Source organism: Mucilaginibacter corticis, from assembly GCF_007558865.1.
In the GTDB taxonomy this organism is placed as follows: domain Bacteria; phylum Bacteroidota; class Bacteroidia; order Sphingobacteriales; family Sphingobacteriaceae; genus Mucilaginibacter; species Mucilaginibacter corticis.
Window position 1 is genome coordinate 230,687 of sequence record NZ_VLPK01000001.1, and the last position, 115,343, is coordinate 346,029.

The following is a 115,343-nucleotide window of genomic DNA, read 5'->3' on the forward strand; positions in this document are numbered from 1 at the left end:
TAGCGCAACGGCTGGAGTTAGTTTATCCCGGGAATCATGACCTGGTCATCCATGAAAGCGCCCGGGAATTTTTTATTCATTTAGTTATCAACCTCACAGCGTAAATCACTATTATTGAATATTGATCCTGAACTTTTAAAACCAAATTAAATGTTAACCGCTATAGCTATTGATGATGAACCCCTGGCTTTAGAAGTGGTACGGTCGCATGCCGGTAAGGTACCTTACCTTAACCTGCAAGCCTGTTTCACTAATGCTTTCGAGGCTATTATACACCTGCAGCAACAACCGGTCGACCTGCTTTTCCTGGATATTAAAATGCCCGATATTACCGGTATTGAATTATTTAACAGCCTTGGTAAGAAACCAATGGTAATATTTACTACAGCATATTCTGAACACGCTGTTGAGAGTTTTGAACTGGACGCGGTTGATTACCTGTTGAAACCCTTTTCGTTCGCGCGATTTTTAAAAGCCTGCAATAAAGCTAACGAGATCCATACGCTTAGAAATAACCATTCCGAAAAAAAAGACTACCTGTTCCTGAGAACAGGCTACGAGCAGGTAAAGGTTAATTTTGCCGACATCTGTTATCTTGAAGCTACGGGCAATTATGTAACCTTTGTTCTGGCTGATAAAACCATCCTGTCTCGCATGACAATAACCGAGGTTGAAAATATCCTGCCGGCAGATAAATTTATTCGCGTACACCGTTCATTTATAGCGGCGGTAGCTAAAATTGATAAGATTGAAAGGCACCAATTACTGGTGGGCGGGGCAATACTTCCGGTAGGCAGCACTTATTATCAAAATTTAAATTTGGCTTATAAATCCGTTTCTTAGTTTGATAATTTTATGTCATACTTATGCAAAATAATATTCTGCATGCATAATAAATTTGGTTTTCGGTTGTTAAACATGCTGTAAATTAGGTAAATTGCACTCCCTGAATTATTATAATACACAAAGCAATGACTGATACTCTGGACATCAAAATCACCAAAACAAGCAAATCGCGTTTAGCAGAAACGGATTTTAGCAACCTGGTTTTTGGACGCACTTTTTCTGACCACATGCTGGTTGCTGATTACAGCGACGGCGAATGGAAAAACTTTGAAATTGTTCCTTATGGAGAAATTACGGTCAGCCCCGGTATATCTGCTTTACACTACGGCCAATCATTTTTTGAAGGGATAAAAGCTTACAAACATGCCGACGGAAAAGTTTCCATTTTTCGCCCGGACAAGAATGCGCAACGTTTTAACAAATCGGCAGAGCGCCTGTGTATGCCTACCATTCCTGAAGATGTTTTCTTGCAAAGCTTAGCCGCTATTGTTGACGTTGACCGCGACTGGATCCCAGGCGCGCCGGGACACTCTTTATACATCAGGCCGTTTATGTTCGCTACCGACCAATACCTGGGCGTAGCGCCGTCAAAAACTTATAAATATATAGTTTTACTTTGCCCTGTTGGCCCGTATTTCACTAAACCGTTGCGCGTTAAGATCGAAACGCACTACACCCGTTCGGCCGAAGGTGGTATGGGTTTTGCCAAATCATCAGGCAACTACGGCGGTTCAATGTTTCCGGCTAAAAAAGCAACCGAAGAAGGTTTTGACCAGTTGATATGGACCGATGCCAAAGAGCATAAATACATTGAAGAAATGGGTGCCGCTAACGCGATGTTTGTGATTGACGGAACCGTAGTTACACCACCGGCACTGGATACTATACTTGATGGTGTTACCCGAGACACTGTTATCCAACTGGCGCATGATTTTGGTGTACCGGTTGAAGAACGTAAAGTTTCTGTTGACGAACTGATAGAGACAGCCAGAAACGGTAAATTGAACGACGCTTTTGGTGCGGGTACTGCAGCGACCATTGCCCCGGTAGGTTCGATCTTTGCTAATGGTGAAGAATACTTTTTGACTGCCCCGGAGAATCGCGAGTTCTCACAAAAAGTACTGAAAACCCTTGATGCGATCCGCTACGGCAACGCTCCGGATACACACGGGTGGAATTATTTGGTTAGTTAATTAGAGGTTAGTTAATTAGGGCTTAGGCCAAATAGCTTGAAAAAGACAAAAGCCCTTGCAGATTTTGCAAGGGCTTTTTATGTGCTGATTAATCGAACCTAATCTCTAATTAACTAACCTCTAATCACTAAACTCAATCCACACTCACCGTCAATCCTTCTTGTTGCAAAATTTTGCGGTACACTTCAACCTCGGTGAATGAGCCTTCCAATATGGCGCATTTACCTTCGTTATGTACTTTCCAGGCTATGCGTTCGGCCTGGCTTTCGGTATAGTCAAGGTATTTGATCATGCAGTTAATAACATGGTCGAAGGTGTTATGATCATCGTTCCATAAAATAAGACGATGTAACTCTTTAAATCCCGCCAGTAACTCCTCAAGCGTAAAGGTTTGTTCTTGTGTTTCTGTAGTTGACATGTGTTGATACAAAATTACTTAAAAACAATAATAAATACCTTAAAATGTTGTTTAAGTTTTGTTTAACATCTACCCTATCTTGATCATGAAAATACAATACCCCTATTATGCTGTTGTTGCAGCTATGCAATTATTTTGTTTAAATATATGCAACGCGCAAACATTAAATTTAAAGCCTGCCCCGGCAAAGGTAACCATTGACGGCAGCGCTGCCGAGTGGGGCGACAGCCTCAACTATTTTAACAGCCAAACTCAGCTTAATTATACTTTGGCAAATGACAAAGACAACCTGTACCTGGTTTTAAAAACATCCGACCTGAGAGAGCAGGCCAATATATTATCATGGGGCGTTACTTTGGGTATTGATACCAAGGGACGTAAAAAGTCGTCGTACAGTGTAACGTTCCCTTTCCAGGAAGCAGACAGCCCGGAGTCGCTTGGAGACAACACCGACAAAGAAAAGAAATACGAAGCAAGTCTCACTAAACTTAAAAGAATAAAAGCCGATGGCTTTAAGGATGTAGAGAACGATGTATTTTCACTGCAAAATACTTATGGTTTCAGGGTGGCTATTGATTATGACACCCATGGCGAATTAGTTTATGAAGAAGTGATCCCGCTTTCGTTATTCCACGCCGACGAATTGAAGAAAAACGAGTGGGCGTTCAATATCAAAATAAACGGCCCGCAGCCTATCGCAAAAAAAGAAGGCGAAGGAGATGACGCTCAACAAGGCATGGGTGGCAGAGGCGGCGGCCATAGAGGTGGTGGCGGAGGCGGCGGTGGCCGTGGTGGTGCAGGCGGAGGCGGATTTGGCGGTGGCAGTCGTGGTGGTCACGGTAACCAGGGCAGCGGCGATCAGGGATCAGGCGGCGCGCCAAAATCTGTTGATTTCTGGAGTAAGTTTACCCTGGCAAATACTCAATAAGCGTTTCTATCAGAAAGTATTCTTCCACATCATGCTCTCAACAGGGCGTGTGGTTTTGTTATTGTATTTGGCGTTGTCTTTAGTGTTATACATTGTTTCAACATCCCCTTCAACTACAAAATATATCAATTGGCCAATAGGCATCCCGGCGTAGATCCTAACCGGTTGCGCGCATGATATTTCCAGTGTCCAGGTGTTACAAAACCCTACGTCGCCTTTACCGGCTGTGGCATGTATATCAATACCTAACCTGCCGGTGCTTGATTTTCCTTCCAGAAAAGGGACATGTTTGTGGGTTTCGGTATATTCAACAGTAACGCCTAAATAAAGCGTATTGGGCTGCAATACAAAACCCTCTTTCGGGATCTCAAAATTATCGATCTCGTTATGAGCTTTGGCGTCAAGCACCCTGTCGCGATAGGTGGCCAGGTATTTACCCAGGTGTACGTCGTATGAATTTGTGCCCAGGCATTCCGGTCTGAAAGGCTCAATTATAATGTGGCCTTTATCAATTTCTTCAAGAATGCGCTTATCAGACAGTATCATAAAACAAGAATGGTAATTTGGCTAAAATTAGAATTATTTGCTCTAAGTTTGCGTACTATTTGCAATTTACTTTTATGGCTATAGCTTACAGGCAACGGGTTGATGATGACACAGAATTTGCGCTCTGGAAAATTGAGGAGCAGGCAGAAGACCTGTATAACCAGCTGCAATTAAATGACGAGGAGAAAGCTTTTGTTGAAAAGATAAGTAACGGCAAGCGCCATTTACACTGGCTGGGTACCCGCGTGTTGCTGCGCAAAATGCTGCGCACAGACGAATATATTGATTGCCAGGTTGACATACATGGCAAACCTTACCTGGTATCCCTGCCCTACCATATCTCGTTAAGCCACTCGTTTGATTATGCGGCTGTGATGATCAGCAAAAAATGCCCGGTTGGCATTGATATTGAACAAATAAAAGAAAAGGTTGAACGGATAGCTGAAAGGTTTTTACTACCCGAAGAATTGTCTTTTATACAGGAAGATAATAAGATATCGCAATTATATACTTGCTGGTGTGCCAAAGAAGCTGTTTATAAATGCCATGGGCAAAAAGAGGTGTCGTTTATTGATGATATTTTAATTAAGCCATTCACCTATGTCGGCGAGGGTCAGGTTAATGCCATTTTAACCAAGGGCGATATCAAAATTGACTACACCGTAGGATATTTGCAATACGAAGACTACATGATTGGCTACGTAAAGGGATAAGATGAAGAATAATAAAGTTATTGTGCAGGATTGGGGCCTGATCGATTATAAAGAGGCCTGGGCAAAACAGGAAGAACTGTTTAAGAGTACCGTGGCTTTAAAAATGGAGATCCGTAACCGCCAGCTGGCAGTTGCAGGCGATAGCCCGACTGATGAGATAACTACACCCAATTATCTTGTTTTTTGCCAGCACCCGCATGTTTATACTTTGGGCAACAGTGGCAAGCCCGAACATTTGTTACTGGACGAAAAGGGGCTTGAAGAAAAAGACGCCACCTATTACCACATTAACCGCGGTGGCGATATTACCTACCATGGCCCCGGTCAAATTGTAGCTTACCCGATACTTGACCTCGACAATTTCTTTACAGACATACATCTGTACTTACGCATGTTAGAGGAAGCTATTATCCTTACCCTGGCAGAGTTTGGCATTACTGCAGGCCGTTATCCCGGCTATACCGGCGTGTGGCTTGATGCTGATAACAACCGCGCACGTAAGATCAGCGCTATGGGTGTGCGCTGTAGCAGGTGGGTTACCATGCACGGCCTGTCATTTAATGTAAATAATGACCTGTCTTACTTTAAAAATATTATTCCCTGCGGCATTGAAGACAAGGCCGTAACATCCATGCAGCAAGAGCTGGGTAAAGAAATAGACGTTAAAAAAGTTCAAAAAATCCTTCAACACCATATTTCCGTATTATTCAATATGGATATGGTATCATGAGTGATTTTTTTTCTGCATTGCTGATCTTGTCAGCTTTATCGGGTTGTGCTAAAAAAGTCCCTGTTCAATCAGCTGGTAATAAAACAGGTGTTGTTGCTAAACCAGACTCGCTCAAATATCTTGCCCTTGGCGATTCTTATACTATCGGGCAATCAGTCCCGTTAAACCAGTCATTTCCGTACCAGTTAACCGCACAATTAAATGCCACGTTAAAGGTGGGTGCACCAACTATAATTGCCACCACCGGCTGGACCACCAATGACCTGATAAAAGGCATTAATAACAGCGGCTTGGTCTCACAAACCTATGATCTTGTTACTCTACTGATAGGGGTTAATGACCAGTTTCGGGGCGTCGACCAAAGTGTTTACAGATCAAACTTCATCGCGTTGCTAAATATCGCCATAAGATTTGCAGGCGGTAATAAGGATAAAGTGTTTATTATTTCTATACCTGATTACAGCGTTACGCCCTTTGCAGGTTACAATAGTGCCGGCCAGCTATCGCAGATCGTTAAAGAGATAGACGAGTTTAACGCGATCAACAAAACGGAAAGCAGCAACGAAAATGTGAATTACCTGGACATTACCGATATATCTCGCCGGGCAGCGTCTGACGGCAGTTTACTTGCTCCAGATGGGTTGCACCCATCCGCCAAAATGTACGGATTGTGGATAGAACGGCTATTGCCTTTGGTTAAAGCCAAATTACATGCAAAATAACTTAATAAAAACTTTTTTATCTTAGACAGATGTCGTAAATTTGATGACAGATGTCAAAGTAAAAAGTTATGAGTAAAGAAAAAAAATACATATTCCCCGAAGAGGATAGCTTTGATCTGACCAACATGGTTAGAGAAGGTGTGCCATTTCCTTACTTTACCAAACTATCAAATCACATTCATTTTGATCTTGAAGATTGGTCGTCATACCTGCATCTTTCTGAGCGTACCATACAACGCTACAAAAAAGAGAACAAATCTTTTGATCCCCTCTACTCTGAAAGGATCTTGCAAATTGAGCTGCTTTATAAAAAAGGCATTGCTGTTTTTGGCATAGCCGATAACTTTTATACCTGGATGGATACCGTAAGCCTGCCATTAGGTAATGTAAAGCCTAAAAATCTGTTAGATACCTCATTTGGCATTAACTCAATTTATGATGAGTTGGGCCGCATTGAACACGGCATACTGGCATGATTGTTTACCGGCTTAGCAGGCAGGCTTTTATTAATGATATATCAGGGTACGGTGCTGAAAAAACCGGCGGCCGCTGGAATAGCAAAGGCGTTGCTGTTTTATACACGGCCGCGTCGCGCGCTTTAGCTGTAGTTGAGATAGCCGTTCACGTGCCCATAGGTATCATCCCTATAAACTATTTCATGGCAACCATTAACGTGCCTGAAAACGACATTAAAAAAGTTGATGTCGACGATCTGCCCGCAAACTGGAACACCAATCCTTTTGTGAAAGAGACACAGGCAATCGGTAATGATTTTATCCGCAAAAACGAGCACTTGGTATTACAGGTTCCTTCTGCAACCGTGGCAGGTGATCATAACTATTTGGTTAACCCCCGGCATCTTGAATTCAAGAAAGTAAAGATCAAGAGCATTGATCCGTTTGTGTTTGATGTAAGGCTGTTTAAGAAATAGCCCTCTCAAATTAACACTCGGGCAAGCTTAGCGGAATATTGATAGCCAGGCCGCCATCTGCTGTTTCTTTATATTTTGAGTTCATGTCCTGGGCTGTTTGCCACATGGTTTTTACCACTGCGTCTAAACTTACTTTAGCGTTATCCGGGTTGGTTTGTAGTGCCAGTTGTGATGCTGTGATGGCTTTAATGGCGCCCATAGTATTACGCTCGATACATGGCACCTGTACCAGGCCGCCTATCGGATCGCAGGTTAAGCCCAGGTGATGCTCCATAGCGATCTCTGCCGCCATCATTACCTGACGCTGCGAACCGCCCAAGCACTCTGTAAGAGCGGCTGCAGCCATTGCTGACGACACGCCTATTTCTGCCTGGCAACCACCCATTGCTGCTGATATGGTTGCTCCCTTCTTAAAAATACAGCCTATCTCTGACGCGGTCAATAAAAACTGGATGATCTGCTTATCAGTATAGCCATCGCAAAAAACAATATAATATTGCAGTACGGCGGGTATAACACCGGCAGCTCCGTTTGTTGGCGCAGTAACCACCCGACCAAACGACGCATTCTCTTCGTTAACAGCTAACGCGAAGCAGCTTACCCAATCTAAAATATTTTGGAAACTGCTGCCCGTTTTACGGATGGCGGTAACCCACTCATCAAAATTACTATATGTATTATTGCCTGCAAGTCGTTTATTAAGTTTTGCCGCGCGGCGCTCAACATTTAAGCCGCCGGGTAACTTACCCCGCGCATGGCTGCCGCGGTACATACACTCGGCCATGGTATTAAAAATATTCAGCACCCCGGTGCGGGTTTCCAGTTCGGGGCGCCAGGCCAGTTCGTTCTCTGTTACTACCTCCGATATTTTGAGCCCGGTTTTCCTGCACCAATGCAGCAGGTCGCCGGCAGTATCTATCGGGAAAGGAAGATCAACCTCGGCCTTGTGCTGGCTCTGTTCGCCCTCTTTTACTACAAATCCACCGCCAATAGAGTAATAGGTTTCTGATATAGCTTTACCTGTATTTAAAAATACCTGAAAAGTTACGGCGTTAGGATGGTAAGGCAGGCTTTCATTAAACAGGAACAGCAGGTCTTCATCTACTGTAAAATTTATTTCATGCTTGCCACCCAAAACCAGTTTATGACCGGTTCTGATCTGATCTATTTTAGGCCCTACCTGATCTACCGCAAAGGTTACGGGGTCGTCACCGCTTAAGCCAAGCAACACTGCAATATCGGTACCATGCCCCCTGCCTGTTTTAGCAAGTGATCCGTATAGTAATATTTTTACACCTGTCACCTCGTTAAGCGAGGCGCGTTCTTCAATAACCTGTACAAATTGCTGGGCGGCACGCCACGGGCCAAGCGTGTGTGAGCTTGACGGGCCAATGCCTATTTTAAACATGTCAAATACGGAGAGTTGTTCGCGTTGCATCAGCCAAATTTACTTATTACAGCCCGTTTCAGCAGCATAAATAAGTATAAAATGAGATTTTTAATTTCGCTTTTTATTAGTATGTTGCATTAATTATCATAAACCTTATAAAACAAAAAACATGAATTATTATTTAGCAGTTCTTAAAAATTACGCGCAGTTTACAGGCCGTGCAAGGCGCAGCGAATATTGGTATTTTGCACTGTTCAGCCTAATTATTTCAATTATTCTTATGGTTATTGGAAAGGCTATTGGCTTTATGGGCTTGTATAATATTTACTCGTTAGCCGTATTAATCCCTTCCATTGCGGTGGGTGTAAGGCGGATGCACGATGTAAACAAAAGCGGCTGGTTTATTTTAATACCTATTTATAACCTTATTCTGGCTTGTACAGACGGCACCCCGGGTGATAATAATTACGGACCAGATCCTAAAGGTAGAGAAGGCTTTGGCGCTGCCGATTATGAGAAGCCATTTGATATTGACCCTGCTAATTAATGTTATTAAATATGATATTTTGCAGCTATTTGAGTGTTATCAAATGGCTGCAAAATAACTTAATACCCTGTCCTTTTAAAAAACTGACAGGCATAGATTGCCCGGGCTGCGGGTTTCAACGTTCGCTGATATTTTTATTACAGGGCAATTTAAAACAAAGTGTTTATATGTACCCGGCGGCTATCCCAATTATAATTACTGTAATTATTGCATTAACTGCAAAAATCGCACCCGCCACAAAACAATCGCCTTTGTTCTTTCGCTATGCATATACGTTTACCGGGGTGCTAATAACTGCTTCTTATTTATTCAAAATAATAAACCGCTATTAGTTAAATAGTATCGATGCCGTTATTGGCAATAAGCGAATTATAATCGTTTAGGACGATCTCTAAAAATTGGTATTCATTTATTTCTTCAGGATAATTAACATTCAGGTATTTTTTTATGCGCAATGCCAGACGGTAAACCAAATTACTGTTACGGGTCATCCTAAAGTTTCTGATCACGTCATGTATCAGTGTAACATCCCTATCTGTCAATTGTACTACTTCTTTATATGTGGGTTTATAGCCTTCTTCAGGGCTGTGAAATACCAGGTCGCTAAACCTGTTTAACGGTGCTGTTTTAATAACCGTTGTACCGGCTACCATATCGCCAATGCGTTGTTTTTTATCAGAAAATGTCACCGTTACAACAGCGGCTGCCCCCATAGTAAGTCCAAAATCTATTATCCTGAAAAACCAACGCAGTAAATACTGGCCAATGCCCGGCCTGGTGCCGTTAAGGCTTATTACCTTTATTTTAACAAACCGTTTACCCAAACTTTGCCCGTTAAGAAACACCTCTGTTAAAAGATCATACAAAACACAAAACCCCAGCCATATACCAATCATTATTACAAATTTGGTAGGCCTCACCGGTCCGCGAGAATTAAGTTGGTCTGAATATACCCCTACTAAAGCGGCTGTCATAACCCCGTATACCGATAAAAAAATGGCATAGTCAATAAATCTTGCAGCAATTCTTTCACTTAAGCTGGCCACAGCATATTCAATATCAATATTTTGTGTGGTTGTTATTTTTACAATTTGCATGTGCAAAAAATATATTTAGTTAATAGAAGTACTTCTGCTTTAAAGATCAAATATTTGTTGCTATTTTAACAAAAAAAATCTACTTAAACCAATGCGTGAGGCTGTATTTATTAAACAGAATACCGAAAAATGGAAGACCTATGAAAATACGCCGGCCATTACCCCGGATGATGTTGCAGAACGGTTTATAATTATTACAGATGACCTGGCTTATTCCAAAACTTTTTACCCTAAATCTAAAACTACCGAATATTTAAATAAGCTGGCTACAGGCTATCACCAGGATATATACAAGAACAAAAAAGAAAACACAAACCGGATACTGTTTTTTTGGAAGTTTGAATTGCCCTTGCTGTTTAAAAAGCACCATAAACAATTGCTGTACTCGTTTTTATTTTTCACCGTGTTTTTTTTGATGGGCTTATTATCCGCCAAATACGACAAAACCTTTGTATCACTTATCCTGGGCGATGATTATGTAAACATGACCAATGCCAACATAGCCAAAGGCGATCCGTTTGGGGTTTATAAAAACGGCGACTCTTTTGCCATGCTTTACGCTATAGCAAGAAATAATTTATATATAACAGTATTAAACTTTGTAACCGGAATTTTTTGCGCCTTTGGCACCTTATATATATTATTAAACAATGGTTTAATGCTGGGTGCGTTTGAATATTTATTTATTAGCAAAGGGCTCGGCTTGCAGTCGACACTGGTAATCTGGATCCATGGCACACTTGAGATATCAACTATAATTATTGCTGGATCGGCAGGCTTAGTTTTGGGTAAAAGTGTATTGTTCCCCACTACTTTTAGCCGTGCCATATCCATAAAAAAAGGCGCGTCAGACGGTATGAAAATAATAGTAGGCATTTTACCGATAGTAGTAATAGCCGCCATATTTGAAAGCTTTGTTACCCGACATACAGAAATGCCGGTATGGCTTAGCGCGGGTATTTTATTAGTTTCATTTTCATTTATCACGTGGTACGTGATATTGTATCCGCTATATCTGCATCATAAAATTTCAACAACAAACAGTCAGAATAATGAGCCAGAAAATTAAGTTAGCTCAAAGCCGTACACAGGGCGAAGTCGTAGACGATAGCGTAATTTTTTTAAAGCAAAATATCTTCCCTTTACTTAAATCGTATTTTTCAATATGCGGCATATTTTGGGTTGCAGGTATTATAATTTCAATTTTAAGTAAAACACAAACCTTTGAATTACAACAGCAGGAAGAATCTATATATACGGTAACCTATTTTGTAACCTTGCTATTTAGTTATATCAACTTCACCCTCGGCATGTTAACGTCCTTATCGTACATAAAATTTTATTTAGATAAAGGCAACCAGCCGCCAACTGTTCAGGAAGTTTGGGACTATGTTAAATATTACTTTTTAAAGGTTTTTGGCAGCGCAATAGTATTGACACTTTTTACCGCGCTGGGTGCATTCATGTGTTTCATCCCCGGCATTTATTTACTGCCTGTAAACTTGCTGATCATAACTGTAATGGTAATGGAGAATGAAAGTTTGTCAAATGCTTTCAGGCGCGGGTTTCAATTGATTAAAAACGAATGGTGGAACCTAATGGGTGTGCTATTAGTTACATCTATTGTAACCATTTCATGTATGGCATTGCTGGTGATCCCGGTAGTTTTAGTTGTAGTTGCATTGTTATACTTAACTAATGTTAACCATTCAAATACCGTAAGCATGGCTGCAACAGTAACTTATCATGCCCTGCAATTTCTGTTTGTTTTCCCTGCGATATCATTGGCCCTATTTTATTTTAATTTGAATGAAAAGCTTGATGATAACGGTTTAATGCAACGCATTGCCGCACTCGGAACAAAACAGGAAAGCAACGATGAGCCAACTACTGAGGATTATTGATAATGCGTAAAATAACAGCTGTTTTTTTATTACTGTTCGCTTTTGCACATACCATTTATGGTAAAGGCGTTACCGTGCAAAAAAAGATAGTTAAACAGTCCGTAGTGATGCAGATCGACAGCTCAAAAGTGACGGTCCGTAAATTTGATACCGCTGCAATAAACACCTACCTGAAACAACCGGAATTTAACTATCATGAGTCGGATAAACCGACTTCATGGTGGGATAGATTCTGGGATTGGCTATGGCATTATTTGGATAGCCTGTTCAGCAAAAAAGATAAAAGCATGCCGGAGAGTCCCGGGTTACCTGTTAAGTATATTTTGATTGCACTACTGGTGGGCCTGGCCATATGGTTTGTTATAAAATTAGCCGGAATTGATAATATATTTAACCGCCGCGCCAAAAAGGTAGACCTGTTGCAAACAGAACTGGTTGAAAACATAAATGAGATATCTTTTAACGAGCAAATTGAAAAAGCGGTAATGGCCGGCAATTACAGGTTAGCGGTAAGATTTCTTTACCTGCAATGCCTTAAACAGTTAAACGATGCAAAACTTATCCATTGGCAAATTGAAAAAACCAATACAGCCTATCTTAACGAATTGACTAACAGCGGGCAAAAACAGCATTTCAAGCTACTTACCCGTCAATTTGAATATGTATGGTACGGCGGGTTTGTGATAGATAAACCACTGTACGAAGAAATCAATACACTGTTCACAAATTTCAACAAAACACTGGCGTGAAAGACTTAAAGATATACCTTTCTATAGCTACTGTTTTGCTGATCTTTTATGTGATGGCATTATACAACCGGCCAAAGGCTCTTGATTGGTCTCAGCGATTATTCGATACGGATAAAACGCCATTCAGCACCTATATTCTTTACAACCGGTTAAACGATATTTTCCCGAATGCCAGGGTCGAAGCGGTGCGTGAACCGGTTTTTAATGTGTTGGACGATGATAGTTTGAAAGGTTGTACGTATATAATTATTGCTAATTACATTAACCCCACAAAGTTTGATTACCAAAAGCTTGAGCGATTCATTAAAAACGGGAATGATGTGTTTATTGCGGCTTCTGGTTTTGGGCAGGTATTAATTAAGCATTACCAGGTTGGTACAAATTCTGAATTTGAAAGCGCGGGTACAAAGCTGGTCAATAAATCGCTTGATACAAATTTTGTTAAAAAGCCAAAAAGAGATCTCAGCAACAATTACTTCTCTGATTTTGACACCTCAAAAATGACCGTACTGGGCAAAAATAGTTTGGGCGATGTTAACTTCTTAAAATGCACTATCGGAAAAGGGAATCTCTACTTAAACGCCAACCCATTACTTTACACCAATTACGCGATGGCAGATCTTGCGACGTTAAAGTATGCGCAATCATCTTTATCTTATTTAAAAAGCGGCAATAAGGTACTGTGGGATGAATATTATACCCGCGGCCGTGCCGGCGCTGATAACCCTTTACGCGTTTTTTTAGATAACGCTTCGTTAAGATGGGCATTTTACTTAACCTATGCCGGTTTATTGCTGTTTGTATTGTTCCAGGTAAAACGCCGGCAACGTATTATACCCGTTATTGAACCGCTTAAAAATGCTACTGTTGATTTTGTAACCGTTGTAGGCCAGGTGTATTACGAACGGCGAGACAACAATGATCTGGCCCAAAAGAAGATCCTGTATTTCCTGGATTATCTGCGCACGCAGTATTATTTAAAAACCAACAAGCTTGATATAGAATTTATTGAAGCATTCTCAAATAAAACAGGGGTAAGTAAAGCTTTTGCAGCCGAACTGGTAAATCACATTAATTACATCAACCAACAAACCAAAGTAAACGACCACGAACTGATTGTATTGAACCAACTGATAGAAAAATTTTACTCTCAATCCTGATTAAAGATATGGAAGACGAAATATTTGAACAAAGAACAGACTTGGGCAGGCTTAGCGCCGCTGTCGAGCAGATAAAGGCCACATTGGCTAAGATCATCGTAGGGCAGCATGACGTTATTGAACTGATCATTGCGGGCATACTGGCCGACGGGCATATTTTAATTGAAGGTGTACCCGGTGTAGCAAAAACATTAACCGCTAAACTTGTTGCCAAAGCTATTGACGCCCAATATTCGCGGATCCAGTTTACGCCAGACCTAATGCCGTCGGACGTATTGGGGACGTCTGTTTTTAGCCCTAAAACCAGCGAATTTGAGTTTAGGCGCGGGCCTATCTTCGGCAACATTGTTTTGATAGATGAGATAAACCGTTCACCTGCAAAAACCCAGTCGGCATTGTTTGAGGTGATGGAAGAGCGCCAGGTAACCATTGACGGGCAAACCTATAAAATGCAGGAGCCCTTTATTGTGCTTGCCACCCAAAACCCGGTTGAGCAGGAAGGCACTTATCGCCTGCCCGAAGCGCAGCTTGACCGCTTTTTATTCAAGATAGAAATTAAATACCCAACGCTTGAAGAAGAGATCAGCATTATTACACAACAACATCAGCAAAACCCTTCGGACCAGCTAAGCCAAATAGCCCCGGTATTATCCATACAGGATGTTATAGCATTAAGGCAGCAGGTTAAGAGCCTGCATGTTGAGCCAAAACTGCTTGAATTTGTTGCCAAAATAATTCACGAAACACGCAATAATAAGTCTTTATACCTGGGTGGATCGCCACGTGCATCGTTAGCTATAATTAACGCGGCTAAGGCTATAGCGGCAATTAAGGGCCGTGATTTTATTACACCTGACGATATTATTTTAGTTGCACAGCCAGTGTTAAGGCACCGTATTATGATAACGCCCGACAAAGAAATGGAAGGCGTTACACCCGATGAAGTGATCACACAAATAATTCAGAAAATTGAAGTGCCACGCTAATACAAGCCGGTGAAAAAACTACAGACATTTTATGCCAATTTATTTTTAACCGGCAGGTTATTTGCTGCCCTGTCATGCTGCGTGGTATTTTTTGTATTGTTGTTTTTCTTTCCGTGGTTGGGCATATTGCCCGAGCTGGCTTTTTGGGTAATTGCTACGTTAATTATTGTAGACATTTTCCTTCTATACCGCACAAATAGCGGCGTTTTTGCAAAGCGCCATGCGCCCGAGCGTTTAAGCAATAATGACGAGAATGATTTAGGCATCTATGTTGAAAACAGGTACTCGTTTGCTATCAACGTAGGTATAATTGATGAGATCCCATTTCAGTTTCAAAAACGTGATGTCTGGTTTAATACCAATTTGACTCCACGGCAAACCAAACTGATCAATTATGTTTTGCGGCCAGTTAAGCGCGGCGAGTATGATTTTGGTGATATCAGGGTTTATGTAAAATCGCCGTTAGGATTGGTAACCCGCAGGTATAATTTTGCGCAAGCCGAGATATTGCCTGTGTATCCATCGTTTTTGCAGATGCGCAAATATGAGCTGATGGCTATTTCAAACCGGCTAAATGAGGTCGGCATCAAAAAGATTCGCCGCCTTGGGCATAGCCTGGAGTTTGACCAGGTAAAAAATTATGTTCCCGGGGATGACTACCGGGCCATCAACTGGAAAGCTACCGCAAGGCAGGGCAATTTAATGACCAACTCGTACACTGAAGAAAAATCACAGCATGTATATTGTGTGATCGATAAGTCGCGGGTGATGAAAATGCCGTTTGAAGGGTTGAGCCTGCTTGACTATGCCATTAACGCCAGCCTGGTGCTGCTAAACGTGGCCCTGCTGAAAGAAGATAAGGCCGGGCTAATTACCATATCCGAGAAAAAAGGAGCGGTTATACCTGCCGACAGGCGCCCTACACAGCTCAACAAGATACTGGAAGTATTGCACAAAGAAAAAACCCGTTATCTTGAAACTAACCTTGAGCTGTTATATAACACCATACGCGGCGTGATAAAACAGCGTAGCCTTGTTATATTTTTTACAAATTATGAAAGCGTATCGGCTTTGAACAGGCAACTCCCCTATTTAAAAAGAATAGCAAAATTTCATTTACTGCTGGTTGTGTTTTTCGAAAACACCGAGTTAAAAAAACTAAGTGAAGAACACGCCACAGATGTTGAAGGCATCTACACCAAAACCATTGCCGAGAAGTTTGCCTACGATAAAAAACTGATCGCGAAAGAACTGACAAAACACGGCATACAATCAATTTTGAGTACGCCTCAAAATTTGAATGTGAACACGATAAACCGTTATTTAGAGATCAAAGCTAAACAGAAGATCTAACCTTACACACCCGGTAGTCTTATTCCGGCGGCGCACATATCTATCAATATCTTTTCATGTAATGCAAGCTTGGCGCTTAGTATATCACTGGGGTTAACCCATACGTTAACCAGGTATTTAACGCCATCAACTTCAAGGGCCGATATGCCCACCCTGTTATTGGTATCTTTTAATATGGCCTTGTTAGTTTTTATAGCGTTTTCAATGATCTTTATTACCTGCTGCACATCGGCTGCGTAGCCAATTTTAATTTCAAAATCAAGGCGGCGCCTGCCCTCGCGGGTCACGTTAACAATCACCTCGTTAAAAAGCTTACCGTTAGGGATGATCACCGTTTTATTATCAGCAGTAATCAAAACCGTGTAAAATATCTGGATAGAAATTACCTTACCATCTTGTCCCTGCGCTACTATACTATCTTCAAGTTCAAAAGGCTTAAGTAATAAAATAAGTACCCCGCCGGCAAAGTTCTGGAACGTGCCTGATAAAGCCAAACCTACCGCAACGGTAAAACCACCTAATACCGCGCTAAAAGAACTGATGCTGGCACCATTAATAGCAGCCACGCCAATAATGAGCAGCACATATAAGGCTGTTAAAGATAAACTCAGGAAAAATGGTTGTAATGATGAATGAACTTTTCTATTGCTCATTCGGCCTCTTAGCCGGGCCCCGATAAATTTGATGAGTCTTAGTCCTATCAACAGGACTATTATAGATATTACAAACGTTGCGCCGTGTAGAATAACCCATTCATAGGCGCTATCGTAAAGTTCGTGGAGTTTGGTATCGCTCAGCTTCATAGTAATGATGCCGCGAAGTTACAAATTTTTACCTTCCGTATATAGATACAAACAGCTCGGGGCCTTTGTAAAATACCCACTCAACTATTGTTGTGCGGATGTAGGTTGTTGTTTCTGTTAGGTGTTTCATGTTTAGATCTATTCAATTGTTGTGCCTTATTATGCCTTTGTGATATTGTATACAAATTTATAGATAATTGTAACCCCAATATTACTTAATCAATCATTTGATTAACAAATGACAGTGCATTTACCCGCCGCTGACAATTGGCTCTGTTTAGTAAACAAAAGCGGTTGTATAAAATAAAAGACAATAGTTTTTTTAGAATTTTTTATAACTTCAATCATGCCTAAACATTGCCTATTATTATTGAGCGGATTGCTCATATTGTTGTTTACCAACGTAAACGCGCAAAACCAACAAACAATTTTCGACAAATATCTAACCGGATATTTATCCTATGACCGTGTGTATTTTCATACAGAGAAAAAATATTTTGTTGCAGGTCAGGCAACTGATTCGCTTAATCTGCAGGTGAATGATGTAAATGAAGTACAACAGATTATTGACGGGGGGTTAAAGAATAAGGTTTACGGCATTGAGATCCTCAATGCTAAAAGACCGGACCTGGCCGGCATTTTCCAATTGCTTTCCGGTTTTCCTAATCTTATTTTTCTTAAAATAAGTGATCCGTTCTTCACTTCAGAAAAAGATCTTAATTATGAATTGCCTGATAATATAAAATTACTACAGCAACTAAAAGGGGTTGAGTTTTTTTACAATGAAAAAATGAACATGAAGGACGCGATCGACAAGATTGCGTCGCTGGCAAAACTAAACGGTATTTCTTTTTCAGGCTATCATCATCCGTTACCTCCAGCCGTAACAAGGTTAGCTGTTTCGTACATTAAGCTTGAATCCGTCAATTTAGAGGATCTTGATATCAGCAATGTTAAGTGGCAATCTGTAGTTTTAAATGGCAGTGCGCCGAAACCCGCCCATGATGCAGCTATATTAGCTAAATTATCAGCAGTAACGTCGTTACGGCATCTGCAATTGGGTTTCTATATGCTGGGCGACGGCAGCTCTTTGACGAGACTGAAACAATTAAACACACTCAGTTTAGGAAGCTGTTATGTTGATAACGGTGTACAAATTTTTCAAAGGATCCGCGGATTAAAAGACCTGACCACACTTTCTATATTGCCCGGGAACGATAGCACCCAAGTTATTAACGGAATTGAAGATTTGACCGCTTTAAAATCCCTGAACCTGTCTTTTTCAAAGTCGCTAGGCAAGCATCCTGAACAATTAAATGCGCTACATAACCTACGAAATTTAGAATCGCTTAAGATAGCGGAAAGCAACTTAGCTGTATTACCTGATATTTTTGGCAAACTCACTAAATTAAAAAGCATAAATATTGAGGGCAATACGCTTACCGAATTACCCCAAAGCTTATTGAACCTGCCACAACTTGAATATTTAAACACGAGTGGTAATAAATTACAACTATTACCTGTTAAACTTGGCTTTAAAAACTTAAAAACATTTCATTTAGAATATAATAACTTAAGCATACTTCCGTCCGCAATTACAAGCTTAACGCAGTTACAAAACTTAGATGTTTCTTCCAACAAGATCAAAACGCTGCCACAGGGCTGGCAAAAATTGACCGGGTTAAAACAGGTAAATTTTAAAGGGAATTTTTTGGCCGCTTATCCTGAGGGGCTGCAAAAACTGACCGGCCTGGAACTCATCGATCTGTCTGAAAACGACTTATCTGTTATGCCGGATATTGAAACCAATAGCTATGCTTTAAAATCATTAAAGCTTGCCAATAACAACTTAACGGCTTTACCTGCAAATTTGGGCCTGTACACCAAATTAGAGATACTGGATGTAAGCGGTAACCTGCTTACCGGATTACCTGAATCTTTAGGGATGTGTCAGCAGCTTCAACAGCTTGATGCGCATTCTGCCAGTTACAAATTTAGGTTTGATGCCGATAAAAAAGGCGAGGCGCGTTTCAATACAGTCAGGAGTGACAGTACTCATGTAAACAACATAAAAATGTTACCACCCGGTTTGGCTTCTGCCGGTCATTTGCAGTTATTACAATTAAGCGGCAACGCGGCAATTGACCAAACAAGTGTATTCAATGTTTTGCTCGGCACACCTCGAAAATCTTTTCGCGTCGACCTGAGCTATGATAATATAAAGCAATTGCCGGCTGATGAACGTTGGGCCGACATGGTTTTTTATGAATTAAACCTTAGCCACAATAAAATCACGACGCTTCCACCTCAATTTGCCAATATTTCGATAGATTTTCAACTCATCATAGATAACAACTTATTAAAAGTTCCGCGCAATTCTTTAGATAATACCATCCAAAACAAAGGCGATATGAAAATATTATTTGATGAGTTAGGCATTGCACTGCCAAACTATAACATATCAAATAAAGAATACGCCCTTGCATTATGCACCCGGGCCAATGCCTTAGGTTACAGCGAAGACTGGGCAAAGGTTGTCGAATTTTCAAATAAAGCCTTCGCTGTAGATTCAGCTGTTTATGTGCATAACATCAGGTGGGATAACACGGGTACAGCGCGTTTTAAAATGAAAGATTACCGGGGTGCTATTAAAGATTTTGACCGGTACCTTCTCAACGAACTAAAAGCATCCATACGCGTTCTTAATTTTATCGAACCGGTTATTCAGTATAAGGCCGAATCACATTTAATGTTGGGACAGACAACAGAAGCTGCTAAAACCTATGAATACGATTACAGAAACTACGGCGGCGCCGGCAGTGGCAGTTTACAGCACGCTGCCATATTGTATAAAGCTGCAGGCAACCCGGAACAATATCGCAAGCTATTAGATACCGCTTTAGCAAACGCGCAAAAAACTGTAGATGCCAACAAGAGATCTGATCACCCATCAATGGACAATGTACTGGATTATGCGGAGCTGCTAATTATTGCCGGAAAACCCGCGGACGTTGTCAGCCTGCTTAATCAGGAATATTACCGACCTTCGGCATCAAGCATTTCTGTAAAAAACTATTTACTGGCTACGGCTAATTATTTAACAGGCAGCCAAACTTTTGACGCTGCAAAAAAGGCGTTAAACCAGGCTATTGCGGTCAATGGTAAAGCAACCAACTGGGACTTTAGCATGTTTAATACCTGGGTTGCAAATTCGGGCTTTTCAAAAGCAAAGCAACAGCAATTGCTTGATCTTGAGAATATCACCAAATAAAACATAACCGGTTTAAATGATTTTTTATAATTTCATACATGCCTAAACCACTTTTTACCTTTATGCTAATTATGCTGGTCTTAGCATCGATCAGCTCCTTTGCCCAGGAAGACGAAAATTATTTTTTTAAATCACCTTATTCCGGTAAATATTATCCAAGCCCATATGAAACACGAAAAGATTATTTTGAGCGGTCAGTAAGCGGGCGCTTCAACATTAACAACGCGGCAGACGCGCAACTCATATTCGATAAAAAATTACCAGATGAAGTTACAGCGGTTGAACTTGGCAGCATCCCCACACCAGAGTTACCCCGTGTGTTTTCACTTCTTGCCCGTTTCCCTAAACTTGTTTACATCCGAATACTCGGAAAGGACGCCTTAAATCAAAACGAAAAAGTTAACCAACTGGTGGCTAACATCAATAATTTGAGGAATCTTAAAGGTATTGAATTTGCCTATACCGATGACATTAATATGGACGATGCGCTGAAAAAGCTCATCCCGTTAAAACAACTGCGGATACTCTCACTTACTGCATATAACCGCCAGCTTCCAACATCTGTTACTTTGTTAACTCAAATTGACAGCGTAAAGTTAAACACGATAAATATTGGCGATAACGATATAAGCGGTGTTAACTGGACCAAAGCATTGATCACTGGCGATCCAAAGTCGTGGCACGATGCGAGTGGCGCTCTTGCTAATCAACAAAACCGCTCATTGGTCAATCTCGCCAAAATTAAATCCTTAAAAAATCTTTATTTATATGCCGATTTAAGATACCCTGATATCATTTCCAGGTTTAGCCAGATAGAAAGGCTGAGCATTTTTTATGAGAACAATCAACTATCCTTGGAACCCTTTATTAAAGCAGTAGGTTCATTAAACCAACTGCAGCACCTTTCAGTAAATTTAGTAACGGATGATCCGGAAGTGAATATTGAGGGTCTACAAAATTTAACACAATTAAGCAGCCTGTTTTTAAACATCAATGGCGAACGACCAATTGCCGGGATAGCGGCTTTGGGGAAATTAATAAACCTGGAGTATCTCGCGGTAGGAAATAGCAAAATCGGTGCTTTACCGGACATTTTTAAAACAATGCCTAAGTTAAGATCAGTGGCGCTTGTTAGTAATGAAATCACTAAAATACCCGCTAGCCTATTTAATTTGCCTTTGCTTGAAAACCTGGATCTTGCCCGTAATCAAATTGAATATTTACCCGGTATTATAGATTATGGCTGTAAAAACTTAAAGCGGATCAATTTAATGGAAAATCGGCTAACTTCCATACCCAAAGCTTTTGAAGGCCTAAGCCAATTGGAAGTTATAAACTGTGCCGAAAATAAAATAGCAACTATACCCGGTGGCTGGGAATATTTTCAAAACCTGAAAGAAGTAAACTTTGCTATCAATCACCTTTCCAGGTTTCCTGAAGGATTACAAAATAACCACCATGTTGAACGCATTGCTTTATTATTTAATAGAATTGAGGATTTTCCGGATGTTGAAGGCGAGGGGTATAAATTAAACTATTTAGGTCTGAGCGGTATCGGCAACTTATTTGAACTGCCTGAGCATATCGGGAAATATACTGAATTAGATACATTGGACGCCGAACAACTAAGCCTGACAACCTTGCCTGAATCATTAGGCGACTGCAAAAAACTTAAAATGCTATTACTTAACAGAAGCATAACTAAAAGATGCAATTTACCCGCAGGCTTAAAAGATGCTAAGGACCTGCAAGTGTTATATTTATATGATAACCCCTTGCTTGATCATCAAAGTATATTCGATGTGATCTTATCGCAACCCCGCGTTGATTTCAGAGTAAATTTATCTTCTGATAATATTGCAGAACTACCATCTACCGAAAAATGGCTGACTATCCCTTTTAAAACCCTTAACCTTAAGGATAATCCTATCGCTACATATCCCAAAGAATTTATTAACAGCAAGGTTAAAGGTGAGGTTACGTATCCTACCGTTGCTAAATAAAAAACCCCGCCTATTACGGGCAGGGTTTTTAATATGTTCTGGAAGCGGGTTGGCTTACATCATGCCACCCATACCGCCACCGCCCATTGGCGGGCCGGCTGGTGCTTCTTCCGGATCGTCAGCTAACACGCACTCTGTTGTTAACAACATAGCTGCAATTGAAGCTGCGTTCTCTAAAGCTACACGGCTTACTTTAGTTGGGTCAATTACACCTGCACCAATTAGGTTTTCAAACTTGTCTGTACGTGCATTGTAACCAAAGTCGGCAGTGCCTTCTTTTACTTTTTGTACGATGATAGAACCTTCAATACCTGCGTTCTCGCAGATTTGGCGTAATGGCTCTTCAATAGCACGACGGATGATCTGAATACCGGTGTTCTCGTCTTCGTTATCTCCTTTAAGGTCGGCTAAAGCAGCTACCGCGCGGATGAAGGCAACGCCACCACCTGCAACAATACCTTCTTCAACAGCCGCACGGGTTGCATGTAAAGCATCGTCAACACGATCTTTCTTTTCTTTCATTTCAACCTCTGAAGCTGCACCTACATATAATACAGCAACACCGCCTGATAATTTAGCTAAACGCTCTTGTAATTTTTCTTTATCGTAATCAGATGTAGTTGAATCCATCTGGGTTCTGATCTCGTTAACACGGCCCTGGATAGAATCAGCTTCGCCGGCACCATTAATAATGGTAGTGTTATCTTTATCGATAGTGATCTTTTCAGCTTTACCTAAATGATCAAGCTCTGCGTTCTCTAATTTATAGCCTCTTTCTTCTGATATAACAGTACCACCTGTTAAGATAGCGATATCTTCTAAAATAGCTTTACGACGGTCGCCAAAACCAGGAGCTTTAACAGCTGCAACTTTCAGTGAGCCACGGATCTTGTTCACTACCAAAGTTGACAATGCTTCGCCGTCAAGATCTTCTGCAATGATCAATAATGGTTTGCCGGTTTGTACTTGTTTTTCAAGGATCGGCAATAACTCTTTCATTGAAGAGATCTTTTTGTCGTAGATCAAAATGTAAGGGCTTTCTAATTCAGCTTCCATTTTGTCTGTATTGGTTACAAAGTAAGCAGACAGGTAACCACGGTCAAACTGCATGCCTTCAACAGTTTTAACTTCAGTTTCAGTACCTTTTGCTTCTTCAACAGTAATAACACCGCCTGTACCAACTTTTTGCATCGCATCGGCAATCATTTCGCCAATTACATCATCATTGTTAGCTGATATAGATGCTACCTGTTTTACTTTACTGAAATCATCACCAACGTCTTGTTTTTGGGCCTTAAGGTTTTCTACAACTCTTTTAACCGCTTTATCAATACCGCGTTTCAGATCCATTGGGTTTGCACCGGCAGCTACGTTTTTAATACCTGCAGTAACAATAGCCTGTGCCAATACAGTTGCAGTAGTAGTACCATCACCTGCAATATCAGCAGTTTTTGATGCAACTTCTTTCAACATCTGGGCACCCATGTTTTCAATAGGGTCTTTTAATTCTATTTCTTTTGCTACGGTAACACCGTCTTTAGTTACAGCCGGTGAGCCGAATTTTTTATCAATAATTACGTGACGGCCTTTTGGACCCAAGGTTACTTTAACCGCGTTAGCTAAAGTATCAACGCCTCTTTTCAGGGCATCTCTTGCTTCAACATTGTATTTAACTTGTTTTGACATGCTTTTTTTAATTTTCGATTTAATGATTTATTGAATTAATGATTTTGAATGAAGGTTATAACTCAATAATCCAATCATTCAATAACTCAATAATTACAGTACTATATAAATATCAGATTCTCTCATTATCAGGTAATCCTTACCTTCAATTGTTACTTCTTGTCCGGCAAATTTACCGTAAAGTACTTTATCACCGGCTTTTACTGATAACGGGATCAGGTTACCTGTAGAATCAGCATACCTGCCCGGGCCAACTGCAACAACTTTTCCGTGCTGTGGTTTTTCCTGGGCGGTTTCAGGGATATAAATACCTGAAGCGGTCTTGGTTTCGGCCGGAGCAGCTTCAACTACTACCCTGTCTCCGATAGGCTTAATGTTTAATGACATACTACTATTATTTTTTGGTTGTTTATAAGTTTATATTCTGCTTGCTGTGCTACATCAATTATGCCAAGCATAAAATTTGACACATATACTGTTGTATTGTCAGATTTACGTAACCCGACAATTTTTAGTTCATTTTAATTTAATCTATCAATGCCATCATGACAGTGTACTTAAGCAAAAAAGGCTTTGAAGATGATCTTCAAAGCCTTTTTGTATCTGTTAATAGGCAAACTTATTTTTTTGCCGGTGCTGCAGGTAATGTCAATGGTGCACTTGTAGGCGCGTTTGGAGCTGCAACCGGCGCTTTTAATGATTTTTGTATTTGATCATTATATTGTGAATCATCTCTTGACGAACCGCCTTTACTTACTACGTTAATTGCCAAAGCCAAAACCATTAAGGTAATTGCCAGTACCCAGGTACCTTTTTCTAAAAAGTCGCCGGTTTTTTGCACACCCATTAATTGTGATGAGCTTGAAAAGTTTGATGACAAACCACCACCCTTAGGGTTTTGGATAAGTACGATAAGCCCTAAAAGCACACATACAATGATCACAATAATTGATAATACTAAATACATTTCTTTATATTAATTTATTTTACTTTCTAACTGTTCAATTTGGCCTGCAAAGTAAAGGCTTTTTTCCGGATATTTCAACATCAATTTTTTATACGTCAATATCGCTTTATGGTAAAGCATTTGTTCGGTATAAATTTTGGCTAAAGTTTCTGTTACCAGCTCTTCTTTATCTTCTGAACTGCGCCTTGCTTTATTTTCATTATTCAGCTTAATACCGCTTGGGTGCTTTATATGCGGCTCTTCCTGTATAAAACGCTCAATTATCTGATCTTCTTTACTGGGGTGACCCGTAGCCGCAGGTTTTTCGGGCGTTTTATCCAAGTCTGTAATCGAGGTGATGTTAACAATATTCTGATAGTATTGCTTTTGAAGCTCGTCAACTATTTGTTTTTTTTTTTCAACCGGGGTGGCTTTACTTACATACGGTTGATATATGTCGGCGTGCTCTTTCCGGGTTTTATCCAGCCACCACAAAAACGTGTAAGGCATTTTTTCGTCATTGTACCTTGATACATTGCTCTTTGGCTTCCAGGTTTTATCAGCAGCTATTAAAGCAGGATATCTGTCTGCCGGCTCTTCAGTTTCGTTTTCTGCCTTTTCGGTTTCAAAAACAAAAAAGCTTTCATTTTCAGGCTTCTTTATTTCAGGCTCTTTAACTTCCGCCTGTTCGTCTGTATTTTCTTTATTAAGCGATGCTATTTGTTCAAGGCCGATATCTTCGATGCTTACAATCTCCTCATAAACCTCGTCATCAATATCCTGGTGAAAATACCTTTCATCGTCATCGTCGGCTATAACTTGTGCTGCCTGCTCATTTTCTTTTGAAGATAAATATGCCTCATACTCTTTACCCAGGATATTTGCTTCGGGATTTTCAGTTTCGGCAAGTTCTGTAGCTAAAGGTGTTGCTTCTGTTTCATGCACATAAGTTTCGTGGGTGGCTTTATCGTCAATAATTTCAGCTTTGGTCTGCGCTTCATCCGCGTGGGCTACGGCGCTTTCTTCTGAAGGGTAAGCGTAAGGATCCTGCTCAATTTCCGCAGGTGCTTGTTCAATATATGCATCTGTTATAGTTTCCTGCTCAGGTTCTGCTGCATTAACTACAGGTGCTTCCGCTACAATTTCTGTTGCCGTAGTATGTACAGATCCGTTGTAATAAATCACCCGTTCAGGATTTACTAACTGCAAGCTTTCGGGTACAGTAGCAATTTTGTGTAATACTGCGGGGTCAAAGTAAGCAGCGGCCTGTTTGGCAAAACGCTTATCGCCGTTCGAGATCTGCAAGGCGCGTAAAACCCCGCTTTGCGGATATTTTTCAACCAGCGATTGTAAATCGCTAACGTACGCGTAATTCGGATCGGCAGGGTTTGCCAATAATTTCCATAAAAATTCGTGCGCTGCGTAATCTACTTGTTCGTTCACGGGGTTAAGCTATAAAATACTTACCAATTATTAAAGGCCTTATTAAAAATATCGTCAATAAGCTGCGTAGTTACTGTTTTAATAAGTGCTTGCTCTTGCGAATTGATATCACCTTTAAAAGGCGCTGTTTTAGTAAATGTTTGCTCAAAGTTAAGTTTTTTGTCGGCATCATAAACAAATTTAACTTTAACAGTGATACTCAATTGTTCAGCGTCGGCAATTGGGGGGGCATTAGGGTTGGTAGCCTGAACCGAAACCGGCGCATATGAATAGCCTACTATTGCTCCGCTCATATTGGCCTTGCCTTCGCCATTTACAATGCTCATGCTTGTGGTCGACCTGACACGCTCCTTTAATGCTTCTGTAAATGTCTGACTTAAGTTAGCTACCACAATTGGGGCGTCATTTTCAAAGAAACCAATGTTAATTGTCTTCATTTCCTTTGGTATTGCCGTCCCGGATAATGAATAACATCCCGGTGATAAAAAAACCAAAGCACCCAACACTAAAAATAAGCCCAGTAATTTTTTCATTTACCTTATAAATTTAATTCTTTTATTTTTCTATACAGCGTTCTTTCTGATATGCCCAACTCATTTGCGGCCAGCTTACGTTTGCCTTTATGTTTTTTCAGGGCCTTACGGATCAGATCAGACTCTTTTTCGATCAATGACAACGACTCTTCAACCTCTTCGGCTTCGTGTGTTATGTTATAACCATCATTGTTATTAACGGGTTGTTGTATAGTAAATTGTTGCTCGGTATTGCCCGGCATCTCAATATCGCGGTACAACTGGTTTATAGCCTGCGATTGATTGGCAAAACCCGGTGTAACGCCGCCGTGTTCAATAATATCGGCCACCAGTTTTTTAAGCTCGACCATATCGCGCTTCATGTCAAACAATACTTTATACAGGATATCTCGCTCAGAAAAATCTTCTTTGGCCTGATTGCCTATCCGCATTGGTAAATTTTTGCCGTTTGCTTCCTGCGGGATATAGGTCAATAAAGTTTGCCCGGTTATCACGTGCTCACGCTCTAATACAGCCAATTGTTCGGCCATGTTTTTTAACTGGCGCACATTACCCGGCCAGGAATAGTTGATCAGCACCTGCTGCGCCTCATCATCCAGTTGGATAGGCGGTGTACGGTATTTATCGGTAAAATCTGACGTGAATTTTCTGAACAGCAAATAAATATCTTCTTTCCTGTCGCGCAAGGGAGGTATGCGCAAAGGCACGGTATTTAAACGATAATAAAGGTCTTCCCTGAATTTGCCGTTCTTTACCGCGTCGTACACGTCAACATTGGTCGCGGCAATAACACGCACATTAGTTTTTTCAACTTTTGACGAACCAACTTTGATATACTGGCCAGACTCCAACACGCGCAATAAACGCGCCTGTGTACCCAATGGCATTTCAGCGATCTCATCTAAAAATATGGTACCACCGTTTACAGTTTCAAAGTATCCCTTACGCTCGCCTACGGCGCCAGTGTAAGCCCCTTTTTCGTGGCCGAATAGTTCAGAATCAATAGTACCTTCAGGAATGGCACCACAGTTAACCGCTATGAACGGCCCATGCTTGCGCGGACTCATCTGGTGGATAATGTGCGAGAACACCTCTTTACCGCTACCGCTCTCCCCCGTTATTAAAACAGAGATATCGGTAGGCGCTACCTGGTTAGCAATATTTATAGCCCGGTTTAGCAACGGCGAATTGCCGATGATACCGTAGCGTTGTTTAATTTCTTGTATTTCCATGCCCCCTAACCCCCTAAAGGGGGAATAATATAGGTTAGTTTAAGCCCATTACTCAAAAAAGCGAGTTGGGAGTTTATAATTCAATTAAATTGTACCATCCCCGCCATTACTCCCCCTTCAGGGGGTCGGGGGGTACTATCGTCCCCATCAAAGTAGCAGTAGTACATCTTTCAGCCAACACGTTAACATACTGACCCGGTTTATACCTTTCATCAACCGGGAAAACCATCATTGCATTTTGATCGGTACGGCCGGCATAATCGTTTTTTGATTTTTTTGAAAAACCTTCTATCAATACCTTCTGCACTTTACCCAATTGGTTTTGCAAACGGATATGCGAATATTTTTGCTGTAAAGCAACGATCTCTGTCAACCTTGCGGCTTTAACTTCTTCAGGGATATCATCAGCATAACGCTTGGCCGCTAAAGTACCCGGGCGCTCACTGTACATAAACATGTAAGCAAAATCATATTGTACATACTCCATCATGCTTACGGTTTCTTTGTGTTCCTCGTCAGTCTCGGTGCAGAACCCGGTAATCACATCTGTTGATATCGCACAATCCGGGATGATACGGCGGATAGCATCTATCCGGTTAATGTACCACTCACGGTCGTAAGTACGGTTCATCAGTTCAAGCACGCGGCTGTTACCTGATTGTACCGGCAAATGGATATAATTGCAAATATTATCGTATTTAGCAATGGTGTATAAAACCTCGTCGGTAATATCCTTAGGGTGCGATGTAGAAAAACGTACGCGCAGATCAGGGTGGATCAGGGCGACTAATTCTAACAGATTAGCGAAGTTCACCTTGTCAGTACCATCTTCGTTAGCCCACTTATAACTATCCACATTCTGCCCTAATAAGGTAACCTCACGATATCCTTTGTCAAACAGATCCTGGCATTCTTTTACTATCGAGAACGGATCACGGCTGCGCTCGCGGCCACGGGTAAATGGCACCACGCAGAAAGAGCACATATTATCGCAGCCGCGCATAATAGAAACAAAGGCGTTAATACCATTACTGTTTAAACGCACAGGGCTGATATCTGCATAAGTTTCTTCGCGGGATAATAATACGTTGACGGCTTTTTGGCCGCTGTCAACCTGGTCTATCAGGTTTGGCAGATCGCGGTAAGCATCAGGGCCTACAACTACGTCAACCAGTTTTTCTTCTTCTAAAAATTTGGCTTTTAAACGCTCGGCCATACAACCTAACACACCCACAACCATTCCCGGATTTTTAGATTTTGCAACCTTAAATTCTTTCAGGCGGTTACGCACGCGTGTTTCGGCATTTTCACGGATAGAGCAGGTATTGATAAATATCACATCGGCATTGCTGTAATCGCCGGTGGTTTCAAATCCTTTTTCTGATAAAATAGAAGCTACTATCTCGCTATCAGAAAAATTCATGGCGCAGCCATAACTTTCAATGTATAGCTTTCGCCCGTTATTTTTACCTGCAACCGCATCCAGTACCAACGCCTCGCCCTGCCTGCTTTCATCATGTGTTTTGTCCGGAATAACCAAATCCATCATTCTTATAAAAATTTGAGCAGCAAAAATACACAAATTTTATATACCATGTGACAGATTGGCAGAATTTATCATTTCAAAAATAATCCCATTGTAACAATATTCTGCTAAGGAGTATCTCGTAATTAACAAAACGTCCTAATTGTTGTTAACCTATTTTAAAGCAACCAATTAATGACCAAAAAGCATACCCGAAAATATACTATCCGCAAATGGCCCATAGTTATATTGGTACTTATTTTTGTAATAGCCGGCAGCGGCTGGTATATCTATAACAGGTATTTTGCCGGCGACCAATGGAAGCCCTTGTTACAGGCAAAGCTGAAGGAGATCATCTTAAAATCAACCGATAGCCTGTATCATATCGAGTACTCTGATTTTGACCTCAACTTAGCATCGGGCAATGCCACGCTCAGCGACTTTAAACTGGTGCCCGACTCGGCTGTATACCAAAAGCTGGTAGCTGAGAAAAAAGCGCCCGACAACCTGTTTACACTAAGCGTAAAAAAGCTAAGCATTAAAAACGTTGGGGCTAAAAAGGCCTACCAGGAAAAAGTTTTGGTAATTGATAATATCTCTATAGATAAACCGGACCTGACCATTGTAAACAAACGGTATAGCTTTAACGATACCGTGAAGGTAGGTAAGCCTAAAACGCCGTATGAAATAATCAAGAAGATATTTAAACAGCTAAGGATAGATTCTATATCACTTAAAGATATCAGTGTAAAATATATTAATAAAAGCAACCCGGTAACCAAGCTAACTGCGTTAAAGCACCTGGATATAAATATATCCAATATCCTGATCGACTCGCTATCCGCTTTAGATAATAACCGCTTTTACTATACCAAAGGCGTTGAATTTATCTTACACGACTATAAGATAGCTACGCCTGACAGCATGTATTACGCTGAGTTGAAAAAGATCTATTTTTCGACAGCTAAGCGCGAGATCATTTTGGATAAAGTAAGCTTAACGCCGCGTTATAATCATACCGATTTTTACGAAAAGCTGGGCACCTCCGGCGATATCTTCACGTTAAAGTTTAAGCAGATAGCCATTATTGATATCGACCTGCAACGCTTTCTGCGCGATCAAAAATTGTATGCCGGTACAATGGGTATTGACAAGGCCAACGTACAGATCTACAGCAACAGTAACTATAAAGGCAAAAAATCGATTAAAATAGGTAAAGACCCGCACCAGGCCCTGCAAAAAGTGGCGTTGGATATGAAACTAAATAAGCTCAATTTAATTCATAGCGACATTGTTTATTCTGAACTGGACGCCACCACCCAGCAAACAGGTGTAATAACATTCAACACTACTACGGGACACTTTTTTAATGTCACCAATGACGAGGATGTTAAAAAAACCAATCCGTTTATGATCGCGCGGATCAGCACTCATTTTATGAACGCAGGCCCATTACAGGTAAATTTCAAATTTAACCTGAATGCAAAAGACGGGGCGTTTAACTATTCTGGCACATTAGGCAAATTTGATGGAAGGATATTGGATAAATTGGTTAAACCGTTGGCAATGGTACATGTACGAAGTGCAGATGTAGAACGTTTAAACTTCAATGTAAATGCCAGCAATTATGGCGGTAAGGGCCATTTAGAGTTTTATTATAAAAACTTAAATGTAGACCTGCTTAAAAAAGTTGAAGGAAAAAAAGAATTGCAAAGCCAGGGCTTAATATCAAGTATTGCCAATACGCTGATTATTGATAACGACAACCCTGACAGCAAAGGCAGATTCAGGCCGGGGCCGATTGACCTTAAGCGCGAGCCTACAACGTCGTTCTTCAGTTTCTTGTATAAAGGTTTGCTTGATGGTTTGAAACCCAGTGTTGGTTTCACTAAAAAAACAGAGGGCACCGTTAACAAAGTAGTAACTAAAGTAAGTACCTTGGTAGACAAGTTTAACAAGTTTAAAGCCGACAGAAAACAACGCCGGTTAGAGCGGCAGGCAAGGCGGCAGGCAAAGAAAGACTCGATAGCAAATCTTAAAAAACAGCAACAATAACACAGGTAGATGGCGTTAAAGATCCTGAAGCATAAATGGCACAAAGTAACGCTTATCTGTTTCGCAATATTTTTGGTATTACTTTTTGGAGCGGCGTTTTTTCTGAACCGTCACTGGTCGCCTATCTTTTCAGATAAGATCAAAAGCGCGGTATTAACAAGTACCGACAGCTTGTATAATGTTGATTTTTCAGCTGCCGAACTCAATGTGCTTGAAGGTAAGATCGTTATTTATAACATTGATCTTAAAATTGATACCGACGTTTACAATCGCCTCAAAAAACAACACCTTGCCCCAAATAATTTAACTACCGTACATTTAAAACGGCTGGTACTATCGCACATTCATCCTTTTAAATTATATTTTCAGCATAAGCTGGATATTGACCGGATCATCTTTACCTCGCCCGAGATACATACCAGCTACCAGCTTAACCATACCAAAGACACCGTAAATAAAGACAACCGGACCACCTGGCAAAAAATATCCAAGTCATTAAAATATATCCACGTTGGGGATATTTTTTTCAATGACGTTAAATTTAAGTACGACGATTATTCGGGCAATAAGCTGGTGATATCTGAATTGAAGGAGCTAAATCTTCAGGCTAATGAGCTACTGATAGATTCGTTAACTCAAACAGATACCTCCCGAATGCTCTTTTGCAAAGACATTGTAGCCGATGTTTACAATTATAAAGGCAAAACCATGAATGGCTTATATAGCTATACCATTAATCGCCTCAATTTTTCAACCCATACGTCGCAATTAAATGTAGAGGGCGTTACCTTAAAGCCGGTGGCTAACTTTTTTAACAAGAGTACAAAAGAGCGATTTACAGTAAAACTGGATTCGATACAGCTTAATCATTTTGATTTTATAACTTATCATAAATATCGTTCTGTGTCGGCGTCAAGCTTAGTTGTAGCCAATGGCAGCCTTGATGTTTTTGCAAACCCCAACGGTGTTAAAACTACTAACGATAAAATAAAAAGCTTCCCTAACGTTGCCATATACCTGTTAAAAACCGATTTAAAGATAGATAGCATCCGGATCAGAAATCTTGATGTAAGTTATGGTGAATACAATAAAAAGTCGGACCAAAACGGGGCTATTACATTTAACCATACCAATGCTGAATTTTTAAACCTGACTACCAACCAGGCGACCCGGCAAAGAAACAATTGGTTAAAGGCGCATGTAACCAGTCGCTTTATGGACCGCGCCAAATTTGAAACCGACCTTACCTTTAACTTAACCGATAAAGACGCGGCCTATACTTACAAAGGCAGCTTAACGCCAATGGATCTGGGGGCTTTAAATGGCGCTACCGTTCCGTTTGCCATGGTTAAGATCACATCGGGCACATTAAAGGGGTTTAACTTTGATTTTAAGGCAGACCGTAAAGCATCTGTAGGTAAGGTTACCATATTGTACAATGACCTTAAGGTTAAATTATTAAAAAACGATACCGTTAATCAAAAGCTTAAGGGCAAGTTGTTCGCCTCAATGTTCGCGAACATATTTATACTAAAGCATAACAATCCGGACGATCCCGGTGGCATCCCGCGGTCATTTAATGTAAATTTTAAAAGGCCGGTAGATTTTCCTTTTTTTAAAACGATATGGCATAGCTTGCTTTTGGGCATTAAGCCCGCAGTTGGCTATGATGAAAAAACACAAAAAGCCGTTAAAGCCCGTATGGCAAAAGGCGAGATAGATAAAAAGAACCGTAAAATAAAAAAGCAGATCCGCCAGCGAAAAAGAGCCGAACGTAAGCTAAAAAAAGAACGTGAGAAGGCGGCTAAGCATAAGTAAACACATTAATTTTCCTATCATGCCTACTGCAATATCAACTTCAAATTAACCCCGAAGTTGGTGAATGACGTATTGAAGGCCTGCGAGGTAAATGGCTTGGTGAGATTAGAATCATAAAACAGGTTCAGGATAAACCGGTCGCTTATGGTGTAGTCTATCGACGGGCGATAGGTAATATTCTGTGCGCCCGACGAGATCTGCGCTGCGGTAACATCTGCCTGGTATATCAGCGTTTTGTTGTCGCGTAAAGCAAAGTCAAGCTTAAAGTTCAGATCATTTTTAAGGATCAGGTTGTCAAACATCCCGAAAGGGAACCTGAAATTCTTGGTTTTATAACCAAAGCCAAACGTTATTACATTTTCGTTTTGCTGGGTAAGCTGGCTGTTTAATAGGCTCAAGCTAAGAGCACGGCTCTGGCGGTATTCAAAATTAGCCGTTACATTATTTTTAAACCTTACGTCGATACCCAACAATGGAACAAACTGCTCTAAAATGGTGATCTGAGAGAACTGGTACCGCGGCAGGAAATCATTATTGACATCCCTGGCGCTGGAAGCACCGCCGGTTTCCTGGTATTGCAGCAGGGTATTGTAGCCGGTTACCGTATACGCCGACTGGTATCCATGCCTGATATCGAACGAGTCAAAAAACTCCTGGAAAAACGGCATACGGCCCAAACCACTGTAAGTGATCTGCCAGTTTGGTATCGGGATACTGGGGAACTGTGTCAGGCTTGCATTCGACGCATCTTTACCTGTATATGCCGCCAGGAAGGCAGGCACCAATACGTTTTGCGAGTTAGGGCCATAACCATCGGCATAACCGCTGGGCAATAAGGCTGTAGAGTTTGGATTGGAAAGGCCCAGGCGTTTTGAGATCTCGGTACGGTTATCTAAAAACTTCTGGAACGGCGCCGAGGTGTTGTTCACCCCTTTCTCCTTTGAAAAAGCCGTGGCCAGCGACAGGTATGAAACACTATAATCGCCTGTGGTTACAGGTGCCAGGTTCTCGAATGAATTGGTGGTGCTTAAATATTTAAAGTTGGTTTGATAAGTATGGTCTTGTGTTTTAAAAGCACTTAACTGTATCCTCAGGTCTGATATAGGCTCAACACTGGCTTTAAGGTGCAGGTCCTCGCTGACAGATTGCACGTACAACTGATTTTGCAGTGTATCGGTCGAGATCCAGTTGTTGGCTATCGCCCTGTTGCGGATATCTGCCTGGCTGCCCAGCAAAAAGCCTATGCCTGGCGCGTCATAGCTTAAATCCTCGCCAAATAAATTTGAATGTGGTAAATATCCCGGCAAAAACGTACCGTCAGACCGGGTGTACGACGCGTTGATATTTTTAACACTCGTTATGAATCCCACCAGCAAACGGGTAAATAAATCATTTTTAGGATTAGTGCCATTTTTGAAATAAGGGATCTTGTTGTACAAAGTCACAAAATTAAGCGCCGGGTCCAATTGGATCTTACGTGCATTCTGGATGCTGTTACCTACGTTAAATTGCGGGTCGCCAATAGCAAACTCAGGGGCCGCCTGCCAGGTAAAGTTGGTGCTGTAATGGGCCACCAGGGCGGTCCAGTCCATATACGGGATCTTGTTGAGCGGTACGATATAGTTTATGTTAAACGTGTGGTTATAATTGGTGGTACGCCCCAGCTTGCGGATATTTTGCCAAAGTGTATCTATCTTTAATCCGTCCAAACGCCCGTAAGGCTCGTCAACTACCGATAAATTGGTAGCGTCAATATCCATGGTTAATGATTTGGTAAGATTCCACCCTATACCGTAAACACGGGTAATGTTAAAGTTTTTGTTGAATGTTGTCGGCACCAACACGGGGTTATCCGGGTCGTTATTACGCAATGAATTTTCAGAGTAAAAACGATCGAAATTAATACTAAAGTTCAGCCTCGTCGGTGCAAGGCTAAAGTTAATATCCCTGATCAGCGCCAGCGTGTTTTTCTTGATGATCTTGGCAAACGGGCTGACATATTTAGGTTGATTGGCATAATTATAGGCCAATGCTACGTGATACGTTTTCTCCAGATCATTCTCTGTGGTAAAATCATGGTGGGTATATTCAGTATACGCGTAGGTGGCATTAAAATTTTCAACGTCATAAACATGCACAGCAGTTGTGGCGGTAGACCGTTCTTTATGCACATTGGTAAAGTTCACGCTTTTGCGCACGGTATAATCCTCGGCGGCATTTTTTATCGAGTCGCGCTCTTTGGTTGACGTTGCCGAATTAAGCGTTTGCTTCAGTAATATATCAGGCTGTGCCGGATCATACTGCGGCATATTTACCTGGTTTGATACGTTCACATAAGCCGGGATCTTAATGCCCGCTTTAGTCGGGAAAAATCGACCCAGGTCCATATTGGCCGATATATCATACCCCTGGTTATCGCTCAATTGCCTGTCCTCCATTTTTGAGTCGAGCGTACCAAACCCAGCGGTACTTTTATTGCCGGATACGGTGACATTGGCAAAGTCGGCCAGCTTAAAATCGGCACGCCCTACGGCCGCCCAGCCGCCTTTGTTATCAAAATCGGTAAGCCGTAGTTCATCAAACCAAACCGTTGCCGATTTACTTAAACCATCATCCACCCCGCTCGGAGAATTAGCACGGTAAGGGTTACGCACCCCTAGCATAACCGTTCGTAGCCGGCTAAGATCGGGTACCCCCATAATGGTAATTTTATTGCGCCCGTTAGCGTACACAAAAGGCTTGTTCATTGGCCACGGCAAGCCGTTAAACTTGGCCCTGTTTCGGGCCAGTTTGGCATCTGTAAGTATAGACAGGTCTATATCCAGCTGGTTGGCATCGGGCCAGATAGAGTTGGCATTGGTTGTGCCGGGCTGGGTTACCACCAACGGAATCTCGTATTCATAATAGTTATCCTGGTAATCGGCGCCTAAACGGATAAACGCGCTTACATCATTATCCTTCAGGCTGGTCTGGTCGGCCTCGGCGTGGATAAACATTTGCAGGTGTTTGTATTTGCGCAGATCATTATAAAAGGTTTTAAACGCGGCCCTCGAATACCCATCTGTAAGATTGGTTACATTTACAGATAATGATTGCTCATTAAGCTGTGTAGTGCTTTGCAGGTTATTATAATCGCGCTGACGCTCAATGCCCGGCGGCACCACGTAAGGGATCGGCACGCGCTTGCCATTCTCTTCAATATTCACCGTTTCTACATTGATAACCGAATTATCAAGCGGCGCGTTGGTAATAGCCGGATCAGCAATTACATTAAGCGGGTTGTTCTCGGTGTTGTAAGCGCGCCAGTCGCCTTTTACCAGTTGCATCGTAGCGAAGCGCAGTACTGCGGTATCGGCAAAGTTGGTCATGAACATCCGCATGTACCTGATGGCTTTAAAATCCTGGATACCGCCTACGGCAGATTGATAAGCCGTTATAGGTACCCTAAACTGGTACCAAGTTACAGACTGCGTTGTACCATCCGGCAGTTTTATAGCCGATGTAATTTTATCATTAACGAAGTTTTGGCCTACTACCAGATCCTGCGGGCGCATAGACACCTTGTATTGAAAATACTGATCATCCTGGCTCATGTTGTTATCATGGTCAATATCTTCGCCGTCGGGCAATGAGGTATTGGCCGATGTTTGCAAACCCAACAACGCCTGTGATTGCTCGGATGTTTTTGAATTACTTTCGTTACCGTTGTACTTACTATAGCGTTGCAATATTCCAGCCCGCGCGGCATCCTGCGCCGGGCCTAAATAGTACTGATAATCGTCAGAAGACGGGTCGCTGGCAAAAGCGTTACCGGCCTGTGAGTTTACGGTAGCCTTAACCTGCTGCACAACGGTCGAGAATTTTGTTTGCTCATCGGCATCGTTTAAACCATCCAACCCGACGTCCTGTAAAACACGCGATGCCGGGTTGCTGTCAAAAGCGTTTACAACAGGTTGTGTTTTCGGTACCCTTCCCCAGGCGGTTGTGTCAACAGTACTCAAATCGCCGTTAACCGGCAAACCGTTCTCTAAGCTTTTACGGCCATCTTTTAACACGTCTTCAGATATGCTACCCAGGTTAAAATACAGGTCGCCACCTTTTGATGCGGGTTTATAGATGAACGGGTCAAGCACCCAAAACTCAATGTACTCTACGTTTTGTGCCTGGAAATCATTAGTTGAAATGGCGCGGTACATGCCCCCCCAACGCGAAGTTGGGTTTTGTAAAGATCCGTCAGGATTAATACCTGTTGTTGCATAGTTATACGGACCACGTACAGTTGGATAAAAGGCAAGATCAAGCGTTGATATACCCAGCGGCTGACCGGTAACCGACTGCTTGTATGGGAATACCTCCGTCTCCAGGATCTGCCGAGTATAGTGGTTGGATAGCTGGCTGCGTGTAACCCCTGTCGACGCGGTATTGGTATAAAATATCGGGTCGATATTGTAAAAGGCAAGGCGCGCACGGTTATAACCGTAGGCTAAATTATCAAACAGTTGGGCCTCGGGAAATAACTGCGGCGTGCCCGAAATTTGCCAGGCATTGGCGCTTTTAACATCAATTATAGATTGGCTGTTCTCAAAATCGTCAAGGTATGATGTGCCGTTTTTTGAGCCGGCATAATTTAGCACACTCGGGCTGCCGGGCAATAACTGCGCAAACTCGCCGCTAAGGTTTACAGACGATGGCGCTTTGGTATGGATAAACGGGATCTTATCTACCAAACGGGTAAGCAGGCGCGAGTCGGACGCGTAATTAGCATCAAAACCCCAAATGGTATTTGAGATAGACTCCTGCCCTATTGCTTCATTTTGCGATATGGGCTGCTCTGTAAGGTGCATAACCGTTGCACCCAGGGCCAGTTTGGGGCTCAGTTTATAATCAAACCTTGAGCCGTATAGCGATTTTTGCTGCACCCCAAAGATCTCGTTATTTTCCAGGTGGACGCTGATGGGCTGGCCCGACGAGAGTATGGAGGTGTTAATTACATTTAACCGGCCGGCACTATAATCAATGGTATAATCTGTACCCTCAACCAGCTTTGTGGCCCCGGCTGATACCGTTACTGATCCCTGGGGAATATTGACCGCGTTAAGTTGGTATGTGCCGCCACCGCCCTGCGCCGTGTACGTTCCTTTTATGGCGTAACGGTTTAGCGCCGGGAAATACTGCTGCGCCACGGTTTGGGTAGAGTCATATAACTGCTGGTAAACATACCGGCCAATCAGGTCCGTTTCGCCAGGGTTAAATTGTTTGGCCAGGTCAGACCCAAAGGGTTCAATCACCGGGAACATGATCCGCCCATTTTGCGAATCGATGGTGATACCCTCTAAAAAGTCAAAGTACCCGTCAGACTGCTTTTGGTTCTGCTGATCTAAATTATCCAGGCCGGTTAGTTTTAGCCAAAGCTTAGTTTTGGTGTTTTGTCCTTCGTCCATCACCGGTTTTTCAATGCCGGTTTTATCATCAAGGCGCGATATGCTCAGCTTAAAATTAGTCGAACTAACCTGCAGCGCGTTAAGCGAATAGATGTTTTTCATCATCAGCTTCCAAGTTGGCAGATTAGTTTTTAACAGCGTGTTCTTTAATAATTTAAGGTACAGCAATTTCGGCGTAGCCGGGTTAACCGGGACATCGCTCGAGAACTCACCTACCTGGTATTGTTTGCCGTTGTAGGTGTATTGGTAAGCTACGGCCAATACCTCGTCATTCTTTAAGGGATAATTTAGCGATATATAACCCAGCTGCGGGTGCAGCGTAAATTCTTTTGATGTCAGCTTACGGGCATAGGTTAACTTGGCATAGTTATCTGTAGCGCCATGTGCAGCAAAATAACTGATAAGCGAGTTTGACGGATCATTGGTCAGGCGCGCGTTTGCAGGTAAATTGGCCAATAAACTGTTCGACTGATCTACAAAGCCTGGCCCCTGGAAACCGGCAGGTAATCCCGAAAACCCGGCACCACCCTGAATCTGTGCGGTGTTATATGGCGCATTTTCACCCAGGTCAAGGAAACCTACCACGTCGCGCGAGTCGGTAGTAGCATTGGTACGGTTGGTTGTCCATACCTCAATTTTGGTGATATTGATATTTGAGCTGATGATGGGGATGTTAGCCAGCGCCTTGTTATAGTTATTGCGGAAAAACTGCGACAAGAAATAGTGCTTGTTAGCCTCGTAATCAGACGCCATTGCAGAGAAGTTGCCTTGTTGCCCCTGGCTGTTTATGGTGATGTCTTTTGACTGCGAACGCTGTTGCGAAAAGATGGACGTTACATCCAGTTTGCCAAATTTCAGCTTGGTTTTTAAGCCGAACAACGCCTGCGTACCGGTGATCAGCGAAGTATTTAACGGCATACTCACCGTACCGGCCTGGATCTCCTGGATGATCTCGTCAGGGTGGCCCACATAATCCAGCTTTACCTGGTTATCAAACTGAAACTGGGCATCGGTATTATAGTTGGTGGCTATCTTTAATTTATCGCCGATGTTGCCTGTTAAATTTAGCTGGATGTGCTGGTCGAAATTAAAATTGTATTGCTTACGCTGTTTGGTATTAAACAGCGGGTTTTGGTTGCTGTTGATCTGCCCGCTCAATATCGCGTCGGCCGACCCTTGCGGCCGGATATCAATGATCGAGCTGCCGAATATCCGCTCGAACGTTTGGTTATGCACATTTATCTGCGGGATAAAGCCCGGCTGTTGCTGCTGGTAAGAATAATTATCAGCCAGCTTTTGAAAATAATCGCGCTTTTCCTGGGCCTGTTTTAAATAAAGGTATTGGTCAAAAGTAAGATATACCGGTGGGCGGTAAAGCAGGTTGCCTATACGCTCATACAATATGTATTGATTGGTTAGCGCATCGTACTCAACCGTGCGGGTAACACCAAATGGTACCGGGTCAAAAATACCCTCTCGGTTTAAGCCGTTGTTTGTTATGTTGCGCTTAAACGGGGCCTTAACAGTTACAGAATCTTTTTTTGGGGTAGTCGCGGGCGCCTGCTGAGCAAAAGCATGCCCTAATCCGCAAAATGCAGCTAAAAAAAATACACCAATAAAAAATTTATAAGTAAAATTTCCTGTCACATACAACTGCTAAATGCCCACGTAATTATAAACTTTTTAAAGCGAATTTAATAAGCTGTTCAACAGTTACAGTTCCGCCGTTTTTATTTAATTCCTGATCCAATACCTTTTCTGCGGCATTACGGGCAAAGCCCAGCATTACCAACGCGGCAAGTGCCTCATCCTTAACAGAGGCTGCAACCGGCGCCGTATTTAATGTTTCAGAACCCTCTTTACGCAACTTATCCTGCAACTCCAATATTACCCGCTGCGCTGATTTTGGCCCTATCCCCTTAATACGCTGTATTAACGAAACATTGCCATTAATAATTGCGGTCTGTATCTCTAAAGGTGTTATGGATGACAGCATCATTCTACCTGTGTTTGGCCCTATGCCTGATATCGAGATCAGGTGTAAAAACAACCTGCGCTCGCCTTCGTCAGCAAAGCCATACAGGGTATGCGCGTCTTCTTTTACGTGCAGCCAGGTAAAAAGTTTACAACGCTCGGCATCGCCCAGTAATGAATAGGTGTTAAGGGATATATTGATGTGATAGCCCACCCCATTTGCATCGATCACCACATAAGCCGGGCTTTTAAAAACTAATTTACCATCAATATAAGCGTACATATTTTATTTAGGTTAAAGGTAAAAGGCCAAAGCTAAAAGCTTAAACCGGAATATTAAAAAACTGATCACAAATCTGTTCAAATGTTATCTAAAGGCTATGATCTTGTTTCATTCTGTTTCACCATTTTTTATTAATCTGTTTATTTTCAATTAATTAACCAAAAATCTTGTTTCACTTGTTTCATCTGTTTCACACTCGCGTGAAACAAAACAGTTAAAATCTCTAATTAACTAATCACTAATCTCTACTTATCCGCTTTCGCCTGCGCGTCTACCACAGCAATGGTAACCATGTTTACAATTTCGCGAACAGAGCTGTCTAACTGTAATACGTGTACCGGCTTTTTCAGACCCAGCAATATCGGGCCTACGGCCTCGGCGCTTCCTATTTCCTGCAAAAGTTTATAGGCAATATTACCCGACTCCAAATTAGGGAAAATCAACGTATTTGCTGCCCTGCCCTTTAATGTCGAGAAAGGAAAATTGTCTGCCAGTAAAGACGCGTTTAACGCAAAGTTGGCCTGCATATCACCGTCCACTATCATATCAGGATATTTGTCATGCAATAGCTGCACAGCCTCCCTGGTTTTTTCAGGTATCGGCCCCTCGTTCGATCCAAAGTTGGAGTAAGATAAAATAGCCACCCGCGGATTGATGTTGAATTGCTTAACAGACCGCTCTATCAATACCGTAATATCCACCAGTTCCTCAACCGTAGGGTTTACATTTACCGTGGTATCGCCAAAAAACACAGGGCCTTTTTGTGTGATCATCATATACATACCAGCCACCCGGCGCACGCCTTTTTCTGTACCGATGATCTGCAGTGCAGGCTTAACGGTAGTAGCGTAATTTTTGCTCAGGCCGGATATCAGCGCATCGGCTTCGCCAAATTGCACCATGCAGGCACCGTAATAGTTATGATCGGTCATCACCTGGCGGGCTTCAAACAAAGTGATACCCCGGCGCTGGCGCTTTTTAAAATAATACTGTGCATACTCTTCAGACCGCTTGGTACCCAAATGCGGGTCGATGATCTCTACATCACCAATCTCCAGTTCAGTTTCTTTAATGATCTGTTTGATCTTCTGTTTATCACCCAGCAATATGGGGGTAGCAATGCCCTCGTCTTTTACTATCTGGGCGGCACGTAGTATCTTGTAGTTATCCGCATCGGCAAATACAACGCGTTTAGGGTTGCTCTTAGCTATATTAGTGATGTTACGCAGCAGCTTATCATCATCCCCTACTTTTGATCTTAACTCTTCGGTGTAAGCATCCCAATCGGTAATTACTTTACGCGCCACACCCGATGCGATAGCCGCCTTTGCCACTGCCGACGAAACCTCGGTTATTAACCGCTGATCCATTGGTTTGGGGATGATATACTCGCGGCCAAATTTCAGGTTCTTGGCGTTGTAGGCCAGATTCACTGCTTCGGGAACAGGCTTTTTGGCTATACCGGCGATAGCATATACCGCGGCCAGTTTCATTTCTTCATTAATGGCACTCGCCCGTACGTCCAATGCACCCCTGAAAATATAAGGGAAACCCAGTACATTATTTACCTGGTTAGGGAAATCAGAACGGCCGGTTGCAATGATAATATCCTTACGCGAGGTTATTGCCAGATCATAAGCTATCTCCGGCTCAGGATTAGCCATGGCAAACACAATAGGATTTTTAGCCATGGCACGCAGCATATCAGGTGTTACCACATTGCCTGCCGATAAACCAATGAACACATCGGCATCCTTCATAGCATCGGCAAGCGTATCAATACCTTTGCGCTCGGTAGCAAATTGCAGGCGCATTTCGTCAAGGTCGGTGCGGTTTGGTGTGATCAGCCCGTTAATGTCAAACATGACCAGGTTCTCTTTTTTTACACCTAACGACAAATATATTTTTGAGCAGGACACCGCGGCAGCGCCGGCCCCGTTAATTACCATTTTTATTTTATCCAGCTTTTTACCCTGTATCTCGCAGGCATTCAGCAACGCCGCGCCCGATATGATGGCCGTACCGTGCTGATCATCATGCATCACCGGGATCTTCATTTCGGCTTTAAGCCTGCGTTCTATCTCGAAGCAGGTTGGTGCCGATATATCCTCTAAATTTATTCCACCAAAGGTCGGCTCGAGTGCCTTTACTATGGTTACAAATTCATCAACAGATTTGGCGTTTAATTCCAGGTCGAACACGTCAATATCCGCATAGATCTTAAACAGCAGGCCCTTGCCTTCCATTACCGGCTTACTGGCCTCCGGGCCTATGTTGCCCAAGCCCAAAACAGCCGTACCGTTACTGATCACAGCAACCAGGTTACCTTTGGCTGTGTATTTGTAAACATCGTCAACGTTTTCGGCAATGCGCAAACATGGCTCGGCAACACCCGGTGAGTAAGCCATTGTCAGATCGCGCTGCGAGTTGGTTGGCTTGGTAGGGATTACCTGTATTTTACCGGGACGCCCTTTAGAATGGTAGTTTAGCGCGTCCTGTTTACGATTAGATTTATCCACGGTCTCAAATTCAAGGATCAAAGTTAACGCTTTTTATATGGGATAAAGTCGCTTAAAATGTTAAAAAATGATACAATAGAACCAATTTATACATCAACAAAAAACCGGTGACGGACATACTCCTCACCGGTTCAATTCATATCTTTTCTATTAGCTAAAGCTTGGTGATCTTGGCCACAGGGTTCAATATCACTTTTTGACCGGCCGGTAACTGTCCTTCCGGAATATTATTCCAAGCCCTTACATCGCGCACGTTCAACCCGTGGTGGGCAGCAACCTGCTCTAACGTTTCGCCTGCTTTAATTATGTAATATTCCGGGTTAGCCGGTGCAGCGGTAGCCGCAGGTGCAGCAGCCCTTGTCGCCGCAACGTAAGTCGCAGGTGTGTAAGCAGGCACAGGGGCCGGTACCGGGATGGAGGCGGCAGCAACCGTAGGCAACGGTAGCAACAGTACCGGATCATTGATACCGTTTAACACATTGTACAAAGCCGAGTAGTTTCTATGATTAGCCCGTGGGATAATTAAACGGCGCGGCGCACCTACAGCACCATTAATGATCAGTCTTTTATATGCCGGGTTCAACATGGTCAGATCGTTCAGGTTGGTATTAAGCGCCCTGGCTACATTACCCAGTTCAACCATACGGTCAACCATCAGTGTATCTGTAGTGGGGTGAAAATTCAGAATATCAGGAATAATGCTATGCTTCTTACCATAGTTCATCACATATGACATGGCGATATAAGCAGGCACATAGTTTCTTGTTTCGGGCGGTAAATACTGGCGGATGGACCAAAAATCCATTGCCCCGGCTTTTTCAATGGCACGTTCTACACTGCTTTTCCCGCAATTGTATGAAGCTATGGCCAACAGCCAATCGCCAAACTCCTGGTAAGCATCCTTTAAGTAAGCGGCGGCGGCATAACTGGCTTGTATCGGGTCGCGCCGCTCATCAATATAACTATCCATGTTCAAGCCATAGATCTTGGCCGTGGTAGTCATGAACTGCCATGGGCCTGTAGCGCCAACCCTTGATACCGCGTTAGGATCAAGCTTTGATTCAACAATAGATAAGTATTTTATCTCGGTCGGGATACCTGCGTCATGAAAGATCTTTTCATAAATGGGGAAGTAATATTTGGCAAGGCCAAGTACATGGCTCATTTCTTCCTTGTGGCGGGTGTACAGGTCAATATAAGTTTGTACATATTCGTTATAATCCAGCGGCACTTCCTGCTGGATAGAATCCAAACGAAGTTTAAATATGGAACCCGAAAAGGCCAGTGAGTTATTTACAGCGGTGTCACCTGTATTTTTTGGCAGGTTGTTACCGGTACCGGCGGCCGCTATCGAATTAGCTTTTACAATTTGCAGTGATAAGAGGAAAGTGGTAAAAATTACAATTCTCTTCATTCTTTTATTTAAGGGGTACTGCGTATACGCTGTATTATGCGCAAAAGTTTTACTAATCTATTAAATTATTATAGCTCCAGGAAATATTTGGAGAAATTCAACAATTCTTGTTCGTCAAAATGTTTGGCTAATAATTGTAAACCTAACGGCAATCCTTTATTGTTATTGCCCACGGGCAAAGAAATTGCCGGCACCCCGGTTAACGATGCCTGTACGGTAAAGATATCGGCCAAATAGCTTACTACCGGGTCAACCTCTTCTTTACCAATGTTAAACGCAGGCTCTGGCGCGGTCGGCATCAGTATAAAATCGTATTCGGCAAAAATTGCTTTTGTTTTCTCCTGGATCAGCCTTCGTACCTTTTGCGCTTTGGCATAATAAGCATCATAATAGCCCGCGCTAAGCACAAAGGTACCCAGCATAATGCGGCGTTTTACTTCCTTACCAAAACCTTCAGAGCGTGAACGTTTGTAGGTAGATGCCAGATCATTAGCCGATTTGCTGCGATAGCCATAATGAACACCATCAAAACGTGCCAGATTTGATGATGCTTCGGCGGTAACCAATATATAATAAGCAGGCACAAGGTAGTCTAAATATTCAAAAGCTATCGGTTTAACAGTATGGCCTTCGGCGCGTAATTTATCTATAGTTTGTATCAGTACGCTTTTAACCTGCTCGTCAACACCGGGGCTTGATAATGATTCCTGCAAATAAGCGATCTTCTTTTTCCCGGTTGATTTTTGCAGATCAGCACTGTAAGATGGCACCGGCTTGTGCGCGGTGGTACTGTCATATTCATCGGCACCTGCCATTACTTCTAACAATAGCGCGGCATCCTCAACCGACCGGGTGATAGGCCCTGCCTGGTCGAAAGAAGAAGCATAGGCAATTAATCCATGCCTTGATACACGACCGTAAGTAGGCTTTAAACCCACTACTCCGCAAAACGAAGCTGGCTGCCTTACCGAGCCACCGGTATCTGTACCGATTGCCGCAAGGCACATATTGGCCTGCACCGCAACCGCCGAGCCGCCGGACGAACCGCCCGCGACCTTTGTTTGATCAGCATAGTTTTTTACCGGGCCATAGTATGATGATTCGTTAGACGCGCCCATGGCAAACTCATCGCAATTGCAGCGGCCTATAATAATGGCATCTTCTGCCAACAACCGCTCAACTATAGTTGCCGAATAGATGGACTCAAAACCCGATAAAATTTTGGATGAAGCACTTACTTTATGGTCTTTATAACAGATATTATCTTTTATACCGATAACCATACCGGCCAATTTGCCGACTTTGCCCTGCTTAAGGCGAATATCAAGATCTCTTGCGCGTAGTAATGCCTCCTGGCCAAATACTTCGTTAAAAGCATTTAAGTGGGCATTTTGTTCAATTTGACTCAGGTAATTCTTTACCAGCCCTACAACAGTAATTTTACCGCTTTGTAACCCACTCTTTATCTCACTTAAAGAGGAATAAAATTTAGTCATGGGCCGAAAATAAAAAACTTATCCGTCGAAATAGAAATTATTTTAACGGATAAGTATTATTAAGTAACAAGTATACAAATAGTGCCTTATGATTAAGCTTTAGGCTTTTCGTCGTCAGCGGCTTTGCCGTCTTGTGCGTCTTTAAATTCTTTTACGCCTTTACCTAAGCCTTTCATTAACTCAGGTATTTTTTTACCACCAAACAATAGCAATACTACTATCAGGATGACAAATACTACTGGACCATCTAATCCCATAATCTAAAAGTTTAATATAATTGATAAATATTATTTATGTATTGTTTTACCTGCTTCAGATACGTCAGTCGCGGCTTCATGGTTTTCAGAAATACCTTTATAGTGATTATAAAGATGTTCATCACTCTCAGGCGTGCCGTCATAATGTGTATGTCCAACATTATCTGTGGCTGCCTGGGTTTGTCCGGCCGGTATGGTATTAGCTACTTTAGGCGCTTCCGGTTTTACTTCTTCGGTTACATTTTCAGGCGCTTTTCCATCAACGTTATCGGTTGAATGTTCCGCGATCAGGGGCGCTGCTGCTTCGGCAGTGGTGGCCGGCTCTTCCTTCTTTTTATTTTCGTAGTTGTCAATCTGGTTATTTATCTCACGTTTCACACCTTCTGACGCATCTTTAAACTCACGGATACCCTTGCCTAAACCCTTTGCCAGGCCGGGTAATTTATCACCGCCAAAAAGCAATAATGTCACAAATAAAATGAGCATTATCTCGGGCGCTGTAAATTCAAAAAACAAAAAAACTGAACTCAACATATTCTCTCTAATTAAGGGTACAAATATAAACAATTAATATCTTACAAAATCAAATTACCTATCGGCCAGCCAAATCTTGGGGTCAACAGGAGTGCCGGCTTTATATAGTTCAAAGTGCACCTGTGTTTCGCCGGTTACCGCATCCGTAGCTGCAGAGCCCAGTGATTGTTTGGTATCAACCTTTTGCCCTGACGATACCGTTACCGATTTCAGGTTTGAATACGCTGTCAGGTACTCACCATGCCTGATAATTACCAGCCAGGTACCTAACACATTCTGCACTTTTGACACCGTACCTTCAAAAACCGTTCTTACCGACGCGCCATTGTTGGTACGGATATCCAAACCGGTACTTTCGCTTCTTATACCATCGGTCATATAAGCGCCAAAGCCTTGGGTAATTTCTCCGTTGGCCACCGGCCATGGCAACCTGCCGCGGTTACCCAAAAAGTCGCTTGATAGTTTTGCAGCTTCAGGCGTCGCGTTTAATATCTCGCTGTTGGTTTTACGTGCCAGTGGCTTGGTATTAACAGCAGGAGCATCTTTATTTGCCGCTGCGGCTGCCGCTTTGGCCCTTGCCGCTGCCGCCCTTGCTTCTTCTTCGGCCTTCCGCCTTTCTTCTTCAATTACAGCCCTTGCGTATTGGCGTGTTATCTTAGATACTTCCCTTTGTTTTGCCTGGTATTGGCTCCTTAATTGTTTCTCTTGTTTTGAAAGGTCTTTTACCGTAGCCGACTGGTTATTTCTTTCTTTACCAAGCGTTTCTTTTTCTTTCTCCTGGTCTACTAGTAACGTATGTTTCTGCTCCTTAGTTTTATCTAACTCAACTATTTTAACATGAAGGTCTTTTTGCTTACCCTCAATTGATGCCGCCTGCCGTTCGCGGTAGGTTGCAAATTGCTGTAGATATTTTAATCTTTTATAGGCCTGGTTAAAATCTTTGGCGGCAAAAATAAACATCAGCTTATTATAACCGCTTTGGTTGCGATAGGCAAACAACACCATATCGGCATACTTTTTCTTTAACAGTTCAAGCTGGCCCTGCAGGTCATGTACCGTGTTGGTACTTTCCGAGATCTGGCTGTCCAAAGTCCTTACTTCAGAGTTGATCACTGTTATTTTTTGTTCGCGCAGGTTTATTTGCGCTTTTAAGATATTAAGCTGTTTTAGGGTTGATTTTTTATTGTTTTGCGTTTCCTGCAATTCACGATTAAGCTGATCCAGCTCATCATTTATTCTGTCGCGCTGCTTTTTCAGTTCACTACTGCTTTGTGCGTGAACACTTAGCGCTCCGAAAACGCAAATCACCAGGAATAGTACTTTTAAAAATTTCATCCGGTCCAAAAATATTAATTTTTACTCGGCCTGAGCGTATCTTTCCGGAATATTGAAAGGAAAATCTAATTGCTGATCAAAATCCACCTTGGTATATTGCAAATTTGCCTGGATCTTTTTGTCTTTAATGGTCGACAAAATATCAATTTTAGATGGCACCAACCGGTTTGCAGCCTGTATAAAATTGCTGTTATTCACCAGCAAGGCTTGCCCTGCATCATTGTTGGAAAGGTTAAATTGCGTAACATGCATATTGGTACCCAGTACTAAGCTGTACACCAGTTCCTGCAAACTACCAGACAAGGTTACATTGCCCATATCTGTTTTTATGCTGCTGTTTTCTGTCAGCAATTCGGGCATGGCATTGCCTACCAGTAAACATTCAATGGTTTTGTAATTAACCTGCCTGCTGGCATATTTATAAATATAACCGAAAGGCTTTTTAAGGTACAAGCCCTGCAGTTTGTTAAGCACCTTGATACTGTCAGGAGTGATCAATGCGCGGGCTACCTCTATGCCCAGCAGCGCGGTTACGGATACCCAGATCTTTTTATCCTTGCTGATGCGGATATTCAGCGTAACATCATTGCTGTTGCCGTTAATATCCAGCTTGGTGTTTGCCTTGCCGGAGAAGGTATTAAAATTTACCTGGTTGCTTTTTATAACCACCAGCTGATTTTTTACCACATTAATATCGGGCGGGGTGGTTGGCGTGCTAACTGTATTGTTTACTTGCGGGGCAGTTGTAGTAGTCATTGCCTTTTTGCGCGCTTTGCAACTTACCATTGCCAGCAGGCAACAAGCTATTAATATTTTATTCACTGTATTTTTTCTCATTTATTTTACGATCTAAAGCCGGCGAGGTTGAGCCATATTCCTTCGCTTTTTTCCAGTTTTGTACGGCACCTTCCGTATCCCCTAAATAAAACAGGATATCGCCATAATGTTCTGTTTGTACGGCACTTTTATTTTTACCGTGCTGCAGCGCCTTCTCCATCCACACTTTAGCATCTTTATAATTTTTTTGCTTGAACAAGATCCAGGCATAAGTATCTTCAAACGACGCGTTATCGGCTTCCAACTCATTGGCATGCTTAGCCATTGCCGACGCCTTATCTAACTGCTCGCCCCTTACCGACAGGTAATAGGCATAGTTGTTAAGCGTGTATTTATTATCCGGATTAAAGCTCAGCGACTTATCGTATGACACGTCAGAACTTTTATTATCCTGCATGGCATGGTAACAATCGCCAAGCTGTGAATAACTTAATGACAACAACTCCTTATCCTGAAACTCGACAGATACCGTGTTTTTTAAATAGCTTAACGCTTTTTTATACTCTTTTTTTTGCATCCAGGCGGTTCCAACAAAATAGTTCATCCATCCCTGGTTAGGAAAAAAAGACAGGGCGGTTTCACCATCTTTGATCACGCCGTCCATATCGTTATTGCTCATCTCTATGCGCACCAACTGCTCGCGGGTTTCATAAACCTGGCCATTAAGCGCTATCGATTTTGCGTAATTGGTTTTGGCTTCATCATATTTTTCATTCTGTACCAGCACATCCGCGTATAGCGCGTATGCTTTAGCTTCAGTAGGGTGAATATTTACAATTATCCGGCTCAGCTCAAGCGCGCTTGCCAGGGCTCCTGATCTTGCTTTTGGTTCAGAAAACTTAGGGAAATAACCTACCACAATGCGTATTTTCTGATCGATATTCAGATCAGGGTTTGTAAAGGCCAGTTGCAGTTCTTTATAGCTTGCGTCAATATTATTCTTTTCGCGATAATTATCGGCCAGCGCGAGGTGTACCAGCGCGTTATTAGGGTCAACGCTCCTGGCTTGTTCCAAAATTTTTAAAGCTTTATCGCTTGCATTGTTTGATGTATAGATCTCTGCCAGTAACAAATAATATTTTACCTGGCCGGGGTTTGTGGCTATCATTTGCTCTAAACCGGCGGCGGCCTTATCTACCTTGCCTTGCTTTAAATAGATCTTTTGCCGGTTAAGTATCAGGTCGTCGGTTGTACCGCTTATCTTTTCTATCTGGTCATAAACCCCAAGGGCCTCGTCATACTTGTTGCTTAAAAAATAGGCATTGGCTTTATCGTAATAATAATCAACTTTGTCCGGATTGATCCTTATCAACTGGGCAAATACATTATCAAGCTTGGCTATGTTATTGCTTTTCTCATAAACATCAGCCAATGCCGACCAGTACCATTCGTTATCGGGTTTAATGGTTACGGCTTTTTCTAACAGCGGCTGGGCCTCGGTATATTTGTTTTGCTGCTTATCGATATTGGCCAGTTCATAAAGTGCAGCGTCATTAGCAGGATCAATAACCAGGATCTTGTTAAACAGGTCTGCGGCCTGTATCTTATTCTCAATGGTTTTTTCGCGCAGGGCCGATAGGAAAAGGTTTTCTACCGCGTCGCTGTCTACACTTGTTTCAACAGATGTTTTTTTGGGCGATTGTGCAAAAGAGTTTAAAAACAGGCAACAAAACCCAATACATAACAGATATTTCTTCTGTTGTGCTTTCGTTTTTGATTGGCTGTAGCCTCTTACAATCATCCCTTTTACTTTCTTTTAAATATAGCTTTTAGTTCTTTTTGTTCGACAAAATAAGCACCTCCTACAAATAGTATCAGCAAAGCATTACCTACAAGTATATTTCTTTTAAATATGTAGAATGATAAGTAAACGAGTACAACTGAAGAAATGATATACGCAAGATTTTTTTTTAAGTTATAGGGTATTGGATAATTTTTTTGTCCCCATATATACGATAATACCATCATAATGGTGTAAGCAGCAAGCGATGTCCAGGCAGAAGCCATATAGCTGTATTTAGGAATAAAAATAACGTTTAATACAATGGTAGCAATAGCGCCAAGCCCGGATATGTATAGGCCATATCTTGTTTGGTCTGATAGTTTATACCATACAGACAAATTCATATAAACCCCCAATGCTACGTATCCAAACAACAACGGCGGCACTACGTCAAGGCCTACCCAGTATGCTCTGTTATTTACATAATGCTTCAATATTTCGATATTTGCAACTACCCCCAAAAACATCATACACATAGTGATAACAAAGTAATCCATTATTTTGGCGTAAGTGTTGCCTGCATTTTTATTTTTTGCGTGACTAAAAAAGAAAGGTTCGGCTCCCATCCTGAAAGCCTGGTTAAATATGCTTGCAAAAATTGACAGTCTTGCACAAGCCGAATAAACCCCTACTTCATGTTCACTAATATTTGCCGGCAGCAGTTTACCTAACAACAGCTTATCCAGGTTTTCATTTACAATGTACGACAAGTTAGCTACTAATATAGGAAGACTATATATCAACATCTGTTTGGCCATGGCCTTATCAAACTTCAACTGCAGTTGAAATAATTCAGGTAATAACAATAACAACGTTACAAAGCTTGCTATCAGATTTGACAAGAAAGCATAGGCAACCCAACCATGCACATACCAGCTTGACAGCCATTGCCAGCCGCTTAATTCATGTTTTATCCAATAAGGTATGATCAGGATAAAGAGAATATTGAAAAAACAAGTGATAACGATATTAATGACGTTAATAATCCCATATTTTATCGGCCTGCCATCTGCCCGGAGTTTGGCAAAGGGGATAACACACCAGGCATCCAATATTAAAATGGCTATAAAGTACTTTATAAAAAGCTCAAATTCTGATTGTGGTATGTCTTTACCTATTTTGATGAGCCCGGCCAGTGTATGCGTAAAAGGCAATGTTAAAAGCAAAAATGCAATTGTTACTGCCAGTATTACCCAAAAACCATTATTGTAAACCTGTTTTTTGCTATCCGGGTACTTATTCAGATACCTGAAAAAAGTAGTTTCCATCCCAAATGACAGCACAGCCTGGAAGATTGAGGCGTAGCTAAACATGGTACTAAAAATACTATAAACCTTGGGTAAATATGCGCCGGTAAAAAGAGGCGTTAGTAAGGCGCTTAAAAGACGACGTACAATGGTGCTTAACCCGTATATGGCGGTTTGCCCGGCAAATTTTTTAGCTGTTGACAATAGTTAGCGTATTATTTTCCTATTCGTACATAGCGATGGGTTTAAAACCCATCGCTATGTACCGGATCATTTAAACAATCCCCTTTTTAATACTTCAAAATTACGATAGTTTTTTAATTCGCCCTCATTAGTTTCAACAGTGGTTACTTCGGCATCCTGCGGACCTTCATGGCACCAGTCTAAAAACATATCGAGCATGGCGGGTTCGCCTTCGGCTTCAATAAAAACATCGCCATCGGGCTGATTTTTAACAGTACCGCGAATACCCAACTGGTCGGCTACAGCTTTTGTTGCTGCGCGGTAAAACACGCCTTGTACCTTGCCTTTAACCGTAATATCCAGATGCTTCATATAAGGCAAAAGTAAAAATTAAAAAGTCAAAACGTTGGGTGCACGCTATCAGATCAGGCGTCTAACCTTAGTATCGGGCGTTATCGTCATATTATCAAGGCCGGTTATCAGGTTAAGGCCGGGTGTTTTGCCGCGTTCCAGGGTACCCTTTTCTTTATCTATGCCCAGGTAAGTGGCCCCGTTTATTGTCGCCCATTGCAATAGTATTTCGGTACTTAACGACGGGAATTTTTGTTGCAGCGTGCGCATCTCGCTTAGGATGCACAATTTATTGTTTGATGCCAGGCTATCAGTACCCAGGGTAATATTAAAACCCTGGTTTAAAAACAGGTCTATTTTAGGCAGGCTGTTTTCAATATACAGATTTGCATTGGGGCAAAAGCACCAATGGATGCGGCGGTCAAAACGTTTTATAAAATAGATGTCCTTTAAATTGGTACAGGTGTTATGTACCATCAAAATATCCTGTTTACTAGTTAACAGAGGTATTACCGATTGCAGCGAATTACGCGCCTGCGGCTTAAAATAGCTGATATCAATACCGAAGTGGGCATACAGATCATTAAAGCTACCCAGTTTATACCTGTAAAATTTATTCTCGTCCTCGCACTCCTGGTTATGTATACTGATGAGGTTTTTGTTAGGATTGGCGTCGCTATATTTTTTTATCAGCTTAAATAATTCTTTCGATACTGAATATGGTGCATGCGGGGTTACCGAGCAGGACTGCGGCTTAAATTGAGCAGCAAGGTCTAAAGCATTGTTAAATACAGCGTCGGCACGCTCGGGCGTAAAACCAAAGGTTTCAACAAATGTATGATAGTACAGTTTGCTTTTGGCTTTAACCGGGATAGTTACATTGCTGTTTGATATATCGCCTACTGCAACAATGCCGTTTTCGTACATATCATTATCGGCTTTTATTGCCGCGGCCTCTATTTCTTTAGGATCAGAATTACGCAACTGCTGGATGCCTTTTATAAATTCAACCAGGCCGCCGCTTTCAGGGATCTTGCCGTGCAGGTGCGATAGCTCAACATGGCAATGGGTATTTACAAACCCGGGGGTTATGATACCATTCAACTGCTCAACAGGCACAGCATCTGCACCCGCAGGTATTTGGTCTGATACTGCAATGATCTTACCCACATCATCAACAGTAATTACACCATCTTTTATTGGATCGGCACTAATAGGAAAAACGTAATCGGCTCTAAAAATTTTCATTCGTTATAACATGCAAGTTACTCCCTCGTACCTTAATCCATTTAATTAATACAATTAACTTAAAGTTATTGTTTTTAATTCAATAGATTTAAAAAGATAGATTTTTTATTTTTCGTACTTTTGCGGCGTGATTGCCGAAAAAGAGAAAATTGATATCCGTAGCCTGAGCCTGGAAGCCCTGCAAAAGCACTTTATCCAAATGGATGAAAAAGGCTTTAGGGCTAAACAAGTTTATGAATGGTTATGGAAAAAATCATGCTTTTCGTTCGACGAGATGAGCAATATTTCAAAAGAACTTCGCACCAAGCTGGATAACAGTTTCGTTATTAATAATGTACAAATAAGTAATTCACAGTTTAGCGCTGATAAAACTATAAAAAATTCTTTCATTTTACATGATAAGCATTTAATTGAAGGCGTTTTAATTCCGACACCTGGCAGAATGACCGCCTGTGTATCGTCGCAAGTGGGTTGCAGCCTTACATGTAAATTTTGTGCTACAGGATATATGGAGCGTAAACGCAACCTTAATCCAGACGAAATTTACGACCAGGTGGTGCTTATTGACAAGCAGGCCCGCGAAAACTATGGCATCCCGCTAAGTAATATAGTTTACATGGGCATGGGCGAACCTTTGCTGAATTACAAGAACGTAATTGATTCGATAGAAAAGATAACGTCAGAAGAGGGGCTGAACATGGCGGCCAAGCGCATCACGGTATCAACCGCGGGCATTGCCAAAATGATCAAGAAACTGGGCGACGACGGCGTTAAGTTTAACCTGGCACTATCCCTGCACGCCGCTAACGACGAGAAACGCAATACCATTATGCCTATTAATGAGCAAAACTCGTTAAAGGCATTGGCCGAAGCATTGAAATACTATTACGCCAAAACAAAAAACCCGGTAACTTACGAGTACATTATCTTTGACGGCTTTAATGATAACATACAGGACGCTGCCGAACTGGCCCAATTCTGCAAGCATTTGCCTTGTAAAGTAAATATTATTGAATACAACCCCATATCATTTGCCGCCTACATTAACGCCGGCGAGGATAAGGTAGAAGCCTTTGCCGAGCACCTGCGCAAAAACGGCGTTAACACCCACCTGCGCCGCAGCCGCGGTAAAGACATTGATGCTGCCTGCGGACAGTTGGCTATCAAAGAAGGAAAATAAGTTCATTTCTTTTTACTACTTTAATCCCATGAAACTGCAAAACAGTTACCTGGCCGATTTCTTATCACTTCTGTTCCCGCAATTATGCCCCGCATGCGGGAATGACCTGGTAGCTCATGAAAAAATAATTTGTACCGATTGCCTTTATAATTTACCGCAAACCAACTTCCATTTGCACGCCGACAACATTGTGGCCCGGCAGTTTTGGGGAAAGATCAATTTAGAAACAGCCTATGCCCTTTACTACTTTACCAAAGGCGGAAAAGTGCAAAACCTGATGCACCATTTTAAATATAACGGCATGCAGCAAATTGGCAACCTGTTGGGTAACATAGCGGGTAGTCAGCTCAATAAAAACGAAAAGTTTGCCGGAGTCGACTATATCATCCCCGTGCCTTTACATAAAAGCCGTTTAAAGGAACGTGGCTATAACCAAAGCGCCTGCTTTGCGCACGGGCTTGCAGAGAAGCTACCGGCCGTTGTTGAAGAGAATAACCTGGTACGAACCAAAGCCACGCAAACACAAACCCACCGGTCGCGCTTTGCACGGTTTGAAAACATGCAGGAAGTATTTGTGGTAAACAACCCCGAGAGGCTAAAAGATAAACACGTGTTACTGGTTGACGATATTGTAACCACCGGCTCAACACTCGAGGCCTGTGCCATACCGCTGCTAAATATCCCGGGGCTTAAACTAAGCATAGCTACCATAGCGTATGCGGAGTAGGTTAGTGAGTAGAGATTAGTTAATTAGAGGTTAGAGATTAGGCCGGACCGTTTTATAGTTTAGACAAAACTAACCTCTAATCTCTGATTAACTAATCACTAAACTACTGCTTCTGATACCTGCTTAACTTCTCAAACAAGTGCTGGGGCTCAAATGGTTTCAGGATGAAGTCGTTCATACCGGCTACGGTTATTTCGCCAAGCTCATTGCTCAGCATGGATGCCGTTAACGCTATTATGGGTAATTGTTTAAAATAAGGTTCTGCCTTACTGCGGATGACTCGTGTAGCTTCCAGGCCGCCCATTACAGGCATGTGCATATCCATAAGCACCACATCATATTCATTGTGCTCAACCTTATCAACGGCTTGTAAACCATTTTCGGCAAAGTCAATACCGGCGCCCCACTTGGTCAGTATTTTGTTAACCAACAGCCTGTTTATCTGGTTGTCATCAACAACAAGCACATTCATGTTCAATCCGGTTTCTCCCACAGTAATTACAGTGTTCTTTTTAGCGTTAGTTTTATTAAATGTTACGGTAAACCAAAAGGTTGAGCCTTTACCAACCTCGCTATCAACGTTCACACGCGAATCGTGCAGTTCTATCAATCGCTTACTGATGGCTAACCCTAAACCTGTACCGCCATATTTACGGGTGGTGCTTGCCTCGGCTTGTTTAAATGATTCAAATATGGTATTTATTTTATCAGCCGGTATACCAATACCGGTATCAATTATTGAGAAACGGATTCGTGCTGTCTTTTTGGTTTCGTCAACAACGCTTAGTTCAATCTTCACACCGCCCTCATCTGTAAACTTCACCGCGTTGTTGATGATGTTCAGCAATATTTGCGAAAGCCGGGTGCTATCGCCTATTACAGTTTCGGGTACAGCAGGGTCAACCTCTGCTTTAAGATAAATCCCTTTTTCTTTGGTGCGATACTGTAAAGAACCAGCGATACCCTGTACTAAATTTCTCAAGTTGACATCATCTTTTTCCAGCTCGACGTTACCGGTTTCGATCTTGGTAAAATCAAGCACCTCATTGATCAGTTTCAACAAATTATCTGCAGAGAACTTCAGGATGTCTAAATTTTCTTTTTGTGACTCGAGCGGGTTATCATCTAACAACAAGCGCGACATACCAATCACCGCGTTCAACGGCGTACGGATCTCATGACTCATTACCGATATGAACATATCTTTTGCACGGCTAAGCAAAACTGCTTCTTCTTTAGCCTGCACAAGTTCCATCTCCACTTTCTTCCTGGCGGATATATCTATAACTACCTCAATGTACTTATCAACATCACCTGCCCTATTCAGGATAACAGAGTTGATCACCGTTACCCAAATTGGCGTGCCGTCTTTTTTATAGCCAAGCAAATCAACCTCGAATGATTTTTTCATTCTTGAAAGTTCTCTGCCTTTTTCAATAATGGCTGTATCAGTAAGTTCACCCTGCAACAGGTCGCCCAAATGCTTGGCCCTTACATCATCATTATTGTAACCTGTTATCTTTTCAAACGCGTTGTTAACCCATTCAATCTCGCCCTCGCTGTTATTGATAACAACACCACTTGTTGTATTACTTGCAACAAGAGATAACATCTTAAGCTCTGTTTCGACCCTTTTCCGTTCAGTAACGTCAACCATGTTAGTTACCTGCCGGTCAACTTCACCCGCATCGTTAAACAAGGGACTGTTTGACATGGATACCCAAACCGGAGTCCTGTCTTTTCTGTAGATCAGGATCTCAGCCTCGTACGACCGTTTTTCCTGAACCGCCTTCACCGCGTTATGGTATACATCCATATCGGTATCCTCACCCAGCAAAATAGTACCGAACCGCTTACCTTTCATTTCGGCAAGCGTGTAACCAGTTATGCGCTCCATGGCTTCGTTCATCCAAACTACTATACCTGTGGCATCGCGGGTAAGCATACCACTTGGCGATTTACGAGAAGCGAATGATAGTATTTCCAGGTCTTTCTGGGCCGTTTTACGGCTGGTTATATCGGCAATAACGCGGATATATTTTTCAACGTCGCCATTCTCATCATATATCACCGTAGTGATAACCGATAGCCAGATCTGTTCACCATCCTTACGGGTAGCGTATACGTGTACAGAATATGATTTCTTGCTTTGAATGTTAGCGTTATAATCCCTTACACTATCAATGTTGTTACGATCAGGCACAAAAACATCGCGTAAACGTTTGCCCTTTACATCAGCGAAATCATAACCGGTTATCGTTTCAAAAGCATTATTTATCCAGACAACCTTGTCATCAGCGTTGCTTACAGCAACACCGTTTATCATTTTGCTGGCCACTAAGGCTAACTGGTCCTTCTCTGCCGATAGTTGTTTTTGATAGGTAATATCACGGCCGCTGGCATACCATTTACCACTTTTATAGGCACCGCACCAGTCTATCCATTTCTCTTGTCCGTTAAGCCCAATAGTACGGGTCTCAATCTCAAACGACTGGCCTTTTGTCTTTGCCTTTTCAATAATCGCCGCGTATTGCCCGCGGTCGTTCCCGGCAACAAAACTCCATAAAGATTTGCCTATAGCCTGCTCAGGCTCATAGCCTAATACATTGGTTACGGCTTTATTGATCAATTCGATACTGCCATCCCTGCCGGCCATAAAATGGATCTCGGGCGAGGTATCGAACAGGTTAAAAAATTCTTTGTGTAATTGTAAAGAGCCTTCCAGCTCGGTAGTTTTTTTACGCAATACCAGGCGAGACATGATCTCTCGGGCAAGTGTCTGTAAGGCTTCGCGTTGTTCTTCGGTAAGTTTATGTGGTATCGTATCAACCACACACAATGCGCCTAAGCGGTTACCGTCAGGATCAACCAATGGCGCCCCGGCATAAAACCGGATATGCGCTTCGCCGCTAACATAAGGATTATCTTTTAATAATGAATCTATGCTCGCGTCCGGAACTTCATGTAACTCATCATGCAGGATGGTATAATTACAAAAAGCCTCCTCGCGGGTTGTTTCAGAAATATCTATACCGACTTTAGATTTTATCCATTGCCTATCGCTATCAACTAATGAAATGAGCGCGATAGGCACCTGGCATATGTAAGAGGCAAGACGGGTAATAGCATCATACTCTTTCTCTGGCAGTGTATCAAGTACATTGTATGAACTAAGCGCGTCTAAACGCTTAGCCTCACTATCAGATAAGACAGATTGCTTTTTTACCATTTATCACTCTTTATATAAGGGGAACTTTTCGGTTAATTTATGAACCTTTTTACGCACTTTCTCTAACAAATGTTCGTTTTCAGGGTCATTAATTACTTCATCAACTAATTCAACTATGGTTTCCATTTGTTTTTCCTTCATTCCGCGGGTGGTTACAGCAGCTGTACCTATACGGATGCCTGAAGTAATAAATGGTGATTTATCATCGTAAGGTACCATATTTTTATTAATTGTAATATCTGCTTTTACCAAAGCGTTCTCGGCAGCTTTACCGGTTACGTTTTTGTTGCGCAGGTCAATCAATACCAAATGATTATCAGTACCGCCTGATACTATTTCATACCCCTTAGCAATAAATGCTTTAGCAATAGCCTCGCCATTTTTCTTTACCTGCAGGATATATTTCATATAGTTATCAGACAGGGCTTCGCCAAAGGCAATTGCTTTCGCGGCAATGATATGTTCTAACGGGCCGCCTTGTGTACCCGGGAATACAGCCATATCTAAAAGGTTTGACATCATTCTGATCTCGCCTTTTGGTGTTTTTAATCCCCATGGGTTCTCAAAATCCTTACCCATCATGATCATGCCGCCACGCGGGCCACGTAAAGTTTTGTGGGTAGTAGTGGTAACAATATGGCAAAAAGGCAGCGGATCTGTCAATAAACCACGTGCTATTAAACCGGCAGGGTGTGAGATATCAGCCAATACCAAAGCGCCGATCTTATCAGCTACATTACGGATAAAAGCATAATCCCAATCGCGCGAGTAAGCCGAAGCACCGCAGATGATCATTTTTGGCTTTTCTTTAAGCGCTACTTTTTCAAGTTGCTCATAATCAACATAGCCGGTTTCTTTTTTAACTCCATAAAAATGCGGCTCATATAATTTACCTGAAAAGTTCACAGCCGAACCATGTGTTAAGTGGCCGCCATGCGAAAGATCAAATCCTAATATTTTATCGCCGGGTTGTAAGCAGGCCAGCATAACCGCCGCGTTAGCTTGCGCGCCAGAGTGCGGCTGCACGTTAACCCACTCGGCGTTAAACAATTCTTTAGCGCGTTCAATGGCGATGGTTTCAATCTCATCAACTATCTGGCAGCCGCCATAATAACGCTTTCCGGGTAAACCTTCGGCATATTTGTTGGTTGCAACCGAGCCGGCAGCTTCCATAACCTGCTTGCTAACAAAGTTTTCTGATGCTATCAATTCTAAGCCTTCTTCCTGGCGCTGTTGCTCTTCGTCTAACAGCTTAAATATAAGTTTGTCTCTTTTCATGTGATAATTAAAATCGCCGCAAAGTTAATAAACATTGAGCGATTAGAGGTTAGTTGGTTGGAGATTAGTTTGGTATGTGAGTAAATTTGAGTTGTTAACATTAGGGTAACACAACCTTTTCTCAATTACCCCTCGCCGAGATCCAAAAGTTATTATATCCCAAACCAATCTGTATATCTATCAATTCCTGCTGCAGCATCTCCAATACAGCCAGGAAATTATATACAAAATGCACCTTATTTTCTGATTCTTTGGCGATGGCTTTAAAATCCATCATTTTATTGATCCGCAGCAGGTCGTCAATGGCTTTCTTTTGCTTTTCAATGGTGTAGGGATATTGCGTTACCGTATGGGTCACTTCCTCGCTGCGGTTTTGGTAATTGCGCATCAACCGGCTGTAAACCATCATCAGTTTATACAAGCTTACCTCTGATAATTCCTCACCCGGCGTAGCTACGCGTTCGGCTTGTTCAAGGTCATATTGGATATTGCCGCGACGCTCTTGTTTCAACCGTTCTTCTTCAAGCGGACGGATCTCGTCGCACAGCTCTTTAAACTTTTTATATTCTATCAGCTTGCGGATCAGCTCTTCCTTGCTATCAATTTCGTTCTCACCATCTTCGCTTTCATGACGGGGCAACAGCATTTTAGCTTTGATCCGCATCAGGGTAGCGGCCACAAAAATAAACTCGCTGGCAAGCTCAATATTAAGGCTCACCATCTGGTGGATATAATTTAAAAAATCGTCGGTAATACGGGCAATAGGGATATCGTGGATCTCCAGTTCATCACGCTCAATAAAAAACAGCAAAAGGTCAAAAGGCCCCTCAAACTGCGGCAACTTTATTTCAAAGCCTTCCTGCTCCATAGATGGTAAAAATACACGTAATTGATCTCAAAAAGCAAAAAAATGCAACATCTGTCAATTCGGGTCAATATTTGCTGCTAAAAATCCATAAATTATTAATTAAACTTGCTTACTTTGTAAGTTAAATACGCTTATCAATATCAATGCAGGTAAAGGCCGGTGACTTATTAGAAAAGATTAACTATCCATCTGATTTAAGGGAACTTAGCGAAGATCAACTGGAACAGGTTTGCCAGGAGCTACGTCAATATATTATTGATGTGGTATCGGTAAATGGCGGACATTTTGCCGCCAGCCTGGGGGTGGTCGAGCTTACCGTGGCTTTGCACTATATCTTAAATACCCCTTATGACCAGTTGGTATGGGACGTAGGCCACCAGGCTTACGGCCATAAAATACTTACCGGCCGCCGTGAGGTGTTTGATACCAACCGTATTTACGGCGGCATCAGCGGCTTCCCTAAGCGCTCTGAGAGCGAGTATGACACCTTTGGCGTAGGACACTCATCTACGTCTATATCCGCAGCGTTAGGTATGGCGGTTGCTTCGCATTACAAAGGCGAGAAAGACCGTCAGCACGTGGCCGTTATCGGTGATGGATCAATGACCGCCGGTATGGCTTTTGAGGCGCTGAACCATGCCGGTATAGAAAACTCAAACCTGCTGGTTATACTTAACGACAACAATATGGCTATTGACCCTAATGTTGGCGCGCTAAAAGATTATTTAACTTCAATTACCACCTCTAAACCATACAACCGCTTCAGGGACGATATAGCCAATGTATTGCTGAAAATTTCAAAAAGCCCTGATGCACTTACCTATAAAGTAGTACAGAAATTAGAAAAGAGTGTCAAAGGCACACTACTTAAGCGAAGCAATCTTTTTGAATCATTAAAATTCAGGTACTTTGGCCCTATTGACGGGCATGATGTAAAAAATATGGTTAAGGTATTGCGCGATCTGCGCGATATACCGGGGCCAAAACTTTTACATTGTATCACCACTAAAGGTAAGGGCTATGCCTTAGCCGAGAAGGACCAAACCAAATGGCATGCCCCCGGCTTATTTGACAAGATAACCGGTGAAATAAAAAAGACCAAGTACGAAAAGCCGCAACCACCAAAATACCAGGATGTATTTGGCCACAGTATTATTGAACTGGCCGAAATGAACCCTAAAATAATGGGCATTACACCGGCTATGCCGTCAGGATGCTCACTTAACCTGATGATGAAGGCAATGCCAACCCGTGCGTTTGACGTAGGTATTGCAGAGCAACACGCGGTTACGTTTTCGGCAGGTTTGTCCACACAGGGATTGATACCGTTTTGTAATATCTATTCAAGCTTTATGCAACGGGCATATGATCAGGTGATACATGATGTGGCCATACAAAAGCTAAACGTTATATTTTGCCTTGACCGTGCCGGTATAGCTGGTGCCGATGGTGGTACCCACCACGGGGCATATGACCTGGCCTATATGCGCTGTATCCCTAATATGACCATATCCGCGCCGATGAACGAAGAGGAACTGCGTAACCTGATGTTTACTGCACAGCAGGATAATATGGGCCCTTTTGTGATCAGGTACCCTCGCGGGCAAGGTGTAATGGTAGACTGGCAAAAACCTTTCAAAGCCCTGCAAGTTGGCAAAGGACGTAAAATATGCGACGGCGATGAAGTAGCGATATTAACGATAGGCCATATTGGTAATGAAGCTGTAAAAGCTATAGCTGAGTTGAATACCGAAGGCTACAACCCGGCACATTATGACATGCGCTTTGTTAAACCGCTGGACGAAGAATTACTACACGAAGTATTTTCTAAATTCAATAAGATCATCACCGTTGAGGATGGTTGCATAGAAGGCGGAATGGGTAGCGCCATATTAGAATTTATGGCCGATAATAACTACCAGGCACAGGTAGTAAGATTAGGTATCCCTGACCGTGTTATTGAGCATGGCGAGCAGCCCGAGCTATGGGCAGAGTGCGGCTATGACGCAAAAAACATTATCGCCCAGGTAAAAAACCTTGCCGTTAGCCAAAACACGCATACCATTGCAAGTTAGAGGTTGGCCTGATATTATCAAAAATCAAAGTCGATTATAAAATAAAGAAGGGATATGATAAACAATCACATCCCTTCTTTATTAATTTTTGTAATTAAAAATTTTCAATGCGTTTTGTAGCTGGCCAAATCCGTATATAATGTACGGAATGAGCTACGCAACCCTATAGTAATCATAGTGGTCTTATCATTAAATTGAGCATTTTTCTCCAATCTGTACAATCCGCCTAGTTCAATTCGCAAATTATATTTGGGGTTAAGCAAATATGCCACCTTACCTTCAACATAGCTCATTTTTGTTGTAAGGCCCTGCCCTATATAATTACCATCCAGTTTTGCCGGCATGCTCCAAAGTTGAAACGGATCTTTACCATAATTGAGGCCATTCATATCAAGTCCGTAATAACCATAATCAAATTCGCCGCTAAAATCAAATCTTTTATAGCTGTAGTTTAATAGACCAACAACTTCCCTGAAATTAGCTCCAAATGGATGCGCCAAAGGCTCTTCCTGTTCGGCATAATTATTTATATTATCAAATCCTTCAGAGTAAGTGTATGGTGTTGCGCTATTGTATTCTACTAAATAGTTTAATGCTTTTATATTAAACAAATTAGCTCCTTTTACGCCAAGTTGGACACTGTATTTATTCCGGGAACTTCCATCGCCCGAAAAAAAGCTTTTAGCCTCAAATTCATCTAACACAAATTGGCCATAGGTTGTAAGGCCGTCTGATATTTTATACTTGCCCGTAAATCCTATTACCGCATTACCGGGCGAGCCGTTTGACGCGTCAACAGGCCTTAAAAAAATGATAGGGGCAGCATAGGCAAAATCAAACCCGCGGTTATTCCCTGTTGCAGGGTCTATCTTAGGCCAAACAATAGCATCAAAGAAACCCAATGATAGCCTGTTGTTTACATTCCAGTCTAAATAATGAAATACCGCCCATTTGTTCCTGGTGCCAATGGCATATTGATCAGGCCGGTAGCCTGGAGCAACCATGTATGAATACATAACCATGTATTGTACATTACCCAATGTACCGGTAAGTTTTAAAGACGGATAGCTGGATGCAAAGTCAGATAATAGCATTGACCTGTAGCCATCGCCTATAAATGTTTTGTCCTGGCCCAACACAATATTCAGGTATTTTATTGGAGTATAAGATATAATGCCTGTTACGTCTGACCAATCTTTTGTCTGCTTTTCGCCAAATGTACGGTCATACGCCTGGCCCGGCACTACAGCCACCTGGTTAATATAGGTTGTTAAATATTCCGGAAAAACAGCTTGGTTTTCAAACCCGTTAGTATAAAAATAGAATTTTTTGCCAATAGTACCACCTAACTGATAACCCCGTGTATTTAACCAGGTAGTTCTTTTTCCGCTAAAATCTCTACCGACAGTAAGGTCAGGCAGGTAGTCACCAAAAAATGTATAGTCAGGTGTTTTCACATCAAATAGATGTTCGTTAAACAGCTTGCGGTGTACCCAGCTATGTTTTTGATCATCTGCGCCGTAATTCATTAACGAATCATATCGGTGCTGCAAAACACTATCAATTATGTATGATTTTAACGAAGTATGTAAACGTGTCTTTGTAGAATAAACATCTTCATTTAACTTTTGGTAAAACTGATAGGAATAAGGCTGATATTGAGCTTGTGCCAAACCTATTTTAGCAAACAGTAAAACAAGAATTAAACTGCCTAAAAATTTCTTCATGCTGTGAGTTTTATGTTGCAGATAGTTATTCGAAATAATTTAAGGTCTTAAAACCGCCTTTTTTCAAATAATCATCCTTTTTAACCAGGTGCAGATCAGACTCCATCATGTCTTTAACCAAGGCCTGTAAATCATATTTGGGTTTCCAGCCCAACTGGGTCTGTGCTTTTGTAGGATCGCCTATCAGCAAGTCAACCTCTGTTGGCCTGAAATATTTGGAATCAACTTTAACTACGGTTTGGCCCATCTTTAATGATTCTGTATCCAAACCTAATTCTTCGGCTTTTTGCTTGTCAACATCAATAATTACCCCGCGCTCGTTTTCGTCTTTACCGCTAAACTCGATGTCTATGCCCAATTCGCCAAAAGCCATCCTGATAAAGTCTCTTACGGTTGTTGTTACACCTGTGGCAATTACGTAGTCTTCGGCAGTATCTTGCTGTAGCATTAACCACATGGCTTCAATGTAATCTTTTGCATGCCCCCAGTCACGACGCGCGGACAGATTGCCGATATAGAGGCAATTTTGCAGCCCCAAGGCAATTTTTGAAGCGGCACGGGTAATTTTACGTGTAACAAAAGTCTCTCCGCGGATAGGGCTCTCATGATTAAATAAGATACCATTGCAGGCATACATGCCATAAGCTTCGCGATAGTTTACAATTATCCAATAGCCGTACAGTTTTGCAACCGCATATGGCGATCGTGGGTAAAATGGCGTTGTTTCACTTTGAGGAACTGCCTGCACCAAACCATACAACTCAGATGTTGATGCCTGGTAAACGCGTGTTTTTTTGGTAAGTCCCAATAATCTTACGGCTTCAAGTATCCGCAGTGTGCCAATACCATCGGCATTGGCCGTATACTCCGGTGTTTCAAAACTAACCTGTACGTGCGACATTGCACCCAAGTTATATATTTCATCAGGTTGAATTTCCTGAACTAGCCTGATCAAATTGGTCGAGTCTGTCAGATCACCATAATGCAGTTTAAATTTAACATTAGGCTCATGCGGGTCATGGTATAAGTGATCTACACGATCGGTATTGAATAAAGATGATCTTCTTTTAACCCCGTGTACTTCATATCCTTTTTTCAGTAAAAATTCGGCAAGATACGCACCATCCTGACCGGTGATACCTGTAATTAAAGCTATCTTCATTTATAATTTAACAAGAGTTTTACAAGTTGCAATATTATCCAATTTAATTGTAAAAACTAACTAATAATTAGTCTTGAACCTGCATTTATACAGAAAGCTAATTTAAAAATACACCTTAAATAAAATACAGGTTAAATCCCGGCCACCGTATCTTCAAGCTCGCGGTACCATGTCTCGCCGTATTTTCTTATCAGCGGGGCTTTTAAAAATTCATGTACACGTACTTTAAGCTCATCGCCAAATGCGCATGCCGGGCTGCAAATACTCCATCTGTCGTAATTTAAAACATCAAATTCAGGGTATTTGGTAATGCGAATTGGATACAAATGGCATGATATCGGCTTCTTCCAGTCGACAGCACCTTCTTCATACGCCTTTTCTATAGCGCATTTAGTGATGCCGCCCTCCCAGATCACATAAGCACATTCTTTATTTACATCGACACAAGGGGTTGTATAATCGCCCTCAAAATCTGTTACGTAGGTGCCAACTTTTTCAATCGTCTTGATGCCTTTTTCGGTCATGTAAGGTTTTACCTTTGGATAGATCTCGTCCAAAATATGCAATTCGTCATTATTTAACGGCGCGCCGCTGTCGCCCTCCAAACAGCAAGCACCCTTGCATTTAGTTAAATTACATACAAAGTTTTCTTTTACTACATCTTCATGTACTAAAACACTTCCAACTTCTATCATTATATTTTATTTTATTGGATTAAGGGGATATTTAAGCCCTTTGGCTGCCGTTAGTTCCATGGTAACACTGCCTACTATCAGGCCCACATTTGCTTTTACGGGTATCCGGTTATTATCATCAGTGATCCACAAATATAGCTTGCTGTCTTTTTTAAAGATACGACCGGCTATAATTGTGGGGTTAAATTTAAGACAATTAAATTTACCAATAACACTGTTTACCACTTCTTTGCCAACATAGGTAATGCTTAAAGTATAAATACCGTCATCAAGAAAATAAGGTATCTCAAACTTATCGCCGACTTTGATCTTTGAGATATCAAGCCCCCGTGCAAAGTAATAAGCCGATACAAAGTCAAACACTTTTCCTTTTGACTGGTAACCACCTTTAGCTGCAGTTATTTTACCTGTTTCGTGATCAAACTGTACCTTGTCTGTATGTTTCCAGCTGCCCTCACGCCTGTTCTCGGTATACAGATAGGGTAATAGGGTTGTACGGTCCACATAGCTTTCGTACCGGTTACGCACTTTATAAAAAACATCAAATGTACCCGCGGTTTTGCCATCTGCAATAATATGATAGGTAGGGTGCCCGTCAATTTTGTCGCCGTCTTCAACCCGCAAATTGCCTTCGGCACCGGTAAAGAAACCGTATTTGAACTTATAGCTTAGCTGCTCGCCGGTTTTAAAAACAGGCTCGTTAACATCTTTAGTTTCCTGCGCCGAAGAGAATCCGACACATAATATAATAAGTATTACAGTAAGTATATATTTATTCATTTAATACTTATTACAAAAAACAATCCATTAATCTCTTCTTTTATAAATGGGTACTGTAGAGCAAGGTTCGCCAAACATTAAACTTTTCACAACCGGCGTAAGCTTTTTACCTAATTCAACATAGGCAGATACAGGCACGTCAATATCACCGCATCCTTTTATCACCAAACGCTGGTCGCGGTATTTCTCTACGTCCAGCTTGGCTATTTCTTTTACAAACAATGCAGTTTCAAGTACATCAGCATCGCCAAATACCACTTCGCGGGCGTACGGGGCCATCCTGTTAGCCAGCAGCAAATAGGCCCATGCGGGTACTATCGCGTCGGCAGAGCAGGTAACAGCTACGTTTTTGTCCTGGTATTGTGCCCAGTCATGTTCTTTAACAAACTCCCTGAAATCTTTCTCGCGCAATATCAATCCCTGGAACAAATTATCTTTAATATCATATACAACCCTATCACCGGGTGCGTAAAAATCTGCCGGGTCTAAAGTAACCAAACCGCTTTGGGCTACCTTATTCACAAAGTTTTCTTGTATCTCCATTTTGCCGCTAAATAAAAAATCCGGGATTACGAATTAATAACGTTATCCCGGATACAAAATTACTTTAAATATTATCTATAACAGCTTAGCCCTGTTATCTTTTACATTAGCCTTATCATTCAGGGCCTGTAAAATAAGTCCCTGAGACCTTTGCAGCAAGGCTTGGCCTATTTGCTCTTTCTCTCTAACCGCGTTTGTAAGCGGCGCCGGAACGATAAAACTGTTAACAGATACTACATATACGCCTTGCTGACCAATGATTGGTTTTGATATTTTACCAATAGACAAACCAAATGCGGTACCTATAGCTTTATACTCTGCCGATGAACCCGGGATAACCGGATTAGCAAAAACAATGTTTTGTAATGGTAACACTTTGGTACCGGCCTTTTGGGCAATTTGCTCGATAGATGAAGAGCCGCTTGATGCAGCAGCAAATTTATCGCTCAAGATTTTGCCTTTTACTTCATTACGAACAGCAGGCTCGATTTGTTTTTTCACAAGATCAAGCGATAATGTGCCTTTTGGTTTAACCTCGGTTACACGGGCAACAACATACTGGTCGCCAACTGTGAACACCTGGTCAGAAACATCGTCTTTCGACGCCTTGAATACCCATCTTACCAGGTCGCGTGCGTCTGTAAGGCCCGGCAGGCTTGACGCAATACCGGCTATATCATTAGCTTCGGCAATTTTCAAACCGGCCTTTTTAGCCTCGGCATCAAAATTATCCTTGCTTAAAGAAATTAAGAAAGCCTGTGCTTTGCTATATGCTGCAGATTGTGTGTTGCTGCTTGCAGATAACACTTTATCAACTGTAGCTACTTTAACCACTTTTGATGAGCCTTTCTGATCTTCTATCTCAACTAAGTGTACACCAAATTGTGAGGTAACAATTTTGATCTCGCCTTTTTTACCGTCAAATACCGCGTTCTCAAAAGCAGGCACCATAGCGCCACGGCCAAAAGTACCCAATTCGCCGCCTTTGCTTCCTGATGCTTTGTCAATAGAAAACACAGGAGCCAATGAAGCGAATGTAGCTTTACCTGATTCGATCAATTTCTTAAGTGAATCGGCCCTTGCCAATGCTTTCTCTAAGGTACCGCCACTTTCTGTAGGGGTAATTAAGATATGCCTTGCCTTAACAGAGTCAGGGCTCATACGTGCCTCAACCAGTTTACTTAGCTTATAACTGCCGTTTGACAGGTATGGACCGTAAATAAAGCCGGGGTTCTGTTTAAAAATTATGCTGTCAATTTTTGGATCAAGCTCGCCTTTATGCTGGTAGGTCAACGGTGTTTTTGTTTCAGAATTGATCTGTACAAAAAGTGAGTCGTTAGTGCTTTTGCTAAAATCAGGAAGTAATTTGTCTAATTGTCCTTTTACAGCTGCAGAATCGGCAGCCGAAGGGGCTGCATTGAAACTTACGTAGCTAATGTCTCTTGTTTCCTGCTGATTTTTAAATTCGCCTTTGTGCGCGTTATAGTAATTGCTATAGTCTGCATCTGTAAGGGTTACTTTATTATCAGGTATTGAGTTATACTCTAACACGGCATATTTTAAATTAGCCAGTTTGTTTTTCCCCTCATAGCTGTCTTTTGCGTCGAGCGAATTAACGTAAAGGCCATTTGCAACCAATGACATGTATTTCTCGGTTTTTTTACCGTCAATAAGGTTAATTACGAACTCTTTCCAACGTATTTTTTGAGGATCATCTTCTTTTAAACCCTTTATTGCGTTAATGGCATTAAGCAAGTTTTCATGGCTGAATTTGCCGGTTTGCGGGTCAGAAAATGCCTGTATAACCTGCGGACTTGGGTTGTTACCTGTGGTCATTTCCTGCGTTTCATCACCACCCACTGTCAGGCCCAGTTTATCAAACTCTTTTTTCAAAATAGCCTGGCTAACTAACTGGTTCCAAGTATTTTCCTGTATGTAACTGGTTATTTGAGGCGTAATGCGCCCCTGCCCTGACTGTTGTTTAAACTGTGCTGTATTTTGCTCAACACTTGTATTAAACGCATCCAGCAGAATTTTTTCATCACCTACCGATCCCAACTCATTGTTATCACCTTTAAAAAAAGACCCTCCACTCTTAATTGCCTCAGTAGCAATAAAAGCAAAAAGTGAGAGCCCTATAACACCTGCGACAATTTTACCCATCCGGTCGCGCAGATAACCCATTACAGCCATATACTTATTCTTATATTAATTTAAATTAAAGTCTCAAAAAGAGGGCGCAAGATACAATTTTTAGTAAAATTTTATCATACAATTTTTTATCGCAAAAAAGGGCTACTTATTGGGCATGTCCGTTACATTGAAAATGCCTGTTCCCTGGTTAATTTTAGGCTTTTTCAATTGATCGTCGCTTGTAAAATTTATGCCATTCAATATATCACCGCTTACCAAAACAAATTGCACAGGCTTGTTTGAATACATTGTTTTCTTGCCCTGGTCCCAAATCAGTTGATCAGATTTAAAGGTATCCCCTTTTTGTGTGGTATATACTACGTGGTGATAAAACTCAATTATCTTTTCATTTTCATGATATACTGCAGAGTCGCCCACTATATTGCCATTTTCTTGCACATTCATATCATAGAAAACAACTTTAACCCCTTTGGGCATAATATAATAAGGCAATGACGGATTAAAGCTGTAATGGATCATCAAGGGAGTTAACAATTTAGCCTTAACAATGGCCGAATCGCTGTAAATCACTTCGACACCTTTGGTAGTATCTATAGGTTGGCTAACATATTTTGCCGATATCTCTTTGATCTTTTTTAAATCATTCTCGCACGACACCAACAGCAGCATGCCAAAAAGCAATGCCGGCAAAAATAAGGCTGATACCTGTTTTAACCGACTATGCATAACCTAAATTAATCAAATTTATAGCGTTGGAACCACCTGTCGTTAAGTGTGAAGCCTAAACGGAAGTTTACAAAGTTTTCTTTTACAAGGCCATTAGCCAGGGTACCGCGCTGGCCAATTTCGGCAGCGAAGTTTACTTTATAAAAACTGGTTTGCCCCCCTCTAAGCGGTAAACCCAAACCCAGGGTAACTGATTTGGATTTAATATTTGTAATGCCACCGTTTGCATTAGGTACATTATAATACGTTTGGTCTGCAATGAAACCTAAACGGTAATCAAGCGTTGCAAGGTAGTTGTGCAGCGCGTTAATGTTTGGCGTATACTGGCCGCCTATGTTAAATGTCTTGCTGTTGGCCATTCCCTGGTTAACGCCGTCAATGGTCAGGTTTGACCAGTTACCCATTGAATAATCTGCGCCTATCAGGAATTTAAGATCGCGCTGGTAAGATATACCAAAGTGATTGATACTTGGCAGCCTTATTTTGCCGGAGGTATTTTGCTGGTTGATCACCGAGTCAAGGTCTACGTTCCTGGCTCCGTTGCCGTCATAAGTATACTGGCTTATAATATAACTGCTTTTTGAATTGATCTGTGAACTGGCTGAACCTGAGTACCCAAATACGATGTGCCTTGTCGCCGACAGGTCGATTATATATTGCGCGCCAAAGTCATAACTTAAACCGCCTACAGCATTGCTACGCTCAACGTTTGTATTAAGCGTACCAAAATATGATGGCATTTCAACATCCTGAGTGTGCTTTATATTACCAAATATGTACGATACGTTAAAGCCAAGCAGCAAATTACGTGCTATAGTAAAGCCGTAACCTATATAAGCTTTAGATAAGCCACCTTCGCCGTTATACACATAGTTTACCGCGTTAGTATCAATGGGCGAGCCTGTACCATAGCCGGTTTGCTTTTTGGTATAATTATAACCAACCTGGCTGTAAGGTAACAACCCAAAGCTCAATGCCGAAGTTGTTGTAACCGGTATGGCAAAAGTGATATGACTTATGCTAAAGTTTGTATTTTTTTGCGATGACTGACCAGCCTGGCTTAATGAGTTTGAGTTATCTAAAAAACCAACATCAATTGTGGTAAAGCCTATGGCACCATATGACGCAGGGTTTTGAGGATTGATACTCATATACCTATTAATAGAATTGGTTGCTGTTGATATACCGCCCATTGCCATGTTTTGCGGCAATATCATTGGGGTAAGATTACCCAAGCCATATTGCGAATAAGGCGAACTTGTATTTGCCGTTGTTTGCGCTACGGCCGAAAATGCGATAACTGCAAATAAAAATGTTATAAAGAGCTTGGTATATTTAATCATTATGCTTTTGTGTAGCTGCGTTTAATCCTTTAAGAACCAAGTAAGGTTCATTTTTTATATAGGGGGCAAAGATGCTATTTTTTAACAGGCTATCAAAAAAAATACTGTCGCCCCCGGTCAGTATAATATTCAGTTGTTTTTTATCTTTTATATAGCTTTCAATAAAGCCGTTCAATTCAAATTTGATCCCGTTTTGTACACCCGAGCGGATAGCTGTTTCCGTATCATTGCCGCTATTACTGTCAAACCGGTCATCTTTATTCACTACCGGCAAAACCGCGGTATAATGATTAAGTGCATTATAACGCATATTTAAGCCCGGTGATATACTTCCGCCAAAATAATTACCGGTGGCGTCTACCCAATCATACGTAATACAGGTGCCTCCGTCAATTACCAGGCTATCTTTACCTGGGTACAAATAATTGGCGCCAATTACGGCAGCCAGCCTGTCAAGCCCAAGTGTTTGCGGTGTACGATAATGGTTATGGATGCTTTTGGCCATGCCGGCATTAAAATAAGTTACCGGTATTTGTTCTTTCAGCCCGGCTTCCCAGTCTTCGGTATTTTTTTTTACTGTTGATATAATGGCTTTGCCGACGTTGTATTTATCTAAAAAATCACCCGTAATTTCTGCGCAGGGAGTATTGTAATCTGTAAAGATCAGTTCGTCCCGCTCAAATATGGCTATCTTGGTAAATGTATTCCCTATATCGACAACCAAATTGGCCATCAGGCTTTCACCAATGATAATATAGATTCAAAAATAGCCAGTCCGTCTTCATTGGCCAGCAATGAATCGGCAGCACGCTCAGGGTGTGGCATAAAACCAAACACGTTACGGTTAATATTGGTGATACCGGCTATGTTTTCGATAGAGCCATTAGGATTGGCATCAGGAGTAATATTCCCTGATTCATCACAATACCTGAACAGCACCTGGTCGTTATCATTTAAGGCTTTTAATACGTCGGCATCGGCAAAATAATTACCTTCGCCATGTGCCACAGGTATTTTTAATGCACGCTGCGGATCTATCTGCGCGGTAATTAATGATTTACCTGTTTGCGCCTTCATGTGAATATTGCGGCAAATAAACTTGCGGTTGGTATTATGCAACAAAGCGCCCGGTAGTAAACCGGCTTCGGTAAGGATCTGGAAACCGTTGCAGATACCCATTACATAACCGCCATTGTTTGCAAACTGGATAACCTGCTGCATAATTGGAGAAAAACGGGCTATAGCGCCTGAACGCAAATAATCGCCGAAGGAGAAACCGCCGGGCAGTACAACAAAATCTACACCCTGCAGGTCATGGTCTTTATGCCAAAGGCGAACGACCTCCTGGCCCATTATTTTTTCTAATACATGGATGACATCTTCATCACAATTAGACCCCGGAAATATTACAACTCCAAATTTCATCAGCTACTTATTTTTAGTGGATCTTATAAGCTATACAACAGCTTACAATAATTTAATGGTACAAATCTAATATAACAGCCGAAATTTGAACGAATGTAAAAGTTAAAAAGTGTTAAACTGGAAGTAAACTATACTTACAAGCAATAAAAAAAACAAACTTTCATAAAACCAGCGGGGCGCGGCATATAGAAAATAATAGGCAAAAAATACGCTGACGGGGATAACGCACAATAAAAAATGAGTTAAACTAAACTCTGCTTTTACATAAAATGACAATCCCGCTATCAGGAAAATAATGAACAGTAATTGAAACGCCTTGCGCACCTGCACATAACTCCTGAAAAATATCTGGTTTATTTTTATGATACCCAATACAAAGATCACTATTACAGGCACCAATACCAGGTAATTATAATAGTTGATGTTTACATGCGTAGGGAACTTGGTGGTAAGCGGATCCCAGATGGTAGAAAACAAAGGCAGGTTGCCGCTTAAATAGTAGGCTACGGCCAGAAAGAAAAGTATGGTAGCATAACCCATGATACCTATTACCCACTCGCGCCAGTTAAACGGCCTGAACAGCAGCAAAGCCGACCATATGGCCAAAAACATATAGATGAAAGGAAAATAGATCAATGACCCGATAGCGACGATCATGCCTACATCGTAGGTGATAGAATTTGCTTCATCGCCTTTATAAAGCGCCAGTAATTTATGGAGCATCCATATCAGCAGGAAATTACAGATAAGCGGCGGGCTTAAAACTAAAAACGGCGTAAACAAGCCCGACAAGGTGATATACATTAAAGCCGGTAAAAAGCTGGGCTTACTTAATAAGCCGTATTGATTTACCAGGTAATTAACCAGCAACGCCTGTATAAACACCAATGTACCTGCTAAAAACATATCAAACAAAGGCGGGAAAGCAAACTGGTACTTACCCGGCATTATTAACCGGGCAAAAGGTTCAAGGTAAGTAAACTCCAATCGGGGTGGAGCGTCATAGGCATAACCTAAACGCAATAAAAACAGCAAAATGCCCAGCCATAAAATATTAATAGGATTATAGGTCCTGAACATGTTTATCATGGCTACAATATTAGCAGAAAAAGAGGGGATGTTAAAATTTAGCAGGATTTATAAATTGCTGCCACTAAATAATTCGATACCTAAAATGTTGTTTAATTGAACGCTTGGTGACGCTCATGGCCGCTAAGGCCTAGTTACTTTACCTTAGATGCAAAGTAACCAAACATCAAACCAATTCGATCGCTTCAGCCGCACAGGGCCATACACCCGGCCCGGCGAATTGGCGGGCCTTTACGCTCTTTTTGGGATTTCGTGTAAATACTAAATTATTTGTCACCACCGGAATGTCAGACGAAAAGCTTCGGGTGAAAGCAGGTAAAACAATGTAGGGCAGTGCGGCAGCAAGGGCATTGGTAATTTTGCCTGAAGCGGTGGCATAGTGCAACAACAAGAGGCAAAAGGACCGGGCTCTTGGTTTTACCTGCTTTGCCGGGCAAAGGCCTTGTGCGCAAAGAAGCCTATCGGCTGACTTGGTTTTTGGTTCTTTCATCAAGGAAAAGAACAAAGCCTACCCGCGGCGATTGAGCGGGACTGCTCATTTCAGTTTGCAAAATTTCGTTAAAACAAAAAATGCCTGCTCTTTCGAACAGGCACTTCGCAATGAAATTATTAATTATTATCTCCAATATCCCGGCACCCATGCATAACCTCTGTGACGACGGTCCCAATGGCCGGGTACCCATGCCGCGCGCGGGCGTGGCGCTACTGCCCAGTAGCCGGGGCGCTCAACATAAGTACCGCCTCTTGGTACCCATTCGCTTTCAACCCAAACATGGTTTGCAGACGGGCGCGCAGGCCTTACAACTACTGGTCCGCGGTGATATAGACGAGCTCTTACTACTATTTGTGCATTACTATTTACAGTTGAAAACAGCACTACCGCTGCCGACATAAATAAAATTCTTTTAAGCGTTTTCATATTATATGGTATTGTTAATTATTACTGTAAAGACAGCCGCCAATTAAAAAAGTTTAATATTAGCATCAAAAAGTTTCAGCCTTCAGCTAAGTATTAGCCATTTTTATGAGGGGTAAATTATTATTTTGAGCTGATGGCGCATCGTCGTTAATCAATTTATTATCTTCGCTTCATGTCACCGGCAGAAGCTAAAACACAAATTGAAAATTTATCGGCAGAGCTAAAACAGCATAGCTACAACTACTATGTACTGGCCATGCCTACTATAACCGACTTCGAGTTTGATAAAAAACTGGAAGCACTTGGCGCGCTTGAAAAACAGTTCCCGGAGCTGCTTGATCCAGATTCGCCCACACAACGAGTAGGCGGTTTTATCACCAAGGAGTTTAAAACGGTAAGGCACCGCTGGCCCATGCTGTCGTTAGGTAATACCTATAACGAGCAGGAACTGCTCGATTTCGACCAGCGCATCCGCAAGGCCATCGGCGATAATTTTGAATATGTGTGCGAGCTGAAATTCGACGGCTTATCCATGAGCTTGACCTACGAGGGTGGCAAACTTACACGCGCCGTTACCCGCGGCGACGGTGTGCAGGGCGACGAGGTTACTACCAACGTACGTACCATACACAGCATCCCTAAACAATTAAAACACGGTGACTACCCTGCCGAGTTTGAGATCCGCGGGGAGGTTTTTATGCACCTTAAAGCTTTTGAAAGGCTTAATGAAGAACGTGTGGAGAACGGCGAACCGCCTTATGCCAACCCGCGCAATTTTGCATCGGGCACTATTAAACTACAAGATTCGGGCGAAGTAGCCAAACGCCCGCTTGATTGCTTTTTATACTTTTTATATACCGAAAAACCGATATTTAAAACGCATTGGGAAAGCCTGCAGGCTGTTAAAAGCTGGGGATTTAATGTTAATGAACATAGCCGGCTATGCAGCGATATAGAAGGCGTACTGGCCTTTATTGCCGAGTGGGATAAAAAACGTTTCGGCTTAAGTTATGATATTGATGGTATTGTTATTAAGGTAAATAGCTACGGTCAACAGGAAGAGTTAGGCTTTACGGCCAAATCGCCGCGCTGGGCCATATCCTATAAATTTAAGGCAGAGCAGGTACAAACCGAGCTTTTAGCTGTAACCTACCAGGTGGGCCGTACAGGCGCGGTTACACCTGTAGCCAACCTTAAACCGGTATTGCTGGCAGGCACCACGGTAAAGCGCGCTACCTTACATAACGCCAACGAAATGCTGCGGCTTGACCTGCATGAAGGCGACTGGGTATTTGTTGAAAAAGGCGGCGAGATCATTCCGAAGATCATCAATGTAAATTTAGAAAAACGCGTGGCCGGTGCACCGACCATTGATTATATCACAGAATGCCCCGCGTGCGGCACTCACCTAAAACGCCAAGAAGGCGAAGCTGCCTTTTATTGCCCCAATGACGAGGGTTGCCCGCCGCAGATAACCGGCAAAATGCAGCACTTTATTGGCCGTAAAGCCATGAATATTGATGGATTAGGTGATGAAACTATCGAAACGCTTTATCAGAAAGGGTTTATCCGCCATATCAGCGATCTATATAAACTTTATGAGCATGCGAATGAACTGAAGCAGATGGGTCGTTTCGGCGAGAAGTCTATCAACAACATGCTTGACGGGATAGAGAAATCCAAGCAGATGCCGTTTGAAAAAGTGCTGTTTGGCCTGGGTATCCGCTATATTGGTGAAACTGTTGCCAAAAAACTTACGCATCATTTTAAAACCATTGATAACCTGATGGCGGCAACGCTTGATGAACTGATAGTAGCCGAAGAAATTGGCGAACGTATTGCGCATAGCCTGATAGAATATTTCGGCAGCGAAAAACACCGCGAAGAGATAGAAAAACTAAAAGCTGCCGGTCTACAGTTTATAAGCGGACAAAAAGAAGTGGTACTGCAAAGCGAAGCCTTATCCGGCAAAACATTTATCATATCAGGCACTTTTGAAAGATCAAGGGACGAATTAAAAGACATCATAGAGCAAAACGGCGGCAAAATATTAAGCAGTATATCGACCAAACTTAACTACCTGGTGGCCGGCGATAATATGGGGCCTTCAAAGCTTGAAAAAGCGCAGAAATTGAATATCCCTATTATTAGTGATGTGGAGTTAATGGAGATGATTGGGTGAGTGCCTTTACCCTACCCTAAACGCCTGGTAAAGCGTACTCGCTTTACTGAAGCTAAATTGTAAGCGTCCTCTCAACGCTGTCCGAAGTTTGCAACTTCGGACTAATATGTTTGTAGCCTATGGCTACATAATTCAATCATTGTCTCGTCAATAGTCTAAAGACTATCTGTATAACTGTTCGAAGTTGCAAACTTCGAACAGCGGGGTTATTGCGTAATCAAAACATATACTCAAAATCTTTATCTATAACCAAAACCGACTTACATTGTGATTCTCTGCCTATTTTGAGCGTTTCTTTCAGGAATGTATACAGCAGTGGGCTTGATAGGGATAAGGGGGAATCTTTAATTAATCTTCTGGCATGGCCATTATAGGTTATATCACAAAACAGAAAATCACCGTCAAAAAGTCCATCCGGGTATCCGCCTTCAAACATTTTTTTATTTGCCAGGGCAAGATGTTTCAATATTGGTTTATACACCATATAATGTTCAATGTTTACCGTTATCGAATCCTGGTAACTATGGCGGTATTGGTCCATCTTCTTTAACAACCTGGCATTAAGCATTTGCTTTTCTTCGCTTTTGGGTATTGCATTTTGGTAGTTAACCTTCAGGGCCTGGTAAACGCTGTCTTTGTCAATTTCGGCAAAGTCGAACTTTTCTTTTATGCTATATTTTATAAAAACCGACTGGCCTTTTTTCTCAATATCTATTTGGAATTTGGTGTCGTCCCAAGTCTTGCCACCGGTTAGTTTAATAGAAATGTCTTTACCGTCATCGGTTAGGTTTTGAGCGTGAAGGCTGGCTATTGGTAATGCTAAAAGAAATACAAGCAACAGTTTTTTCATGGTTTATGTAAAGGTTAGGCGCTTACTAAGCTCTTAAATTTTCTGATAAAATCCTCAAATTCTTGTTCATTTTAAAAGCTATCAATCAGGTAGTTAAAAAATCGGTCATTAGATTTTAGCTAAAAAGTGGGAGAAAAATACATCAAAATAATGTTGAAAACTTTTTAGTGGTAAAATGTGTCACAAAGTGGTAAAACTAATTTACTTTTACGTTACCAAAATTGTCTAAGTGTAATTATGTCAAATTTTTTAGGTGAATTTGATTGTAAACTGGATGTCAAAGGGCGTATGATGATACCCGTTGGCCTCAAAAAACAGCTTCCGGAAGCTGTAAGTGAGGGGCTTGTCATCAATCGTGGCTTTGAGAAGCATTTGGTTATTTACACCCGTAAAGAATGGGATAAGATAGTTGAGGACCTGAGTAAACTGAACTCGTATGAGAAAAAAACGCGCGAGTTTATCCGGTATTTCACCCGCGGCGCGTCAGAATTACCGCTGGATAGCGCGGGCAGGGTGCTTTTGCCTAAGTCATTATTAGAGTACGCTGGCATTAATACCGATGTGGTGTTATCATGCCAGTTTAATAAAATAGAAGTTTGGGCCAAGGATGCTTACGATGCGCAGCTGGATGATGAGCCTGAAAACTTTGCAAACCTTGCCGAAGAGGTGATGGGTAATGCAGGAAGGGGAAATAATGAGTAATTATCATAACCCCGTAATGCTGCAGGAGTGCATTGAAGGATTGGATATCCGCAAGGATGGTACCTATGTTGACGTAACCTTTGGTGGCGGCGGTCATTCAAAGGAGATATTGAAACACCTGGGTAAAGACGGCAGGTTGCTGGCTTTTGACCAGGATGCCGATGCGCAGCAAAATTTGATAGATGATAAACGCTTTGTGTTTATCGATCAGAATTTCAGGTACCTGAAAAATTTTTGCCGCTTGCATGGTGCTATCCCGGTTAGTGGGATCCTGGCAGATCTGGGTGTATCGTCATACCAGTTTGATCAGGCCGAGCGTGGTTTTTCTATCCGTTTTGATGCCGAGTTGGATATGCGGATGAACCAGGCGTCTGAGTTGACCGCCAAACAGGTTGTGAATACCTATAGCGAGGCTGATCTGCATCGCATTTTTGGTATATACGGCGAGATCCAGAACGCAAAATCGCTGGCCAATACCGTGGTGACTGCCCGGTTGAACGCCCCGATAGTAACCGTAGCGGATCTGAAAAACGCGATAGCCGACAGGATCCCCCGGGGGAAAGAAAATAAATACCTGGCGCAGGTTTTCCAGGCGCTAAGGATAGAGGTTAACCAGGAGTTGGAAGCGCTGAAGGATTTTTTAATTCAATCGGCAGAGGTGTTGGAGTCGGGCGGCAGGCTGGTGGTGATGTCTTACCACTCGTTAGAGGACAGACTGGTAAAAAACTTCATTGCCAAAGGCAAATTTAGCGGCGAGGTGGAAAAGGATTTCTTTGGTAACGACCAAAAACCGTTTGACGCGGTAAGCCGCGGCGCGATAACCGCCACGGCCGACGAGATAACAGTTAATAACAGGGCACGCAGTGCAAAATTAAGAATAGCAATAAAGAAATGACCAATCGTTTACGCACGGAAATTGAGGAAGAAGAGCAGGAGCGCGAATTGATCGTGGAGGAAAAACCTGTAAAGGAAATTCCGGATAACTTCTTTACCAAATTTTTTACCAGGGAGTTTATCACCACTGATGAAGCTACCCGTGCCTTGCCGTTCGTTTTGTATTTGTCATTGCTGGGAATGATCTATATCGGTAATCGTCATTTGGCCGAAAAGAACATCCGTGATATTGATAAGCTAACCAAAGAGGTTCATGAACTGAACTGGGAATATAAAGTAACCAAGGCCGATCTGGCTTATAAAAGTACATTATCAGAAGTGGCAAAGCGTGTAGATACTTTAGGGATAAGGGAATCTATACAGCCGGCACAAAAAATAACAGTAAAGGAGAATGATGCGCCATGAGTATCAGGACCAACATATTGCTTCGCGTGTACCTGGCCTTTGGCCTGATACTGCTTTTTGCGCTTGCCGTAATGATACAGATGTACCGCCTGCAATTTATACAGGGTAATAAATGGAAGTCTATGGCTTCTAAACTATCAACCCGGTATGAAAATATTGAGGCTACGCGCGGTAACATCTATTCTGTTGATGGTAGTTTACTGGCAACATCAGTTCCTGAATATGAATTGCACATGGATATGTTTGCCGGTGGTATTGCAGACGATAAAGCTTTTTATGGCAAGGTAGATTCGCTGGCGTTTAAACTGGCGCAGCTTTACCCGGATAAATCAGAAAAACAATATTCACGCATGCTGCGCGATGCACGTAAAGACAGCTCGCGTTACCAGCTGATCAGGCGTAAGGTAAGTTTCCATGACCTGAAGAAGATCCGCAAGTTCCCCATTTTTAATATGGGTAAATATAAGGGCGGCTTAATTGTATTGCAGCAAAACAAACGCATTCTGCCATTCCAATCTTTGGCGCAGCGTACCATAGGTTATAAAAACGATAACGTAAAAAATGCGGTTGGTTTAGAAGGTGCTTACGCCAGCTACATCAATGGCGAAAACGGCAAACGCCTGATGCAGCGCATTGCAGGTGGTGTATATGTACCTGTTAATGATGATGAAGACGAAGTTGAAGCGAAAGATGGCGCAGACATTATATCAACCATTAACGTTAACTACCAGGACGTAGCGCAAAAGGCTTTGCTCAAACAACTGGATAGTATCCAGGCTGATTTTGGTACAGTTGTGCTGATGGAAGTTGCCACAGGCGAAGTGAGGGCCATTGCCAATTTTACCCGCACTAAAGATGGCAGTTACCAGGAAAAATTCAACTACGCCATAGGTTACGAGGCCGAGCCGGGTTCTACATTCAAACTGGCATCATACATGGCTATGTTGGATGACCATAAGATAGATACCAGCACCATGGTGGATATTATGCATGGCGGTCCATATGAGATATACAACCCGCGTAACGGGCGTGTGGTATTAAAAATAAAGGATGCCGAGGATGAAGGCGGCGTGGTAAGCGCCCGTCGTGCTTTTGAAAAATCGTCGAATATTGGCGCGGCTAAATTAGTTTACAGGGCTTATGGCAGTAACCCATCGGCGTTTACCGATAAGTTATACGGCTGGCATTTAAATGAGCGGAACGGGCTGCAAATTGCGGGCGAAGGGTTTCCGTTGATTAAAACGCCGAAGTCAAAATCATGGAACAATTTGCAAAGTTTATCGCAGATAGCTTATGGCTACGAGTCTAAATTATCGCCATTGCAAATGCTGACCTTTTATAACTCGATAGCCAACAACGGCAAAATGATCTCGCCGATCTTCGTAAAGGAGATCAGGAGCATGGGTAATACGGTTGAGCATTTCAATACGAAAGTGCTTAATCCGCAGGTATGCTCGCCCGAGGCTTTGGCTAAAGTAAAAGGTTTATTGGAAGGTGTGGTTGAAGAAGGTACGGGTAAAACGCATATTAAAAATAAACTGTACAGCGTTGCGGGTAAAACCGGTACCGCGCAGATAGCCAATGGCAGCAAAGGTTATGGCGAGAAAAACTCGCATCAGGCATCATTCTGTGGTTATTTCCCGGCAGATCATCCAAAATATTCTATGATCGTGGTGATCAGTAACCCGCGTGTGGGTCTTCATTTGGCGGCTTGGGTGGCCGGCCCGGTATTCCGCAAAATAGCCGACAGGGTTTTCGCCAGCGACCTGGAGATCAATCATACCCAGCCTGCGCATCTGGTGGGTAATACCACAATGCCAAGGATCAAACAGGGCAATGTGGCTGCGTTAAAACAGGTGTACAGCAAATTGGGTGTTAAGCCGCTGTACGCATCGGCCAATACAGGTTTAGATACCAGCAGTGGTATCCCGTACGAAGAAAATAAATACAAAACAGGTACCGTACCTACCGTAACAGGTATGGGATTGAGCGATGCATTATACCTGCTGGGTAATGCCGGCTATAAAGTAAGTGTGAAGGGAAGCGGCGTAGTAACGGCACAGTCTGTTACCGGCGGAAGTGTTATACCAAAAGGATCAAAAATTACCATAGAGCTGCAATGAAGTACCTGAGCGACATATTAACCGGACTGCCATTTACCGAGCTACAAGGCGCGGCAGATGTGGAGATCAGCGCTGTGGTGTTTGATTCGCGCAAAGTTGTGCCCGGTTCATTGTTCGTTGCAGTAAAAGGTACACAGGTTGACGGGCATGATTACATTGAAAAAGCCATACAAGACGGCGCGGTTGCAGTAATATGCGAGGAACTGCCCGGCCGTACAGCCAATGAGGTTGATTTTTTAATGGTGGCTAATTCGGCAGTGGCGTTGGGTATTGTTGCCGCTAATTTTTATGATAACCCATCGGCTAAATTAAAGCTGGTAGGCGTAACCGGTACTAATGGCAAAACTACCATAGCTACGTTGTTGTACCAGTTGTTTCGTGATATGGGGTATAAATGCGGACTGCTGTCTACGGTAGAAAACCAGGTAAATGGCAAAGTTATCCCCTCAACCCATACTACGCCCGACCCGGTAGAATTGAACAAGCTGTTGGACGAGATGGTGAACCAGGGTTGCGATTACTGCTTTATGGAGGTAAGCTCGCACGCGGTAGCGCAGCACCGTATTGAGGGTTTACGTTTTGCAGGAGGAATATTTTCAAACCTGACGCATGATCATCTGGATTACCATAAAACGTTTGAAAATTATCTGAAGGCTAAAAAAGCATTTTTTGACGGTTTGTCAAAAAACGCGTTTGCCTTAACCAATATCGATGATAAGAATGGCAACGTAATGTTGCAAAATACTAAAGCCCATAAAAAAAGCTATGCCTTAAAAAGCATGGCCGATTATAAGGGCAAGATCCTTGAAAATCAGTTTGGCGGCTTATTGCTGCGGATAGACAACGAGGAGGTTTGGTTTAAAATGGTAGGCTCGTTTAACGCGTACAATCTGCTGGCTGTTTATGCTGCCGCGATGCTGCTTGACCAGGATAAAGCTAAAGTTTTAACCAGCCTGAGTAAACTATCGGGTGCCGAAGGCAGGTTTGATTATGTGGTAGCACCAAACAAGGTTATCGGTATTGTTGACTATGCCCATACGCCCGACGCTGTACAGAACGTGTTAAGTACGATACATAATATCCGCAAGGGAAATGAGCAGGTAATAACCGTAATAGGCTGTGGCGGCGACAGGGACAAAACCAAGCGCCCGGTAATGGCAAAGGTGGCCTGCGAGTGGAGCGATAAAGTGATCCTGACGTCGGACAACCCGCGTTCTGAAGATCCTTTACAGATCATCAGGGATATGGAAGAAGGCGTGCCGGTGATGAAAAAATTCAATGTGGCAAGCATAGTTGACAGGCGTGAGGCCATACAAACAGCTTGCAAACTGGCACAGCCGGGAGACATTATCCTGCTGGCCGGAAAAGGGCACGAAAAATACCAGGAAATAAAAGGTGTGAAAAATCACTTTGACGATAAAGAAGAGTTGCTGAACCAGTTTAAACAGATGGGATAAATGCTATACTATTTATTTACATACTTATACAAAAATTATAGCATTCCGGGGACGGGGGTGTTTCAGTACATCACGTTCCGGATGGCTATGGCAGTTATCGCGTCGTTAATTGTGACAACCGTTTATGGCCGCCGCTTAATTGATTACCTGCGCTACAAGCAGGTAGGCGAAACCGTGCGTAACCTTGGTTTAGAGGGACAGATGCAAAAGGCGGGTACGCCAACTATGGGTGGTATCATTATCATCATGGGTATTTTAATACCAACGCTGTTGTTTGCCAAGATCGATAATATATACATCATCATGATGCTGATAACAACGGTATGGCTGGGCATTATCGGTTTTTTAGACGATTACATCAAAGTATTTAAAAAGAATAAAGAAGGCCTGGCGGGAAGGTTTAAAATTACGGGGCAGGTAGGTTTGGCGCTCATCATTGGGTTTATTATGTACAATAATAAAAACATCACCATCAGGCAAGAAGTGAAATTGCCGGTGCAGTATGATGCCAAGATCGATTTCCACATGAAGGGTAACAAGCCCATTTTAACGCAGGATGTAAAATCGACCAAAACAACTTTACCATTCTATAAAAACAACGAGTTTGACTATGGCAAAGTCTTGAAGTTTTTAGGTACAGGTTATGAAAGATACACGCTGGTAGTGTTCTTGTTCTTTGTGATCCTGATCATTACGGCCATATCAAACGGGGCCAATATTACCGACGGTATTGACGGGTTAGCCACGGGCACGTCCGCAATAATCGGTATCACGCTGGCTATACTGGCTTATGTATCGGGTAACTATATCATATCCGATTACCTGAATATCATGTACATCCCCAACTCGGGCGAACTGGTGATTTTTGCCGGTGCCTTTGTGGGTGCCTGCGTTGGCTTTTTATGGTACAATGCTTACCCCGCCCAGGTTTTTATGGGCGATACAGGTAGTTTGACCATTGGCGGAATCATAGCCGTATTTGCCATCCTGATCCGCAAGGAACTGTTGCTGCCATTGCTGTGCGGGATCTTTCTGGTAGAGAACGTTTCGGTAATGATGCAGGTAGGCTGGTTCAAGTACACCCGCAAAAAATACGGCGAAGGCAGGCGGATATTTTTAATGTCGCCATTGCATCACCACTATCAAAAAAAGGGTTTCCACGAAGCAAAGATCGTTACCCGCTTCTGGATCCTGGGCATCATGCTGGCGATATTGACATTTATAACACTGAAACTAAGGTAAGCCCCTACCCCCTGAAGGGGGAACAAGAGGGCGCATAAAATATTAATGAATTTAAATTCCCCCTTTAGGGGGTTAGGGGGCAAATGAGCACAAACAACAACATATCACTTCAAAAGCCCCCCATTCAGGGGGCGGGGGGGGCTATAGCCATCCTCGGTGCCGGCGAAAGCGGTGTGGGTGCGGCGTACCTTGCCCAACAGCAGGGATATGATGTTTTTGTGTCAGACTTTGGCGCTATAGCGCCACATTATAAAGAGCAGTTACAGGGCTGGGGTATCCGCTTTGAAGAAAAGCAACATACCGAAAGCGAGATACTGGCTGCTGTCGAGGTGATCAAAAGCCCGGGTATCCCTGATAAGGCGCCGATCATCAAAAAGATAAAGGAAAAGAATATCCCGGTTATCTCTGAGATAGAGTTTGCGGGCAGATACACAGACGCTAAGATCATCGGTATTACCGGGTCTAACGGTAAAACCACCACTACCAGCCTCACCCATTTTATCCTGAAAAACGCGGGATTAAATGTTGGGCTGGCAGGTAACATAGGTAAAAGCTTTGCCTACCAGGTAGCTACCGAAAAGTATGATTGCTACGTGCTTGAGCTAAGCAGCTTTATGCTGGATGATATGTACCGGTTTAAAACAGATATAGCGGTGCTGCTAAACATCACGCCCGACCATCTGGACAGGTATGAGTATAAAATGGAAAACTACGTGGCGTCAAAGTTCCGCATTACGCAGAACCAGACCGCAGGCGATGTATTTATTTACTGTGCCGACGACCCGGAAACCATAAAAGGAATGGAAGGCCGCACGTTCGCGGCAAAGCAGTATCCATTTTCTATAGAGAAAAAAATAACAACGGGAGCATATCTCGAAAACGACAATATTGTCATAAACACACCACAAGAACATTTTGAAATGTCAATTAACGAACTGGCCCTGCAAGGCAAGCACAACATCTACAACTCTATGGCATCGGGCATAGTGGCAAAAGTGCTGGAATTACGCAACGATACCCTGCGCGAAAGCATGGCCACGTTCAAGAATATTGAACACAGGCTTGAGTCTGTAGGTAAGATCTCAGGCATAAGTTTCATTAATGATTCAAAAGCTACCAACGTTAATTCAACATGGTACGCGCTGGAAAGCATGACCAGCGATGTGGTGCTGATATTGGGCGGTGTTGACAAAGGTAACGACTATACCATGTTGAAGGACCTGGTTAAGCAAAAGGTAAAAGCCATAGTTTGCCTGGGTAAAGACAACCAGCGCATTCATGACGCTTTTGAGGGTGATGTAGATGTGATCGTCAATACATCATCGGCAGCAGAAGCAGCACAAACCGCCTATCACCTGGCAACAAAAGGCGACACCGTACTATTGTCACCTGCCTGTGCAAGCTTTGATCTGTTCAAAAATTACGAAGACCGCGGCAATCAGTTTAAGGCAGCTGTAAAAGAATTGTAGGCCCCCTTAACCCCCTAAAGGGGGAACAAGAGGGCAAAAAAATAAAATATTAATCAAAAAACTCCCCCTTTAAGGGGTTTGGGGCTAATGAATCAGATACTACACAACATTAAAGGAGACCGTTGGATATGGCTTATCGTCATATTGCTATCGCTGATATCGTTGTTGTCGGTGTACAGCGCTATTGGTACGCTGGCTTATAAGCGCGGTGTGGGGGTGGAATCGATTTTGATGAAGCACCTAGCCATGATCATAGGCGGTATCGTGCTGATGTATATTTCGCATAAGCTGGATTACAGGTATTACTCGGGTATTTCAAAATTGCTGATGTATATCACTATCCCGCTGTTATTTTATACGCTGATATTTGGTAGCCATGTTAATGATGCCAGCCGCTGGATAGCTATACCGGGTACCGGCTTAAGCTTCCAGACATCCGATTTGGCGAAGCTGGCGCTGATCACTTTCCTGGCGCGTTCATTATCGCGTAAGCAGGAAAATATCAAGGACGTTAAGCAATCCTTCATCCCGATAATGGGAGCGGTTTGTTCGGTATTTATATTGATCGCGTTAGCTAACCTTTCAACCGCGCTGATGCTGTTTGGCGTTAGTGTGTTGTTGCTGATCATCGGCCGTATCAGTATCAAGCAAATAGCGGTAACCTGTTTGGCTGGAGCTATATTGCTAACTGGCGTTATCTTTTTGGGCCCGAGGCGTAAAACATATATCTCGCGGATCCATACGTTCATGCACCCCGAGGCGGCTAACCCTGATAAATCGTTCCAGGCAGACCACGCTAAAATAGCCATCGCCACAGGCGGCATATTTGGTAAGGGTCCGGGCAAAAGCAACGAGGTGAATTATTTACCCGAGGCTTATTCGGATGAGATCTACGCCATAATAGTAGAAGAATATGGCATGATAGGCGGTATTATACTGATAGGCATATACCTGTTCTTGTTATACCGGTGCATAAAAATAGTCACGAAGGCGCCAAAGGCGTTTGGCGCTTTACTGGCAGCGGGACTAAGCTTTAGCCTTACTATACAGGCATTTGCCAATATGGCGGTAGCAGTAGGCTTAGGCCCGGTAACAGGTGTGCCGCTGCCGTTTGTAAGTATGGGTGGTACATCCATGTTATTTACCAGTGTGGCATTTGGTATCATACTATCGGTAAGCAGGGATATTGAAGATCCTAAAAAAGTGGTAGTAGGCGAGATAAAAGAGGTGGGGAACTTAGCGACAGCGTAAGCCCCCTACCCCCCTGAAGGGGGAACAATAGAGAAATAATAAAGACAATTAATCGGTGTAATCATAAAATAATAGATCGGTGAAATCTCAAAGTAAAAGAATAATCATTAGCGGTGGCGGCACAGGGGGGCATATCTTCCCGGCTATTGCTATTGCCAATGCTTTGAAAAAGCTTGACCCTAAAACCGAGATATTGTTTGTAGGTGCCAATGGCCGTATGGAAATGGAAAAAGTGCCGGCGGCGGGGTATAAGATCATCGGTTTAAATATCCAGGGCATCCAGCGTAAATCGGTTTGGAAAAACCTGTTGTTCCCGGTAAAAATGTTTAACAGCGTGAGTAAGGCGCTGCGCATCATCAAAGATTTTAAACCCGATGCGGCAGTAGGCGTAGGCGGTTATGCTTCTGGTCCTTTATTATATGCCGCATCATTAAAAGGTATCCCTTACCTGATACAGGAGCAAAACTCGTATGCAGGTATCACTAATAAATGGCTGGGTAAAAAAGCCGAAAAGATCTGTGTGGCATTTGATGGCATGGAGCAGTTTTTTCCGGCAGATAAAATTATAAAAACAGGCAACCCTATCCGTAAGGAGTCGGTAGATATTGCCGGTAAAAGGTTACAGGCGTTAGAGCTTTATAAACTATCGGCCACTAAAAAAACCATTATGGTTACCGGCGGCAGTTTGGGGGCACGTACTTTAAATAACAGCATTATTGCCAACCTTGACAAATTGGTAGCTGCCGATGTGCAAGTGATCTGGCAAACGGGTAAGTTCTATTATAAAAGCATTATTGAACAGCTGGGCGAAAGCTATCACCCAAATGTACTCATTATGGAATTCGTAAACCGTATGGACCTGGCTTACGCAGCGGCAGATGTGATCATATCTCGGGCCGGCGCAGGTACTATTGCCGAATTATGCGTGGTAAAAAAACCGGTTATTCTTGTACCATCGCCAAACGTGGCCGAAGATCATCAGACCAAAAACGCGCTGGCACTGGTACATGAGCAAGCAGCAGTATTTGTGGCCGACAGGGACGCCGAAGAAAAATTAATTGATAAAGCGCTTGAGCTTTTAAACGATAAAGAATTGCAAAAGAAACTAAGCGACAACATTGGTAAAATGGCATTGCCTGCTGCCGATGAAGTCATTGCTAAAGAAGTTGTACAAATAACAATTAACAACAATTAAATCTTAGCGCTGCCTCCTGGTAGGGAGGTAGCGCTTTTTAAAAGGAAAATGGAATTACGCAATATACAACGGGTTTATTTGATAGGCATAGGCGGCATAGGCATGAGCGGCCTTGCGCGCTATTTCAATCATTTGGGCTGTATTGTTTGCGGCTACGATAAAACGCCGACCGACCTGACCGACGATCTGCGGAACGAAGGCATCCAGGTGGTATTTGAAGATAAGGATGGGGGCATACCAAGAAGTTTCCGTGATCCGGACGATAATACTTTAGTGATTTATACCCCGGCTATACCTAAAGATTCAGAGATTCTCGGTTACTTTCAGAGTAAAGGATTTGTATTGTGGAAACGCTCGCAGGTGTTGGGTTTGATTAGCAAGGGTAAGTTTACCATCGCGGTAGCAGGTACGCATGGCAAAACTACTACCTCGTGTATGGTGGCGCATATCTTAAAAGATTCGGGTAAAGATTGCTCGGCGTTTTTAGGGGGCATTGCCTCTAATTATCAAAGCAACGTGTTGTTTGGCCATAATGATATTGTGGTGGTTGAGGCAGACGAGTATGACCGCTCGTTCCTGACCCTGTATCCAAACATCGCCATTGTTACTTCAATGGATGCCGATCACCTGGATATTTATGGTGATCACAGCCAGCTGACAGAATCGTTCAAACTGTTTGCATCGCAGATAAAAACCGGCGGTACGCTTATCCACCGTAAAGGTTTGCCTTTAACAGATGGGTTCACGTACAGCATTAATGAGGAAGCCGACGCGATGGCGATAAATATCCGCATTGAAAACGGCGATTTCTATTTCGATTTTAAACGCGGATCTATTAGCATCCCTAATATTAAGTTAGGCATTGCCGGTTTGCATAATATTGAAAACGCTGTTGCCGCCATTGAGGTAGCCCTGCGTTTACACATTGAATGGGATGCTATAAAAAGCGCCTTAGGGTCATTTAAAGGGGTAAAACGTCGTTTTGAATATATTGTTAAAACGCCGGCCCATATTTATATAGATGATTATGCGCATCATCCTGAAGAATTAAGAGCAGCTATCAGTTCGGTTAAAAGATTGTACCCCGGGAAAAAACTCACAACAATTTTTCAACCTCACTTATTTACCCGTACCCGCGATTTTGTGGACGGGTTTGCAGAGGTGCTGGACATGACCGACGAACTGATACTGCTTGATATTTATCCTGCGCGCGAGCTGCCTATTGAAGGCGTAACATCGGCCATGATCTTGGAACGAATGAAATTGCCCAACAAGCAAATATTAAGCAAGCAGGATGCTATTGATAAAATAAGGTCAGAAAAACCCGAACTATTGTTAACCGTAGGTGCGGGCGATATTGACCAGTTGGTACAACCGTTAAAAAGTGCTTTAGAAAATGTTTAAGAAACCAATTTGGCGCATAGTAATACAAAGTTTCCTTTGGGTGATAACCCTGGGCGGCCTTGTAGCGCTGATGAGTTTTATTGAAATTAAAAAAGCCGAAGTGGTATGCAGCGATGTGAAAATATACATCCCCGGCAGCCAGTATTTTATCGATAAAAAAGAGGTAGAAAAGATCCTGCAGATAAGCAGCTATACCATGATAGGCCGCCGTATTGATAACATTAACCTGCATAACCTGGAGAACAGGCTAAAGGCTAACCCTTTTATTGAATTTGCCAAGGTTTACGCGGATATGGACGGCATCATCATGATAGAGATCGTACAGCGACAGCCTATTTTAAGGATAATGAACCAGTTTGACCAGGATTATTATATTGATAAAAACGGGTTGAAAATTCCGCTGTCGGCAAATTTTACTGCCAAAGTCGTAGCAGCCAACGGGGCAATCGACGAACCGTTTGGCGGTAAGGTAGATACGTTGCGTACCCTGCTGGCGAAGGATCTTTTTAAAACCGCGGCATTTATCCGGAGTGATTCGCTTTGGGACGCGCAGATAGCACAGATCTATGTAAACCCAGGCCATGAAATTGAGCTGATACCAAGGGTAGGTAACCAGCGCATTTTGCTGGGCAATGCAGACTCTATCGAGGTTAAGTTTCATAACTTGTTGGCGTTTTACAAACAGGCATTACCACAGGTTGGCTGGGATGCTTATAAGCTGATCAATATTAAATACGCCAATCAGATAATTGGGGTAAAAAACACCAAAGCAGATTCTTTACGGATGAAGCAGCTGAAAACTACCGCCGATTCAATTAAAAAAGTAACGAAAGACACATCTCTAATTAAACAGTAATATGGACAAGAGTTCGACACAAGAAAAAAGTTCGCCAATTGTAGTGGGATTGGACATTGGTACCACCAAAATTTGCGCAATTGTTGGCCGCCGCAGCAAAAACGGCAAGATCGAAGTACTGGGTATTGGCAAAGCCGAGTCGGCGGGTGTAACCCGTGGCGTGGTTTCCAACATCGACAAGACCGTGCAGGGCATTACCGCTGCAGTTGAAATTGCGGGCACGCAATCAAATGTAGAGATCAGGGTAGTGAACGTGGGTATTGCCGGCCAGCATATTAAAAGCTTGCAGCACCGCGGGTTAATTACCCGTCGCGACCTGCAAACGGAGATAGGCCGTAAGGATATCGATAAACTGATAGAGGATATGTACAACCTGGTAATGCCTCCGGGCGAGGAGATCATCCACGTACTGCCGCAGGAGTTTACGGTTGATAGCGAGCCGGGGATTAAAGACCCTATAGGCATGGCGGGTGTGCGCCTTGAGGCTAATTTCCATATTATATCGGGCCAGGTTACGGCTATAAAAAATATTGTTAAGTGTGTTAACAAAGCACATTTAGAGAGCCAGGAACTGATCCTGGAGCCTTTGGCATCGTCAGAGTCGGTATTAAGCGACGAAGAAAAAGAAGCCGGTGTGGTGCTGGTTGATATCGGCGGCGGTACTACCGATGTGGCCATATTCCACGAAGGTATCATCCGTCATACCGCGGTTATCCCGTTTGGCGGTAACAGCGTGACTGAAGATATCCGCGAAGGTTGTTCTGTAATGCGCAATATCGCAGAGCAATTAAAGGTAAGGTTCGGATCGGCATTGGCCGAAGAAAACAAAGAGAATGAGATTGTGTGTGTACCGGGTTTGCGTGGACGCGAGCCTAAAGAAATATCAGTAAAGAACCTGGCCTTTGTTATCCAGGCCCGTATGGAAGAGATCGTAGAGCATGTGTATTATGAGATCAAATCATCCGGATACGAGAAGAAACTGATTGCCGGTATAGTAATTACCGGTGGCGGCGCGCAACTGAAACACCTGTCGCAAATGGTTGAGTTTGTAACTGGTTTGGATTGCCGTATAGGTTACCCTAATGAGCATTTGGCCAAGAACGAGGTGTTGCCTAAAAACATATATGAAGAGCTGCAAAGCCCAACGTTTGCAACCGGTATAGGTTTGCTGATAAAGGGTATCCAGAAAATGGAATACAACGGCATGGTACAACAGCCTGCCGAAGTGAAAGTGGACAAAACCAAATATACCGAAGACAAAAAATTCGGCCTGTTTGGCAAGATACTGGAAAGCGGGAAGAAATTTATTAAGGACGATATTAAAGACGAAGACTTTTTGAAATAGAACCCGTAATGCTGGGTTCAGGAGATTAAAGGTATACTTTTCAACAACCTTTAATTTTTCCACATTATAGACATTTGTGGAAAAAGCTTGTTGAAAAAGCGCTAATATTACAATGGTGAAATCTAAAATTCGTCAAGTTACACATAGCTGAAAATAAGGATTATGCAATTTGAGATGTTAAAAGAAAAGTCGTCTATCATCAAAGTAATTGGTGTTGGCGGCGGTGGTGGCAATGCAGTGAACCACATGTACAAGCAAGGTATTACAGGTGTAGATTTTATAATTTGCAATACAGATGCACAGGCATTGGAGCTTAGCCCCATCCCTAACAAAGTACAATTAGGTGCAAGTTTAACAGAAGGAATGGGCGCAGGCTCGATCCCCGAAGTTGGTGCCAATTCAGCTATTGAAAATATTGACGACATTAAACAAATGTTAGGCTCAAATACCAAAATGTTATTCATAACAGCAGGTATGGGCGGTGGCACAGGTACAGGCGCAAGCCCTATCATTGCCAAAGCGGCCCGCGAGCTGGATATATTAACTGTTGGTATCATCACCACGCCTTTTTCTTTTGAAGGTAAACGCCGTAAAATGCAGGCCGATGCCGGCATGGAAGAGTTGAAAAAATATGTCGACTCGTTCCTGGTGATATCAAATGACAGGCTGCGCCAGATCTTTGGTAACTTAACCTTAGGATCGGCATTTGCACAGGCCGATGATATTTTGACCACAGCGGCCAAAGGCATTGCAGAGATTATTACTTTACCGGGCTATATCAACGTCGACTTTAAAGATGTGCGCACCGTGATGAAAGACAGCGGTGTATCTATCATGGGCAGCAGCGCTGCCGAAGGCGAGAACCGTGCCTTACGTGCGGTTGAGGGCGCATTATCGTCTCCGTTGTTGAAAGATAATGAGATAGAAGGCGCGCGTTATATCCTGTTAAACATCAGCTCGGGCGAGAACGAAGTGACCATGGACGAAGTAAGTATTATTACTGACTACATCCAGGAAGAAGCCGGCCTTGCTGCTGACCTGATCTGGGGTAACTGCCGCGATGAGAATTTAGGCGATAAGTTATCGGTAACTATTATAGCAACCGGTTTCCAAACCAAAGACGAGCGTGAGAAAGAATACAGCAGCAAAAAAATTGTAAATATGCTGGTTCCTGATGCGCCGTTGGTTAGGCCCGTAAATGAGTTTATTACACCGGTAAATGAAGCCGCGCCATCTGAACTTTATATCAAGGGACAAAAGGAAAAAGAGAAAGAAGAGCAAAAACAAACTGGCCTGTTCGACCTGTTCGCTACATCGCGTACGGAAGAGCCTGCACCGGTAAAATATAACCTGCAGGATGCCGTTGAGCAGCCTGATGCGGATAATGAATCAGACTTGCCTGAATTTACCTTCAAACTTGCAGAACCTGATACAGAGACTATCATTAACCAGGTAGCGGTTGTTGAAGAAAAAGTAGCCGAGCCTGAACCGGTTAACGCGGACGAGCATAAAACTGACGAGTCGATAGAAGAGCAACTGCGTAAATCGCGCGAGCGGATCATGCGTTTAAAAGACCTGAGCATGAAACTACGCAGCGGTAACATACAAGAACTGGAGAATGTACCGGCTTACAAACGTAAGGAAGTAGCCTTACAGGAAACCCCTGCATCAGACGAGAGCCAGATCTCAAGGTTTTCTTTACTGCCGGATAGTGACGGTAAAATAGAGATCCGTGACAGCAATTCATTCTTACACGATAATGTAGATTAATTAAATAGAATCAAGAATTAAGAGCCAGGAATCAAGATAAACTATTCTCGATCCTGGCTTTTTTAATAAAAGACATTTCTGATCTCATTATCCTGATTTTTAGTGATCAAGGTAAATCTGTCTTACCTCTTGATTCTTGTCTCTTGACTCTAATAACGTATATTTGCAATTTGAAAACGATTAATTAGAAAATACCTTTGGATTTATTTGATAAAATAACAAGCAGTATGGGTGGGCCAATAGGGCAGCATCAAAAATGGTCGCATGGCTATTTTTCATACCCGAAGCTTGAGGGAGAGATAGGGCCGCACATGCAATTTAACGGCAAAGAGCATTTAGTGTGGAGTTTAAACAATTACCTGGGGTTGGCCAACCATCCTGAAATAAGAGAAGCTGATGCCAAAGCAGCGGCTGATTATGGAATGGCTTACCCGATGGGCGCCCGTATGATGTCGGGTAACTCAACCCACCATGAAGAGCTTGAAAATGGCCTGGCCGAATTTGTAGGCAAAGAAGCTGCCTTTTTGTTAAACTACGGTTACCAGGGCATGGTATCAATTATCGACGCGTTAATTAACCGTAATGATGTAATTGTTTATGATGCCGAGTCGCACGCCTGTATTATCGATGGCGTACGCATGCACATGGGCAAACGTTATGTTTACCAGCATAATGACCTTGAAAGCTGCGAGAAACAGTTGGAGCGTGCTACAAAACTTACCGAACAAACCGGCGGTGGTATTTTATTGATTACCGAAGGCGTTTTCGGTATGTCAGGCGCGCAGGGTAAATTGAAAGAGATCATCGAACTGAAAAAGAAATTCGATTTCAGGATATTGGTTGATGACGCGCATGGTTTTGGTACCATGGGTAAAACCGGTGCAGGTACGCACGAAGAGCAGGATTGTATTGATGGGGTGGATGTGTATTTCGGTACGTTTGCAAAATCAATGGCAGGTATTGGCGGCTTTGTTGCCGGCGATAAATTCCTGATAGATTTTTTACGTTATAACATGAGGTCGCAGATCTTTGCCAAAGCATTGCCTATGCCAATGGTTGTAGGTTTAAAGAAACGTTTTGAACTGCTTAAATCGCAACCGCAGCTGCGTGATAAGCTATGGCAGATAGCAAGAGCGTTACAGACGGGTTTAAAAGAGCGTGGTTTTGACATCGGTGTTACCAATACCATGGTTACCCCGGTGTTTTTAAAAGGCGACCTGTACGAAGCTACAGCCCTAACCCGCGATCTGCGCGAACGTTGGGGGATTTTCTGCTCTATTGTAGTTTACCCGGTTATCCCAAAAGGATTGATAATTTTAAGATTGATACCAACCGCTACGCACTCTATGGAAGATGTGCAGCGTACCTTAGATGCCTACAGCGAAATGGGTGAAAAGCTAAAAGCCGGCCACTATCGCGAAACAGCGCCTGTGGTTTGATCATAGCGCTATGCATAAAAAATGCCATTCCTTGAACGGGATGGCATTTTTGTTTTTGTGAGCTATTGGATTGCTTTTATATAATATCTTTATAACCGAAACCGGTTAAAATCATTTTATGCGTTTGCCTGATAAAACTATCGTTATTGTATTACTTGTATTGGTAGTTGCTGCACTTGTTAGGTGTAGTAATCCGGCAGACCATAAAGTGTCAAAAAGCGATACCTTATCCTTCAGTAATGAAGATGTTGTTAAGGGGCAATCATTAGCTGCGGCTAATTGCCAAACCTGTCATAAACTGCCTGATCCGGCACTGTTGGACAAAGTAACCTGGCGTGATCACCTCCTTCCTGCTATGGGTAGATACCTGGGCGTAAACTCTGTGGCCTCTACCGGTAAACTGATCTCGCCCACAAGTGATGATTATTACTTGCCCGCAAGACCTGTTGTTGATTCTGCGACATGGGCACGGATAACCGTTTACTACATTACTAAAGCGCCCGAACATTTACCGGTACCCCATGTGCCCGAACCTATCCATAACTTACCTTTTTTCGAGATCCAGGCTACTCCTGCCGAATGGATCTTACCAAAGTCACTAACATCATACGTTAAAATAGATGAAAGCGTAACGCCGCACCGCCTTATCATATCCGATGGAATGACTAACCGCCTGATCGTACTAAATAATAAAGTACAGACATTAGGATCATCTGTTCTGGATGGCCCTATAGTAGATCTTTTGTTTCAAAAAAGTAAGATCACAGCCACCACCATTGGTAATGACCTGTGGGCTAATAATTTCAAGAACGGGAGTGTCGGGGAGATCACAATTAATAAAAAAGGGGTAGCTGCGCTAAAAAGCAAACCTGTTTTTGAAGATTTAAGCAGGCCACTATCAGCTAACATTGCCGATCTGAATGGCGATGGTAAGCCTGATTACCTTGTAGCCCAGTTTGGCAAAATGGTTGGCCGTTTAAGTTGGTTTGAGCAATCAGTAAAAGAGCCTAAAGAACATGTGTTAAGGGATAAGCCCGGTTGTATAAAAGTTATTATTGATCATAGTAAGGGTAAACTGCCTGATGTTTGGGCACTTTTTGCACAGGGCGATGAAGGGGTGTTTTTATACACCAATGATGGCAAAGGCAATTTTGAAGAGAAGGAGGTGTTAAGCTTTCCGCCTTCATATGGTTCAAGCTCGTTTGACCTGGTTGATTTTAATGGTGACGGCTTCAAAGATATCATTTACACCTGCGGCGATAATGGCGATTATAGCCAGATACTGAAACCATATCACGGCGTGTATATCTACTTAAATGATGGTAAGAACAACTTTACCCAAAAGTATTTTTACCCTGTTAATGGTTGTTATAAGGCTATAGCTAAAGACTTTGATGGCGACGGAGACCTGGATATTGCTGCCATCAGCGAGTTTCCGGGAAGTAAAACCCCGTGGGAAGCATTTGTGTATCTTGAAAACAAAGGTAACTTTAACTTCCAGGCTTTTACCTTGCCGCTAAATACGCCATTTCATAACGGAATGACCATGGATGCCGCCGATATAGATGGAGATGGAAAAACCGACCTGTTATTGGGTAACGGTTATGTGCCAACCGGTACGAAAAGCCATGACAAGCAACCGCTATTTTTAGTTCTGAAAAACAAAACCTCTGCGGCTGTTAAACCGTAAAAGGATATAGAATAATAAGCCTGAATTTATTATTGACCCGGCGTTAAAAACGCAGAATTTTTTGTATTTTGTATTTTACTGATGCTTAGGTAATTAGGTGTTGCACCTTAGATTAATATGTGCCTTTTGCTTTATATTGTATCAATATTATTTAAAAGTAAAATTTTATTATAATAATGATAAAATAGTAGCTTTTTAAGTAGAAAAATAAGAAAAAGACAATATTGTAAGTACCTGTAAATGTGGAAAAAAACGACTATTTTAAGCCAAAACGGGTATTTTTTTTTAACCAAAAACATTTTAGATTAGCTAATACAAAAACAAACAGCCTTAACCATACTTAAAAAGGAGAAAATTAAATGAAAAAATTTACTGAAGTAAAGAACCTTATCGCCTCGCTGGAAGCCGATGCAGATAAGTTTTACAACAAGGGTAACAGTGCAGCCGGTACCCGTGTTCGCAAAGGGATGCAGGACCTGAAGAACCTGGCACAAGCCATCCGCCTGGAAGTTCAGGAAGCAAAAAACAAAGCATAGCGATACAGTATGTATCACTGTAAATAAGGCCCGGCTGCACGCAGCAGGGTTTTTTTTATGAAACTTTTTGTTGTTGTAAAACTGCCAGGCCTTGCACTTCTTTAATGATCTTAGCTGCCGTATGCTCGCTCACCTGTACCAATGGCAGGCGTACGGTATCGCCGCAAATTCCCAGTTGTTTAAGCGCGGTTTTTACCCCTGCCGGGCTGCCTTCAACAAAGCATAAGCGGGTAAAGTCAATAAGATCATAATGGCCTTTTTGCGCGCCTTTAAAATCGTAGTTCAGGCATTTGCGGATCATATCTGAAGTTTGGCGCGGCAACGCGTTGCCAACTACAGATATTACACCTACAGCGCCCAAAGCTATCATCGGGAAACTGACCGGGTCGTCGCCTGATATTACCAGGAAACCTTCAGGTTTGTCGCGCATGATCTGGTTGATCTGGTCGAAATTGCCTGACGCTTCTTTTATGCCTATAATGTTTTTAAACTCGCGCGCTAACCTTACCGTAGTTTCTGCACTTACATTGCTGCCTGTGCGGCTGGGTACGTTATATAAAAGCACAGGCAGTTTAGCATTTTGCGCAATAGCTTTGTAATGCTGGTAAATACCTTCCTGTGTTGGTTTGTTATATTGCGGGCTGGCCGAAAGGATAGCGTCATAACCTGCTATATCAAAAGCTTTTATCTGCTCAACAACTTCTGCGGTATTATTACCGGCAATACCGGCAACTAAATTTACACGGCCATCTACTACATCGGCAGTAAATGTAAAAACCTTCTTCTTCTCGTCTTGGCTTAATGTGGCGCTCTCGCCGGTTGTACCTAATGACACGATGTACTCCACACCGCCATCAATTAAATAATTGATCAGGTTTTTTAGCCCGTCATAATCCACTTGCCCGTCCGCGTGAAAAGGGGTAACTATCGCTATCCCGGTTCCGTAAAATTTATTCATGTTCGCAATTAAAGGGTGCTAAGATAATAATTTTATTAGTGATGAATGATAATTTATAGTAAGCCCATGGACAATATTTGAAGTGAATGGGTCCATAGACCATAGTTTATAGTCCATAGTGATTATCATAAACCATCCACTATGGTCCATAGTGGATCGGCTACGGTCTTCCCCCCTACAAACTTAATGAGATCCTTATTGCCGAACGGATATTATTACCGCTGTTGTAAGATTGCCCATATAGTACCCGCAGGTTAAGGTAGCGAATTCCCGCGCCCAGTTCGTAATAATTTTTTAACTCTGGCGATGTCAGGTAATTTACATGGATGATCTCCTGTAGTTTAAGCTTCCTTAATCCCGGGATCTTATTGGTAATAAAGCCTGAAAAGTTATGTTCAAAATGTCCCTCCAGGTATTGCGTACGGGTACTGTAAGTATAATAATCAAGCATTAAAAAGCTGTTAAGCGCTGCGCGGTAAAATAGCGCTTCGTTACCATGAAAGTGGCTGTAGTCGGGATAATAAATACTGTTGGTGTTTAAGAATTTGCCTGCACCAACATAAAAAGAGGTTTTACCATAAACACCCATGCTTATATCCGCCTGCGATATATTTGCGCTGATCTGGTCATAATCAACATCAGACCCAAGGATATTTTTAATGCCCATTGTATAGTTTAAAGCAATTGTAGGATAAGGCGAGGGCAAATAATGCCTGCCGTTGGGATAGGTTTCGTACTTATTGCTGAAATCATAACTGGTACCAAGCATAATTTTGAGCGACTGATTTTTGGGGAACAAAGCCACATTAGCATTAGGTGCCAGTGGGTTGTTTGATGTGTAAATGTCGTTACCTGTAAAGCTGTACGATGTTGTATTGTTTAGCCACGTTCGGCTAGCCCATTCAACAGCCGCGCTGCCTTGCCAGCCGCCGGTTATACGGCCTTTAAAGTCTGCATTAATGAATTGTTTCTGGTAAAATTTTTCAAAATTTTCTCTCGCAAATAAACTATGTACCGTATTAGCGAATGACGAGATCGGTTGCAGGTTGTTCAGGTCTACCACATCCGATCCGCCGTTTACAGACAGCGTAAACCGGTCACCCACCGGTATAGTACCACCGGCTACAGCGTTAAGGCGATGATCTGAAAAACCATAACCCATATCAAGCCCGACCTTAAAATAACGATTATTTACAGAATCAATTTGTTTGGTGAATGATGCTTTGTAATTTAAGTTAAAACCCTGCACGGTGTTAAATTGTACAGTACCAGTTATCGGGTCGAAATGGTAATACTCTTTTTTATAACGGTTACGCAAGTTAATACCGCCGATTAAAAGATTGATAGGCTTGAATTTGTTATTTACATGGTCTATCGAGTCGAGATAGGCTTTTGATTCGTGCTTAATGGCTAAGTCCTCTTTCTTTTTATAATCTGTCTTTTCCTCGAGGGTTAAAGGTATAGGGCGTTGACTATCCCAGTAAGTGCTGTCCTTTTTATTGATGCCTTTGGTAATGCGCAGTACTTCGTTAAAATCCTTTTTATTAAGGGTAGGGTTAAGGTCATAGTTTTTGTAAACCGATATAAAATACCCTCCAAACTTAAACCCGAAGATGCCGCCTGTAAAATCAAAGCGAATAGTTGAGGTCATCCACGCTTTATCATCAACAGGCACAAACTGCTGGTTTATTTTAATGGTATCAAGCACGTTGATGTTGGCCTTTTTTGTAATGTACAGGTTAACCCCAACAAGGCGCCAGCTATCATTCTGAATATAAATATCACCCTCGAAACAAGGGTCATGTGCGCGGCGGGGTATCACCCTGATCTTGTTAATGGTTTTGCCGTTCTCAACGCTTTCGCCCAGCCATTTGTAGTTATAATAAAAGAAAGCGTTGTCGGCTATGGGCGATATCAAAGGCCTTAAACTGATGCCCTCCCAATCTTCAAAATTCTCATAAAAATTCACCTTCAGATCAGTAGCACGGTTAAAGCTGAATGCCCGGTTATTGCCCGATACTTTTGATGATACCATTTCTTCATGCACCTTACCCGGATATAGGTAACTATATTTAGATTCAGATTCGGACAGATAAATGATCCCCCTGCGGTTCGAGTCGAGCCCTATTTGCCGTGCTATTTGGTTAATATCCGTCCCCAGGAATTTCTTTGGCGCATCAAGGATCTTTTGCAGGCCTTTTATATAAACTTCGCAGGTATAGGCTTTAACCTCGTTAAGGTAAGTTTTACGTTTTTTTATCGCTTTGCGGATAATGGCATAGGCAGGATCTATGCCGCCAACCGTTACGCCTTGCAACTGGTAAAACTCTGTGCTTAGTGTGACATTGATAGTCTGGTTCTGACCGGCGTCAACCGTTCGGCTTTCTTGTTTATAGCCTACCGCTTTGTATTGAATTGTGTATTTACCTGGCTTTAGCTGTAATGAATATTCGCCGTCGCTATTGGCAGATGCGCCATGGGTTGTATTTTGAATATACACACTTGCAAACGGAATGGCTTTACCGGCATCGTTAGTAATTTTGCCGCTAACTGTAAATTGTTGTGCAAATATGGGGGTAGTAAACAGCAGGAAAAGTAGACAAGCAAAAGCTATGCGCATGCAGGTAAATGTTTACACGAAGATGCAGCTTATTAGCAAAAGGTTGCGTCACAAAGGTGTTAATTATTGTTAAGGTTTTTGTTAAAGAGGGATAGATTCAATTGTGAAAGCCCTACACAAGTTATATGCTTATCGCTTTATTATCGCTCAATTGTCACTAGTGCTGTTACTTTGTCTTGATACAAAGTAACCAAAAACCAAGTCAGCAAAGAGGCTTCTTTGCGCTCATGGCCTTTGCCCTGTAGTCCAGGTAAAACCTCGGGCCGCGCCTTTTTTGCCCCGCTATCGCACCCATGACCCCACGCTTCAGCAAAACCTGCGAATGCCCGTGCCAACTCACAAGGCTACCATTGTTTTACCTTCCCTCGCCTGAAGCTTTTTTGCTGACATTTCGTTTATAACATAATTTCGTATTTGTACAAATTCCAAAAGCGTGTAAAGGCCTGCCAATTCGCCGGGCCGGGAGTCTGGCCATGTGCGGCTGAAGCGATTGAATTGGCTTGATGTTTGGTTACTTTGCATCTAAGGTCAAGTAACTAGGCCTTAGCGGCCATGAGCGCCACCAAGCGATAGAAAACGTTGCTTAACTTACAGAGATTGCTTCGTTTCTCTCAATGACGATCTTTTTATTTATTTACCCAATCATCTCCATCAATTCCACATCACTAATAATAGGAATATTCAATTTCTGCGCTTTTTCAAGTTTTGAGGGCCCCATATTATCGCCGGCCACCAGGTAGTTAAATTTGGTCGATATGCTGCTCCACGTTAGTCCGGATCTGTGATCTCGGGTTTTAGCAGTAATGGATTTGTAATTCACGAATATGATGTTACTAAGTGGGATTATAAATCCAGACTAATTATAATTGGCAATAACCTTAAATAAACAAAAAGGCTTCCTCTGATGAGAAAGCCTTTTCAATCCAAATATTAAATATATTATCCTGACACCTCGCCTGTTAGCAGGTTTACGGTGTAAGTAGCATTATTGATAATAATTTTGGCGCTGCCGTTGCCCAGGAAGGTAATTGTACCTGAATAATTCCAGGTGCCTGTGGTGCCTGATCCTGAAGTATTGAAATCAGCTGAACCACTGGCTATTACACCATTTGAATCTATAGTAACAGCATGATAGGTATAAGCAAAGTTTTGCGTTGCGGAACCTTTATTGCTTCCTGATGAATAATTATAAGTACCGCCGTAACCTATTGTACCGGCCAAAACAATACTGGTGGTTTTGCTTGATGGAGTAACGGCTGTAATAGTCATATTTTCATTAATCTTATAATTTAATGAAAATGTCGATGTTGACTCAGCTATAGTTAAATCGTCAACAAAACCATATCCTGATAGCACGCCATTGGTACAGGTAAAGGCAAATTTCATATTGCCGCTCATTTTTACTGATGTACCCCCACTATCTTCTGAATAATCCAGCGGCGTTTCAGATGTAGTACCGCAAAGTTCATTACCGTTCGAGTTTACTTGAAGTCCGTTTTGGTTTTTCACCAAACCAAGTGTACTGAGCGAGCCCCAACCATCACTCAGGTTAAATGAACCGAAACTTGTAGATAGGGTTTGGGTAATGTTAAGCGCAACCTGGCTGCTTACCTCTTTAGGCGTTAGCGTGGTAGTAGCCGGTTTACTGTTTGAAGATTTTTTACATGCCGAAAAGGTAAATGCTACCCCTGCCAGCACAGTGATAATAAGGTTTGCTTTGATTTTCATGATCTTAAAAATTGTTCATATATAAAACTTTTATAATTGTTTAAAAACCAGTTTTAGGTTGGCATAAATATAAAAAACATTCATACAATTTACACATTATTAATACATTAAGAAAAAAACAGGAAAAAATTCCCAACTAAATAATCCCATATAACGCCCCACCTGCTTCTGCCATCCTATCCACCAGCTTCTCTACCTCCGGGTCTTTTTCCAGTACCGGTGCATGGTGCGGTTTTATCCGCGCGTCAATTATGAGCGGGCCGTAGCAGCCCCAGTGCTTGTGCTCGGTAAACTCGTTAATGCCATAAATATCGTGCGAGGGGTTGCTGCGGGTAAAGGTTACCCAAACAAAGTTGTTGATGTTTGGGGCGGTAAAGACGGCATCGTCGCACAAAACAAACAGGGGGATACCAGTTAAATCGGTCTCTGCAAAATGCTCCTGTAAAAACTCAATGATCATGGGCATATCGCTGGTGCGGATGTTCTTAGGCACCTCGATAGCCAGCACACCCGGCATTACTATCTGATAATTTACCAATGGCTTAGGCAAGCTGAAACCTGCTGGTACATTAGCCCATAGCTCGCGTTTAATATCGCCGGCAACGGTAACCGCCACCTTACTGCCTGAGTTTAGGCCACTGCCGCTATAGTCGAGTGTGTCAATAGTGGTGCGGGTATGAAAGTGCAGATCGCGGGTAAGGTCAATGCGTTGCAGTATATGGGTGATGAATCCGCCGATATCATTAACATTTAGTTTAGGATCATCCTCCTGCGCGGCAATGAACAGGTATTTGGCCAGGCTAAGCTGGTTCTTGCCCAGTATATGGTTAGCTATGGTAATGATCTCCTGCGGTTTGCGCTCTTTAATGTAAGGCGTATAACGCTCGCTGCCAATGGCGAATAACAGCGGGTGTACCCCCGCCGCGTCTACAGCGTTTACGGCATGCAGCCCCGGGATCTCCTGCGGCAGGGCCGAGCCGGTTATCTCATGGATCAACGCGCCAAAGCTGGTATCTTCCTGCGGCGGCCTGCCCACTACGGTAAAGGACCAAACAGCATCTTTACGGTGATAAACGTTATGCACTTTTAATAACGGGAATGGATGCGCCAGGCTATAATAACCCAAGTGATCGCCAAACGGGCCTTCAGATTTATTGTCGTGCGGCTCTACCGTCCCGGTTATGATAAAATCCGCGTCGGCCGAGATGCAGAAACCTTCATCGTCATAAAAATACCTGAACCTGCGGTTACCCAACGCGCCGGCGAAGGTCATTTCAGACAAACCTTCGGGCAGGGGCATTACCGCAGCAACGGGGTGCGACGGTGGGCCGCCCACAAATATGCTCACCTTTAAAGGCTGTCCTTTAGCGTTGGCTTTAGTTTGGTGCACGCCTATGCCGCGGTGCAGCTGGTAGTGCAGGCCTATTTCTTTATTTAAAATATAATCGTTACCCGCCAACTGGATGCGGTACATGCCCAGGTTAGCATTCATAATGCCGGGCTTGTCGCTATCTTCGGTATAAACCTGCGGCATGGTTACAAAGGGGCCGCCATCTTTAGGCCAGTTAACAATCTGCGGCAGGTCTTCAATATTGCACTTTTCAAAGTTCTTCCTACCCACCTTCATCGGCAAAGCAGATAACGCTGTCAGCGCCACATTGGCATACCTGAACGGGTGCTTTATAGCCTGCATGGGGTCGGTTTTCACATCAACCAGGGTTTTAACCTTATCCAGCGAATCACGAAAAATAAACTCCGACCGCTCAAGCGTACCAAACAGGTTAGATACAGCCGGGAATTTACTGCCCTTTACCTTCTCGAACAAAATAGCAGGCCCGCCCTTTTCAAACACGCGTAAATGGATAGCTGCCATTTGCAGGTAAGGGTCAACCTCCTCTTTTATACGTATTAAATGACCATGTTTTTCAAGGTCGGTTATGCAGGCTTGTAAATTTGGGTAACCCATATCAATTATCTAACAGGGGCAAATGTACAAAAGGCATTTTAATGTAGCGGCGCGTTACTTTTTATCGTTTTAACAGATATTGCCTTAACTTTAAATTATGAAACCATTAATAGTGCTGATAGTAGTATTTGCTTTAAGCTGCCTGGGGTTTTATATCGCTCAGCATGAAGCCAATGTAATTTTGAGCGGGCGCATAGCCATGTCCATCATGTTGTTGTTTACATCAACCGCGCATTTTGCTTTTTTTAACGGGATGCAAATGATGCTGCCGCCTTTTGTCCCGTTTAAAAAGTTCTTTGTCTATTTCACCGGGGTGATTGAGGCGCTGGCGGCTATCGGTTTACTGATCATCCCGACGCATTATGTCACCGCTATTTTGCTGATCCTGTTTTTTATCGTGTTGCTGCCTGCCAATATCTACGCGTCGCAAAAAAGGGTCAACCTGGAAAAAGCAGATTATACCGGTAACGGGTTATCATACCTGTGGTTCAGGATCCCCTTACAATTATTCTTTATTGGCTGGGTATGGTATTTTGCCATTTTTAACTGATATCTGCAACGGGAAATATAAAGAGACACAAAGTATTGTGTCTCTACGTTGTCTATATTACCAATCAAATCTATAGATAAACATTAAAGTAGGTGCTTAAAAAAAGATATGCTTAATTTAGCACGCTAACGTCTATATATCTGCATGTCGGTTATTGAGCTTACTATTATTATCCTTATAGGTTCGTATTTCGCGGGCCTGTTAGGCTCGCTAACCGGCTTGGGTGGTGGCTTTATAATAATCCCCCTGCTAACCTTGGTGCTGCGTGTAGACATTCATTATGCTATTGGCGCTTCGCTTATTTCTGTTATCGCCACCTCATCCGGATCAGCGGCAGCCTATGTTAAAGAAGGAATTACCAATATGCGGCTGGGTATGTTTTTAGAAATAGCCACTACTGCAGGCGCCATGGCAGGGGCTATTCTGGCCATATATACGCCTACCCATTATATTGCTATCCTATTCGGGTTGATCCTCATCTCATCTGCATTAATGTCATTACAGAAAAAAAAGGAACAAACCACCATACATCAAAGTTACCTGGCGCAAAAACTAAACTTAAACGGCAGCTACCCTACTGCCCAGGGCACAGTTGAATACGGTGTAACCAATATTATTGGCGGCTTTTTTACCATGCTGTTTGCCGGGGTAATATCGGGCCTGCTTGGCATTGGCTCTGGTGCATTAAAAGTTGTGGCGATGGATGGTATTATGAAGATCCCTTTCAAGGTATCAACCACTACCAGTAATTTCATGATAGGTGTTACCGCCGCCGCAAGCGCAGTGGTTTATTTACAGCGCGGCTACATTGACCCGGGTTTGTCAATGCCTGTAGTGATAGGCGTATTACTGGGTGCAATGACGGGTTCAAAAATATTGGTAAACAGCGGCTCATCTAAATGGATCAGGGTGATATTTGCGGTGGTGGTAAGCGCGGTTGCCGTTCAGATGATCTATAACGGCATAACGGGGAAAATATAATGAACAAGCTAAAAGATACCGATATACAAGCTGCCATTGGATGGGTGTTACGCACAGGCGTATTCTTATCTGTGGGTGTAGTGATGTTTGGTGCTGCCATATATATTTACCGTCATGGTTATGACGCTACCGATTATCGCACGTTTAAAGGCGTACCTGATTTTGTAAAACTATCAGGTGTGGTAAACGGCATGCTTACTTTGCACGGGAGGGCCATTATCCAGGGTGGTATCATTTTATTAATTGCCACTCCGGTTATCAGGGTAGCATTCTCGGCCATTGGGTTTGTTTTAGAGAAAGATTACCTCTATGCCTTTATCACGTTACTTGTGCTGATCATTATTTTCGCAAGCATGCTTACCGGGCATGCCGGCTGATCAATTTGCTGTAGTAGTGCTTCCGGCTACTCCGCCCGCCCTGTTTTGCTCGTCTTCATTACCCGTACTGTGCTTGCGGTTTACCTTTAAAGATACATTACCAAAATGGTAAGTAAAATTTAACCGCACAACGCGGGTTTCAACCTTATCATAAACCGTCATATTAAGGTTTTGGTAGTTTATACTGCTCCAGTCGCGGTGCGTATTAAAAATATCGGTTATGCCAAGGCTCAATCTGCCTTGATTATGTAAGATCTGCTGACTTAAACCGGCGTCAACGTGATAATCTGCCTTAAATTTGCCAATACCATAAAATTCAGGCGATTCATAATTGCCTGATACTTCGAAAGACAAGGTATTGGTCAGTTTGAGATTTTGCGTACTTGCTAAACTTACAGATTGTGTGCCTTTATTTAAGTTACCATTCCTGGGATAAGCTTTTATGCGCTGATAAGAAACATCGGCAGTAAAGTTTGCAGTCCACCAGTTTGTAAAATTTACCGGCGTATAAAACCGGACACCATAAATGGAGTAAGTACCAAAATTTTGCGTGATAGACCGGTTTACCTTAGTCGAATCGTTTTGCATATAATCCACAAATCCATAAAAGTTAGAAACTACCATGGCGTACAAACTGGTTACCAGTTTCTTGTTATAGGTATGGGTTATCTGTATTTTGTTGGAGTATTGCGGCTTTAAATTGGGGTTACCCTGTTTATAATCATACAGGTCGGCAAAATATAAAAACGGGTTAACTGCATCATAAGCGGCCCTATTTACCCTCCGGTTGAAGCTGATATCAAAATCGTTTTTTTCATCGGCCTGGTAATTTAACTGCAATTGCGGGAACCAGTCCGAATAACTTTTGTTCACCGTACTTTCAGTTATTGCCGACGTACCGTTGCCACTTGTATTGGTTTGTTCAACACGCAGGCCGGCTATTAAATTTACCTTGCCCAGTTTATTGATATAATTCAGATAGCCCGAGTTGATATTTTCTTTAAAAAAGAAGGTACTGCTAAAATTGGGCGAGTTTTGGTAAACACCGTCTACTTTGGGGCCAAAGTCAAGGTCGTTATTGCTTTGAACCCGGCTATATTTTACCCCGGCCTCTAAACGCGATTGCTTGGACAACGGATTAACATAGTCGATCTTTGCCGCCCAGATATGAATATCCGCAGGTGACAGGTTTTGCAGCTGCAACAGTGGCCTATAATCAACACGGGCCGAATTATAGAAGAAATTATCAATATACTCAGACGAATGACGGTCTACATCATTAAATACAAGGTCGGCATATAAAGTTTTGCCCAGGGTATCTAACTTACCTGTGTAATTAATATCATAACTGGTGTTGCTTTGCCCCCGGTTCAGTTTTGATTTTGTCAGGATGGTTGAATCAAGCCGACCATTATTGGTAATATTTAAAACGTTGTTTTTAATAAAATCATCATTGTTTATAGTGCCGCTTATCAGCACTCCAATGGTATGCTTTGGCGATATGGCATAATCTGCCCCAACCCTGAAATTATGGCTATAGCCCTGCTGGGTAGCATAATAATTAACATTGTATTCGCTTAGCTCGTTATTGTAATTGATAAAACGATCAGTAATAAAGGTATGGTCTGTTTTGCGGTAGATAAAATTGTAATTACCAAAAATATTGACCTTATCCTTACGACTATTAAAAATAAGGCCGGCATTTGCCTTACCAAATTTACCATAGCCCCCTCCGCCAGAAACGGTAAAATTTGTACCTTGGTTAGCGCCTTTTTTACTGATGATATTGATCACCCCCGCACCCCCCGCATCATATTTTGCCGATGGATTGGTGATCAGTTCAATTTGCTGTACCGTGCTGCCCGGTAAGCTTTGCAAATAATCGGTCAGGTCCTGCCCCGTTAACCGTACAGGCCTACCATCAACCATAACCAGGGCATTTGCCCGGCCAACAATGCTGATATCGCCTTTGGTTTCGGCATGTACACCCGGCGCCTGGCGTAATATCTCAAAAACAGAATTGCCCTCGGCAATGATACTGCTTTGCACGTTTAGCGTAACCCTGTCGGGCTTAACCTCTACATATGAGCGCTGGGCGGTTATGGAAACTTCTTTTAATTGTGGCAAATGCGGTGTTAGGCTAATTTCATCAACCGCGATGTTTTTCCCGGTGTCGACAGTATAAGGCCCTGTCATTGACTGATCAAAACCGATCTTACTTACCAGTAACAGGTACCTGCCGGGTTTGGCATTGAACTTAAATAAGCCTTTAGCATCGCAAGGGGTTGAACGGATAATAGATGAGTCGGCGGCAGCCAATAGTATTACCGTGGCGGCCTCTGCAGCAATGTGTTTTTCGTCAGAAACTTTACCATGGATGCCTGATACGCCGGTTTGCGAGTAAGCGTGGATACACAAACCGTTTAGGAGCATAATTATTAAGCCCCTTGCTAAAGACCTCATCAATATTATCAGTTAAGAATTAGGCTATAAATATGCTTATAATTAGTGCAATTTTAGCCTTTTTACGGTTTATTTAAAGTAAAAGTTTTTAATGTACTTTCTGCCTTACGGTATGATATGAGTATTGCGGTAATTTTACTAATTTTCGCAATTATTATTACCACCGTGTTGATACCCGATAAAATGAAGAAGACCTGCTTTTTAATACTGACCCTATTTTTTGCGATAAATAGCCTGGCACAGGCAGAACCGACCAAAACGGCGCAAAGCAAATCAGATCCGTCATTGACAGAATCGCCGGTATCGTTGAAAACGCTTAGCGGAACTATCTCGGGTACCTTAACCACGCCTGCTACCATTAATGGAAAGATCCCGGTAGTGCTGATCATTCCAGGCTCCGGCCCGGTTGACCGTGATGGCAACAGCGCCAAAACAAACCTGAATGCCAACACTTATAAATTAATAGCCGAAGCATTGGGCAAAGATGGCATTGCATCATTACGTTATGATAAACGTATGGTTGGCCAAAGCGCCACAGGCCAAAAAGAAGAAAACCTGCGTTTTGAAGATTATGTTGATGATGCGTTAGGTATGATTGGCCTGTTAAAGGACGATAAAAGATTTTCAAAAATAATAGTGCTTGGCCATAGCGAGGGTTCATTGGTAGGGATATTGGCTACAAATTCGTCAGAAGGTAAGGTTAATGCCTTTATTTCTGTTGAAGGCGCCGGCCGCCGTGCCGACGAGATCATGAAAGAGCAGATGAAATCTCAGCCTTCGTACGTATCTGACAGCTTTAAAAAAGTGTTAGATTCATTGATCATCGGTAAGATCCAGCCAAAGGTTGATGCCTCGCTATATGCTATTGCAAGGCCTGCTATGCAAAATTATTTAATGAGCTGGTTCAGGTATGATCCATCGCAGGAGATCAAAAATTTAAAAGTTCCTGTTCTGATCGTACAGGGCACTACTGACCTGCAGGTAACTGTGATTGATGGAGAGAAACTGAAAAAAGCAAGATCCGCGTTCAGCTATCTGCCTGTGCGTGGCATGAACTATGTGCTTAGAGATGCCCCCGCCGACAAAGATAAAAATATGGCCACTTATACTCAGCCCGAATTGCCCTTAAAGCCCGAATTTGTGTCAGGCGTGCTTGATTTTATACATGGTCTAAAGTAGACAAAGCCGTTTATTGTCATTTCGACCAACGGGAGAAATCTATACACGACAGGCGGTTAAGCAGTGTATAGATTTCTCCTCGTACCTCGTTCGAAATGACAACCTTTTATATCATAAAGGCCAATTACCCTGCAACCGCCTGATCACAATGATCTCGCTGGTGTGATAAGCGTTATGATCCGCTATCTGTAAGGCTTCGCGCAGGATGCTTTGCCCGCTGCCGTGGCCCAGCGGTTTATAGATATCTTCTTTTTTAAATAATTCGATAAATTCTTCAAGGTCGCTGTCTATTTGTTTTAACGAGTCGTGCCAGGCAGCGTCATCTTTAGGGGCGGTTTCTTTTGGCCAGTAATCATCCGGCCAGTTTGGCGATTCGTGGTTCTGATCCGCACAAAACTGTACCATATCCCATTGCGCAATACGGATATGCTCAACCAGTTGCCAGATGCTGTAAGGCAACTTCGCGGGTTTATCGCCACGGGCATCGGCGGGCAGTTTTTCAAGCGCGTCTTTTAAACCAATGTGGGCGTTGCCGCCGCGCAGCAATTTCACCACTTCGTCAATAATTATATGATGTTCCTTATTCATATTTTACATACTTTGTTTTATAGTTAATCGCTTTTTTGGGTTAAATGTTCTAAGTTTATCCAACAAAAATATTTCCGGCAATGACGCGTAGTTTATCTTTTTTAATAGCTTTTTCTTTATTTATTATCGGCTGCAAGAAAGACGGCCAGGCCCCGCCGCTTACCCCACAGGGCAACGACTCATTTACCGCTTACGAAACCCACTTTTTAGACGCCTTGTGGAAACTGAACCCTGAATGGGGCACCGATGAAGGCTATCATAAATACGACAGTCTTCTGGTGATCCCTAACGATAAGAACAGGGAAGCGATGTCGCTTTTTCTCAAAAAACAACAGGACTCGTTAGCTAAATTTGAAGTTAACGACCTTACGCCATCAAATAAAATGGATTACCATATCCTGCAAAACCAGCTGGAATACAGCAACTGGAAGATCAGCGTGTTAAAAGATTACCAATGGAACCCAGCCTACTATAATGTGATACCGGCGTTTGCACATATGCTTAATGAGCATTACGCGCCTTTGGCAAAACGCCTGCGCAATCTTCATCAAAAAATGGCCGACCTGCCACTGTATTACAAAGAGGCCGAGAAACAAATAAAAAATCCAGCCCCTGAACTTACCGCGCTGGCCATTGAGCAGCAAACCGGCGGTATCAACATTCTTGAAAAAGAGTTTGCCGACTCGCTAAAGAAATCCATCATCCCAGCGGCAGAGCAAAAGCAAATGACAGATCGCGCCAAGCTTGCTGTCGATGCAATTAAAGGATACATCAGCTGGCTGCAAGCTTTAAAGAGCGATAAACCGCGCAGTTTCCGCTTGGGAAAAGAGTTGTATGAAGATAAGTTTAAGTACGAAACCCAATCGGCCTTTAGCGCGCAGCAGCTTTTTAATATAGCCACCGAGCGCAAAAAACAGATCCATGGCGATATGGTTAAATTGAGTAAAGAGCTATGGCCTAAATATTTCGGCAAAAAAACCATGCCTGCCGACTCGTTAGACCTGGTAAGCCGGGTGCTGGATACGCTTTCAGGCAAACATACCACAGCGGCCGACCTTCCATCAGAAATTGAAAAGCAATTGCCAAAACTTTCGGCCTTTGTAAAAGATAAAGACTTGTTAACACTTGACCCCAGCAAACCTTTGAAAGTACGCAAACAGCCTGCTTATTTTGGTAACGCGGCTGTAGCGTCAATGAGTTCGCCGGGGCCGTATGACAAAAACGGGACCGCGTATTACAATATCATCAGCCTAACAGGTTTATCTGCCGATAGAGCCGAAAGCTACCTGCGCGAATACAACGACTATACATTACAGATCCTGAGCATGCACGAAGCTATCCCCGGCCATTACGCGCAGCTGATTTATGCCAATAACGCGCCAAGCCTGGTTAAATCTATTTTTAGCAGTACCGCCATGGTTGAAGGCTGGGCCGTTTACGGCGAGCAAATGATGCTGGATGCCGGCTATGATACATCGCCCGAAATGAAACTGATGTGGTACAAATGGCACCTGCGCTCGGTTTGTAATACCATACTTGATTTTGACGTACACAGCAACAGCATGACCAAAGAGCAGGCGCTTAAGTTTTTAACCCACGAAGCTTTTCAGCAACAGGCCGAGGCCGAAGGCAAATGGAAACGCGTAGGTGTAACCAGCGTACAGCTTGACAGCTACTACGACGGCTACAAAGAAATTATGGACCTGCGCGACGCTTATAAAGTCAAAATGGGTGATAAATACAAGTTGAAAGAGTTTAATGAAAAGTTCCTGAGTTATGGCAGCGCCCCTGTAAAACTGATCCGGTCGGCAATGGCGGATGGGAAGGATAATTGATACTGCTTTTTTTCTTTTGTCATCCTGAGCGATAGCGAAGGATCTTCCAGGCGGCGATTGCTGAGTTTACAGATCCTTCGCTATCGCTCAGGATGACAATGTGTTTTTTGTTTAATGCTTTAATCCAACAACATGAACAATAACTGGCCCGAATTAAGCTTTGATAAACTGAAGGACACGGTTGCTACCGTGCAGTTATGGACACAAATTGTAGGTAAGATCAGGTTAAAAAGCATGCCCTGGCTTAACCACTCTTGGCATGTTACTTTATATGTATCGCCGCGCGGGCTGTCAACGCATAGCATCCCCTATGGCGAGGGCAGTTTCCAGATAGATTTTGATTTTATAGCGCACTGGGTTATAGTTACCTGCAGCAGCGGCGAGCACCAGTACATTGATCTTTACCCGCGCACTGTAGCGAGCTTTTATAAAGAACTTTTTGAAAAAATGGCATTGCTCAAGATAGAAGTAACCATTTACGCTAAACCCAACGAGCTTGACCCTGCCATTCCGTTTGCTGAAGACGAAGTGCATAAAGCCTACGATAAAGAACAGATGGAACTGTTTTTTAAGGCGCTGTTAACCATCAACACCGTATTCACGCAATTCAGATCTAAGTTTAGCGGCAAGTGTAGCCCGGTACATTTTTTCTGGGACGCGTTTGACCTGGCGGTTACCCGTTTCTCGGGGCGCAAGGCACCCGTGCATCCGGGCGGCGCGCCAAACATGCCCGACAGGGTAATGCAGGAGGCCTACTCGCACGAGGTAAGCAGCTGCGGGTTCTGGCCCGGCAGCGAGCAGTTTCCTTACCCGGCATTTTACGCCTACTGCTACCCTACCCCTGCTACATTTGGCCAGCAGCCAGTTGAACCTGCCCAAGCCTTTTACAGTACAGATATGGGCGAGTTTTTTTTAAAGTATGAGGATGTGTATAATAC

At 42.6% G+C, this 115,343-nt stretch carries 96 protein-coding genes (2 of these 96 running past the window's edge); 47 read left to right on the forward strand and 49 right to left on the reverse strand.

What is annotated here, in order from left to right; translation table 11 throughout:
• The 3 genes from FO440_RS24665 to FO440_RS01015 all read left to right on the forward strand — a co-directional run.
• Positions 1 to 104, forward strand: partial view of a sensor histidine kinase gene (locus FO440_RS24665; RefSeq protein WP_222103915.1) — the 3' end only. The gene continues 1,438 nt to the left of window position 1, outside the view; only the last 104 of its 1,542 coding nucleotides appear in the window; its start codon lies off the left edge, out of view; the stop codon is at positions 102 to 104.
• Between the two features lie 46 nt (positions 105 to 150).
• Positions 151 to 843: a LytR/AlgR family response regulator transcription factor gene (locus tag FO440_RS01010; RefSeq protein ID WP_144246367.1), complete on the forward strand. Its 693-nt coding sequence runs from the start codon at positions 151 to 153 to the stop codon at positions 841 to 843.
• Between the two features lie 128 nt (positions 844 to 971).
• Positions 972 to 2,039 (forward strand): branched-chain amino acid aminotransferase, encoded by a 1,068-nt coding sequence (locus tag FO440_RS01015; protein ID WP_144246368.1) that lies wholly within the window; start codon positions 972 to 974, stop codon positions 2,037 to 2,039.
• A 133-nt stretch (positions 2,040 to 2,172) separates the two neighbouring features.
• On the opposite strand, the gene FO440_RS01020 is transcribed toward FO440_RS01015, so the two are convergent.
• The gene (locus FO440_RS01020) at positions 2,173 to 2,457 is read right to left on the reverse strand and encodes an ATP-dependent Clp protease adaptor ClpS (RefSeq protein WP_144246369.1); all 285 of its coding nucleotides are present in this window, start codon (positions 2,455 to 2,457) and stop codon (positions 2,173 to 2,175) included.
• 85 nt (positions 2,458 to 2,542) lie between these two features.
• Here FO440_RS01020 and FO440_RS01025 point away from each other — a divergent pair, with 85 nt between their 5' ends.
• Entirely contained in the window at positions 2,543 to 3,385 is an 843-nt protein-coding gene (locus tag FO440_RS01025) for a hypothetical protein (protein WP_144246370.1), read from the forward strand.
• 9 nt (positions 3,386 to 3,394) lie between these two features.
• Here FO440_RS01025 and dcd read toward each other — a convergent pair whose 3' ends face one another.
• Positions 3,395 to 3,931 carry a dCTP deaminase gene (gene dcd / locus FO440_RS01030; RefSeq protein ID WP_144246371.1) on the reverse strand — a complete coding sequence of 179 codons (537 nt, stop codon included), beginning with the start codon at positions 3,929 to 3,931 and terminating at the stop codon, positions 3,395 to 3,397.
• A gap of 74 nt (positions 3,932 to 4,005) precedes the next feature.
• On the opposite strand from dcd, the gene FO440_RS01035 reads away from it, so the two are divergent.
• The 5 genes from FO440_RS01035 to FO440_RS01055 all read left to right on the forward strand — a co-directional run bounded on the left by FO440_RS01035 (position 4,006) and on the right by FO440_RS01055 (position 7,027).
• Positions 4,006 to 4,644, forward strand: a complete 639-nt coding sequence (locus FO440_RS01035) for a 4'-phosphopantetheinyl transferase family protein (protein WP_144246372.1) — start codon at positions 4,006 to 4,008, stop codon at positions 4,642 to 4,644.
• A gap of 1 nt (position 4,645) precedes the next feature.
• A complete protein-coding gene (gene lipB, locus FO440_RS01040; RefSeq protein ID WP_144246373.1) occupies positions 4,646 to 5,374 on the forward strand; it encodes a lipoyl(octanoyl) transferase LipB in 729 nt (242 codons plus the stop codon).
• Positions 5,371 to 6,096 carry an SGNH/GDSL hydrolase family protein gene (locus FO440_RS01045; protein ID WP_144246374.1) on the forward strand — a complete coding sequence of 242 codons (726 nt, stop codon included), beginning with the start codon at positions 5,371 to 5,373 and terminating at the stop codon, positions 6,094 to 6,096. The genes lipB and FO440_RS01045 overlap by 4 nt, the downstream gene beginning before the upstream one ends.
• Positions 6,097 to 6,164: 68 nt before the next feature.
• A complete protein-coding gene (parS, locus tag FO440_RS01050) occupies positions 6,165 to 6,572 on the forward strand; it encodes a type II RES/Xre toxin-antitoxin system antitoxin (protein WP_144246375.1) in 408 nt (135 codons plus the stop codon).
• Positions 6,569 to 7,027, forward strand: coding sequence for an RES family NAD+ phosphorylase (locus FO440_RS01055; protein ID WP_144246376.1), 459 nt, complete (start codon positions 6,569 to 6,571; stop codon positions 7,025 to 7,027). The genes parS and FO440_RS01055 overlap by 4 nt, the downstream gene beginning before the upstream one ends.
• 10 nt (positions 7,028 to 7,037) lie before the next feature.
• On the opposite strand, the gene FO440_RS01060 is transcribed toward FO440_RS01055, so the two are convergent.
• The gene (locus FO440_RS01060; RefSeq protein ID WP_144246377.1) at positions 7,038 to 8,465 is read right to left on the reverse strand and encodes an L-serine ammonia-lyase; all 1,428 of its coding nucleotides are present in this window, start codon (positions 8,463 to 8,465) and stop codon (positions 7,038 to 7,040) included.
• Positions 8,466 to 8,586: 121 nt separating this feature from the next.
• Between FO440_RS01060 and FO440_RS01065 the strand changes: the two genes are divergently transcribed.
• Positions 8,587 to 8,964: a DUF805 domain-containing protein gene (locus FO440_RS01065; protein ID WP_144246378.1), complete on the forward strand. Its 378-nt coding sequence runs from the start codon at positions 8,587 to 8,589 to the stop codon at positions 8,962 to 8,964.
• A gap of 11 nt (positions 8,965 to 8,975) precedes the next feature.
• A complete protein-coding gene (locus tag FO440_RS25065) occupies positions 8,976 to 9,296 on the forward strand; it encodes a DUF2752 domain-containing protein (RefSeq protein ID WP_186292540.1) in 321 nt (106 codons plus the stop codon).
• Here FO440_RS25065 and FO440_RS01075 read toward each other — a convergent pair whose 3' ends face one another.
• Positions 9,297 to 10,061 (reverse strand): RDD family protein, encoded by a 765-nt coding sequence (locus FO440_RS01075; RefSeq protein WP_144246380.1) that lies wholly within the window; start codon positions 10,059 to 10,061, stop codon positions 9,297 to 9,299. It lies immediately after the preceding gene.
• A gap of 91 nt (positions 10,062 to 10,152) precedes the next feature.
• On the opposite strand from FO440_RS01075, the gene FO440_RS01080 reads away from it, so the two are divergent.
• The 6 genes from FO440_RS01080 to FO440_RS01105 are packed head-to-tail and all read left to right on the forward strand — an operon-like array spanning position 10,153 to position 16,213.
• Positions 10,153 to 11,130 (forward strand): stage II sporulation protein M, encoded by a 978-nt coding sequence (locus tag FO440_RS01080; RefSeq protein ID WP_144246381.1) that lies wholly within the window; start codon positions 10,153 to 10,155, stop codon positions 11,128 to 11,130.
• Positions 11,114 to 11,965 (forward strand): hypothetical protein, encoded by an 852-nt coding sequence (locus FO440_RS01085; protein ID WP_144246382.1) that lies wholly within the window; start codon positions 11,114 to 11,116, stop codon positions 11,963 to 11,965. The genes FO440_RS01080 and FO440_RS01085 overlap by 17 nt, the downstream gene beginning before the upstream one ends.
• Before the next feature lie 2 nt (positions 11,966 to 11,967).
• Positions 11,968 to 12,714 carry a DUF4129 domain-containing protein gene (locus tag FO440_RS01090; protein WP_144246383.1) on the forward strand — a complete coding sequence of 249 codons (747 nt, stop codon included), beginning with the start codon at positions 11,968 to 11,970 and terminating at the stop codon, positions 12,712 to 12,714.
• The gene (locus tag FO440_RS01095; protein WP_144246384.1) at positions 12,711 to 13,874 is read left to right on the forward strand and encodes a DUF4350 domain-containing protein; all 1,164 of its coding nucleotides are present in this window, start codon (positions 12,711 to 12,713) and stop codon (positions 13,872 to 13,874) included. The genes FO440_RS01090 and FO440_RS01095 overlap by 4 nt, the downstream gene beginning before the upstream one ends.
• Positions 13,875 to 13,882: 8 nt before the next feature.
• Positions 13,883 to 14,860, forward strand: a complete 978-nt coding sequence (locus FO440_RS01100; RefSeq protein WP_144246385.1) for an AAA family ATPase — start codon at positions 13,883 to 13,885, stop codon at positions 14,858 to 14,860.
• A gap of 9 nt (positions 14,861 to 14,869) precedes the next feature.
• On the forward strand, positions 14,870 to 16,213 hold the full coding sequence (locus FO440_RS01105; protein WP_144246386.1) for a DUF58 domain-containing protein: 1,344 nt from the start codon (positions 14,870 to 14,872) through the stop codon (positions 16,211 to 16,213).
• A 2-nt stretch (positions 16,214 to 16,215) separates the two neighbouring features.
• Here FO440_RS01105 and FO440_RS01110 read toward each other — a convergent pair whose 3' ends face one another.
• Positions 16,216 to 16,866, reverse strand: coding sequence for a mechanosensitive ion channel family protein (locus tag FO440_RS01110; RefSeq protein WP_246104151.1), 651 nt, complete (start codon positions 16,864 to 16,866; stop codon positions 16,216 to 16,218).
• A 496-nt stretch (positions 16,867 to 17,362) separates the two neighbouring features.
• Between FO440_RS01110 and FO440_RS01115 the strand changes: the two genes are divergently transcribed.
• Both FO440_RS01115 and FO440_RS01120 read left to right on the forward strand, forming a co-directional pair.
• Positions 17,363 to 20,287 (forward strand): leucine-rich repeat domain-containing protein, encoded by a 2,925-nt coding sequence (locus FO440_RS01115; RefSeq protein WP_144246388.1) that lies wholly within the window; start codon positions 17,363 to 17,365, stop codon positions 20,285 to 20,287.
• 38 nt (positions 20,288 to 20,325) lie between these two features.
• A complete protein-coding gene (locus FO440_RS01120) occupies positions 20,326 to 22,290 on the forward strand; it encodes a leucine-rich repeat domain-containing protein (RefSeq protein ID WP_144246389.1) in 1,965 nt (654 codons plus the stop codon).
• A gap of 54 nt (positions 22,291 to 22,344) precedes the next feature.
• On the opposite strand, the gene groL is transcribed toward FO440_RS01120, so the two are convergent.
• The 7 genes from groL to miaB all read right to left on the reverse strand — a co-directional run bounded on the left by groL (position 22,345) and on the right by miaB (position 29,679).
• Positions 22,345 to 23,976, reverse strand: a complete 1,632-nt coding sequence (gene groL / locus FO440_RS01125; RefSeq protein WP_144246390.1) for a chaperonin GroEL — start codon at positions 23,974 to 23,976, stop codon at positions 22,345 to 22,347.
• A gap of 93 nt (positions 23,977 to 24,069) precedes the next feature.
• Positions 24,070 to 24,363, reverse strand: a complete 294-nt coding sequence (groES, locus tag FO440_RS01130) for a co-chaperone GroES (RefSeq protein WP_144246391.1) — start codon at positions 24,361 to 24,363, stop codon at positions 24,070 to 24,072.
• 232 nt (positions 24,364 to 24,595) lie between these two features.
• Complete coding sequence (gene secG / locus FO440_RS01135) at positions 24,596 to 24,943, reverse strand: preprotein translocase subunit SecG (protein ID WP_144246392.1); 348 nt, start codon at positions 24,941 to 24,943, stop codon at positions 24,596 to 24,598.
• Between the two features lie 9 nt (positions 24,944 to 24,952).
• Positions 24,953 to 26,365: a hypothetical protein gene (locus FO440_RS01140; protein WP_144246393.1), complete on the reverse strand. Its 1,413-nt coding sequence runs from the start codon at positions 26,363 to 26,365 to the stop codon at positions 24,953 to 24,955.
• Positions 26,366 to 26,385: 20 nt separating this feature from the next.
• Positions 26,386 to 26,898: an LptE family protein gene (locus FO440_RS01145; protein ID WP_144246394.1), complete on the reverse strand. Its 513-nt coding sequence runs from the start codon at positions 26,896 to 26,898 to the stop codon at positions 26,386 to 26,388.
• A gap of 5 nt (positions 26,899 to 26,903) precedes the next feature.
• Complete coding sequence (locus tag FO440_RS01150; RefSeq protein WP_144246395.1) at positions 26,904 to 28,130, reverse strand: sigma-54 interaction domain-containing protein; 1,227 nt, start codon at positions 28,128 to 28,130, stop codon at positions 26,904 to 26,906.
• A 106-nt stretch (positions 28,131 to 28,236) separates the two neighbouring features.
• Complete coding sequence (gene miaB, locus FO440_RS01155) at positions 28,237 to 29,679, reverse strand: tRNA (N6-isopentenyl adenosine(37)-C2)-methylthiotransferase MiaB (RefSeq protein ID WP_144246396.1); 1,443 nt, start codon at positions 29,677 to 29,679, stop codon at positions 28,237 to 28,239.
• Positions 29,680 to 29,850: 171 nt separating this feature from the next.
• Between miaB and FO440_RS01160 the strand changes: the two genes are divergently transcribed.
• Together FO440_RS01160 and FO440_RS01165 are read left to right on the forward strand one after the other, a co-directional pair.
• A complete protein-coding gene (locus tag FO440_RS01160; RefSeq protein WP_144246397.1) occupies positions 29,851 to 31,710 on the forward strand; it encodes a hypothetical protein in 1,860 nt (619 codons plus the stop codon).
• A gap of 9 nt (positions 31,711 to 31,719) precedes the next feature.
• Entirely contained in the window at positions 31,720 to 33,528 is a 1,809-nt protein-coding gene (locus FO440_RS01165; RefSeq protein WP_144246398.1) for a hypothetical protein, read from the forward strand.
• A 23-nt stretch (positions 33,529 to 33,551) separates the two neighbouring features.
• On the opposite strand, the gene sov is transcribed toward FO440_RS01165, so the two are convergent.
• The 13 genes from sov to FO440_RS01230 form a co-directional block, all read right to left on the reverse strand.
• Positions 33,552 to 40,616: a T9SS outer membrane translocon Sov/SprA gene (gene sov / locus FO440_RS01170; protein ID WP_246104152.1), complete on the reverse strand. Its 7,065-nt coding sequence runs from the start codon at positions 40,614 to 40,616 to the stop codon at positions 33,552 to 33,554.
• Positions 40,617 to 40,641: 25 nt separating this feature from the next.
• Complete coding sequence (gene ruvA, locus FO440_RS01175; protein WP_144246399.1) at positions 40,642 to 41,226, reverse strand: Holliday junction branch migration protein RuvA; 585 nt, start codon at positions 41,224 to 41,226, stop codon at positions 40,642 to 40,644.
• Positions 41,227 to 41,471: 245 nt separating this feature from the next.
• Positions 41,472 to 43,745 (reverse strand): NADP-dependent malic enzyme, encoded by a 2,274-nt coding sequence (locus tag FO440_RS01180; RefSeq protein WP_144246400.1) that lies wholly within the window; start codon positions 43,743 to 43,745, stop codon positions 41,472 to 41,474.
• A gap of 154 nt (positions 43,746 to 43,899) precedes the next feature.
• Entirely contained in the window at positions 43,900 to 45,159 is a 1,260-nt protein-coding gene (locus FO440_RS01185) for a lytic transglycosylase domain-containing protein (protein WP_144246401.1), read from the reverse strand.
• A 68-nt stretch (positions 45,160 to 45,227) separates the two neighbouring features.
• Positions 45,228 to 46,655, reverse strand: a complete 1,428-nt coding sequence (gatA, locus tag FO440_RS01190; protein ID WP_144246402.1) for an Asp-tRNA(Asn)/Glu-tRNA(Gln) amidotransferase subunit GatA — start codon at positions 46,653 to 46,655, stop codon at positions 45,228 to 45,230.
• A gap of 92 nt (positions 46,656 to 46,747) precedes the next feature.
• Complete coding sequence (gene tatA, locus FO440_RS01195; protein WP_144246403.1) at positions 46,748 to 46,912, reverse strand: twin-arginine translocase TatA/TatE family subunit; 165 nt, start codon at positions 46,910 to 46,912, stop codon at positions 46,748 to 46,750.
• A gap of 30 nt (positions 46,913 to 46,942) precedes the next feature.
• On the reverse strand, positions 46,943 to 47,446 hold the full coding sequence (locus FO440_RS24785; RefSeq protein ID WP_246104153.1) for a Sec-independent protein translocase subunit TatA/TatB: 504 nt from the start codon (positions 47,444 to 47,446) through the stop codon (positions 46,943 to 46,945).
• Positions 47,447 to 47,500: 54 nt separating this feature from the next.
• Positions 47,501 to 48,781 (reverse strand): murein hydrolase activator EnvC family protein, encoded by a 1,281-nt coding sequence (locus FO440_RS01205; RefSeq protein WP_144246404.1) that lies wholly within the window; start codon positions 48,779 to 48,781, stop codon positions 47,501 to 47,503.
• Positions 48,782 to 48,802: 21 nt separating this feature from the next.
• Complete coding sequence (locus tag FO440_RS01210; RefSeq protein ID WP_144246405.1) at positions 48,803 to 49,618, reverse strand: DUF4292 domain-containing protein; 816 nt, start codon at positions 49,616 to 49,618, stop codon at positions 48,803 to 48,805.
• Complete coding sequence (locus FO440_RS01215; protein WP_144246406.1) at positions 49,596 to 51,359, reverse strand: tetratricopeptide repeat protein; 1,764 nt, start codon at positions 51,357 to 51,359, stop codon at positions 49,596 to 49,598. Before FO440_RS01215 ends, FO440_RS01210 begins: the two co-directional genes overlap by 23 nt.
• A gap of 5 nt (positions 51,360 to 51,364) precedes the next feature.
• Complete coding sequence (locus FO440_RS01220) at positions 51,365 to 52,852, reverse strand: oligosaccharide flippase family protein (protein ID WP_144246407.1); 1,488 nt, start codon at positions 52,850 to 52,852, stop codon at positions 51,365 to 51,367.
• Between the two features lie 66 nt (positions 52,853 to 52,918).
• Positions 52,919 to 53,203, reverse strand: coding sequence for an acylphosphatase (locus tag FO440_RS01225; protein WP_144246408.1), 285 nt, complete (start codon positions 53,201 to 53,203; stop codon positions 52,919 to 52,921).
• 48 nt (positions 53,204 to 53,251) lie between these two features.
• On the reverse strand, positions 53,252 to 54,430 hold the full coding sequence (locus FO440_RS01230; protein ID WP_144246409.1) for an amidohydrolase family protein: 1,179 nt from the start codon (positions 54,428 to 54,430) through the stop codon (positions 53,252 to 53,254).
• 127 nt (positions 54,431 to 54,557) lie between these two features.
• On the opposite strand from FO440_RS01230, the gene rlmN reads away from it, so the two are divergent.
• Both rlmN and FO440_RS01240 read left to right on the forward strand, forming a co-directional pair.
• Entirely contained in the window at positions 54,558 to 55,610 is a 1,053-nt protein-coding gene (rlmN, locus tag FO440_RS01235) for a 23S rRNA (adenine(2503)-C(2))-methyltransferase RlmN (RefSeq protein ID WP_394348354.1), read from the forward strand.
• Positions 55,611 to 55,638: 28 nt separating this feature from the next.
• Positions 55,639 to 56,337, forward strand: coding sequence for a ComF family protein (locus FO440_RS01240; protein WP_144246410.1), 699 nt, complete (start codon positions 55,639 to 55,641; stop codon positions 56,335 to 56,337).
• Between the two features lie 103 nt (positions 56,338 to 56,440).
• On the opposite strand, the gene FO440_RS01245 is transcribed toward FO440_RS01240, so the two are convergent.
• The 3 genes from FO440_RS01245 to FO440_RS01255 form a co-directional block, all read right to left on the reverse strand.
• Positions 56,441 to 59,566, reverse strand: a complete 3,126-nt coding sequence (locus FO440_RS01245) for a PAS domain-containing protein (RefSeq protein ID WP_144246411.1) — start codon at positions 59,564 to 59,566, stop codon at positions 56,441 to 56,443.
• Positions 59,567 to 59,569: 3 nt separating this feature from the next.
• Entirely contained in the window at positions 59,570 to 60,844 is a 1,275-nt protein-coding gene (locus FO440_RS01250) for a serine hydroxymethyltransferase (protein ID WP_144246412.1), read from the reverse strand.
• 121 nt (positions 60,845 to 60,965) lie between these two features.
• On the reverse strand, positions 60,966 to 61,712 hold the full coding sequence (locus FO440_RS01255) for a segregation and condensation protein A (protein WP_144246413.1): 747 nt from the start codon (positions 61,710 to 61,712) through the stop codon (positions 60,966 to 60,968).
• Between the two features lie 143 nt (positions 61,713 to 61,855).
• Here FO440_RS01255 and dxs point away from each other — a divergent pair, with 143 nt between their 5' ends.
• On the forward strand, positions 61,856 to 63,787 hold the full coding sequence (gene dxs, locus FO440_RS01260) for a 1-deoxy-D-xylulose-5-phosphate synthase (RefSeq protein WP_144246414.1): 1,932 nt from the start codon (positions 61,856 to 61,858) through the stop codon (positions 63,785 to 63,787).
• A gap of 104 nt (positions 63,788 to 63,891) precedes the next feature.
• On the opposite strand, the gene FO440_RS01265 is transcribed toward dxs, so the two are convergent.
• The 13 genes from FO440_RS01265 to FO440_RS01325 form a co-directional block, all read right to left on the reverse strand.
• On the reverse strand, positions 63,892 to 65,514 hold the full coding sequence (locus FO440_RS01265; RefSeq protein ID WP_144246415.1) for a gliding motility protein RemB: 1,623 nt from the start codon (positions 65,512 to 65,514) through the stop codon (positions 63,892 to 63,894).
• A gap of 25 nt (positions 65,515 to 65,539) precedes the next feature.
• Positions 65,540 to 66,676: a GDP-mannose 4,6-dehydratase gene (gene gmd, locus FO440_RS01270; protein ID WP_144246416.1), complete on the reverse strand. Its 1,137-nt coding sequence runs from the start codon at positions 66,674 to 66,676 to the stop codon at positions 65,540 to 65,542.
• Positions 66,677 to 66,807: 131 nt separating this feature from the next.
• Positions 66,808 to 67,371, reverse strand: coding sequence for a DUF3109 family protein (locus tag FO440_RS01275; protein ID WP_144246417.1), 564 nt, complete (start codon positions 67,369 to 67,371; stop codon positions 66,808 to 66,810).
• Between the two features lie 6 nt (positions 67,372 to 67,377).
• Positions 67,378 to 68,151, reverse strand: a complete 774-nt coding sequence (locus tag FO440_RS01280; protein WP_144246418.1) for a DUF3108 domain-containing protein — start codon at positions 68,149 to 68,151, stop codon at positions 67,378 to 67,380.
• A gap of 27 nt (positions 68,152 to 68,178) precedes the next feature.
• Positions 68,179 to 68,694 (reverse strand): DUF2480 family protein, encoded by a 516-nt coding sequence (locus FO440_RS01285; protein ID WP_144246419.1) that lies wholly within the window; start codon positions 68,692 to 68,694, stop codon positions 68,179 to 68,181.
• Between the two features lie 75 nt (positions 68,695 to 68,769).
• On the reverse strand, positions 68,770 to 70,887 hold the full coding sequence (locus FO440_RS01290; RefSeq protein WP_144246420.1) for a peptidylprolyl isomerase: 2,118 nt from the start codon (positions 70,885 to 70,887) through the stop codon (positions 68,770 to 68,772).
• A gap of 102 nt (positions 70,888 to 70,989) precedes the next feature.
• The gene (gene lptC, locus FO440_RS01295) at positions 70,990 to 71,574 is read right to left on the reverse strand and encodes an LPS export ABC transporter periplasmic protein LptC (RefSeq protein WP_144246421.1); all 585 of its coding nucleotides are present in this window, start codon (positions 71,572 to 71,574) and stop codon (positions 70,990 to 70,992) included.
• 8 nt (positions 71,575 to 71,582) lie between these two features.
• Positions 71,583 to 72,917, reverse strand: coding sequence for a hypothetical protein (locus tag FO440_RS01300; protein WP_144246422.1), 1,335 nt, complete (start codon positions 72,915 to 72,917; stop codon positions 71,583 to 71,585).
• Complete coding sequence (locus FO440_RS01305; protein ID WP_144246423.1) at positions 72,910 to 73,650, reverse strand: type III pantothenate kinase; 741 nt, start codon at positions 73,648 to 73,650, stop codon at positions 72,910 to 72,912. Before FO440_RS01305 ends, FO440_RS01300 begins: the two co-directional genes overlap by 8 nt.
• Positions 73,650 to 74,342, reverse strand: coding sequence for a phosphoribosylformylglycinamidine synthase subunit PurQ (gene purQ, locus FO440_RS01310; protein ID WP_144246424.1), 693 nt, complete (start codon positions 74,340 to 74,342; stop codon positions 73,650 to 73,652). Before purQ ends, FO440_RS01305 begins: the two co-directional genes overlap by 1 nt.
• A 102-nt stretch (positions 74,343 to 74,444) precedes the next feature.
• The gene (locus FO440_RS01315; protein WP_144246425.1) at positions 74,445 to 75,431 is read right to left on the reverse strand and encodes a DUF6427 family protein; all 987 of its coding nucleotides are present in this window, start codon (positions 75,429 to 75,431) and stop codon (positions 74,445 to 74,447) included.
• Positions 75,432 to 75,597: 166 nt separating this feature from the next.
• A complete protein-coding gene (locus FO440_RS01320) occupies positions 75,598 to 75,921 on the reverse strand; it encodes a hypothetical protein (protein WP_144246426.1) in 324 nt (107 codons plus the stop codon).
• 126 nt (positions 75,922 to 76,047) lie between these two features.
• Positions 76,048 to 76,350, reverse strand: coding sequence for a YXWGXW repeat-containing protein (locus FO440_RS01325; RefSeq protein ID WP_144248174.1), 303 nt, complete (start codon positions 76,348 to 76,350; stop codon positions 76,048 to 76,050).
• A 172-nt stretch (positions 76,351 to 76,522) separates the two neighbouring features.
• Here FO440_RS01325 and ligA point away from each other — a divergent pair, with 172 nt between their 5' ends.
• Positions 76,523 to 78,532: an NAD-dependent DNA ligase LigA gene (gene ligA / locus FO440_RS01330; RefSeq protein WP_144246427.1), complete on the forward strand. Its 2,010-nt coding sequence runs from the start codon at positions 76,523 to 76,525 to the stop codon at positions 78,530 to 78,532.
• A 217-nt stretch (positions 78,533 to 78,749) separates the two neighbouring features.
• On the opposite strand, the gene FO440_RS01335 is transcribed toward ligA, so the two are convergent.
• A complete protein-coding gene (locus FO440_RS01335; protein ID WP_144246428.1) occupies positions 78,750 to 79,382 on the reverse strand; it encodes a hypothetical protein in 633 nt (210 codons plus the stop codon).
• Positions 79,383 to 79,619: 237 nt separating this feature from the next.
• On the opposite strand from FO440_RS01335, the gene mraZ reads away from it, so the two are divergent.
• The 16 genes from mraZ to FO440_RS01415 all read left to right on the forward strand — a co-directional run bounded on the left by mraZ (position 79,620) and on the right by FO440_RS01415 (position 99,160).
• Positions 79,620 to 80,084, forward strand: a complete 465-nt coding sequence (mraZ, locus tag FO440_RS01340) for a division/cell wall cluster transcriptional repressor MraZ (protein WP_144246429.1) — start codon at positions 79,620 to 79,622, stop codon at positions 80,082 to 80,084.
• Complete coding sequence (gene rsmH, locus FO440_RS01345; protein WP_144246430.1) at positions 80,077 to 80,979, forward strand: 16S rRNA (cytosine(1402)-N(4))-methyltransferase RsmH; 903 nt, start codon at positions 80,077 to 80,079, stop codon at positions 80,977 to 80,979. Before mraZ ends, rsmH begins: the two co-directional genes overlap by 8 nt.
• A complete protein-coding gene (locus FO440_RS01350) occupies positions 80,976 to 81,383 on the forward strand; it encodes an FtsL-like putative cell division protein (protein WP_144246431.1) in 408 nt (135 codons plus the stop codon). The genes rsmH and FO440_RS01350 overlap by 4 nt, the downstream gene beginning before the upstream one ends.
• Positions 81,380 to 83,506, forward strand: coding sequence for a penicillin-binding protein (locus FO440_RS01355; RefSeq protein WP_144246432.1), 2,127 nt, complete (start codon positions 81,380 to 81,382; stop codon positions 83,504 to 83,506). Before FO440_RS01350 ends, FO440_RS01355 begins: the two co-directional genes overlap by 4 nt.
• Positions 83,503 to 84,963, forward strand: coding sequence for a UDP-N-acetylmuramoyl-L-alanyl-D-glutamate--2,6-diaminopimelate ligase (locus FO440_RS01360; protein ID WP_144246433.1), 1,461 nt, complete (start codon positions 83,503 to 83,505; stop codon positions 84,961 to 84,963). Before FO440_RS01355 ends, FO440_RS01360 begins: the two co-directional genes overlap by 4 nt.
• Positions 84,964 to 86,205, forward strand: a complete 1,242-nt coding sequence (mraY, locus tag FO440_RS01365; protein WP_144246434.1) for a phospho-N-acetylmuramoyl-pentapeptide-transferase — start codon at positions 84,964 to 84,966, stop codon at positions 86,203 to 86,205.
• A gap of 83 nt (positions 86,206 to 86,288) precedes the next feature.
• Entirely contained in the window at positions 86,289 to 87,674 is a 1,386-nt protein-coding gene (gene murD / locus FO440_RS01370) for a UDP-N-acetylmuramoyl-L-alanine--D-glutamate ligase (protein WP_144246435.1), read from the forward strand.
• An 87-nt stretch (positions 87,675 to 87,761) separates the two neighbouring features.
• Positions 87,762 to 88,925, forward strand: a complete 1,164-nt coding sequence (locus tag FO440_RS01375; protein ID WP_144246436.1) for an FtsW/RodA/SpoVE family cell cycle protein — start codon at positions 87,762 to 87,764, stop codon at positions 88,923 to 88,925.
• A 79-nt stretch (positions 88,926 to 89,004) separates the two neighbouring features.
• Positions 89,005 to 90,120 (forward strand): undecaprenyldiphospho-muramoylpentapeptide beta-N-acetylglucosaminyltransferase, encoded by a 1,116-nt coding sequence (gene murG / locus FO440_RS01380; protein WP_144246437.1) that lies wholly within the window; start codon positions 89,005 to 89,007, stop codon positions 90,118 to 90,120.
• 48 nt (positions 90,121 to 90,168) lie between these two features.
• Complete coding sequence (murC, locus tag FO440_RS01385) at positions 90,169 to 91,524, forward strand: UDP-N-acetylmuramate--L-alanine ligase (protein ID WP_144246438.1); 1,356 nt, start codon at positions 90,169 to 90,171, stop codon at positions 91,522 to 91,524.
• Positions 91,517 to 92,380: a cell division protein FtsQ/DivIB gene (locus tag FO440_RS01390; protein ID WP_144246439.1), complete on the forward strand. Its 864-nt coding sequence runs from the start codon at positions 91,517 to 91,519 to the stop codon at positions 92,378 to 92,380. Before murC ends, FO440_RS01390 begins: the two co-directional genes overlap by 8 nt.
• A 1-nt stretch (position 92,381) precedes the next feature.
• Positions 92,382 to 93,725, forward strand: coding sequence for a cell division protein FtsA (gene ftsA / locus FO440_RS01395; protein WP_144246440.1), 1,344 nt, complete (start codon positions 92,382 to 92,384; stop codon positions 93,723 to 93,725).
• A 162-nt stretch (positions 93,726 to 93,887) separates the two neighbouring features.
• On the forward strand, positions 93,888 to 95,495 hold the full coding sequence (gene ftsZ, locus FO440_RS01400) for a cell division protein FtsZ (RefSeq protein WP_144246441.1): 1,608 nt from the start codon (positions 93,888 to 93,890) through the stop codon (positions 95,493 to 95,495).
• 197 nt (positions 95,496 to 95,692) lie between these two features.
• Positions 95,693 to 96,934, forward strand: a complete 1,242-nt coding sequence (locus tag FO440_RS01405) for an aminotransferase class I/II-fold pyridoxal phosphate-dependent enzyme (RefSeq protein WP_144246442.1) — start codon at positions 95,693 to 95,695, stop codon at positions 96,932 to 96,934.
• 118 nt (positions 96,935 to 97,052) lie between these two features.
• A complete protein-coding gene (locus FO440_RS01410; RefSeq protein ID WP_144246443.1) occupies positions 97,053 to 98,624 on the forward strand; it encodes an FG-GAP repeat domain-containing protein in 1,572 nt (523 codons plus the stop codon).
• 359 nt (positions 98,625 to 98,983) lie between these two features.
• The gene (locus FO440_RS01415; RefSeq protein ID WP_144246444.1) at positions 98,984 to 99,160 is read left to right on the forward strand and encodes a histone H1; all 177 of its coding nucleotides are present in this window, start codon (positions 98,984 to 98,986) and stop codon (positions 99,158 to 99,160) included.
• Between the two features lie 55 nt (positions 99,161 to 99,215).
• Here the strand turns inward: FO440_RS01415 and dapA are convergent, their stop codons facing one another.
• The 5 genes from dapA to FO440_RS01440 form a co-directional block, all read right to left on the reverse strand.
• Complete coding sequence (dapA, locus tag FO440_RS01420) at positions 99,216 to 100,118, reverse strand: 4-hydroxy-tetrahydrodipicolinate synthase (RefSeq protein WP_144246445.1); 903 nt, start codon at positions 100,116 to 100,118, stop codon at positions 99,216 to 99,218.
• A 175-nt stretch (positions 100,119 to 100,293) separates the two neighbouring features.
• Positions 100,294 to 102,738, reverse strand: a complete 2,445-nt coding sequence (locus FO440_RS01425) for a DUF5686 and carboxypeptidase regulatory-like domain-containing protein (RefSeq protein ID WP_144246446.1) — start codon at positions 102,736 to 102,738, stop codon at positions 100,294 to 100,296.
• Positions 102,739 to 103,372: 634 nt separating this feature from the next.
• Entirely contained in the window at positions 103,373 to 103,558 is a 186-nt protein-coding gene (locus tag FO440_RS01430; protein WP_394348355.1) for a BRCT domain-containing protein, read from the reverse strand.
• A gap of 119 nt (positions 103,559 to 103,677) precedes the next feature.
• Positions 103,678 to 104,466, reverse strand: a complete 789-nt coding sequence (locus FO440_RS01435; protein ID WP_144246447.1) for a hypothetical protein — start codon at positions 104,464 to 104,466, stop codon at positions 103,678 to 103,680.
• A 136-nt stretch (positions 104,467 to 104,602) separates the two neighbouring features.
• Positions 104,603 to 106,432 (reverse strand): UbiD family decarboxylase, encoded by a 1,830-nt coding sequence (locus FO440_RS01440; protein ID WP_144246448.1) that lies wholly within the window; start codon positions 106,430 to 106,432, stop codon positions 104,603 to 104,605.
• 97 nt (positions 106,433 to 106,529) lie between these two features.
• Here FO440_RS01440 and FO440_RS01445 point away from each other — a divergent pair, with 97 nt between their 5' ends.
• From FO440_RS01445 to FO440_RS01455, 3 genes are all read left to right on the forward strand, one after another.
• Complete coding sequence (locus FO440_RS01445; RefSeq protein ID WP_144246449.1) at positions 106,530 to 106,982, forward strand: DoxX family protein; 453 nt, start codon at positions 106,530 to 106,532, stop codon at positions 106,980 to 106,982.
• 144 nt (positions 106,983 to 107,126) lie between these two features.
• Complete coding sequence (locus FO440_RS01450; protein ID WP_144246450.1) at positions 107,127 to 107,963, forward strand: sulfite exporter TauE/SafE family protein; 837 nt, start codon at positions 107,127 to 107,129, stop codon at positions 107,961 to 107,963.
• Positions 107,963 to 108,340, forward strand: a complete 378-nt coding sequence (locus tag FO440_RS01455) for a DUF1634 domain-containing protein (RefSeq protein ID WP_144246451.1) — start codon at positions 107,963 to 107,965, stop codon at positions 108,338 to 108,340. The genes FO440_RS01450 and FO440_RS01455 overlap by 1 nt, the downstream gene beginning before the upstream one ends.
• Here the strand turns inward: FO440_RS01455 and FO440_RS01460 are convergent, their stop codons facing one another.
• Positions 108,341 to 110,773: an outer membrane beta-barrel family protein gene (locus FO440_RS01460; protein WP_186292541.1), complete on the reverse strand. Its 2,433-nt coding sequence runs from the start codon at positions 110,771 to 110,773 to the stop codon at positions 108,341 to 108,343.
• A gap of 213 nt (positions 110,774 to 110,986) precedes the next feature.
• Here FO440_RS01460 and FO440_RS01465 point away from each other — a divergent pair, with 213 nt between their 5' ends.
• On the forward strand, positions 110,987 to 111,982 hold the full coding sequence (locus tag FO440_RS01465) for an alpha/beta hydrolase (RefSeq protein WP_186292542.1): 996 nt from the start codon (positions 110,987 to 110,989) through the stop codon (positions 111,980 to 111,982).
• Positions 111,983 to 112,093: 111 nt separating this feature from the next.
• On the opposite strand, the gene FO440_RS01470 is transcribed toward FO440_RS01465, so the two are convergent.
• On the reverse strand, positions 112,094 to 112,570 hold the full coding sequence (locus tag FO440_RS01470; RefSeq protein WP_144246454.1) for a DinB family protein: 477 nt from the start codon (positions 112,568 to 112,570) through the stop codon (positions 112,094 to 112,096).
• A gap of 80 nt (positions 112,571 to 112,650) precedes the next feature.
• Here FO440_RS01470 and FO440_RS01475 point away from each other — a divergent pair, with 80 nt between their 5' ends.
• The gene (locus tag FO440_RS01475) at positions 112,651 to 114,405 is read left to right on the forward strand and encodes a DUF885 domain-containing protein (protein WP_144246455.1); all 1,755 of its coding nucleotides are present in this window, start codon (positions 112,651 to 112,653) and stop codon (positions 114,403 to 114,405) included.
• A gap of 132 nt (positions 114,406 to 114,537) precedes the next feature.
• Positions 114,538 to 115,343, forward strand: partial view of a DUF5996 family protein gene (locus FO440_RS01480; protein ID WP_144246456.1) — the 5' portion only. It continues 118 nt past the right edge of the window; only the first 806 of its 924 coding nucleotides appear in the window; its start codon is at positions 114,538 to 114,540; its stop codon lies beyond the right edge, outside the window.

What these genes read in the sequence shown, in the direction of transcription:
- FO440_RS01010 (WP_144246367.1), top strand. Translation starts at nt 151, where the DNA reads ATGTTAACCGCTATAGCTATTGATGATGAACCCCTGGCTTTAGAAGTG.
- FO440_RS01015 (WP_144246368.1), top strand. Translation starts at nt 972, where the DNA reads ATGACTGATACTCTGGACATCAAAATCACCAAAACAAGCAAATCGCGT.
- FO440_RS01020 (WP_144246369.1), bottom strand. Translation starts at nt 2,457, where the DNA reads ATGTCAACTACAGAAACACAAGAACAAACCTTTACGCTTGAGGAGTTA.
- FO440_RS01025 (WP_144246370.1), top strand. Translation starts at nt 2,543, where the DNA reads ATGAAAATACAATACCCCTATTATGCTGTTGTTGCAGCTATGCAATTA.
- dcd (WP_144246371.1), bottom strand. Translation starts at nt 3,931, where the DNA reads ATGATACTGTCTGATAAGCGCATTCTTGAAGAAATTGATAAAGGCCAC.
- FO440_RS01035 (WP_144246372.1), top strand. Translation starts at nt 4,006, where the DNA reads ATGGCTATAGCTTACAGGCAACGGGTTGATGATGACACAGAATTTGCG.
- lipB (WP_144246373.1), top strand. Translation starts at nt 4,646, where the DNA reads ATGAAGAATAATAAAGTTATTGTGCAGGATTGGGGCCTGATCGATTAT.
- FO440_RS01045 (WP_144246374.1), top strand. Translation starts at nt 5,371, where the DNA reads ATGAGTGATTTTTTTTCTGCATTGCTGATCTTGTCAGCTTTATCGGGT.
- parS (WP_144246375.1), top strand. Translation starts at nt 6,165, where the DNA reads ATGAGTAAAGAAAAAAAATACATATTCCCCGAAGAGGATAGCTTTGAT.
- FO440_RS01055 (WP_144246376.1), top strand. Translation starts at nt 6,569, where the DNA reads ATGATTGTTTACCGGCTTAGCAGGCAGGCTTTTATTAATGATATATCA.
- FO440_RS01060 (WP_144246377.1), bottom strand. Translation starts at nt 8,465, where the DNA reads ATGCAACGCGAACAACTCTCCGTATTTGACATGTTTAAAATAGGCATT.
- FO440_RS01065 (WP_144246378.1), top strand. Translation starts at nt 8,587, where the DNA reads ATGAATTATTATTTAGCAGTTCTTAAAAATTACGCGCAGTTTACAGGC.
- FO440_RS25065 (WP_186292540.1), top strand. Translation starts at nt 8,976, where the DNA reads ATGATATTTTGCAGCTATTTGAGTGTTATCAAATGGCTGCAAAATAAC.
- FO440_RS01075 (WP_144246380.1), bottom strand. Translation starts at nt 10,061, where the DNA reads ATGCAAATTGTAAAAATAACAACCACACAAAATATTGATATTGAATAT.
- FO440_RS01080 (WP_144246381.1), top strand. Translation starts at nt 10,153, where the DNA reads ATGCGTGAGGCTGTATTTATTAAACAGAATACCGAAAAATGGAAGACC.
- FO440_RS01085 (WP_144246382.1), top strand. Translation starts at nt 11,114, where the DNA reads ATGAGCCAGAAAATTAAGTTAGCTCAAAGCCGTACACAGGGCGAAGTC.
- FO440_RS01090 (WP_144246383.1), top strand. Translation starts at nt 11,968, where the DNA reads ATGCGTAAAATAACAGCTGTTTTTTTATTACTGTTCGCTTTTGCACAT.
- FO440_RS01100 (WP_144246385.1), top strand. Translation starts at nt 13,883, where the DNA reads ATGGAAGACGAAATATTTGAACAAAGAACAGACTTGGGCAGGCTTAGC.
- FO440_RS01110 (WP_246104151.1), bottom strand. Translation starts at nt 16,866, where the DNA reads ATGAGCAATAGAAAAGTTCATTCATCATTACAACCATTTTTCCTGAGT.
- FO440_RS01115 (WP_144246388.1), top strand. Translation starts at nt 17,363, where the DNA reads ATGCCTAAACATTGCCTATTATTATTGAGCGGATTGCTCATATTGTTG.
- FO440_RS01120 (WP_144246389.1), top strand. Translation starts at nt 20,326, where the DNA reads ATGCCTAAACCACTTTTTACCTTTATGCTAATTATGCTGGTCTTAGCA.
- groL (WP_144246390.1), bottom strand. Translation starts at nt 23,976, where the DNA reads ATGTCAAAACAAGTTAAATACAATGTTGAAGCAAGAGATGCCCTGAAA.
- groES (WP_144246391.1), bottom strand. Translation starts at nt 24,363, where the DNA reads ATGTCATTAAACATTAAGCCTATCGGAGACAGGGTAGTAGTTGAAGCT.
- secG (WP_144246392.1), bottom strand. Translation starts at nt 24,943, where the DNA reads ATGTATTTAGTATTATCAATTATTGTGATCATTGTATGTGTGCTTTTA.
- FO440_RS01145 (WP_144246394.1), bottom strand. Translation starts at nt 26,898, where the DNA reads ATGAAAAAATTACTGGGCTTATTTTTAGTGTTGGGTGCTTTGGTTTTT.
- FO440_RS01150 (WP_144246395.1), bottom strand. Translation starts at nt 28,130, where the DNA reads ATGGAAATACAAGAAATTAAACAACGCTACGGTATCATCGGCAATTCG.
- miaB (WP_144246396.1), bottom strand. Translation starts at nt 29,679, where the DNA reads ATGATGGATTTGGTTATTCCGGACAAAACACATGATGAAAGCAGGCAG.
- FO440_RS01160 (WP_144246397.1), top strand. Translation starts at nt 29,851, where the DNA reads ATGACCAAAAAGCATACCCGAAAATATACTATCCGCAAATGGCCCATA.
- FO440_RS01165 (WP_144246398.1), top strand. Translation starts at nt 31,720, where the DNA reads ATGGCGTTAAAGATCCTGAAGCATAAATGGCACAAAGTAACGCTTATC.
- ruvA (WP_144246399.1), bottom strand. Translation starts at nt 41,226, where the DNA reads ATGTACGCTTATATTGATGGTAAATTAGTTTTTAAAAGCCCGGCTTAT.
- FO440_RS01185 (WP_144246401.1), bottom strand. Translation starts at nt 45,159, where the DNA reads ATGAAGAGAATTGTAATTTTTACCACTTTCCTCTTATCACTGCAAATT.
- gatA (WP_144246402.1), bottom strand. Translation starts at nt 46,655, where the DNA reads ATGACTAAATTTTATTCCTCTTTAAGTGAGATAAAGAGTGGGTTACAA.
- tatA (WP_144246403.1), bottom strand. Translation starts at nt 46,912, where the DNA reads ATGGGATTAGATGGTCCAGTAGTATTTGTCATCCTGATAGTAGTATTG.
- FO440_RS24785 (WP_246104153.1), bottom strand. Translation starts at nt 47,446, where the DNA reads ATGTTGAGTTCAGTTTTTTTGTTTTTTGAATTTACAGCGCCCGAGATA.
- FO440_RS01205 (WP_144246404.1), bottom strand. Translation starts at nt 48,781, where the DNA reads ATGAAATTTTTAAAAGTACTATTCCTGGTGATTTGCGTTTTCGGAGCG.
- FO440_RS01210 (WP_144246405.1), bottom strand. Translation starts at nt 49,618, where the DNA reads ATGAGAAAAAATACAGTGAATAAAATATTAATAGCTTGTTGCCTGCTG.
- FO440_RS01215 (WP_144246406.1), bottom strand. Translation starts at nt 51,359, where the DNA reads ATGATTGTAAGAGGCTACAGCCAATCAAAAACGAAAGCACAACAGAAG.
- FO440_RS01225 (WP_144246408.1), bottom strand. Translation starts at nt 53,203, where the DNA reads ATGAAGCATCTGGATATTACGGTTAAAGGCAAGGTACAAGGCGTGTTT.
- FO440_RS01230 (WP_144246409.1), bottom strand. Translation starts at nt 54,430, where the DNA reads ATGAAAATTTTTAGAGCCGATTACGTTTTTCCTATTAGTGCCGATCCA.
- FO440_RS01240 (WP_144246410.1), top strand. Translation starts at nt 55,639, where the DNA reads ATGAAACTGCAAAACAGTTACCTGGCCGATTTCTTATCACTTCTGTTC.
- FO440_RS01245 (WP_144246411.1), bottom strand. Translation starts at nt 59,566, where the DNA reads ATGGTAAAAAAGCAATCTGTCTTATCTGATAGTGAGGCTAAGCGTTTA.
- FO440_RS01250 (WP_144246412.1), bottom strand. Translation starts at nt 60,844, where the DNA reads ATGAAAAGAGACAAACTTATATTTAAGCTGTTAGACGAAGAGCAACAG.
- FO440_RS01255 (WP_144246413.1), bottom strand. Translation starts at nt 61,712, where the DNA reads ATGGAGCAGGAAGGCTTTGAAATAAAGTTGCCGCAGTTTGAGGGGCCT.
- dxs (WP_144246414.1), top strand. Translation starts at nt 61,856, where the DNA reads ATGCAGGTAAAGGCCGGTGACTTATTAGAAAAGATTAACTATCCATCT.
- FO440_RS01265 (WP_144246415.1), bottom strand. Translation starts at nt 65,514, where the DNA reads ATGAAGAAATTTTTAGGCAGTTTAATTCTTGTTTTACTGTTTGCTAAA.
- gmd (WP_144246416.1), bottom strand. Translation starts at nt 66,676, where the DNA reads ATGAAGATAGCTTTAATTACAGGTATCACCGGTCAGGATGGTGCGTAT.
- FO440_RS01275 (WP_144246417.1), bottom strand. Translation starts at nt 67,371, where the DNA reads ATGATAGAAGTTGGAAGTGTTTTAGTACATGAAGATGTAGTAAAAGAA.
- FO440_RS01280 (WP_144246418.1), bottom strand. Translation starts at nt 68,151, where the DNA reads ATGAATAAATATATACTTACTGTAATACTTATTATATTATGTGTCGGA.
- FO440_RS01285 (WP_144246419.1), bottom strand. Translation starts at nt 68,694, where the DNA reads ATGGAGATACAAGAAAACTTTGTGAATAAGGTAGCCCAAAGCGGTTTG.
- FO440_RS01290 (WP_144246420.1), bottom strand. Translation starts at nt 70,887, where the DNA reads ATGGCTGTAATGGGTTATCTGCGCGACCGGATGGGTAAAATTGTCGCA.
- lptC (WP_144246421.1), bottom strand. Translation starts at nt 71,574, where the DNA reads ATGCATAGTCGGTTAAAACAGGTATCAGCCTTATTTTTGCCGGCATTG.
- FO440_RS01300 (WP_144246422.1), bottom strand. Translation starts at nt 72,917, where the DNA reads ATGATTAAATATACCAAGCTCTTTATAACATTTTTATTTGCAGTTATC.
- FO440_RS01305 (WP_144246423.1), bottom strand. Translation starts at nt 73,650, where the DNA reads ATGGCCAATTTGGTTGTCGATATAGGGAATACATTTACCAAGATAGCC.
- purQ (WP_144246424.1), bottom strand. Translation starts at nt 74,342, where the DNA reads ATGAAATTTGGAGTTGTAATATTTCCGGGGTCTAATTGTGATGAAGAT.
- FO440_RS01315 (WP_144246425.1), bottom strand. Translation starts at nt 75,431, where the DNA reads ATGATAAACATGTTCAGGACCTATAATCCTATTAATATTTTATGGCTG.
- FO440_RS01320 (WP_144246426.1), bottom strand. Translation starts at nt 75,921, where the DNA reads ATGAAAGAACCAAAAACCAAGTCAGCCGATAGGCTTCTTTGCGCACAA.
- FO440_RS01325 (WP_144248174.1), bottom strand. Translation starts at nt 76,350, where the DNA reads ATGAAAACGCTTAAAAGAATTTTATTTATGTCGGCAGCGGTAGTGCTG.
- ligA (WP_144246427.1), top strand. Translation starts at nt 76,523, where the DNA reads ATGTCACCGGCAGAAGCTAAAACACAAATTGAAAATTTATCGGCAGAG.
- FO440_RS01335 (WP_144246428.1), bottom strand. Translation starts at nt 79,382, where the DNA reads ATGAAAAAACTGTTGCTTGTATTTCTTTTAGCATTACCAATAGCCAGC.
- mraZ (WP_144246429.1), top strand. Translation starts at nt 79,620, where the DNA reads ATGTCAAATTTTTTAGGTGAATTTGATTGTAAACTGGATGTCAAAGGG.
- rsmH (WP_144246430.1), top strand. Translation starts at nt 80,077, where the DNA reads ATGAGTAATTATCATAACCCCGTAATGCTGCAGGAGTGCATTGAAGGA.
- FO440_RS01350 (WP_144246431.1), top strand. Translation starts at nt 80,976, where the DNA reads ATGACCAATCGTTTACGCACGGAAATTGAGGAAGAAGAGCAGGAGCGC.
- FO440_RS01355 (WP_144246432.1), top strand. Translation starts at nt 81,380, where the DNA reads ATGAGTATCAGGACCAACATATTGCTTCGCGTGTACCTGGCCTTTGGC.
- FO440_RS01360 (WP_144246433.1), top strand. Translation starts at nt 83,503, where the DNA reads ATGAAGTACCTGAGCGACATATTAACCGGACTGCCATTTACCGAGCTA.
- mraY (WP_144246434.1), top strand. Translation starts at nt 84,964, where the DNA reads ATGCTATACTATTTATTTACATACTTATACAAAAATTATAGCATTCCG.
- murD (WP_144246435.1), top strand. Translation starts at nt 86,289, where the DNA reads ATGAGCACAAACAACAACATATCACTTCAAAAGCCCCCCATTCAGGGG.
- FO440_RS01375 (WP_144246436.1), top strand. Translation starts at nt 87,762, where the DNA reads ATGAATCAGATACTACACAACATTAAAGGAGACCGTTGGATATGGCTT.
- murC (WP_144246438.1), top strand. Translation starts at nt 90,169, where the DNA reads ATGGAATTACGCAATATACAACGGGTTTATTTGATAGGCATAGGCGGC.
- FO440_RS01390 (WP_144246439.1), top strand. Translation starts at nt 91,517, where the DNA reads ATGTTTAAGAAACCAATTTGGCGCATAGTAATACAAAGTTTCCTTTGG.
- ftsA (WP_144246440.1), top strand. Translation starts at nt 92,382, where the DNA reads ATGGACAAGAGTTCGACACAAGAAAAAAGTTCGCCAATTGTAGTGGGA.
- ftsZ (WP_144246441.1), top strand. Translation starts at nt 93,888, where the DNA reads ATGCAATTTGAGATGTTAAAAGAAAAGTCGTCTATCATCAAAGTAATT.
- FO440_RS01410 (WP_144246443.1), top strand. Translation starts at nt 97,053, where the DNA reads ATGCGTTTGCCTGATAAAACTATCGTTATTGTATTACTTGTATTGGTA.
- FO440_RS01415 (WP_144246444.1), top strand. Translation starts at nt 98,984, where the DNA reads ATGAAAAAATTTACTGAAGTAAAGAACCTTATCGCCTCGCTGGAAGCC.
- dapA (WP_144246445.1), bottom strand. Translation starts at nt 100,118, where the DNA reads ATGAATAAATTTTACGGAACCGGGATAGCGATAGTTACCCCTTTTCAC.
- FO440_RS01425 (WP_144246446.1), bottom strand. Translation starts at nt 102,738, where the DNA reads ATGCGCATAGCTTTTGCTTGTCTACTTTTCCTGCTGTTTACTACCCCC.
- FO440_RS01435 (WP_144246447.1), bottom strand. Translation starts at nt 104,466, where the DNA reads ATGAAAATCAAAGCAAACCTTATTATCACTGTGCTGGCAGGGGTAGCA.
- FO440_RS01440 (WP_144246448.1), bottom strand. Translation starts at nt 106,432, where the DNA reads ATGGGTTACCCAAATTTACAAGCCTGCATAACCGACCTTGAAAAACAT.
- FO440_RS01445 (WP_144246449.1), top strand. Translation starts at nt 106,530, where the DNA reads ATGAAACCATTAATAGTGCTGATAGTAGTATTTGCTTTAAGCTGCCTG.
- FO440_RS01450 (WP_144246450.1), top strand. Translation starts at nt 107,127, where the DNA reads ATGTCGGTTATTGAGCTTACTATTATTATCCTTATAGGTTCGTATTTC.
- FO440_RS01455 (WP_144246451.1), top strand. Translation starts at nt 107,963, where the DNA reads ATGAACAAGCTAAAAGATACCGATATACAAGCTGCCATTGGATGGGTG.
- FO440_RS01460 (WP_186292541.1), bottom strand. Translation starts at nt 110,773, where the DNA reads ATGCTCCTAAACGGTTTGTGTATCCACGCTTACTCGCAAACCGGCGTA.
- FO440_RS01465 (WP_186292542.1), top strand. Translation starts at nt 110,987, where the DNA reads ATGAAGAAGACCTGCTTTTTAATACTGACCCTATTTTTTGCGATAAAT.
- FO440_RS01470 (WP_144246454.1), bottom strand. Translation starts at nt 112,570, where the DNA reads ATGAATAAGGAACATCATATAATTATTGACGAAGTGGTGAAATTGCTG.
- FO440_RS01475 (WP_144246455.1), top strand. Translation starts at nt 112,651, where the DNA reads ATGACGCGTAGTTTATCTTTTTTAATAGCTTTTTCTTTATTTATTATC.